This is a genomic window from Rhizobium sp. LEGMi-198b (assembly GCF_054114205.1).
In genome coordinates, this window is sequence record NZ_JBSYVH010000013.1 from 1 (window position 1) to 89,987 (window position 89,987).

68 protein-coding genes and 1 pseudogene are annotated in these 89,987 nt (G+C 59.7%); 20 read left to right on the forward strand and 49 right to left on the reverse strand.

The genetic code is table 11. From position 1 onward, the window contains the following. Positions 1-332: 332 nt before the first annotated feature. A complete protein-coding gene (locus ACXHXG_RS30785) occupies positions 333-1,298 on the forward strand; it encodes an MBL fold metallo-hydrolase (RefSeq protein WP_104827471.1) in 966 nt (321 codons plus the stop codon). A 67-nt stretch (positions 1,299-1,365) separates the two neighbouring features. Here the strand turns inward: ACXHXG_RS30785 and otnC are convergent, their stop codons facing one another. From otnC to ACXHXG_RS30810, 5 genes are all read right to left on the reverse strand, one after another. Continuing rightward, on the reverse strand, positions 1,366-2,004 hold the full coding sequence (gene otnC, locus ACXHXG_RS30790; protein ID WP_104827472.1) for a 3-oxo-tetronate 4-phosphate decarboxylase: 639 nt from the start codon (positions 2,002-2,004) through the stop codon (positions 1,366-1,368). Further along, positions 2,001-3,263: a 3-oxo-tetronate kinase gene (gene otnK / locus ACXHXG_RS30795; protein WP_457901744.1), complete on the reverse strand. Its 1,263-nt coding sequence runs from the start codon at positions 3,261-3,263 to the stop codon at positions 2,001-2,003. Before otnK ends, otnC begins: the two co-directional genes overlap by 4 nt. 3 nt (positions 3,264-3,266) lie before the next feature. Further along, positions 3,267-4,043 (reverse strand): 2-oxo-tetronate isomerase, encoded by a 777-nt coding sequence (otnI, locus tag ACXHXG_RS30800; protein WP_457901745.1) that lies wholly within the window; start codon positions 4,041-4,043, stop codon positions 3,267-3,269. Positions 4,044-4,046: 3 nt separating this feature from the next. Then, positions 4,047-4,976, reverse strand: coding sequence for an L-threonate dehydrogenase (gene ltnD, locus ACXHXG_RS30805; RefSeq protein WP_457901746.1), 930 nt, complete (start codon positions 4,974-4,976; stop codon positions 4,047-4,049). A 64-nt stretch (positions 4,977-5,040) separates the two neighbouring features. Continuing rightward, complete coding sequence (locus ACXHXG_RS30810; RefSeq protein ID WP_457901747.1) at positions 5,041-6,357, reverse strand: MFS transporter; 1,317 nt, start codon at positions 6,355-6,357, stop codon at positions 5,041-5,043. A gap of 264 nt (positions 6,358-6,621) precedes the next feature. Here ACXHXG_RS30810 and ACXHXG_RS30815 point away from each other — a divergent pair, with 264 nt between their 5' ends. Continuing rightward, positions 6,622-7,617 carry a LacI family DNA-binding transcriptional regulator gene (locus ACXHXG_RS30815; RefSeq protein ID WP_457901748.1) on the forward strand — a complete coding sequence of 332 codons (996 nt, stop codon included), beginning with the start codon at positions 6,622-6,624 and terminating at the stop codon, positions 7,615-7,617. 99 nt (positions 7,618-7,716) lie between these two features. Here ACXHXG_RS30815 and ACXHXG_RS30820 read toward each other — a convergent pair whose 3' ends face one another. Further along, positions 7,717-8,634, reverse strand: coding sequence for a DMT family transporter (locus tag ACXHXG_RS30820; protein ID WP_457901749.1), 918 nt, complete (start codon positions 8,632-8,634; stop codon positions 7,717-7,719). Between the two features lie 383 nt (positions 8,635-9,017). Between ACXHXG_RS30820 and ACXHXG_RS30825 the strand changes: the two genes are divergently transcribed. The 4 genes from ACXHXG_RS30825 (at position 9,018) to ACXHXG_RS30840 (ending at position 13,233) form a co-directional block, all read left to right on the forward strand. After that, complete coding sequence (locus tag ACXHXG_RS30825) at positions 9,018-10,772, forward strand: alkaline phosphatase (RefSeq protein WP_457901750.1); 1,755 nt, start codon at positions 9,018-9,020, stop codon at positions 10,770-10,772. A 111-nt stretch (positions 10,773-10,883) separates the two neighbouring features. Continuing rightward, the gene (locus ACXHXG_RS30830; protein WP_457901789.1) at positions 10,884-11,303 is read left to right on the forward strand and encodes a hypothetical protein; all 420 of its coding nucleotides are present in this window, start codon (positions 10,884-10,886) and stop codon (positions 11,301-11,303) included. A gap of 5 nt (positions 11,304-11,308) precedes the next feature. Continuing rightward, the gene (locus ACXHXG_RS30835; RefSeq protein WP_457901751.1) at positions 11,309-11,998 is read left to right on the forward strand and encodes an ABC transporter ATP-binding protein; all 690 of its coding nucleotides are present in this window, start codon (positions 11,309-11,311) and stop codon (positions 11,996-11,998) included. After that, complete coding sequence (locus tag ACXHXG_RS30840) at positions 11,995-13,233, forward strand: ABC transporter permease (protein WP_457901752.1); 1,239 nt, start codon at positions 11,995-11,997, stop codon at positions 13,231-13,233. Before ACXHXG_RS30835 ends, ACXHXG_RS30840 begins: the two co-directional genes overlap by 4 nt. A 78-nt stretch (positions 13,234-13,311) precedes the next feature. Here ACXHXG_RS30840 and ACXHXG_RS30845 read toward each other — a convergent pair whose 3' ends face one another. After that, positions 13,312-13,971, reverse strand: a complete 660-nt coding sequence (locus tag ACXHXG_RS30845) for a DUF3313 domain-containing protein (RefSeq protein WP_457901753.1) — start codon at positions 13,969-13,971, stop codon at positions 13,312-13,314. A gap of 390 nt (positions 13,972-14,361) precedes the next feature. Next, complete coding sequence (locus ACXHXG_RS30850; RefSeq protein ID WP_457901754.1) at positions 14,362-16,923, reverse strand: GcvT family protein; 2,562 nt, start codon at positions 16,921-16,923, stop codon at positions 14,362-14,364. A 688-nt stretch (positions 16,924-17,611) separates the two neighbouring features. Between ACXHXG_RS30850 and ACXHXG_RS30855 the strand changes: the two genes are divergently transcribed. Continuing rightward, positions 17,612-19,657: an SPFH domain-containing protein gene (locus ACXHXG_RS30855; RefSeq protein ID WP_457901755.1), complete on the forward strand. Its 2,046-nt coding sequence runs from the start codon at positions 17,612-17,614 to the stop codon at positions 19,655-19,657. A gap of 49 nt (positions 19,658-19,706) precedes the next feature. Here ACXHXG_RS30855 and ACXHXG_RS30860 read toward each other — a convergent pair whose 3' ends face one another. Then, positions 19,707-20,084, reverse strand: coding sequence for a YybH family protein (locus ACXHXG_RS30860; protein WP_285170339.1), 378 nt, complete (start codon positions 20,082-20,084; stop codon positions 19,707-19,709). A gap of 122 nt (positions 20,085-20,206) precedes the next feature. Between ACXHXG_RS30860 and ACXHXG_RS30865 the strand changes: the two genes are divergently transcribed. Together ACXHXG_RS30865 and ACXHXG_RS30870 are read left to right on the forward strand one after the other, a co-directional pair. Further along, positions 20,207-20,584 (forward strand): winged helix-turn-helix transcriptional regulator, encoded by a 378-nt coding sequence (locus ACXHXG_RS30865; RefSeq protein ID WP_104827487.1) that lies wholly within the window; start codon positions 20,207-20,209, stop codon positions 20,582-20,584. An 83-nt stretch (positions 20,585-20,667) separates the two neighbouring features. After that, positions 20,668-20,973 carry a hypothetical protein gene (locus ACXHXG_RS30870; protein WP_283052427.1) on the forward strand — a complete coding sequence of 102 codons (306 nt, stop codon included), beginning with the start codon at positions 20,668-20,670 and terminating at the stop codon, positions 20,971-20,973. Positions 20,974-21,201: 228 nt separating this feature from the next. Here the strand turns inward: ACXHXG_RS30870 and ACXHXG_RS30875 are convergent, their stop codons facing one another. Further along, positions 21,202-35,712, reverse strand: a complete 14,511-nt coding sequence (locus ACXHXG_RS30875; RefSeq protein WP_457901756.1) for a T1SS-143 repeat domain-containing protein — start codon at positions 35,710-35,712, stop codon at positions 21,202-21,204. Between the two features lie 362 nt (positions 35,713-36,074). On the opposite strand from ACXHXG_RS30875, the gene ACXHXG_RS30880 reads away from it, so the two are divergent. Further along, on the forward strand, positions 36,075-37,166 hold the full coding sequence (locus ACXHXG_RS30880) for a type 1 periplasmic-binding domain-containing protein (RefSeq protein ID WP_457901757.1): 1,092 nt from the start codon (positions 36,075-36,077) through the stop codon (positions 37,164-37,166). A 249-nt stretch (positions 37,167-37,415) separates the two neighbouring features. Then, complete coding sequence (locus ACXHXG_RS30885; protein ID WP_457901758.1) at positions 37,416-38,366, forward strand: transglutaminase-like cysteine peptidase; 951 nt, start codon at positions 37,416-37,418, stop codon at positions 38,364-38,366. Between the two features lie 60 nt (positions 38,367-38,426). Here the strand turns inward: ACXHXG_RS30885 and ACXHXG_RS30890 are convergent, their stop codons facing one another. From ACXHXG_RS30890 to ACXHXG_RS30910, 5 genes are all read right to left on the reverse strand, one after another. Then, positions 38,427-39,080, reverse strand: a complete 654-nt coding sequence (locus ACXHXG_RS30890) for a ribbon-helix-helix domain-containing protein (protein ID WP_104827492.1) — start codon at positions 39,078-39,080, stop codon at positions 38,427-38,429. Positions 39,081-39,088: 8 nt separating this feature from the next. Next, the gene (locus ACXHXG_RS30895) at positions 39,089-40,390 is read right to left on the reverse strand and encodes an HlyD family type I secretion periplasmic adaptor subunit (RefSeq protein ID WP_457901759.1); all 1,302 of its coding nucleotides are present in this window, start codon (positions 40,388-40,390) and stop codon (positions 39,089-39,091) included. After that, positions 40,390-42,543 carry a type I secretion system permease/ATPase gene (locus tag ACXHXG_RS30900; RefSeq protein ID WP_457901760.1) on the reverse strand — a complete coding sequence of 718 codons (2,154 nt, stop codon included), beginning with the start codon at positions 42,541-42,543 and terminating at the stop codon, positions 40,390-40,392. Before ACXHXG_RS30900 ends, ACXHXG_RS30895 begins: the two co-directional genes overlap by 1 nt. 29 nt (positions 42,544-42,572) lie before the next feature. Further along, the gene (locus ACXHXG_RS30905) at positions 42,573-43,898 is read right to left on the reverse strand and encodes a TolC family outer membrane protein (RefSeq protein ID WP_245464118.1); all 1,326 of its coding nucleotides are present in this window, start codon (positions 43,896-43,898) and stop codon (positions 42,573-42,575) included. 680 nt (positions 43,899-44,578) lie between these two features. Beyond that, positions 44,579-46,132, reverse strand: a complete 1,554-nt coding sequence (locus ACXHXG_RS30910; protein WP_457901761.1) for a winged helix-turn-helix domain-containing tetratricopeptide repeat protein — start codon at positions 46,130-46,132, stop codon at positions 44,579-44,581. 126 nt (positions 46,133-46,258) lie between these two features. On the opposite strand from ACXHXG_RS30910, the gene ACXHXG_RS30915 reads away from it, so the two are divergent. Beyond that, entirely contained in the window at positions 46,259-46,720 is a 462-nt protein-coding gene (locus ACXHXG_RS30915; RefSeq protein ID WP_457901762.1) for a cupin domain-containing protein, read from the forward strand. 135 nt (positions 46,721-46,855) lie between these two features. On the opposite strand, the gene ACXHXG_RS30920 is transcribed toward ACXHXG_RS30915, so the two are convergent. Further along, a complete protein-coding gene (locus ACXHXG_RS30920) occupies positions 46,856-47,335 on the reverse strand; it encodes a DUF2231 domain-containing protein (protein WP_245464119.1) in 480 nt (159 codons plus the stop codon). A 347-nt stretch (positions 47,336-47,682) separates the two neighbouring features. Between ACXHXG_RS30920 and ACXHXG_RS30925 the strand changes: the two genes are divergently transcribed. Continuing rightward, a complete protein-coding gene (locus ACXHXG_RS30925; RefSeq protein WP_104827497.1) occupies positions 47,683-47,928 on the forward strand; it encodes a DUF6074 family protein in 246 nt (81 codons plus the stop codon). Between the two features lie 42 nt (positions 47,929-47,970). Here ACXHXG_RS30925 and ACXHXG_RS30930 read toward each other — a convergent pair whose 3' ends face one another. The 6 genes from ACXHXG_RS30930 to ACXHXG_RS30955 all read right to left on the reverse strand — a co-directional run bounded on the left by ACXHXG_RS30930 (position 47,971) and on the right by ACXHXG_RS30955 (position 52,602). Continuing rightward, entirely contained in the window at positions 47,971-48,645 is a 675-nt protein-coding gene (locus ACXHXG_RS30930) for a 4-carboxy-4-hydroxy-2-oxoadipate aldolase/oxaloacetate decarboxylase (RefSeq protein WP_457901763.1), read from the reverse strand. 98 nt (positions 48,646-48,743) lie between these two features. Further along, a complete protein-coding gene (locus ACXHXG_RS30935; RefSeq protein WP_457901764.1) occupies positions 48,744-49,580 on the reverse strand; it encodes an ABC transporter substrate-binding protein in 837 nt (278 codons plus the stop codon). Between the two features lie 31 nt (positions 49,581-49,611). Next, positions 49,612-50,379, reverse strand: coding sequence for an amino acid ABC transporter ATP-binding protein (locus tag ACXHXG_RS30940; RefSeq protein WP_457901765.1), 768 nt, complete (start codon positions 50,377-50,379; stop codon positions 49,612-49,614). Beyond that, positions 50,376-51,134 carry an amino acid ABC transporter permease gene (locus ACXHXG_RS30945; protein ID WP_457901766.1) on the reverse strand — a complete coding sequence of 253 codons (759 nt, stop codon included), beginning with the start codon at positions 51,132-51,134 and terminating at the stop codon, positions 50,376-50,378. The genes ACXHXG_RS30940 and ACXHXG_RS30945 overlap by 4 nt, the downstream gene beginning before the upstream one ends. Beyond that, positions 51,131-51,838: an amino acid ABC transporter permease gene (locus ACXHXG_RS30950; protein ID WP_457901767.1), complete on the reverse strand. Its 708-nt coding sequence runs from the start codon at positions 51,836-51,838 to the stop codon at positions 51,131-51,133. Before ACXHXG_RS30950 ends, ACXHXG_RS30945 begins: the two co-directional genes overlap by 4 nt. Continuing rightward, on the reverse strand, positions 51,835-52,602 hold the full coding sequence (locus ACXHXG_RS30955; RefSeq protein WP_457901768.1) for an SDR family oxidoreductase: 768 nt from the start codon (positions 52,600-52,602) through the stop codon (positions 51,835-51,837). The genes ACXHXG_RS30950 and ACXHXG_RS30955 overlap by 4 nt, the downstream gene beginning before the upstream one ends. A gap of 193 nt (positions 52,603-52,795) precedes the next feature. Between ACXHXG_RS30955 and nac the strand changes: the two genes are divergently transcribed. Continuing rightward, a complete protein-coding gene (nac, locus tag ACXHXG_RS30960; protein WP_457901769.1) occupies positions 52,796-53,749 on the forward strand; it encodes a nitrogen assimilation transcriptional regulator NAC in 954 nt (317 codons plus the stop codon). Positions 53,750-53,810: 61 nt separating this feature from the next. Here nac and ACXHXG_RS30965 read toward each other — a convergent pair whose 3' ends face one another. From ACXHXG_RS30965 to ACXHXG_RS31010, 10 genes are all read right to left on the reverse strand, one after another. Beyond that, complete coding sequence (locus ACXHXG_RS30965) at positions 53,811-55,016, reverse strand: pyridoxal phosphate-dependent aminotransferase (protein ID WP_457901790.1); 1,206 nt, start codon at positions 55,014-55,016, stop codon at positions 53,811-53,813. Between the two features lie 151 nt (positions 55,017-55,167). Then, positions 55,168-55,935, reverse strand: coding sequence for a 5-oxoprolinase subunit PxpA (locus ACXHXG_RS30970; RefSeq protein ID WP_285169518.1), 768 nt, complete (start codon positions 55,933-55,935; stop codon positions 55,168-55,170). A gap of 31 nt (positions 55,936-55,966) precedes the next feature. Next, positions 55,967-56,962, reverse strand: coding sequence for a 5-oxoprolinase subunit C family protein (locus tag ACXHXG_RS30975; protein ID WP_457901770.1), 996 nt, complete (start codon positions 56,960-56,962; stop codon positions 55,967-55,969). Beyond that, positions 56,959-57,666 (reverse strand): 5-oxoprolinase subunit PxpB, encoded by a 708-nt coding sequence (gene pxpB / locus ACXHXG_RS30980; RefSeq protein ID WP_457901771.1) that lies wholly within the window; start codon positions 57,664-57,666, stop codon positions 56,959-56,961. The genes ACXHXG_RS30975 and pxpB overlap by 4 nt, the downstream gene beginning before the upstream one ends. Continuing rightward, the gene (locus ACXHXG_RS30985; RefSeq protein WP_457901772.1) at positions 57,663-58,091 is read right to left on the reverse strand and encodes an acetyl-CoA carboxylase; all 429 of its coding nucleotides are present in this window, start codon (positions 58,089-58,091) and stop codon (positions 57,663-57,665) included. Before ACXHXG_RS30985 ends, pxpB begins: the two co-directional genes overlap by 4 nt. Further along, on the reverse strand, positions 58,088-59,476 hold the full coding sequence (locus tag ACXHXG_RS30990; protein ID WP_457901773.1) for an acetyl-CoA carboxylase biotin carboxylase subunit: 1,389 nt from the start codon (positions 59,474-59,476) through the stop codon (positions 58,088-58,090). The genes ACXHXG_RS30985 and ACXHXG_RS30990 overlap by 4 nt, the downstream gene beginning before the upstream one ends. Continuing rightward, positions 59,476-59,916 carry an acetyl-CoA carboxylase biotin carboxyl carrier protein gene (locus ACXHXG_RS30995; protein ID WP_457901774.1) on the reverse strand — a complete coding sequence of 147 codons (441 nt, stop codon included), beginning with the start codon at positions 59,914-59,916 and terminating at the stop codon, positions 59,476-59,478. The genes ACXHXG_RS30990 and ACXHXG_RS30995 overlap by 1 nt, the downstream gene beginning before the upstream one ends. A gap of 298 nt (positions 59,917-60,214) precedes the next feature. Then, positions 60,215-61,189 carry a quinone oxidoreductase family protein gene (locus ACXHXG_RS31000; protein WP_457901775.1) on the reverse strand — a complete coding sequence of 325 codons (975 nt, stop codon included), beginning with the start codon at positions 61,187-61,189 and terminating at the stop codon, positions 60,215-60,217. Between the two features lie 288 nt (positions 61,190-61,477). Then, positions 61,478-61,918, reverse strand: a complete 441-nt coding sequence (locus ACXHXG_RS31005; protein ID WP_260304400.1) for a DUF4168 domain-containing protein — start codon at positions 61,916-61,918, stop codon at positions 61,478-61,480. A gap of 832 nt (positions 61,919-62,750) precedes the next feature. Then, complete coding sequence (locus ACXHXG_RS31010; protein WP_104827512.1) at positions 62,751-64,001, reverse strand: sensor domain-containing diguanylate cyclase; 1,251 nt, start codon at positions 63,999-64,001, stop codon at positions 62,751-62,753. A gap of 564 nt (positions 64,002-64,565) precedes the next feature. Here ACXHXG_RS31010 and ACXHXG_RS31015 point away from each other — a divergent pair. The 4 genes from ACXHXG_RS31015 to ACXHXG_RS31030 all read left to right on the forward strand — a co-directional run bounded on the left by ACXHXG_RS31015 (position 64,566) and on the right by ACXHXG_RS31030 (position 69,255). Continuing rightward, positions 64,566-66,923, forward strand: coding sequence for an Orn/Lys/Arg family decarboxylase (locus ACXHXG_RS31015; protein ID WP_457901776.1), 2,358 nt, complete (start codon positions 64,566-64,568; stop codon positions 66,921-66,923). Positions 66,924-66,937: 14 nt separating this feature from the next. After that, positions 66,938-67,498 (forward strand): GNAT family N-acetyltransferase, encoded by a 561-nt coding sequence (locus tag ACXHXG_RS31020; RefSeq protein WP_104827514.1) that lies wholly within the window; start codon positions 66,938-66,940, stop codon positions 67,496-67,498. A 745-nt stretch (positions 67,499-68,243) separates the two neighbouring features. Next, entirely contained in the window at positions 68,244-68,666 is a 423-nt protein-coding gene (locus tag ACXHXG_RS31025) for a hypothetical protein (protein WP_104827516.1), read from the forward strand. A 4-nt stretch (positions 68,667-68,670) separates the two neighbouring features. Then, entirely contained in the window at positions 68,671-69,255 is a 585-nt protein-coding gene (locus ACXHXG_RS31030) for an OmpA family protein (RefSeq protein ID WP_260304401.1), read from the forward strand. A gap of 185 nt (positions 69,256-69,440) precedes the next feature. Here the strand turns inward: ACXHXG_RS31030 and ACXHXG_RS31035 are convergent, their stop codons facing one another. The 12 genes from ACXHXG_RS31035 to ACXHXG_RS31090 form a co-directional block, all read right to left on the reverse strand. Beyond that, on the reverse strand, positions 69,441-70,418 hold the full coding sequence (locus tag ACXHXG_RS31035) for a helix-turn-helix domain-containing protein (RefSeq protein WP_457901777.1): 978 nt from the start codon (positions 70,416-70,418) through the stop codon (positions 69,441-69,443). Positions 70,419-70,450: 32 nt separating this feature from the next. Then, positions 70,451-71,962 (reverse strand): malonate--CoA ligase, encoded by a 1,512-nt coding sequence (locus tag ACXHXG_RS31040; protein ID WP_457901778.1) that lies wholly within the window; start codon positions 71,960-71,962, stop codon positions 70,451-70,453. Then, positions 71,959-73,389, reverse strand: a complete 1,431-nt coding sequence (locus ACXHXG_RS31045; protein ID WP_457901779.1) for a malonyl-CoA decarboxylase — start codon at positions 73,387-73,389, stop codon at positions 71,959-71,961. The genes ACXHXG_RS31040 and ACXHXG_RS31045 overlap by 4 nt, the downstream gene beginning before the upstream one ends. A 56-nt stretch (positions 73,390-73,445) precedes the next feature. Continuing rightward, entirely contained in the window at positions 73,446-74,882 is a 1,437-nt protein-coding gene (locus ACXHXG_RS31050) for a carboxylesterase/lipase family protein (protein ID WP_457901780.1), read from the reverse strand. After that, entirely contained in the window at positions 74,869-75,879 is a 1,011-nt protein-coding gene (locus ACXHXG_RS31055; protein WP_283052466.1) for an ABC transporter ATP-binding protein, read from the reverse strand. The genes ACXHXG_RS31050 and ACXHXG_RS31055 overlap by 14 nt, the downstream gene beginning before the upstream one ends. After that, the gene (locus ACXHXG_RS31060; protein ID WP_457901781.1) at positions 75,876-76,880 is read right to left on the reverse strand and encodes an ABC transporter ATP-binding protein; all 1,005 of its coding nucleotides are present in this window, start codon (positions 76,878-76,880) and stop codon (positions 75,876-75,878) included. The genes ACXHXG_RS31055 and ACXHXG_RS31060 overlap by 4 nt, the downstream gene beginning before the upstream one ends. A gap of 2 nt (positions 76,881-76,882) precedes the next feature. Beyond that, positions 76,883-77,776, reverse strand: a complete 894-nt coding sequence (locus ACXHXG_RS31065) for an ABC transporter permease (RefSeq protein ID WP_104827523.1) — start codon at positions 77,774-77,776, stop codon at positions 76,883-76,885. Continuing rightward, on the reverse strand, positions 77,776-78,717 hold the full coding sequence (locus tag ACXHXG_RS31070) for an ABC transporter permease (RefSeq protein ID WP_104827524.1): 942 nt from the start codon (positions 78,715-78,717) through the stop codon (positions 77,776-77,778). Before ACXHXG_RS31070 ends, ACXHXG_RS31065 begins: the two co-directional genes overlap by 1 nt. A 137-nt stretch (positions 78,718-78,854) precedes the next feature. Then, positions 78,855-80,420: an ABC transporter substrate-binding protein gene (locus tag ACXHXG_RS31075; protein ID WP_457901782.1), complete on the reverse strand. Its 1,566-nt coding sequence runs from the start codon at positions 80,418-80,420 to the stop codon at positions 78,855-78,857. A 31-nt stretch (positions 80,421-80,451) separates the two neighbouring features. Next, entirely contained in the window at positions 80,452-81,636 is a 1,185-nt protein-coding gene (locus tag ACXHXG_RS31080) for an ROK family transcriptional regulator (RefSeq protein ID WP_487247647.1), read from the reverse strand. 290 nt (positions 81,637-81,926) lie between these two features. Then, positions 81,927-82,169, reverse strand: coding sequence for a hypothetical protein (locus ACXHXG_RS31085; protein WP_285169499.1), 243 nt, complete (start codon positions 82,167-82,169; stop codon positions 81,927-81,929). Positions 82,170-82,388: 219 nt separating this feature from the next. Further along, on the reverse strand, positions 82,389-83,048 hold the full coding sequence (locus tag ACXHXG_RS31090) for a hypothetical protein (RefSeq protein ID WP_283052472.1): 660 nt from the start codon (positions 83,046-83,048) through the stop codon (positions 82,389-82,391). 738 nt (positions 83,049-83,786) lie between these two features. Between ACXHXG_RS31090 and ACXHXG_RS31095 the strand changes: the two genes are divergently transcribed. Continuing rightward, positions 83,787-84,749: a class 1 fructose-bisphosphatase gene (locus ACXHXG_RS31095; protein ID WP_457901784.1), complete on the forward strand. Its 963-nt coding sequence runs from the start codon at positions 83,787-83,789 to the stop codon at positions 84,747-84,749. A gap of 181 nt (positions 84,750-84,930) precedes the next feature. Further along, positions 84,931-85,656, forward strand: coding sequence for a response regulator (locus ACXHXG_RS31100; RefSeq protein ID WP_457901785.1), 726 nt, complete (start codon positions 84,931-84,933; stop codon positions 85,654-85,656). 88 nt (positions 85,657-85,744) lie between these two features. Here the strand turns inward: ACXHXG_RS31100 and ACXHXG_RS31105 are convergent, their stop codons facing one another. From ACXHXG_RS31105 to ACXHXG_RS31125, 5 genes and pseudogenes are all read right to left on the reverse strand, one after another. After that, positions 85,745-87,667, reverse strand: coding sequence for a hybrid sensor histidine kinase/response regulator (locus ACXHXG_RS31105; RefSeq protein WP_457901786.1), 1,923 nt, complete (start codon positions 87,665-87,667; stop codon positions 85,745-85,747). A 21-nt stretch (positions 87,668-87,688) separates the two neighbouring features. Next, positions 87,689-88,441 (reverse strand): Crp/Fnr family transcriptional regulator, encoded by a 753-nt coding sequence (locus ACXHXG_RS31110; protein ID WP_457901787.1) that lies wholly within the window; start codon positions 88,439-88,441, stop codon positions 87,689-87,691. A gap of 164 nt (positions 88,442-88,605) precedes the next feature. Next, positions 88,606-89,061, reverse strand: coding sequence for a hypothetical protein (locus ACXHXG_RS31115; protein WP_457901788.1), 456 nt, complete (start codon positions 89,059-89,061; stop codon positions 88,606-88,608). Positions 89,062-89,468: 407 nt separating this feature from the next. Beyond that, a complete protein-coding gene (gene ccoS, locus ACXHXG_RS31120) occupies positions 89,469-89,651 on the reverse strand; it encodes a cbb3-type cytochrome oxidase assembly protein CcoS (protein ID WP_283052479.1) in 183 nt (60 codons plus the stop codon). Next, positions 89,648-89,987, reverse strand: a pseudogene (locus tag ACXHXG_RS31125) (nitrogen fixation protein FixI); the annotation flags it as partial. The pseudogene ACXHXG_RS31125 and the gene ccoS, both read right to left, overlap by 4 nt.

An 89,987-nucleotide genomic window follows, 5' to 3' on the forward strand; every position in this document is an offset into this window, starting at 1 on the left:
CTGTTCTTCAAGGAGAACACCCGCATGTTCTACGGCGATGCCAAGAAGTCGGTCAGCGAGCTCTTGCCGATGATCGGCTAGGCAGGATACGCGCGCAGCCCTACGATGAGCGTAGTTGTTGCAGGCCAGATCAAACCCGGCCCCCGCCGACCCCGACCATCATTCATCCCAATGATGATGATCCCGTCAAACTCTGAATTAGACCGGGATAAAGGCGCTGTGCAAACCTTCATCCGGTGCAACGCTACGCGGGCGCAATGAAGATTTGACTTCGTCGTGCATTCGCATGTCCCACCGCACGGACCGCAATCGACAGCCCAAGGAAGCCAGCGATGACTGAGAACAGACAGATCAATCTTACCCGCCGTTCCCTTCTTATCGCGTCATGCATGTGCATTGGGTGCGCCGTGCCCGGCCCCCTGTTTGCTGCCGCACCGATAGCCACGAGCGAAGCACCCGGCTTCTATCGCTTGATGGTTGGTGACTACGAGGTAATGGCGCTGTCCGACGGCAAGCTCCCTCTTGCAGCGATGAAATTGCTGCAAGGGAACTCGGCGCGGATAGCCGAAGCCTTGAAAAGCGACTTTCTCGGCGAGCAGGTCGAGACCTCCCACAATTCCTTTCTTGTGAATACCGGCGATAAACTGGTTTTGGTCGATGCAGGCGCGGGCACTCTATTGGGTCCGCATACCGGCAAATTGCTCGGCAATCTACGCTCTGCTGGCTATCGGCCAGAACAGGTGGATGAGGTCTATCTCACCCACATGCATACAGATCACATCGGCGGGCTGATGTCGGGTGAGGAACGCGCTTTCCCGAATGCGATTATCCGCGCCGATAAGCGCGACGCAGATTACTGGCTGAGCGAAGAAGAAATGCGCGCCGCTCCCGCCGAGGCGAAGCGCTTCTTCCAGGCCACCATGGCTTCGCTGTCCCCTTATATGAAAGCTGGCAAGCTGAAGACTTTCGAGGGCAGTACCGACCTGATTCCGGGGATTCGAGCGCAACCGGCCTATGGGCATACCCCCGGACACACGATGTTCGAGATAGAAAGTAAGGGGGAGAAGCTGCTCCTGTGGGGCGATATCGTCCATGTCGCCACAGTTCAGTTCGCCGATCCGACCGTCACGATCGGATATGATGTCGACCGGACCCAGGCCGAACAGGAGCACTGGCGCGTCTTCGACGACGCAGCGCGGAGCCGGTGCATGATCGGGGGCGCGCACCTCCCCTTTCCTGGGCTTGGCCATGTTCGCGATAACGGCGACAAGACTTACGCCTATGTGCCGTTGAGTTAGCGATCGGCATAAGCCAGCCAGGAGACGATCCGCTAAGCCTCTGCCGATCCCGAGTTCTCGCCGAGCATCAGCACTTGGCGGGGAAGCGCCGTTGCAGTTCGGTCGTCTCGTCACAACTCAACGGTCTGGTTTTCTCGCCGCGTAGCAGCAGGAACAGTTTGGCGGTTTCCTCAAGTTCCTCGGCGGAATAGACCGCCTCGGAAAGATCGACGCCGGCAACAACCGGGCCGTGGTTGGCGAGCAGCACTGCATGGCTATCGGAAATCCGCTCCGCAACCGCCTTGGCCAGGGCCTCGTCGCCGGGCGGATAATACGGGACGAGAGGCAGACGTCCGACGCGCATGACGTAATAGGCCGTAAGCGGCGGAAGCACATCGTCATGGTCAATCCCGCAGAGACAGCTAACCGCGACAGAATGGGTCGAATGCAGATGGACGACAGCTCTCGCACGTGGCCGCTTGTCGTACATGACGCGATGGAGAAACGCTTCCTTGGTGGGTGCGTCGCCCGAAACGTGCCGCCCCGCCTCATCCAACTTGGCGATGCGCGATGGATCAATCGTTCCCATGGACGATCCGGTTGGGGTCATCAGCCATCCATCGTCAATGCGGACGCTGATGTTTCCGGTCGATCCAGCGGTCAGGCCGCGATCGAAAAGCGATTTTGCATAACCGGCGATCTGGTCGCGAATTTTTGTTTCGCTCATGCGATAATATCCAAGGCGCGTTCAAAAAAATCCGGGCCGCCGAAATTGCCGCTTTTGAGCGCCACCTGCAAGGGCCGATCGGAAAGCGTCGTCGTCCATGGCACTCCGGGGGCGATCTCGACACCGATGGAAAGTCCTTGTATTTTGAGCGCCGAAACCACCGCTCCTGAAGTCTCCCCCCCAGCCACCAGCAACCGGCTGACGCCATCCGCCACCAGTCCTTCCGCGATGGCTGCCAGTGTATGCTCCATCATGGCGCCGGCCTGCTCGCGCCCGTATTTCGCCTGGTTTGCCTCCACCTCATCGGGATCGGCAGATCCGTAGATCACGACCGGCCGGTCGGCAGGCTGGCTTTTCGCCCAGGAAAGGGCCTGCTCTATGACGGGATGCTTTTCGGCTATGGCGTCTAGGTCGATCCTGCGGCTTGGCCAAAGTGCCCTAGCCCTGGCAAGCTGCTGACGCGTGGCGGCGGAGCAACTGCCGGCGAGGATTGCCGTCCGTGGCGGCGCCGAATATCCAGAGGCGCGTTCCACCGGCTTGCGCGGCGAAATGCCGAAATTGGCCGGCAGGCCCATGGCGAGCGCCGAGCCACCGGTTACGAGCTTGTGACCGCGCACGGCGCGTCCGATGGACCGGAGATGCTCGTCATGGATCGCGTCCGTAACGGCGTAGCGTTGTCCGGTCTCTGTGAGACCGGCAAAAGCTTCCGCAATCGCGGCATCGCCCGCGGAGACGACCTCATGAGGAACGAGACCAACATTGTGGGCCGACTGTTCCGCCATCAGCGAGACGAGGTCGGAACGGCGCATCGGCGTCAACGGATGGTCCTTCATCGGCGAATCCTGCAATAGCTGGCGGCCGACGAAAAGATGCCCGTTGAACACCGTCCGCCCGTTCTTCGGGAAGGCAGGACAGACTACCGCGATCTTCGCATCAAGCGCGTCGCTCAAGGCATCCGCGACGGGACCGATATTGCCCTGGGCGGTGGAGTCGAATGTCGAGCAGTATTTAAAGAAAATCTGCTCGGCGCCGTGTGTCCGCAGCCACTGAAGGGCATCGAGCGATTGCGCGACAGCTTCCGAGACGGGAGCGGTCCGGGATTTTAGCGCAACGACGACGGCATCCGCGTCAAGAACATCGAATGCCGGCGCGGGAACGCCGATCGACATCACCGTCCGCATTCCCTCGCGTACGAGAATGCTGGCGATATCGGTTGCCCCGGTGAAGTCGTCGGCTATGACGCCAAGAAGAATACCCATCGCTCATCCCCGCTTATAAGGTTCGAACCAGCCCAAACCGTCCGTCGTTCGACCGCGAGGATGATACTCGCAGCCGACATAGCCCGTGTAGCCGAGGCGATCGAGCTCGGAAAACAGGAATGGATAGTTAAGCTCTTCGCCGTCCGGCTCCTGACGCGACGGCACGCTGGCAATCTGCACGTGCCCGCTGATTGGCATCAGCTTGCGCAGGCGTGTCGTCACGTCGCCATGAATGATCTGGCAATGGTAGATATCAAACTGCAGCTTCACATTGGTGAGGCCGAATTCATCGATCATCTGCGCAGCCGTACGGAAATCATTGAGGAAATAGCCGGGCATATTGCGCCCATTGATGGGTTCCAGCAGAAGATCGATGCCTTTTTCGGCCAGTCGATGAGCGGCATGCTCCACCGCACGACGATAGCTGGCCTGCGCTTGCGGATCGCTGCGGTCGGCGAGGCCGGCCATCAGGTGAATCTTCTTGACGCCAGTGGCTTCGGCATAGACGAGCGCGCGGGTCACGCCCTCGTCCATATCGCCGAAGCGGTCCGGCAGCGATGCCAGCCCGCGCGCGCCGGCGGCCCAATCACCCGGAGGCATGTTGAAAAGTGCCTGGGTTAAGCCGTTGCGGACAAGCCGTTCCTGGATGTCCTCGGGCTTGAAGTCATAGGGAAACAGGTACTCGACAGCCGAAAACCCGGCCTCGGCGGCAGCGTCGAAACGGTCAAGGAACGACCATTCGTTGAACATCATCGTCAGATTGGCGGCGAAGGTTGGCATGGCTCACCTCGTCTTTTCCGGAAGCGAGGCGCCGGACAGTTGCGCATAAAGGCGTGCGAGCGACGAATCGTCGTCGCGTCCCATGCCGGCGCCGGAAGCCGCAAGGTACATTTGCAACGCCGCGGCACTGAGCGGCACCGGATAGCGTTCGGACCGCGCCATGTCCTGGATGATACCAAGATCCTTGACGAAAATATCGATGGCGCTGAGGGGCGTGTAGTCGCCGGCGAGCACATGGGGGATGCGGTTTTCGAACATCCACGAATTGCCGGCGGATGCGGTAATCACTTCGTAGACCTTGTCGAGATCTAGTCCCAGTTTCGCGGCGAGCGAGATCGCCTCACAGGCGGCGGCGATGTGAACGCCGGCGAGCAACTGGTTGATCATCTTGAAGGCAGCGCCAGCGCCAGCGGTTTCACCGAGCTCATAGACCTTAGCGGCCATGGCATCGAGCGCGCGGCGCGCGGCGCTGAAGGCAGCCTTTGTACCCGAGGCCATAACCGTCAGCTCGCCGCTGGCGGCGCGCGCTGCTCCCCCCGAAATGGGGGCGTCGAGATAATGAACGGCCCTTGCCTCGAGCTGCGCGGAAAGCTTGCCAGCCACCGCGGGATCCATGGTTGCGGACGAGATAAATACGGAACCGGGACGCATGACACCGGCAATGCCGCCCGCACCGAACAGGACGCTTTCCGTCTGCGCCGCGTTGACGACCACCGAAACAACGATGTCGGCCTCTTTCGCGGCTTCCGCGATGCTGGAAGCGGAGCGGCCTCCTGCCTGCACGAAGCGGGAAACAGCATCCGCGGAAATATCGATGCCGATCACATCGAAGCCGGCCTTCCTGAGCGAGAGAGCCATGCCCATGCCCATGGCGCCAAGACCAATGACGGCCGCCACCTGGGGCGTTTCCGCGTTTTCCTGAAGGGTTGTCATATGATGATCCTTAAATGATACAGCGGTTGGCCTCCCCGGCGCCTGATGTCGGGGAGGCACTCATTCAGCGGTTTACCGTCTTTGCCGGCACGGAAAGTGTTGCGATGCAACCGACGATCAATGCCGCCGCCAGAAAATACATACCAATAGAGTTACTGCCTGTGGCGTCCTTGAGATAACCGATTATGAACGGTCCCAGGAAGCCCGCAAGATTGCCGACCGAATTGATCCACGCGATGCCGGCTGCGGCACCCGTGCCGCCCAGAAAGGCAGTCGGCAGGGACCAGAATAGCGGTGCGCAGGTGATCGCGCCGGCAGCAGCCAGCGAGAGCGCCGCGATGGCGACCCCGGTACTCGATGCGGCGGTTGCGGCGATGAAGCCGATGCTGGCGATCATGGCAGGGACGACGAGATGCCAACGGCGTTCGCGGAAGTGATCGGACGAGCGTCCGAGAACAAGCATAGTGATGAATGTGCAGATGTAGGGGATTGCCGAGACCAGGCCGACGTTGAAATTGCCGACAACCCCGGAAGCCTTGACGAGCGTCGGCATCCAAAAGTTCAGGCCGTATTGACCGAGCACGAAGCAGAAATAGATGAGGCTCATCAGCCATACCCGACCGTCGCGCAGGGTCGCACCGAGGCTGCTGGGACTCGCTGTCTTGATCCGGTTCTCAGCCTCCATGTTGGCGAACAGAACATCTTTCTCCTTTTGATCCAGCCATTTCGCATCTTCAATACGGTTGTCGAGATAGCAAAGGACGACAAAGCCGAGCAGCACAGCGGGGATGGCCTCAATCATGAACATCCATTGCCATCCGGACATGCCGTTGAAGGTGTGAAGGCTGTCCATGATCCAGCCCGAAAGCGGGTTTCCGAAAATGGCGGAAACTGGGATGGCAGACATGAACGTCGCAATGATCTTGGCGCGCCGATGGGACGGATACCAGGATGCCAGATAAAGAATGATCCCCGGAAAAAAGCCGGCTTCCGCAAGACCAAGCAGGAAACGCAGAATGTAGAACATTCTTTCCGAGGACGTGAATGCGAAGGCGGCCGAAATGATGCCCCAGGTGATCATGACGCGGGCGATCCATATCCGCGCGCCGACCCTGTTCATCAGCAGATTGCTGGGCACTTCGAAAAGGAAGTAGCCAATGAAGAAAATGCCGGCACCGGCACCGTAGGCCGCTTCCGAAAGACCCAGCTCGCTGGACATCTGCAATTTGGCGAAGCCGACATTAACGCGGTCGAGATAAGCGACCACGTAGCAGAACATCAGCAAGGGCATAATTCTCCAGAAAACTTTCTTGTAAGCGATATTTTCTACCGCTTCGGCCGCGCCCGCACGGGCGGCCGATGCCTGATCCAGCACCGTCATTGCTCTCCTCCTCTGATAAAATACGGGTAGTCCCGCCTCCCGCGCCCCAAATTGGCAGCGCTGCCATTTCCTATAAACAATTTTGGCAGCGCTGCCAAGTAGTTTTTGGCAGCGCTGCCATTGAGCAAAGGAGTGCTTTTCTAATATGCTTGCAAAGGCCGCTTTTCAGAGTGCGACGCGCTTTCCAAAGTCTTGATTGACAAGCCGAAACCCGCGAGGCACTCGAAGGAACATTTCGCGAGAATCTCGAGCTGGGGGAAGGAAATGGATCTGAAAAACACGCCGATCACACTGGCCGAGGTTGCTGACGCGGCCGGCGTCGGCGAAAGCACGGTCTCGCGTGTGCTGCGCAATCATGGGTCCTTTTCCGAGAAAACGCGCGCCCGCGTCATGGCGGCGGTCGACAAACTTGGCTATGTCCCCAATAGAATCGCGGGAGCCTTGGCATCGACGGGCACTCCCCTGGTGGCGATCATCGTGCCCTCTCTCTCGAATATCGTCTTCGCCGACGTCTTGAGCGGCGTTACCCGGGCGCTTGAGACGCGGCAGAAGCAGGCCGTGTTCGCCGTTACCGAATATGATCCGCTACGGGAAGAGGCGCTTGTCGCGGCCGTTCTGGCGTGGCGACCGGAAGCGGTCATGCTTGTCGGCCTGGAGCATACCGAGGGAACGCGAAAGCTGCTTCGCGCCGCGGGCTGCCGTGTTCTGGAGCTGCTGGATATCGATGGAGAACCGCTAGATATCGCTGTCGGATTCTCGCATCGATCGGCCGGCAAGGCGACTGCCACCCATCTCATTGAAAAAGGCTATACACGCATCGCTTATGTCGGACACGACATGGAACGCGACACCCGCAGCGCAAAACGCTTCGCAGGGTTTGTCGATCAACTCAGCCAGGCAGGGCTCGCGCTGAGAGATCGGGAAATCCGCAATGCTCCTTCCTCGGTCAGCCTGGGAAAAGCGGGATTGGCGAGTGTTTTAAGCCGATCCCCAGACGTTGAGGCCGTGTATTTCTCCAATGACGACATGGCGCTTGGGGGCTACTTCCATTGCCTGTCCGCGGGAATCTCCGTGCCCGACCGGCTCGCGATCATCGGCTTCAACGCTCTCGATATCTGCCGCCACACCCCGCAGCCCATCGCCAGCATTCTCACGCGGCGTGTGGATATAGGAAGGCGGGCCGCGGAACTCCTTCTGGAGGATGCTCCTCCCCAAACGGTCGATGTCGGATTCGATCTCGTGCCGGGCGGGACGGCCTGACAAAACTTGGCGCCACGGCGGGCAAACTCGGACCGTGCGGATCGATCTCGTCAATCCGTCAGAAGAACCGTGCGAAACGAAGCTCTTGCGGCATGACCTTCAATGGCCGTCGGGCGGGACGGCCTCGGTCGGGACCGTTTCCTTTAGGTTCTTCCGATGGAAGATGAAGAGACCGGCAAAGACGATGATCGCGGCGCCGATGATGATCTGCATATCGGGAATATCGTTGAAGAAGATGTAGCCCAGCACAATCGCCCAGAGCAGCAGCGTATATTGCAGCGGCGCAAGCAGTGATGCCGGTGCGAGCTTCAACGAGCGCGTGATGAGCAAATGCGCGCAAGAGGCTACGATACCGAGCAGCAGCATGCCGAGCCAATCGATGGGCGTCGCCGGCCGCCAGTGGCCGATGCTCAAGACGATGCCGGTGGCAAGGGCGGCGATCGTCTGCCAGGTCACGAGTGTCGTGTCGCTGGTCGAGCGCAGATAGCGGCTCATCACCAGCGTCAGTGCAAAGGCTAAGCTGCCCGCGAGACCGAAAAGCGACGGAAGCGACAGCATCGCCGTGGACGGACGCAGCGCGATGACGACGCCGGCGAAGCCGACCAGAACGGCCAGCCAACGGCGCCAGCCGATCTTTTCCCCAAGAAAGAAATGCGAGAGCGCCGCAACATAGATCGGCCCGGCCATATAGAAGGTCATCACATCTGCGAGCGGCAGATAGGCGACGGCAGCGTAGAACAGGCCGACATCGCCAGTCGCCATGGCCACCCGCATGAACTGGAGGCCTTTCTGCTCGACGCGGAACAAGGCCATCGGCCCTTGTCTCACGATCATCGGTCCGAGCACGACAAAAGCTCCGAACGAGCGGATCACCAGCACCTGACCGACGGCAAAACTCGAGACCAGCCACTTGCCCATCGCATCGTTCAACGCAAAGAGCAGATCGCCGAGCAGCATTAGCACGACACCGATCATGATCATGTTTCCGGCATTGGCCACGGCCGTCTTGGTCTTCATTCCCCGAATCCTCGCAAAAACGGCCGCGCATGCGCGGCCAAGTGCGGCTTCGACCTTAACGCTTCCGATGTCAAGTGCTGGCTTAAATACGACCGCTACGAGCGATCGGAGCGATGAATAAACCGGTCAGGCAAGCCGACGGACAACCGCTACTATCGACCCGGCAACGTCGGAGACATGACTACTTCGCTGAAATAGTTGACGATTTCGGGAAAGTATCCTGGAATGGCGGTTTTCCATGCAGATGCTTTAGGCGACACCGATGCGACGAGACTGATATCGCTGCAAGTCCAACCACTTACCTTCTGCCTGTCATTCGTGTGTCACGATCGCCCGCTAATCACGACACCGTAACGTGACTTCACAAACGCGCGAGGATTCCCATGCGTAAAACTCTAATCGCTCTTGCCGCCGCCACCATGCTGGCCGGCGTTTCCCACGCAGCCACCGTCTATCCGCTCGATCGTGCAACGATCCTGGTCGGCTCGCCTTTCGACTTCAAGGTCGAGTTCGACGGCGCCATCAAGAAGGAAGACGTGAAGATCACCATCAACGGCCAGGATGCCAAGTCCGTTCTCGGCGCCGATTTCAATTTCGTGGCCGACGAGAAGGGCAAGGACGACAAGAGCCTCGGCTCTGCCGTTATTCTGCGCTCCGCCAAAATCGGCAAGGCAGGCACCTATAAGGTAGAAGTCAGCGCCGGCGGCCAGACGAAAGCCGTCACCTGGGACGTGTTCGGCACCTCCGCGACCCCGAAGGCCAAGAACGTCATCTTTCTGCTCGGCGACGGCCTCTCCGTTGGCCATCGCACCGCTGCCCGCCTGATGTCCAAAGGCATGACCGAGGGCAAGGCGAACGGCCGCCTCTTCATGGATGACCTCGATCACATGGCATTCATCGGCACATCGTCCACCAACGCGATCGCCACCGACAGCGCCAACACCATGTCGGCTTACATGACCGGCCACAAGACCGCGATCAATGCGCTCGGCGTCTATGCCGACCGCACGCCGGACTCGCTGGACGACCCGCGTGTCGAAAACATCGCTGAAGCGGTGCGCCGCCTGACCAAGAAATCGATCGGCGTCGTTTCCACTGCCGAAATCGAAGATGCCACACCGGCCGCCGTCATTTCCCATACGCGCAAGCGCGGCGACAAGGCTGAAATTGCTGCCATGTTCCTCAACACCAAGCCGGATGTTATCCTCGGTGGCGGCTCGGCCTATTTCCTGCCGAAGGACGTCCCGGGCTCCAAGCGCAAGGACGACAAGGACCTGGTCAAGACCTTCAAGGACGATGGCTACGCGCTGGCGACCGATAAGTCCGAGCTGACAGCCGCCGCTGGCACCAATACCGGCAAAATCCTGGGCCTCTTCCACACCGGCAACATGGACGTGACGCTGGATCGGGAATTCCTCAAGAAGGGCACGGTCGGCAAATTCCCGAACCAGCCCGGCCTCAAGGACATGGCCAAGGTCGCGCTTGATCAGCTTTCCAAGAATCCGGACGGCTTCTTCCTGATGATCGAGGGCGCCTCGATCGACAAGCAGGCTCACACGATGGACTGGGAGCGCTCGGTCTTCGAAACCATCGAATTCGACCAGGTTGTCGGCATGGCGCGCGAATTCGCCAAGACGCATCCCGATACGCTGATCGTCGTCACCGGCGACCATACGCATGGCGTTTCGGTCATCGGCACGGTCGATGACGAAAAGCCGGGCACGGACATGCGTGAGAAGGTGGGCGTCTACGCCGATGCCGGCTTCCCGAACTATGAGGACAAGGACGGCGACGGTTTCCCTGACAAGGTCGACGTGAGCCGCCGCCTTGCCATCTTCGCCAACAACTATCCGGACTATTACGAAACCTTCCGCCCGAAGATGGACGGCCCGTTTGAGCCGGCAATTCAAAACGAGAAGAAGGAATACGTCGCCAACAGCGCGTATAAGGATGTTCCCGGCGCCGTGCTTCGCGAAGGCAATCTGCCGCGCAATGCCGATACGGCCGTTCATGCCGTCGACGATGTCGTACTGCAGGCAGCCGGTCCTGGTTCGGAAGAATTCAAGGGCTACATGGAAGAGAGCGACGTCTACCGCGTTCTCGCCGATACCTTTGCGCTCGGTGCAGAGACTATGTAATTTGCCAGAAACCTCCGGGCGGCATTGGCCGCCCGGAGGCCATTTCCGAGGAGGTGCGCGGTGGGCAACATTCTTTACGGTTCCGTTGTCAGTCGCCGCAGCCTGCTTGCGATGATCGGCCTGTCGCCATGGGTCATGACCGCAGGCCCCAGCCACGCCTCGCCCAGCGAACTCTCCTTCGGCGATCTCTACGGCAAGGTCAGCGCGCTCGGCCTCGAATTTTCCGACAAGGTTAAGTCCCTGAACGGACAACAGATCCAGATGCGCGGCTTCATGGCGCCGCCGCTGAAGGCAGAAGCGAAATTTTTCGTGCTGACCGAAATCCCGATGTCGATCTGCCCCTTCTGCTCGACCGATGCCGACTGGCCGGACAATATTGTCGTCATCTATCTCTCAGAAGCGCAGACCTTCGTACAACCCGGCACGCTGATAGCCGTCGCCGGCACGCTCGAAGTCGGCTCCTGGACGGACCCGGAAACCGGATTCTTAAGCCGGCTTAGATTGCGCGAAGCGAACTATTGGGTTGCCTGAACAAGATGCTATCGCTCGAACTCGCCGATATCTCCATCACTTTTCCTGGGCTCGCCGCGCCGGTGCTGACGATCGAGCGACTGCAGATTCCGGCCGGCGGTCGCGTGGCCGTCACTGGCGCCTCCGGGTCCGGCAAGAGCACCTTCGTCAACGTTATCACCGGGCTCGAACGGGCACGCCAGGGCTGCATCGACTGGAGCGGCACGAACATAGCCAAGCTCTCCGAAGGCGGCCGGGACCGCTGGCGTGCCGCAAATGTCGGTCTGGTGATGCAGGATTTTCATCTGTTTGCCGGCCTGTCGGCGATCGAAAACATCTTGCTGCCGGCAAGGCTTGCTCGCTCGGCATCCGTCGAGATCATCGAACGGGCACATGATTTGTTGAAGCGGGCAGGTCTGAAGCAGCCCAAGCAAAGGATCGAGACCATGTCGCGCGGCGAGATGCAGCGCGTTGCCGTTGCCCGGGCGCTGCTGCAAAAACCCGGCGTCATTGTCGCCGACGAGCCTACCGCCAGCCTCGATGTCGACAGCGGCGAAGCCGTCGGCAGCCTGCTGCTGGAACTCGCCGATCAGGAAAAGAGCACACTGATCGTCGTCTCACACGATGAGCGGCTGACCAACCGGCTCCAACGCAAGATCACCTTCAACCTCGGGCGCATCGCCAGCGATACCCGGTCGATGGAAGATGCAGCATGATCCGTTTCATCCTGGCCGATCTCCGCAGATTCTGGCTCGGCTCGGCCGTGCTCGTTCTGATCGTAGCCCTTGCCGTGGCGCTCGGGGTGACGGTCACGCTGCAGGAACGGGCGCTCAGGCTCGGCAGCGCACGGGCCGCCGATAAATTCGATCTGGTGATCGGCGCGGCCGGCAGCGAGAACCAGCTCGTGCTCTCCTCGGTCTTCCTTCAGGCCGCGCCGTTGCCATTGATGGATGGCGGGCTGCTGACAACACTCGCTGCCGATCCCCGCGTCGCCTGGGCGGCTCCGATCGGATTCGGGGATTCGTTCATGGGCAATCCGATCGTCGGCACGACGACGGCGCTGGTGCATAATCTCGCCAGGGAACTGGCGGAAGGAAAAATTTTCGCAAAGGAAGGCGAGGCGGTGATTGGCGCAGGCGTCGCCCTCAAACAGGGCGATGAAATCAAGCCGATGCACGGCTCGGCGCAGGAAGGGGGACATACCCACTCCGAACTCGCCTACCATGTAACCGGCCGCCTGAAACCTACCGGAACGGCCTGGGATCGGGCCATCCTGGTCCCGATCCAGGCGGTCTGGCATATCCACGGCATGGGCCATCACGACGATCACGAAGACCCCGCCGAAGCGCATGATGAGCACGAGCATCATGCCATCGATCCGGATGCGCCGTTGAATGAAACGTGGGATGATGAGGTTCCCGGCCTGCCGGCAATTCTGGTGAAGCCGAAGACCATAGCCGATGCCTATAAGCTCAGGCAGCAATACCGCGCCGGTGCAACGCTGGCGGTGTTCCCCGCCGAGGTCCTGACCCGGCTCTATGCGACGCTTGGCGATGCGAAACGGGTGCTGTTTGCGATCGCTGTGGGGTCGCAAGTCCTAGTGGCGGCGGCGCTGCTGCTGGTGACGGTCATGCATGTCGGGCAGAGGCGGCGCCAGATCGGCGCGCTCAGGGCTTTCGGCGCCCCGCGCGGCGCGCTGTTTGCGATCGTCTGGTTGGAGCTGTTCGCGCTGGTGGCCATTGGTGTCGCCATGGGCTTCGGCATCGGCTATGCAGCGGCAGCGGTAATTTCTGAGGTCGTGGCGGGGGATAGCGGCGTCGTCATGCCGGTCGGATTCCTTCGCGAAGATATCGGCTTCGCGGCGGCGCTGCTGACGTTTGCGGCATCGATCGCGTCCGTACCCGCTATCCTCGCTTACCGTCAGCCGCCCGCCGCCGCACTCCGCGGCTGATCGGAACGATCTCGGGGGCACGCTTGCCCTTAAGACGTGTTCCGACCGGGCATTGAACGGCAGATAAGGGATTTGGCTCTATTGAAACTGCGCCAAAAGTGCCTCAGCCCCTTTGTCGATCGCGACTTTCGAGGCCTTGAGGGCGCCGAAGCTCGCGCCCACGTTCATCGCGCCGGGAAACTGCTTGGCGACAAAGGCGGAAAGCAAACGATTGCTCGGGGCGTCGTAAATCTCGACGGCATATGAAACCGAGCCGGTCATCGATCCTTCCTTGTCACGGGTGGCTTGGACCGCGTTGTAGACGTTACCTCCGACATCAAGATGCGAGAACGGTCCAAGGACGGGCGTCGTCTTCTTCGCGCCGGTAAGCGTCAGGTGAATCCGCAGGGTTCCCGGCATCGGCGTATTGACGATGCCGAAGCGGGTTCTGAGCTGTTCGGTGAAGCGGGTCTGCATGTAGTTGGCCAACTCGCCTTTGTCCTGCTCGCTCGTGTCGATGAACTGGTTGTCCTGGGCTCGATAGACTGTCACCGGATCGATAATTGCCTTGTCATACTGCTTCCAATCGGCATTGCCCCGATAGCGGAAGGGAACGCGCCCACTCGGGTCGCTGGGGTTGGGCTGCAAATTCGGCGCTGACGCCAATCCGGAATAAACCAGCGGATCCGCCGTCGTACAGCCGGCAAGCGCCGACCCAATAAGGATGAATGCGAGCGAAGCTTTGGAAGCAAGTTTCAAGATTATCTCTCTCGTGAAAAAATGGGCGGGCGAAAGATGTCACTTGAACCAGCGATAGCGCCTGATCGCGTTGCTGTGTGTTCAGATATGTTTAGAAATGTTGACGCCGGTCTTTGAGCTCCGTCGGATGCCGACAGACCGGATATGGCTCCACTAGCAATGGTGGATGCTGTCCATCTTGAAGGGATGGGAACGGAACTGGGTATCCGCGATTACCTGGGGCAGTTCGCTGGTGTCGCGATCGGGCACCGATGTCACGGTGCAGCACCGCCCGAGCCGGACAATCGGGGCGAGCCCGGCCCGGCACAAAGGCATTCTTTGCCCGGCGCCGCCGAAATGTGGGAGCGCCAGGCAATTGCTTCAATGACCTCTTAGATCAAGCACTTCGACTTAGCTTTTTGGCTTGAGGCTTTCAGGGTCGTAGATCGGCTTGTAACCGATGCCAACCACCTCGACCGGATAGGTCTCGGCAAAATATTCGATATTAAGCTTGCGACCTTCCTGGCAATGGCTCCATGGCAGGTAGGCGAGCGCGATATTCTTGCCGATGGTCGGGCCAAAGGCGATCGAGGTCGTGTAGGAGCGGCGGCCGAGTTCGTCCACCAGCACCTCGCCGGTTTCCGGATCCATGACCGGGAGGTTGCCGAGCGGATAGCGGGCGACACCGTTGCTGTCGACATTGTCGGTCATGACGAGGGTGCAGAGCATGGCCGGCTGATGGTCGCGTGCCTTGTACTCCAGATGTTTCGCCTTGCCGCGGAAGTCAGCTTCCTTAACCTTCGGGCGCGCGAGATCGCATTCGAGCAGGTTGTACTGGGTCAGCAGGTCTGCGTTCTGCAGACGCAGGCTTTTCTCCATGCGGCGCGAGTTGGCATATGTTTCGACGCCGAAGGCCATGACGCCCGTTGCCCGCAGCGCATCCCAAACGGCAAGGCCATCCTCGTACGCCATGTGCAGTTCCCAGCCCTGCTCGCCGACATAAGAGATACGGAAGGCCGTGACCGACTTGCCGGCGATCTCGATCGGCTTGATCGCTGCAAAGGCGAAGTTTTCGGGATCGAGTCCTGCCGGATCGGCAACGACCTTCTTCAGCGTGGCGCGGGCGTTCGGACCCCAGAGACCGATGGTGACGAATTTCTCGGAAACGTCGGTGACGGTGACGTTGAAGCCCTTATCCTCGGCAATGCGCTTTATGTAGTGGAAATCGCGCGGGCCGGCGTCCGCTCCATCGATCACTCTGCAGCGATCGGCCATGCGAATGACCGTCAAGTCGGCGCGCACCATGCCCTCGTCGTCGAGGAAGTGGGTATAGATGCCCTTGCCGATATTGGCATCGCCGCCGATCTTTGCGGCACAGACCCATTCCATGAGTTCGACATGGTCAGGTCCTTCGACATCGAACATGTAGAAGTGGCTGAGGTTGACGATGCCGCAATCCTCGCTCATCGCCAGATGTTCGGCATTGGAGACGCGCCAGAAGTGGCGATTGTCCCATTCGTTTTCGCGAACAGGAACGCGGTCGCCGTATTTCTCCAGCAGGTGTTCGTTGGCGGCATAGCCGTGAGCACGCTCCCAGCCACCCAGCTCCATGAAATAGCCGCCGAGCTGCTTTTCGCGCTCGTAGAAAGGCGAGCGCTTGACGTTGCGGCCCGAAGCATAGGGTTCGCGCGTATGGACCGCTGGGAAATAGATCTTCTGCGCGGCCTCGTAGCAGCGGCCTTCGATAAATTTCTCTTCGAGCTGGTGCGGGTAGAAGCGCGAATAGTCGATGCTGGCGTGGTCGATCTCGGTGCGACCATCGGTCATCCAGTCGGCAATCAACTTGCCGTATCCGGGACCGTCTTTGACCCAGATGGCGACGCAGTACCAGAGGCCGCGCACCTTCTGGCTCTCGCCACACGACGGACCGCCAGCGGCGGACACCTGCAGGAGACCGTTGAAGGAGTGGCCTTCATTATAGCCGAGCTCGCCGAGGATCGGTGTCAGTTCCATCGCGCGCTCGAGCGGCTCGAGAATCTGTTCCATGTCCAGGTCGCGCTGCGAGGGCGAGAGGCGTGCCTCGTGCTTTTCGAGCAATTCGCGCGGATGGCACATGCGCGGATTGTCCTTCTCGTAGTAGCCCCACTCGATCTGTCCGCCCTCGGTGGTCTTCGGGTCGCCGGTGTCGCGCATATAGGCGGAGTTGCCCTGGTCGCGCAGCAGCGGATAGCCGATTTCCTTGCCCGTGCCTTCGAATTCGTTGTAGGGGCCGAAGAAGGTCAGCGGGTGGTCGACGGGCATGACCGGCAGATCTTCGCCAACCATTTCGGCGATCAGGCGACCCCACAGACCAGCGCAGACGATGACATGGTCAGCCATGATGGTGCCGCGATGGGTTACGACGCCCTTGATGCGGCCGCCTTCGACAATCAGTGACTTGGCCGGCGTGTTGCCGAACACCTGAAGCTTGCCGGATTTCTCAGCGGCATCGACCAACTTGCCGGCTACGGTTTGCGAGCGTGGAACGACGAGGCCCGCATCCGGATCGAACATGCCGCCCATGACCTGATCTTCCTCGATCAGCGGGAACATCTTCTTGATCTCGGAGGGAGTCACGAGATGGGCGCGCGTGCCAAAAGACTTGGCCGAGGTTACCTTGCGCTTGATTTCTTCCATCCAAACGTCATCGCCGGTGCGAGCGACTTCGAGACCGCCGATGCGAGCATAGTGGCCGAGCTTTTCGAAGAAATCGATGGAGTACTGGGTTGTCCAGACCGAGAGATAGTCATGGCTTGTGGTGTAGCAAAAATCCGAGGCATGCGCCGTGGATCCGATGTCAGTAGGAATGCCCGACTTATCGATGCCGACGATGTTGTCCCAACCGCGTTCGATCAGATGATGCGCGATCGACGCACCAACGATACCTCCGAGACCAACGATGACTACCCTCGCTTTTTCGGGAAACGCTGACATTTTCACCCCTCTTCGTTTCTAACGACATTGAAATTGACTGTATCAGGCCGGGTCTAGCAATGTTTTCGATGTGCCGTGCGACAGACTCCGACAGTAGATGTTCAAAGCGGGCCATCCGAAGCTTGCGGGTCAACCCGGTCGCGCCTGGCAGACATCCGCTGAAATGATCGCTTCTGACGGGACTGCAGCAAGGCTCGCCAGGTGCTAGGTATCCTTCCAGCCGCAGGGATGCCATCGATTTTCCGTGCATCCGGACCTTCAGCATGAGATTCCCGTCGATTTTTATATGTTCCTCACCGTCGCCTAGCCGGGCAGAGGAAACGTCTGCCGCAACAATCAACCGAAACGGTCTAAATCAGTAGAATTGAATGCTCGAAATACCGAAATCCTTGAAAGTACTTATCCGATTTCCGTATCGAACGTCTTTAAACCTATAGGCGCAATCCTTACGTCCTCTATCGTTATGTCTATCAAGGCAACACCGATGTGAGATCACTCACGACCACGCCGTCCCTCAGTGGGGACTCGGGACGCGCGGTCATTTTCCCAGACAAATGAGCAGCCCAAGCGTTCGACACGCCCTTGGCGTGTCGTGCGTAAAGGCGCGCGCAATCTCCCCGTCTTAATAACCAACACCAACCGGGCGGCCGTCGGATGAACGAACCCGTGCGCCCATAGGAGAGAAAAGATGGAATCCTTACAATATCTCAGCCCGATGGAATGGATGGCGATCGAAATCGCCGTCGCGGTCATCGTGCTGACAATCCTGTTCCGGTGGAGCGGCCTGGTCCGCTATATCCCCAACGACAGGCTCGGCATCCTCGAAAAGCTGTGGAGTTTTCGGGGCTCCGTCAAGAATGGCTTCATAGCGCTCAACGGCGAAGCCGGGTTCCAGCCGGAAGTCGTGCGCGGCGGCCTGCATTTTTTCATGCCGTTCCAGTATTCGATGCATCGCGCCAATCTCGTGACCATTCCGCAAGGCCAGATCGGCTACGTCTTCGCGCGTGACGGCAAGTCGTTGCCGCCGACCCAGACGCTTGCCTCGAATATCGAAGCCGATGACTTCCAGGACGTGCGCAGCTTTCTCCTAAAGGGCGGCCAGAAGGGTCCGCAGCGCAAGATCCTGCGCGAAGGCACTTATGCCATCAATCTCGCGCAGTTCATCGTGCTGACGGCACAATCGACCCACGCCGTAAACCTGAGCTCGTCCGAACAAAAGCTGTTTGCGGATATGTCCACGCTGATCACCGAACGGGATGGATTTGTGCCCGTCGTCATCCACGACGCCGAGGACCTGATCGGCATCGTCACTATTCACGACGGTCCGGCGCTGCCGGATGGCGAGATCATCGCGCCGACCGTTGCCAACGACCCGAAGGATCCGAATTTTCACAACAATTTCCAGGACCCGGAGAAGTTTCTCAATGCCGGCGGTTATCGCGGCCGCCAATTGCAGGTGCTTGCCGACGGCAGTTACTTTCTCAACCGCATCTTCGCAACGGTCGAACTCGTCGAGAAGACGATCATCGATGTTGGCACAGTGGGTGTCGTCGTCTCCTATACCGGCCGGCGAGGCGCGGATATTTCCGGCCAGTCCTATCGCCATGGCGAACTGGTCGAGACGGGCGCACGCGGCGTTTGGTCAACGCCGCTTCTGCCGGGCAAATATGCATTCAACACCTATGCCGGCAATATCGTCATCGTGCCGACCACCAACTTCGTGCTCAAATGGTCCAGGGAACAGTTCGGCGAGCATAGGCTGGACGAGAATCTCTCCGAAGTGTCGCTGATCACCAAGGATGCGTTCGAACCCGTGCTGCCGCTCTCGGTCGTCGTGCATATCGACTATATGAAGGCGCCCCTCGTCGTGCAGCGTTTCGGGGACATCAAACGGCTGGTCGAACAGACGCTCGATCCGATGGTCTCGGCCTATTTCAAGAATATCGCCCAGACCAAGACGTTGATCCAATTGCTGCAGGAACGCAGCGAAATCCAGCGCAAATCCGGTGATGAAATGCGCGAGAAGTTTGCCTCCTACAGCCTCGAACTGCAGGAAGTTCTGATCGGCACGCCGCGCGCCAACAATGGCCAGAACAGCATAGAGCAGATCCTGATCCAACTGCGCGAGCGCCAGATCGCCGTTGAAAAGGTCGAGACCTATAAATTGCAGGAAGCGGCTGCAATCCAGGAGCGCACATTGCGCGAGAAGGAAGCGCTCGCCGAACAGCAGGCCAAGATCACGACATCAGCACTCACCATCGAGATCAGCGAGAACGAGGGTAAGGCGCAACTCGCCCGCACTCGCCAGCAGGCAGAAACCATTCAGGTCACGGCCAAGGCAGAGGCCGAGAAGGTGCGCCTCGCCGGTCTCGGTGAGGCCGACCGGATCAAGGCCATCGCGCTTGCCGATGCCGAACGTATCAAGGCGACCGGTTTTGCCGATGCAGAGAAGGTGCGCGCCGTCGGCCTGGCGGAAGCCGAAGCCACCGAGAAGAAGGTCGCGGCCTTCGGCGGGCCGGACTATCAGCTCAACTCGCAGGTGCTCATGCGCTTCGCCGAGGCGATCGAGAACGGCAAGCTGCCGCTCGTGCCGCAGATCCAGGTCGGCGGTGGCTCCGGCGAGAAGGGTGCCACCAATGGTCTGGTGGAAATGATGCTGTCGATGCTGGTCGCCGACCGGCTTGGACGACAGGCACCGCCGGCCGCGGTGCCGGCGCCGCTCGAGCAGGACTGATTGTGAACGGGCCGGTCATCCCGGCCCGTTTTGCATCCTGCCTATAGGCTCATTGCGTTCCCTGAAACGACCAATGCGTCTGAATGATTTTCCACCCCTGCGGCTCGTGCCGGAAGACCTCCGTGCAGTTCCAGCGCATCGCCCCCTCCGTGCCGGCCCACGAGTGGAAATGATAGGTCAAAATCGCAACGTCGCCGACCGCCTCTACGCGCACATCGAGGAATTCGTACCGCGAGGCAAATATCTTGCCTCGAATGGTATCATAGTGGGCGCGCAGATTATCGAGCCCGTCGATGCGGCGTGGAATGAAGGGATCGAAATAGGTGACATTGCGGGATGACAGTTCAAGGAACCCATCGGGATCCCCATTGCACCACCGCGCCATTGCGGCTTTTTCCAACTCGACGACGGCATGAGACTGTGACATCTGCTCTCCTTTAAATTTTTCCCGGTTGCGGGAGAGCCGTCCATTAATAGGATTTCCGTGTCCTTGGACAGTACGCACAAATAGCGCAGCTACTGTCCCAAATCGCCAAATTGTGGAACATCATGCGCAAGCAACGTCATCAGGTCTATGCCAACTGCCCGGTCGAAGCAGCACTCGACATCATTGGCGGCAAATGGAAGGCCATTCTGATTTTTCATGTCCTGGACGGGCCGAAACGATTCGGTGAACTCGGACGCCTGCTGCCGGGACTGACGCAGCGGATGCTCACGACGCAGTTGCGCGAGCTTGAGGCCGATCACATCATCACGCGCACGATTTATCCGCAGGTGCCGCCCAAAGTCGAATATTCGATCACGCCCTTCGGCCAAACCTTGGTCCCGGTCCTGCGTGAACTGGCGCTATGGGCTGAAGACCATGTGAAGCCCCTTATAGAGCAGGCACGACACGCAGATGCGGAGGCACGGACGATCAATCGATAGAGGATGGCTCGTGCAAAGTTTGGGTTGACCGTTTTCGATGGCGAGGCGACACTTGCAGCCGGCAGCAAGGCAGGAGGAAAAAGATGGATGAGCCAGACCGCTGGCGCCACATGGCAAGCGCACCGAAAGACGGCAGCCGGATCCTCGTCACGATCCGCCCGTCCGAACAGGGGGCCGCAGAAGTTGATCTCGCATATTGGTCGAATGGCGATCAGTTCGGTGCAGAAGGCTGGCGCGCCTCTGATTCCTCGCCCGGCCGCATCGTTGAATATGCCGAGCCGGAATTGAAGTGCTGGATGCCGATGCCCTCGGCCAATCTCCAGCGCACCTCGATGCCCTCGCCCTGGGAAGGCGACGACGTTGAGCAGCTCGATGGGTCAGGGATTTAAGACCTCGCGCCGCCATGTGGCGAAGTTTCGATACACGGCAGGTGGCAAATCCGGTTGAGCTATCCACAACCATCCTTCGCCCGCGCGGCATCATTCCGATCGGTACCGACCGTTAAGGCGACACTTCCCGATCGACACATCGCTGTGCCATCGTAGTGGCCTCCATGAAAAGCGGCGCGTCCGAGACGAGACGCGCCGCTTCAAGATTTCTATGCCGACGGAAGGGCCTCAGGCGCCGGCGGTTTGCGTATGCGTTGCAAGCTGCTCTTCGTGGTTGTTGAACAGCACGTGGACGGCATCGTGGCCCGTCGGCGCGTAGTTCTGCAACGTGGCGACCACATGGGTTTCCGAGCCGGTGTTGATGCTGATCTTCGTCGAATTGGTTGCGGTGTCGACCGCTGCCGTCATCGACGCGACAGCACTTGCCTCGGTCATGCCCGGATGTTCGCCGACCAGCGCGTTCAGCAGGTTCGAAACATCCAACTTATCGCCCTCTCCCTTCGGGCTGAAGTCGGTGATGACGTCAGCCATGTTGAGATTGTGCAGAGCCTGGGCATCGAGCACGAAAGTATCCGCCCCGGCGCCGCCGGTCATGGTGTAACCGCCACCGCTCGTCAGCGTGTCGTTGCCGTCGGTGCCGTAGAGGTGGCCGAAGTCGATCTCGGCATAGTCGCCGTCGTGGCCGAGCGAGAAGTCGCCGGCCGAGTAGTCGCCGGTGAGACCGATGCTGGCGGTGTGGGTACCATCGGTGACGGTCAGCACACCACCAGTTTTCGCCGCGTTTTCCGCATAGGAGAAGCTGGCGGTCGCGGCGGAGATGTCGCCGAACCGCAGCGTGTCATTGCCGTCGAGGCCGGCGATCGTGCCGGTGAAGGCGGCCGCGTGGTCGATGGTGATCGTAGCCTGGGCATCCGTGCTCAACGTAATCGCCTGGCTGAACGAGCCGCCGATTTCGAGGCCAGCGTGGCCCGACAACAGCGCCGTGCCGCTGCCGCTGACATTGCTCTCGAGATTAATGTTGCCGCCATTCGCCCACAACACGCCATCATTGATGACGCTGCTGTGTATGTCGAGGCCGCCGGTCCCGGTCGCCTCCAGCGTGCCGGTGTTGCTCACAGCGTTGACACCGGTGTCGATGACGAGCGCGTGGCTGCCGTCGGCAATGATCGTGCCTTCGTTGACCAGCGTCAGGTGACCGTCGCCAAGTTGGCCTGCACCGGAGATGGTATTGTCAACGTTGGTCAGCGTGACGGCGTCACCGCTGCCGAAGATGACGTTGGCCGCATCGTCGGACAGCGTCACCGTGCCGCCGCCGGTCAGCGTGAGGCCGTGCTGCACGATTTCGAAGGCCGTTTCGCTGCCGGTCGAAGAGAGATGGATGCTGCCGGTGTTGTCGAGCGTGCCGCTGAATGGCATCAGCGCACCGTCGCTAAGCACCATGTCGCCGGTATTGTGCGTCACCACGGTCTCGTTGAAGAGGAAGTCGTCTGCCGTAAGAGCCGCGGCGCTGACGCCTGCCAAGGTAATGGTCTCGCCATCGCCGAGCGTGATGACGGCATTGCCCGACGCGTCGCTCGACAGATGGGCCTGAACGTCCGCAAAGCTTGAGAAGCCCGCAAAGCCGACCAGATCGATCTTATCATGCGCCGTATCGAAGTTGTGCACGACGTCGGTGCCGATGGTGTTCGCAAAGACCAGCGTGTCGTTGCCGCTCGATGCGGTGAGCGTATCGTCGCCCGACCAGGCGAAAATCGGCGCGCCCTTGGCATAGGCTTCGATGTTGTCGGACACATAGGCCGTGCCGGTCGAGCCATCGGCATTGATCCAGGTCTCGGTGACCTGAAGAACCAGTGCGCCGGTGACGCCATCGGGCGAGGTGACCGTCAGCGACGACGGATCGTTCGTCACCACGGACCAGGTGCCATCGGCATTATGCGTGCCTTCGCTGAGCACCCAGCCGGCGGGAAGGCCAGCAACGGTCAACGTGACCGCGCCGATGTGATGTGACGGATCTGCAAGTGCGAGGTTGATGGCTTCGCCGGAGATGCCGGCGGGCATGTTCGTATAGTTGACGGTTACATGTGCAGCGGAAGATGTTCCACCATCGCCATCGTTGACGGTGAAAGTAACGGTCCTGTTACCTGCGGTACTCGATGTCGAACTGAATTGAATATCCTTTAGCAACGCCGTTACCGCAGCTTGCGTAGCGTTCGTTGAGGTGAATGTAACCGTCAATGTTGCACCATTGATCGAGTACGTGCCGATTGTCTTGTTGCCGTAGGTGACGTTCCCACTGTTCGTACCGGTAATGCCGATTTGACCAGTCGACGTTCCTTGATTCTTGATGCTGACCTTGTCTGAGGAACCGGACGACGTAACGACAAGACTTCCGCCGTTGAAATTAGACGAGTCAGTGTCTGTGACAATGGCGCTCGGCGCCAAAATAACGGCACTGCTCGACTTTGTGTAACTGACAGATGTATCAACGCCGCTCGTCGAACTGCCATTTAGATCCAATACCGGCGCCTCGTTCGCGCCAGTGATCGTCACAACGATATCCTGTGAGTCCGTCCCGTCTACGGACGTCACAGTCAGCTTGTCCGTAACCGTCTGCCCCCCGGTCAATGCCTGCACATTCGCGGCGGAGTTGTTGAGCGTATAGCCCCAAGCACCGCTTGTCGCGTCGAAGGTGAATGTACCATACGTGCCCGCCAGTGATGACGGCGCCTGGAAATGGTTCTCGCCGTGGTCGACGTCGGCAACCGTCAGCACACCGTTCGCCGTCAACTCGCCGTCCTCGGTGACCGAACCGGTCGCCGAGCCCGAGATCGAGGCTGTGTCGTTGACGCCATTGACTGTCACGGTAACGTCCTTCGTCACCGTTCCCCCATGACCGTCGCTGAGCGTCAGCGTGTAGGTCTGGATGATATGGTCCGTGGCGCTGAGCGACTGGATGGCGCTGTCGTTGACGCTGTATGTCCAGTTTACCTTATTGGTGGTGTTGTCGACGCTGGCGGCGAACGTACCGTAATAGCTGCTACCCGCCGGGGTCGCGTAGGTCACCGTATGGGTATACCCGGCATGGGCATCCGTGAACGCGATCGCTCCCGAGGCCGTTTCAACACCCGGCGTTCCTGTGCTTACCGCTTTCACGGACACGTCATCAACGTAGAACGCACCATATGGCTGGTTCGGCGACCAGAACTTGATGACTGTATTCGCACCCGTAGCGACAAACGTAACCGTATACTGCGTGTACGGACCAACTCCGGAATAATATGTGTAGTTGATAGCTTGTGTTTGAGACCCCGTTGTAACATCAAAAATTGCAGGAGTTAACGAGTTCGTAAGAGTAGAGAAATCCTTCATGTAGAAAGTGAGCTGATACGTTTGCCCAACCACCGTCGATACTGACTGATACAGTGAGTTGGTCCCGTTGTCGCCATTGCTATTGAGGATCGCGGAGTAGCTACCAGTTCGAGCGGTACCATACTCACCGCCGACATTCCCTGTAGTTGACCAGCCGGTCGGAAGACTATAGCTGCCGCCCACGGTCTCAGTCTCGAAACTGCCATTCGTTATCAGTTCGGAACCTGCGGCGTAGGACGCATCCTCCGTTACCGCTCCCGTCGTCGTCCCGGTGCCAAAAACCGGCGCGCTATCCACGCCAGTGATCGTTACGGCGATGTCATGTGGCGTTCCGTCGGCCGAGGTGACAGTCAATGTGTCGGTCAGCTTTGCGCCGCCGGTCAGTGCTTGAACCGCCGCGTCATTGTTGTTCAGCGTGTAGGTCCACGCTCCCGTGGCTGAGCCATCATTGGTAAAGGTAAACGTCCCGTGTGCACCGGCGATTGAGTTTGAGGAGACGGTCGTGAAGGAGCTTTGGTTCGCGTCCACGTCGGAGACGGTGATCTTGCCGCTGATAGCGGCAGTACTGCCCTCCAGAATGTTCCCGGTATCGCCAGTAAAGGTCGGCGCGTCGTTCGCTCCGTTGATCGTGATATCGATCTGCTGCTGCGTGCCGTCCGCCGTCGTTACTGTGATCAGGTCATGCAGTGTCGTGTTGCTGCCGGTGCTGTTGAGTGCCTGCACGGCATTATTGCTGTTGTCGAGCGTGTAGTTCCACTGCCCGTCAGCACCGATCGTGAAGTGACCGTAGCTCGTCGCCACATTGCTTTGCGCGGTAAACGAATGATCGCTGTCGACGTCCGTCGCGGAAAGCACTCCGTTCGCCGTCGGCACTCCAGCCGTCCCGTTGTTGACACCACCGTCTTCCGTGACGCTCTTGGCAACATCACCAGTGATCACCGCAGCGTCGTTCGCACCGTTGATCGTGATATCGATCTGCTGCTGCGTGCCGTCCGCCGTCGTTACTGTGATCAGGTCGTGCAGCGTCGTATTGCTGCCGGTGCTGTTGAGTGCCTGCACGGACGCGTTGCTGTTGTCGAGCGTATAGTTCCACTGACCGTCAGCACCGATCGTGAAGTGACCGTAGTTTGTCGCCACATCGCTTTGCGCGGTAAACGAAGGATCGCTGTCGACGTCCGTCGCCGAAAGCACTCCGCTCGCCGTCGCTACCCCAGCCGTCCCATTGTTGACACCGCCGTCTTCCGTCACGCTTTTGGCAACGTCACCGCTGATCACAGCTGGATCGTTCGTGCCGTTGATCGTCACGACGATGTCATGGGTCGTTCCGTCAACCGAGGAGACCGTGAACTTGTCGGTCGTGCTCTGGTTCACACCCAGATTCTGCACGGCTGACAGGCTGTTATCGACCTTGTAGGTCCAGCTACCGTCCTCACCGATCGTCAGCGTACCAAGATGCGTGCCGTCAGCGTTTATGGTCGCCGCCTGGATTTTGCTTTCGCCCCGATCCGCATCGTCGATCGTCAACGTACCGCTTGCCTGCAGATAGCCGTCGGCGGAAACGTTCAGGTCTTCCGTGACGGCGCCGCTATCGGCACCGACGATCTCCGCCGGGTGATTGACGTGGTCCACAGCAATGGTGAAGGCGCCTGTGCCCAACGTCACGGAGTCACCGTCGGAATCCGTGGCCTTCAGGTATTGCGAGAAGTCGAGCGTCTGGTCCTTGGCACCGTCGATCGTCTGGTCAAGCACGAACGTGGCGTGGCCGCTGCTGTCGACGGTCAAAGTGAAGACCGTGACGCCTCCCGCCGAGCCGGTGATCGTATGCCCATCCGTGCTGTCGAGCGTGATAGCCGCACCGTTGTACGTCAACTCGGTGCCGCCTGTCAGAGTGCTGGAGGAGGTACCGGCTGCGACGGCGTTCGCCGACCAGGTCAACGGGCTGTCGGCACCAGAGTTAACCAGTGAGGTCAGTTCCGCCGTCGTCGTTGCGGAGTGTTCGGCGGCCGTCACCACACCATTGTCGGAGACGGTTGCGGAAATCCCTGTACCGGTCAGCGTCGGCGCGTCGTCGGCGATATTGAACGTCAGGGTTTCCTGAGCCGTTTTGCCGTTCATGTCCGTCACCGTATAGGTGAACTGATCCGTATCTCCCGATGGGTTCGAGCCCGCATGCGTCAGCGTGTAGGTATATGCGCCGTTCGCGTCGATTACGAGATCACCGTAGGAACCGTGGATCGTCGTCGTCTGGCTGTCCGGAGCCGTTTGATCGACGCTTACCGGCGTGCCGTCGGCACCCGCGACGCTGGTGATGTGCGGATTATCCAGGGTACCCAGAGCAATGCTGCCCGTGGCTGTCAGTTCAGAAGGCTGCGGGTTGGAGCCGCCCGAAAGATTGGCCTCCGACAGTGGCGTTGCATCGATCGTCGGAGTGAAGACCGTCGGAGCGATGACAGCAGACGTCGTCTGCGTCGCGACATCGCTGAAGCCCTGGCCATCCGTATAGCTCACCGTCAGGATCAACGAATGCCCGACATCGGCGCTCGTCACCGTGTAGGACGATGCGGTTCCGAGAACCGTATGGGACTGATCATCGGCCCAGCTCCACGCATAGGTCAGACCGGACTGCCCGTGATCCGGGTCGTCTGTTGCGATCGCCGCGTTCAGCGTATCGCCTGCGACGACCGCATTGCCGGTATGCGTCGTCTGATCGGCAATCGAGACCGTCGCCGTGCCATCGTCAACGGCAGTCACGGTAACTGTCATCGTATGGGCGGTTGACGTATCCGCGCCGCTATTGGCCGTGCCGCCGTTGTCCTGCACCGTGAAGCCGAAGTTCGCGGTTTCGGTCGCGCCTGCAAAGTCTGACGAAGGCGTGAAGTGAAGTGTTGTCAGCGCGCTCTCTGCGATGTGCTCGCCGACCGTGACGGCTGTCCCGCCAAGATAAAGCGTCCCACCCGTCGGAAGGCTGGTGATGGTGACGGATTTCAGGGTGTTGCCGTCGATGCTATCGCTGAAGGCGAAATCCTTCGACGAGAAATAGTAGGCCGCATGTTCGCCGGTGGAGACGCTTCCGTCCGCCGTGGTCGGCGCATGGTTGACGCCGTCGACCCTGATGGTGAAGGTGCCGCTGGTTTTGCTGCCGTCGCCGTCGGTGACGGTATAACCGATCGAGAGTATCGAAGAGTGGCCAAGCGGCAGGGCATCCAGTGCGCTGCCCGGCGCAACGGTCACATGACCGGCGTCAATCGTGACCATGGACGTGCTCAGCGTCGACCCGGCGAGATCCCCGTTGGCGCTGACGCTGTCGACATGGATTGCCCCGCTCTGGGCCGCTCCGTCGGCGCCGAAGGCGATGGTTCCGGAAGCCAGTGCGAAGGTCGCGCTGCTGTCGTTCTCATGCATCGATCCGACCAGAATGGTGCTTGCTATCGGCTTATCATCGGTAATGTTGAAGGTCAGGGTTGCAGTCTGGCTTTCACCGTCAATCAGCGCGTCGCTGACTGTGACGGAGAAGGCGTCGTGGTTGCTCGCCCCGCTCGTGGTGCTGGTCAGCGTATAGGTATAGTTGATGGCCGTCGTAGTGACGCTGAGGATGTGCAGCGTTCCGTAGGCACCATGAATGGTGGCATTGGTATCGCCATTGGTGATTGTGGCGCCGACGTTGAACGTATGGCCTGCGATTGTCACCGTCGAAGGTGCATCGCCTGCAGTGATTGCAATGCTACCGGAATGGACGTTGGCGACGCCAGCCGCCCCCGTACCACCCGGCAAGCCGCTTTCGCTGACGCTTGATACCAGGCCGGCCGAATTGATTGTCGGAAGGCTGTCCGTGGCCGACTGCACGACGATGGTGACGGAGCCGCTGCCCAGGGTGACAGCATCGCCGTCGAAATCCGTCGCCGTAACGTATTTCGAGAAGTCGAGCGGCAGCGTTTTGCCGCCGTCGATCGCATGGTAAAGGTCGAATGTGGCGTGGCCGCTCGCAGGATCGACAGTCAACGTGAAGACCGTGACGCCTCCGGCCGAGCCGGTGATCGTGTGTCCATCTGTGCTGGCGAGCGTGATGGCCGTGCCGTTGTAAGTCAGCCCGGTACCGCCCGTCAGGTTACCGGAAGACGTTCCAGCGGCAACCGTGTTCACCGACCAGGTCAACGGGCTGTCGGCGCTGGCGTGAACGAGCGAGGTCAGATCTAGCGTTGTCTCAGCAGGATTGCTTGTGGGCGTCGTGGTCGTGTCGGTGACATGGATGTTGTCGACCGTGACTGTCAGCGAGTTGTCATGCGGATCGATCTCGAGCGATGTCAGTTGCTTGCCTTCAAGCGCCGTGCCGGCGGCCGAGAAGGTCGTACCGGTAGTCGTCACCGAATAGGTGTTGCCATTGGCATCGGTGCCGATGATGGTGACGGTCTTGGACGACGCGCCTTTGTGGTCAAACACACCTATATCCATCTGGGCGAGGACAAAGGTCGTCCCCGTGTTGGATACGAGCACGATATCGCCCCCCTTGGACGACGATTCCACATGGCCGTCGCTGACGCTGCCCTCGCTGACCGTCAGTTTGGCAGCCGCAGGATTCACCGTGTCGAAATCGACGGTGTAAGATCCCGTCGTCACCAAAGGAGCATTGATCGCCGTCTCCGAGACGGTCGCGGAAACCGAGGCATGATCAACCAGCGTCGGCACATCGTCGATCAAATCGACCGAGAAGCTCTGCGTGCCGCTCGTGGTGTCGCCGTCGCCGTCATGTCCGGCAACCTGGAAGGTCAGCTTGATATCCGAGAGGTTGGTTTGACCGTTGACGTCGTCGAGCGACTTGTAAAGCGTGAAGTTGTAGGCGCCGTTGGCGTGGCTGTTGTCCTGGGACAGGACAACCTTGAAGACCCAGCTCGACTGGTCGGCGGCATTGCTGCCGGTGTAGGCGATGAGCGTCATGCCGTCGCCGCTGAGCGAGTAGGATAGCGCATGGCCGCCGGAGCTGAGCTTAGTCGCATCAAGCGTCTGATTATTGCTGTAGCTCGCGGTGAAATAGCTGCCGTTCGAACCAGCTACGAAGGTAGCAGCATGGGCGGCCGGGCCGTCAGCGCCGAAGGCGAGATTGAGCGCAACTGCGCCAGTGCTGATGCCTGAAGGCGACAGCGAACCCGAATTCGTCAGAAGGTCATGCTCGGCAAGTGTCTTCGTCGCTACGGCACCGCCGATCGACGGGCCGTCATCATCGAAACGAATGCTGCTGCCGATGGAAACTGATTTGGCGACGATATCGCCATCGCTATCGGTCGCGCTCAGCACCGCCGAGAGCTTGCCGGTGAGATCGACCGTATCGCCGTCCGACTTCGAGGTGTTCGGGTTGGCGAGCGACATGTACTGGGCGATACTGACTTTGCCGCTGTTGTCGAGGCGGATCGCAAAGGCGATCTCGCCGTCGGCGATCTTGCCGACAACCGTGCCGTTGGCGAGCTGCGAGAGCGTGATCGCCTGACCAGCAGTCGTCTGCAAGCCAGAGTCGGCATTGTCGATATGAAGCGTCAGGCTGCTCGTCGTACCCGACGCATCGTCGGCACCCATCGAGACCGCCGGCGAGACGACGTTGTGCTGAGCGTAGACCGTCGACATATCGGGATCGTTGCCGCCGGTGATGCCCGCAAACAGGCTCTTGACCGCATTGCTGGCGTTGACGTCGTTGTCGCCGCTGCCGCTCTCGTCGATCGTGATCGAGCCAGTGAGGGCAAGATCGACCTTCGGCGCGTCGTCGACGATCGTGACTTTCAAAGCGCCGGTCAGCGTCACGCTGTCGCCGTCGCCGTCGGTCGCCTGGATGACGGAACCGAAGTCGATGGCCGAGATCGAGCTATTGCCTGAGCGCAGGTCGTTGCCGGGACCAGCGACGTTGTCGAGCTGATCGTACTGCTGCAAGGTGAAGCTGCCGTTGCCAGACAGCGACAATGACAGGACCGGGCGGTCGAGGAGCGGATTGTAGCCACTGTGATGGTCATTATCGACATAGCCGATGATCACGTTGTTGACGACGGCATAGGAGAGCGCTTCGCCACCCGAAGTCAGATGCAGAGCGGTAAGCGTCGACGCCGCATTGGCGGTGAAGCTGAAGCCGCCGCCGAGCGCTGCGCCATCGGCACCGAAGGAGACGGTGGAAGCAACGGAGCCGGATACCGTGGCCGCAAAGCCGAAACCGAATAGAGCGGGCTGCGAGGACGATCCGTCATGCGTGCCATCGAGCGGGCTGTTGCCATGCGACAGGAGATTGTAAATGTCGCCCTCGTTGGCCCTGACCGCAACGGTCGTGCCGGAGGCAACCGGGACGTCGTCCGTGATGGCAATCGCCAGCGAGCCCTTCGTTGTATCGCCGTCGCCATCCGTGACAGTAAATCCGAAATTCAGCGTCAGGCTGTCTTCGGTCGTCGACGACGTCGAATGAACAAGCGGCGCATCCGCAGTGAAGCTGTAGGAACCGTCCGAACCAATGGTCAGAACCGCAACGGTGGCATGGCTGGAGGCACCGGTTGCCGTCCAGGTGGTCACACCGTTCGCCGCAGACGACGTCCAGGACACCGCTTCCTGATGGCCGATGCCGTGGCTGTCGAGGTAGATCGCCTTCAGCGTCGGCAGGCTGTCCATCGATACACCCTTGACGCCATCGGCACCGGCGGAGAACAGCGCCCCTGCGTCGCCATTGATCGTCTTCGCGTCGGCGGCGCCATCCAGGTTGCCATGTGACTGCGCGTCGTCGTTAAGCGGCGTGGAGGTGGCATCAACCTTATAGGCGATCGGGGCATCGTCCTTGACGGTGACCGTCAGCGAGCCACTGGCTGTATCGCTGTCACCGTCGGTGACGGTGAAATTGAAGGTCAGATCCTGCGTATTTTCCACGGTCGGGCTTGCCGTGTGAGCGACCGGCGCGCTGAGCGTGAAGCTGTAGGAACCGTCGGCGCCGATTGTCAGCGTCGCGACCGTCTGGCCGCTGTCCTTGCCCGTCGCGATCCAGATCGTCTCGCCGCCCGCCGCCGTCGTCGGGCTGCCCCAAACGACCGACTCGACATGGGCAAAGCCGTCCTTGCCTGTATAGATGGTGCTGAAATCCGTCGTCGCTCCGAGCGTCACCTGATGAACGCCATCCGCACCGCCCGTAAAGAGCGTGCCGCTCGCGCCACTGACGGTGTCGGTGTCGGTTACGCCGACCGTGTCGGGATTTCCGCCTTTCAGCGCGTCGTCGTTCAGCGCCACGCTGGTCACGGTGACGGTGCTTGCAAGCGGCACGTCATCCGTAACATGCAAGGTCAGCGATCCGGTCGACGTATCGTTGTCGCCATCGGTCACCGTGAAGGTGAAGGTCAGCGACAAGCTTTCTTCCGTCGTGCCGGAGGTCGGGTGGACGAGCGGCGCACTGGTGCTGAAGGTGTAGGAGCCATCGGCATTGATGGTCAGCGTGGCGACGGTCTCGTGATTGGCGCTGGAAGCAACCCAGGTCGTCGCACCGCCAGAAACCGTCGGCTTGCCCCAGGTAACGTCTTCCTGCTGTGCGAACCCGTTGGCGTCGACATAGATCGTCTTCAGAGCCGGAAGGCTGGACTGATCGATCGAGACGCTTGCAGAACCGTCGGCGCCAGCGCTGAATAGGGCGCCGGCAGCGCCCGAGACGCTATGCGCGTTGGCGTCGTTGGCATCCAGGTTTCCGCCGATCTGAGCATCGTCATTCAGCGGCGAAACAGTGTTGTCAATCGTCTGAGCAATAGGCTTGTCGTCGGCGACGGTGATGGTGAAGCTGTTCGTGGCGGTGTCGCCGTCGGAATCGGTTGCCGTATAGCCGAAGGTCAGCGTGATGGCGTCCGAACCCTTGGCGTCGTCGAGCGACTGCACCAGCGTGAAGTTGTAGTGGCCGTTGTCGGTGTCCGAGACCGTCGCGTAGAAGACGACGTTGGATGCGGAGGTTGCCGTCGGAGCAGTCTCGCCGGTGTAGCCGACCAGCGTGCCATCGGCCAAAATCGCCGTATGAACCGCAAGACCATGCGAGCTCAGTGCCTCGCCATCCTGGCCCTGTGTCGTGACCGAGGCATCGGTGAAGGCGACAGACCGGTCGCCGGCGCCACCGTTGTTGGTGTTGGCGTTGTCGGCACCCCAGGAGATGTTGAGCGAGCCGGTGGTGATGGCATCGGTCTCGACATGCGGGTTCTCGTTGCCGCTCGCCAGCGCGCCTTCAGTGACCGAGCCTGCATCGCCAGTCGCAGCGACAGGCTTGTCATCGGCAACGGTGATGGTGAAGGTGTTCGTGGCGGTGTCGCCATCGGAATCGGTTGCCGTGTAGCCGAAGGTCAGCGTGATCGCGTCCGAGCCCTTCGCATCATCAAGCGACTGCACCAGCGTGAAGTTGTAGTGGCCGTTGTCGGTGTCCGAGACCGTCGCATAGAAGACGATGTTCGAGCCGACCGCGCCCTTGGCATCCATGACCGCCGTCGGAGCGGCCTCACCGGTATAGCCAACCAGCGTGCCATCGGCCAAGAGCGCCGTATGAACGGCCAGACCATGCGAGCTCAGCGCTTCGCCGTCCTGGCCCTGTGTCGTGACCGTGGCATCGGTGAAGGCAACCGACCGGTCGCCGGCGCCGCCGTTGTTCGTGTTGGCGTTGTCAGCACCCCAGGAGATGTTGAGCGAGCCGGTGGTGATGGCATCGGTTTCGACATGCGGGTTTTCGTTGCCGCTCGCCAGCGCGCCTTCTGTAACCGAGCCTGCATCGCCGGTGGAGGCGACGGGCTTGTCGTCGGCGACGGTGATGGTGAAGCTGTTCGTGGCGGTGTCGCCGTCGGAATCGGTTGCCGTATAGCCGAAGGTCAGCGTGATGGCGTCCGAACCCTTGGCGTCATCGAGCGACTGCACCAGGGTGAAGTTATAGTGGCCGTTGTCGGTGTCCGAGACCGTCGCGTAGAAGACGATGTTCGAGCCGACCGCTCCCTTGGCATCCATGACCGCCGTCGGAGCGGCCTCGCCGGTATAGCCGACCAGCGTGCCATCGGCCAAGAGCGCCGTATGAACGGCAAGACCATGCGAGCTCAGCGCTTCGCCGTCCTGGCCCTGTGTCGTGACCGTGGCATCGGTGAAGGCAACAGACCGGTCGCCGGCGCCGCCGTTGTTCGTGTTGGCGTTGTCAGCACCCCAGGAGATGTTGAGCGATCCGGTGGTGATGGCATCGGTTTCGACATGCGGGTTTTCGTTGCCGCTCGCCAGCGCGCCTTCGATAACGGAGCCTGCATCGCCGGTCGCAGCGACAGGCTTATCGTCAGCAACGGTGATGGTGAAGGTGTTCGTGGCGGTATCGCCATCGGAATCGGTTGCCGTGTAGCCGAAGGTCAGGGTGATGGCGTCCGAACCCTTGGCATCGTCGAGCGACTGCACCAGGGTGAAGTTGTAGTGGCCGTTGTCAGTGTCCGAGACCGTCGCATAGAAGACGATGTTCGAGCCAACCCCGCCCTCGCCATTCATCACGGCCGTTGGAGCAGTCTCGCCGGTGTAGCCGACCAGCGTGCCGTCAGCCAAGAGCACCGTATGAACGGCAAGACCGTGCGAGCTCAGCGCTTCGCCGTCCTGGCCCTGTGTCGTGACCGTGGCATCGGTGAAGGCAACCGACCGGTCGCCGGCGCCGCCGTTGTTCGTGTTGGCGTTGTCAGCACCCCAGGAGATGTTGAGCGATCCGGTGGTGATGGCATCGGTTTCGACATGCGGGTTTTCGTTGCCGCTCGCCAGCGCGCCTTCGATAACGGAGCCTGCATCGCCGGTGGAGGCGACGGGCTTGTCGTCAGCGACGGTGATGGTGAAGGTGTTTGCGGCGGTATCGCCGTCGGAATCGGTTGCCGTATAGCCGAAGGTCAGCGTGATGGCGTCCGAACCCTTCGCATCATCGAGCGACTGCACCAGCGTGAAGTTGTAGTGACCGTTGTCGGTATCCGAGACCGTAGCATAGAAGACGACGTTGGTTGCGGAGGTTGCCGTCGGAGCGGTCTCACCGGTGTAGCCGACCAGCGTGCCATCAGCCAGCAGCGCCGTATGAACGGCCAGACCATGCGAGCTCAGCGCGCCATTGTCCTCACCCGTCGCCGAAACCGTGGCATTGGTGAAAGCGACCGAGCGATCGCCGAGGCCGCCCTTGTCGGTGTTGCCGCCGTCAGCGCCCCAGGAGATGTTAAGTGAACCAGTGGCCGTCGCGGCGCCGGTGTCATGGGTCAGGGCTGCATTACCAGCAGACAGAGCCGCTTCGGTAACCGAACCCGCCGTACCAACGGCCGCAACCGGCACGCTGTCCGTGATATCGACGGTTGCGACAGCCGAAACCGTATGGCCGCTCGTGTCGGAGACCGTATACCGAAATTGAAGTTCAAGCACATCGCTCGCGGAATTGGCGCCGCGGGGATGGTCGAGGGCAGCGAGCTGGGTGAAGGTGTACGCGCCAGTCGAGGCGTTGAATACCAGCGTGAAGACAGTGACGCCATTGGCGACGCCGGTGACGGTCTGGCCGCTCTGGGTGACGACAACGGGAACGCCGCCGGAGGTCAGGCCCGATAGCTGCTGCGTACCGCTGCTGGTGATTTCTGCCTCGCCGACCAGCGTGACAGTGGTGATCGAGGCATTATTGCCGCCGAAGCCGAAGCGACCGGTGCTGCTTGTCGTGAGGAAGGCGCCAGTGCTGCTGCCGCGTTCGATCAGCGAAGCTGTTTCGGTCGCCTGCTGAAGGATAAAGGGAACGCGAGTCTGGGTGCCAGACAGATTGCCGCCGTTACCGTTGCCACCTATGTCGCCAGGACCGAGGAGACCAATCAGGTTCAGCGGCGTGCGGGCATTCGGGGCCTGGTTGTCGGTGAACTGGTGGCCGGAATCCGTGTTATTGCCAGCATGAACCGAACCGTCGGGACCTTCAGCGACGTTGATGCCCTGCTGCTGTAGTGCAGCGACAACGGCCTGCTGTGGCAGCGTGACTTCGCCGATCAGGAAGGTCGGGACGTGCAGCGCACCGTTGATGATGACGATGCGCGTGCCGTCGGCCTGGATGAGAACGAGGTTGCGCCCCTCGACGTGAATGTCGTCGATCGAGGTGTTCGCCGGCAGGTGGACGATGTTGCCATTGTCCGGCACGATTTGGATCGGCTGATGGGTGTCGGTGCTTTGCGGCTCGTTGGCGGCAAGGCGCTCGGTCTTGCCGTTCGCCTGCTGCTCGGCGGCCTGTGCCACCTCAAACGCGGCGACATCAGCATTCTGCGACAACGGCCGAGACGCATTGATGTCGGCTGCAAGGCCTTCGTTCCGGTCGCCCGATACGAGATCGTTCGAAACCGCTTCGTGGTCTACCGTCGAAATGCGCGAATCTTCCATAAGTCTAACTCCCGGTGTCTCGTAATTTGACGGCAATCAATTACGAGAGCGGGGTAATTGCAATACTTCGTTAACCTCACAGATATAGCCGGTTATGCACGACCGCAGATATATTTACCCATGGTTAACTCAACAACCAAACAACTCCTTAAGTATACCGCTTGACTTTCCGTCAGCCGCTGTGTGCAAATGCGCCGCCATAGGCTGTCGCAGCCTGCGTTCGGGAATCGGGGGAGTGAGTTGTGCCGTTTGCGATCAGCCTTTCGTTGAGCCTTTTGACTGATTGGCTGCGGCGCAGACAGCACCGGCGCCCAACAGGCGGTGCCGTTCTTGTCCTCTGCGCCAGCCTCGCCGGATGCCAGATGAACGGTGCTGGCCTGAGCAGCAACAGCAAGAACGACGACGTAAAAATGCCGTCCACCGCCATCGATGAAACCTACGGCGGCGACAGCGGCACGGAAATTACGTTGCTGATGCGCAAGGGCGCAGCAGGTCTCTACGAAGGTCCGGCTCGCGACGTGCGTGACGGGGCAGTGCTTGGCGTCGGCGAGCTCGGCAGCAATCAGGTTCGGCTGCGTGTAAAAGATGTCGGCCAGGGCCCTGCAGGAATCGCGGCGCAGGTCGCCGCGGCCAAGAGCCGCAATGCCGCGCTGATCGTCAGCTATCTGCCGCCGGCCGAGACCGCTGCCATTGCCGCCATTTCCCCCGCCCAACGCCCGCCACTGCTTAACCTTGCGAGTGCTATGGCCTCGACCGGTGGCGATGTCTTCAACCTCGCTTCGGACGAAATCGATAGCGCGACCGAGGGCATCAAGGCGGCCGGTCCCGGAGGTCACAAGAAGGTGTCGGCGCTGGTGCCTGCGGATTTTTCTCCATCCGACAGCACCAGGTTGAGCAACGCCATCTGGAACAGCGGCAACACTTTCATGGGCCTTGGCCGTTACAACACAAGCGATCAGGCCGCGGATATCCTTACCAAGAACCGGCCGCTTATCCAGTCGGCCGAGATCGTGGTCATTCTCGGTAACACGCCGGAAATCGGCGCAGTAGCGAGTGCCGTGCGCAGTGCTGCCATTCCCGCTCAGGCGGTGGTGGGCACCAACAGATGGCCCCAATCAATCTATGCCGTGTCGGCTGTGGCTGGTGCATTTGTCGCGACGGACGACACGCAAAGCAGCGGGCTAATTGCCGAGCGCTACCAGCGCCACTTCAACCATCCGCTGACAACCTCCGGCGCCTATGGCTACGACGCTATGGCGATCGCCTCCGGCCTCATCCGTTCCCAGGGCCCGCAAGCCATCACCACCGCCAACCTGATGAACAAGGTCGGCTTCCGCGGCACGACCGGGCTGTTCCGCTTCAATGCCGCCGGCATGGTAGAGCGCAAAATGGTGATCAATACGATCGACGGCGGCAAGCTGAAGGTCGCCGCGCAGCCCTCGCAGTCGTTCTGAAGCTGAGCAATCGCATCGAGCGCAGTGCACATAGCGCGCACTGTCGCGCCGCGCTGTGTTATCAGTTGCAGCGCCATGCTGGATCATTTTGTGCGCCTGACGGCATCATCCTTAATGGTTTCCCACCAAACCCGGTTGAATTTTATACTTATTTGATCGCTTAATTTATACTTAGATTATCTACGCTTCCGAACGCCATATTCAGAGGTATGGCGCATTATTCTCTCAACCAGGGAGAATAATGCACCAATGGAACGCAAGAACAATAAAGTTATACTTGCAGCGATTGCTGCAGCTTCCCTTGCCTTTGGTCTGTCGTCATCAACCACCTGCCTGGCGGCGACCAGCGATACCGTCCGCCCGGTCGTCAACCTGCTTTCGGATCCGCTGTTCGACACGGTCATCAATCTCTTTGCGCCGACCGCCGCAAACACAGCAAAGGCGATTGAGGGCCTCGACCTTGCCGCGCTGAGCCAGAGCCTCGCCGTCGAGCCCGCAGGTCTTCCGCATAATGATGAAGCTGTGCTCGAGCCGGCACGTCCCGCACAGCCGACCAACACCCCAATGGGCGACTCGGTGTTCGGAACCGTCGCCATCCCCTTCAAGCATCTTGCGGCGCTCGACAAGTTTGCCGGCCCGCTCGCCGAGATCCGTTCCGGCAAAGCGCTCGGTTGTAGCGCGGGTGGATGCGATGCAGCCGCAGCCGCCGTCGCGGCTGCCGAGACAAAGGCTGCCGGCGCCTCGATCCGCGACAAGATCAACACCATCAATTTCACCGTCAACCATGCCATCCGCTACGCCAGCGACATGGATACCTATCATGTGACGGACTATTGGGCGAAGCCGAGCGAGGCCCTGTCGCACCAGCAGGGCGACTGCGAGGACTTTGCCATATTGAAGATGGCCGCCCTCTATAATGCTGGCGTCGATCTCGACCAAATGGCGCTGGTCATCCTCTTTGACCAGCAGCGGCATTTCTACCACGCCGTCCTCTCGGTCTCGGTCAACGGCAACTATTTCATCCTCGACAACATGCGCGATGAGGTTTTGTCCGACAGGCGCATTGCAGAATATCTGCCGCTCTATTCGATCGTCGCCGGCCGCGGCTATCTGCACGGCTCCCGCGATCCTCATGCGAAAGCGGTTGTCGCCGCAATGCCGCTCGCCAAGGTGGCCCCTGGCGAAGGCGAGATCCACTGATCGGGCTCGCCTTTTCGACGTTCCGCGAGGAATGCCGCGCTCAATGAACGTGACGACTTCTCAATAAACGGAAATATAGCCCATCAGCATCGGGGCCTCGTGCGTCGGTGCCAGTGCCAGATTGATCTGGCCCGTCAGCGATTGCGAACCGAGGCCGATCTTGAAGCCTGTATTCAGCGTCTTGCCGCGATTGCTCGATAGGACGGAGAATACTTCCTCGACCTGGGTGTCGATGGAAAAGCGCAGGGTGCGCGCCGTCTGCTGGACGTCGTCAATTAACGGCAGGCGATGGCGCAGCATCTTCAGGAAAGCGTCGTTGAAGAGCTTGATCCCACGCTCCCGCGTCAACACCACTGCCGGCGTCGGCGACGCCTGAAGGACTGCGTTGAGATTGGTTAGCGACGCAACATCCTCGATGGCGTCCAGACGGCTCAGCGCCCATTTGAAGCTCAGCACACGCAACAGCGAGGCGAGATTGCCCGTTTCCGGCATGTCGGTCGCCGTGTGGTAAACGAGGTCGCCGATGCTGATGCCGCCGGCTTCGGACATCCGTCCGAGGCCGTCCCAATAGATCCGCTCCAAGCGGATGCCGCGACGCTCACCGCCGCCAGTCACGGCGCGGAAACGCGGCTCCAGTTCGTCACCATCGACGGATGGCAAGGCTTCGCTGCGGGCCATCGTCGTGACTTCGTCCTTTCCGGCTCCTTTGCGCATCGCCGCCCTCACCGTTCTGTCAGCGCTTCGGAGCGCGCCTTGTTGATCGGCTTCATCAAATAGGCAAGGATCGCCTTGCGGCCGGTCATGATCTCGGCCGAAGCCACCATGCCGGGGATGATCGGATAGCGCTTGCCGTCGCGCTCCAGCTCCGACTTGTCGGTCTTGATGCGCACGAGGTAATAGGTTTCGTTCTTGTCCTTATCGACCAGGCTGTCGGCGGAGACGTTGACGACCGCGCCATCCAGCGCGCCGAAGATCGAGAAATCGTAGGCCGAGATCTTGATGACCGCCGGCTGGCCGAGGCGCACGAAGGCAACGTCGCGCGGTGAAATCTTCGCCTCGATTAGCAGATTGTCGGCTGTCGGCACGACGCCGGCGATGACTTTGCCGGCGTCGACATAGGCGCCGATCGTGTTGACCTCCAGCGTATTGACGATGCCGTCGACCGGGGAACGGATATCGGTATGCTTGACCCGGTCGGAAGCCCCACGGATCGTCTCGTCGACGACGGACAGCTCCGACAATGCCTGCCCCTTGTCGGTCAATGCCTGCTGGCGCAGCTGCAACCCGAGGTCGTTGACCTGCAGATTCGCTTCCTTGATGGCTGCCTGCAGGCGATCCAGGCTTTCGACATAGACTTTAAGCTGACCCTGCAGGTCGACCAGGTCTCGCTGGACTTTCAGGATTTCAGTTTCGGCGACGAGCTTTTTCTCGCCGAGCGGCTTCAGAAGATCATACTGCTTCTGAGCCCCGGCGATATTCTGCGTCAAACGGTCTATGTTGGCGTGGGCCTCGTCCAGCTCGTTCTGATGCTGCTTCAAACGCTGATCGAGAACATTAAGCTTGTTCTGATAGGCGGCGCGATCCGCCTCGAAAAGCTTTTCCTCGTTATCGCAGACGTCCTTGGCGGTGGCCAGAATATCGGCCGGACAGATAAATTGCGCGTCGTAGGTGCCGGCCTCCTCCAAGGCGAGGCGCTCGACCTTGGCACCGAGAGCGCGGGCCTTGGCCACCGACTCACCAAGCGTCGATTGTGTCGTGGTGTTGTCGAGCTGGACCAGAAGATCGCCCTTATGGACGACCTGGCCAAGATTGACATTGATCTGCTGGACGATGCCGGGCTCGGACGACTGTACAATCTGCGTCTTCGATACCGGTATCACCTTCCCCTCGCCCCGTGCGATCTCGTCAATGTCGGCCAAGGCCGCCCAGGCGATGAAAGCGGCAATCATCAAGGCGCAGATACCGAGGATCAGCCGGGCGAAAAGCGGAGGATTGTCGTGGATATTGTGGCGATGAATACGCATCAGGACACCGCCTTGCGCTGCATCGCCTCGATGACGGCGTGCTTTGGTCCATCGGCAATGATGCGGCCCTTGTCGATGACGATCAGCCGGTCGACCAGCTCCAACATGCTGTGGCGATGGGTTGCCACCATCACCGTCGTTTCCGGGCCGAAGGCATTTGTCAGCTTGTTGATCAGGTGCCGTTCGCTCGCCAGATCCATGGCCCCCGAGGGCTCGTCGAGGAAAACGATCTTCGGCCGGGTCAGGAGCAGGCGGGCGATGGTCAATGCCTGCTTCTGGCCATTCGAAAGGTTCGCGCCGCGCTCGCCGACGGGCATGTCGAAACCGCGCGGGTGAACGGCGACGAACTCCTCGACACCGGTCATCCGCGAGACGGCCAGCAACTCCTCGTCGCTGGCATCGGCTCTGCCGAGCAGCAGGTTTTCTTTCACCGTGCCGGAGAACAGGTCCGACGACTGACCCGCAACGGCCACGGCGGCGCGCACCTCGGCCATGTGATACTGGCGGATATCGACGCCATCAATCAGCACGCGACCGCTGGCAGGCTGGAAAAGCCCGTCAAGCAACCGGCCGAGCGTCGTCTTGCCCGAACCGATCCGGCCGATAATCCCGATCTTCTCCCCGGGCGTGACCGTGAAGGACAACTGATTGATGACCGCCTGATCGGAACCCGGATATTGGAAAGAGACGTTCTGGAAGCTGAATCCGCCACTGCGGATCTGCCGGTTGACGAAGCCAACCGTCGACGGTCGATCATCAGGCTGTTCCATGATCTTGTCGAGAATGCGCAGCGACATGGTGGCCTGGCGGAAACGCGCCAGTGTCATGGCGATCTGTCCGAAAGGCGCGCCGGCACGGCTCGCCAGCATGACGGTGGCGACGATCGCGCCCATGGCAATTTTTCCATCGGCGAATTCATAGGTGCCCGCCACGACGATGAACACGCTAACCATCTGTTGCAGCAACATCGTCAAGTTAATGGCGTTCGACGAGATGTGCTTGATGTCCTCGCTGGTGCGGCTCGAATATTTCGTCAGCTCCTGCCAGCGGCGTAGCATGGTCGCTTCGGCTCGAAGGCTCTTCAATGTCTCGATCGTCGAAATCGTCTCGACAAGCATGGACTGGCGACGTGATGCCTCGTTCGTCGCAGCCGCCATGCGCTTGCCAATCTGCGCCTGGGCCACAAGGCCGATCACGACAGACAGAACGAAAGCGACAGCCGGAATAACCACCAGCCAGTCGGCGATCATATAAATGACGATCAGGAAGATGATGACGAAGAGGCTGTCGATCAGTACGCCGATCGTGTTCGAGGTGAAGAATTCGCGCACGAATTCATATTGGGTTACGCGGTTGGCATATTCGCCTGTCGACATCGGGCGAGAGGCTAGCGTCGAATTCAGGATCTTGTCGAAGATCAGTTGCGAAAGGCGCAGGTCCGCCTTGCGGCCGGCATAGTCGATCAGCGCCGCGCGGGCCGTCTTCAGCAGGAAATCGAACAGATAGGCCAGGGAAATGCCGATCGTCAGCACCCAAAGCGTTGGGAACGCCTTGTTTGGCAGCACGCGGTCATAGACATTCATGGTGAAGAGCGGCGAGGCCAGCGCGATGATGTTGATAAACAGCGCCGCCAGCATGACGCGAGTATAGGTGCGCCAGTAGGGCACCAGCGTCGTTGCCAGCCAATGCCGCTTCTCTATCTCCATCGCATGACCGACGCGCGCTTCTTCCGAAGCATTCTGATAGTAGAGCGTGAAGGCAAAGGCGGCCTGCGGATTGAGCGCCGCAAGCTCATCCCGCGTCAGGTGGAGCGGCGTCCCCGCTGTTGGCGCGATATCGATGACGTAGGAGCCATTTTCGGCGATTTCAAGCAATGGAAGCACACCGCCACCAGCAAAGGTGACGATGGCGGGACAGTCGAAATTACCCAGCCGGCAATCGCGCTCCTTGTGCTGCAGCACCTGCAGGCCGACGCGTTCTGACAGTCGCTCGACGTCGTCCTGCTCCATGGCCTCCAGAACCTCGTCCGGAACGCCTGAAAACAGCACTGTGTCGGAGCTCGGGCGACCGTAAAACGCAGCGACCGATTTAAATGCCGATTTAAACGTCTGCAGCGGTACGCTCGCAGACACCTCAGGTGCCACGTTCAACATGGAGTATTATCCAATCCGGATCGCGACGATTAGCGAATCGGCTCGAGCAGATCCATCGGCAGGCCGGGCTTCTGATGCGAGTCGTATTTGGTATAGCCGGGATCAGCCGTGTTCGACGACACGCTGAACTGATCACGGGCATAAGGCGTTGCCTGATCGACCGGCTTCAGCTTCATCGTCGACAATAAACTGCCCGATGCGGCAAGGATCTTGTATTCGGCAAAGAGCGAGGCGACGTCCGCCGTCTTGGCCAAAACCTCGGTGTTGAAGCGGGTGTTCTGGGCATCCAACAGATCGAGCAGGGAGCGCTGACCGACCTTGAACTGCTCACGATAGGACGTCACGAGCTGGGCGTTTGTCTTTTCCTGCCCGTCCAGGATACGCGCGAGCTGGGCCTGATTGGTACGCTCGCTCCAAGCGGAACGAACGGACTGATCGACCTCGCGATATGTTTCACTCAGCGCATAACGCTGTTCGGCGGCGCGACGGACCAGTTCCTGCTGATGGGCGGTATCGATGCCACCGTGATAGAGGTTCCACTTGGCGACGACACCGACTTGGACGTCGTTGGTGTTGCCCTTGTTGCCGTCCACATCGTCACCGATACGGGCGCTGCCGACAAGGTCCAGCTTCGGCAGGAAGGCAGACTTGGAACCGCGGACATCGGCGTCCGCGGCGTTCACGTCAGCTTTGCCGGAGGAAATCTGCGGATTGTTCTTTTGGGCGATGAAGACAGCATCATCCAGCGTCTTCGGCAGGTAATGCGACACGGAGGCCGGACGCTGGGCATTGCTGATCGGCTCGCCGACGACCTGAAGATAGCGGATCTTCGTCGCATCCAGTTCCTGCTTGGCTTCCTGAAGGCGGGCATTGGCCGCCTGCAGGCGCTCGCGGCCCTGATAGCGATCAGCGTCGGTAAGGGCACCGCCCTTGATGCTATCTTCGATGTTGCCGACCATCTGCTTGTGGAAGGCGACGTTCTTTTCCGCTGCTGCGACGATTTCCGTCTGCAGCATATATTCGAGATAGTCCTGCGTCACTTCAAGCGCTAGGGCTTCCGAGCGCTGCTGGACGCGAAAGGATGCGCTGTCGACACGAGCCGCCTGCTTATCTTTCTGTGCCTTGCGGTCGCCGCCGTCAAACAACGTCTGCGTAATCGTCAAGCTGACGTCGGCCGGATTTAGGTAATCCGTGCTACGCGTCAGGGCTCCCGACGTGACATCCGAAAGCCTACGGCGACCATAACCCGACTCCAGATCGACCGACGGCAGATAAAGCCCCCTCGCCTGCCGCAGTTGGAACTCGGTTGCCTCCCGATTCTGGGCAGCCTCCATGATCTGCGGGTTGGTCTTCATTGTCTTGTCAATTGCCTGCTGCAATGTCGTAGCGTAAGCAGCGCCGCTCAATAAAGAACTAATGGCTACCGAAAAGCCGATCGCCCCAATCAATCGTTTTCTATAAACCAAAATAGTACCCTTCCCCAAAAACAGTACTTTGCTAATATACTTCCAGGCTTATTCATCCACTAGGTAGACGAAATCACATCTACTTGCAAAGTAGATTCTTATTTATTTCCTCTGAAGCAGTTAATATCGCGGCGCGCAAGCCTCATGACTAACAATTTGTTGACCATTTTTGGTCTGTTCACAGTCACTGCGCAGACGTGCGGTTGATCCGGCATGCAGTCGTCTCTTCATGCAAAACGCAGGCCTGCCCCCGGCGATGTGTTGGACCGGTACAAAACGACTGCCGATAACTCAAGATGCTGCGCGCTATCTTGACTGCTATCACTTGATTGAAGGTGGTGAGCGCAACTATCGCGGCTCTGCCGCTATAGCCAAAGCCACGTAGAACAAGCTGATTACATTCTTACTCGAGCTCAGGACAGTAAGTTCTGCGCGAAGCTGATCTTCGATTATCTGGAAACATATCCCGCTTCTATTATTACCAATTACTTTTAGGCGTCGAATATCTGTTCTTGCCGGGATTCGAATCATGGACCCCGCCGAGGGCGCGCGCAGGGTCTTTTTGCGCGCTACTCCGGCAGGCCGGCAGCACGTAGCGCATCACCAAGGCATTGCGCGAGAGCCGGCGCGCAGTCGACGCCCGCAAACTGGCGGCCGAAGTGAAACGTTGGATGCAGCTCAAGCACCCGCGCAGCGGCTGCCCTCGCTTCTTCCAGCCGGCCGAGCTTGGCCAGGGCGGCAGCCAATTGCACATGGGTGATGCTGTGTGCGGGATTGGCCTGAACAGACTTGTAGGCTGCGCGACAGGCTTCATCATAGCGGCCAAGCAGCAAATGACTCATCGCTTGCGCATCGAATGCGGCAAAAGCCCATGAGTCAAATGGGCTCAGCCGCATGCCCCGCTCGCTCCACTCGATGGCCCGCTCTGCTTCTCCGCCCCATCCGAGAATGACGCTTCCCAAGATATAGGTCAGGGCAGATGACGGGCTGATGGCGAGTGCGGCTTCCAGTGCGGTGAAAGCAGCCTTCCGGTCATGTCCATCCATGCCGATGGAAAAACCCGCAAGGGTAAGGGCGGATGCATCATCCTGCCCGTGGAGGATCGCTGAGCGGGCATGGCGTATCGAAGCGGCACGGTTGGCTTCCTGCAGGCCGGCGCGCAGGAAGAGGCAATGATGGCACATCGCGGCATTGCCATGCGCCAGCGCATAACCCGGATCGAGTTCGATGGCACGATCGAGCAGCACGAGCGCTCGCGCAACCCGGTCCGGCATGCCGGAATCCACGTCGAGCTGCGCCCGCAGCACAAGATCATATGCATCGAGACTGTCGGGACGCTTGCGCTTCACCCTATCGATTTCGGCACGCCGCAGGCTGGGTGCGATTGCACCGACAGCCGATAGGGCGATCTCGTCCTGAAGCGCAAAAATATCGGTAGAGCAGCGGTCGTACCGCTGAGCCCATACGTGAGCGCCGGTCGATGCATCGATCATCTGGCCGGTCACGCGTACGCTGCCACCGGCTTTCCGCACGCTGCCTTCGAGCACGTAGCGGACGCCGAGCTCGTGGGCGACCTGCTTCACGTCCACCGCGCGACCCTTGTAGATGAAGGTCGAGTTACGCGCGATGACGAGCAGCCAATTGATGCGCGCTAGGCCGGTGATGATGTCGTCAACCATCCCGTCAGTGAAATAATCCTGTTCAGGATCGCCGCTCAGGTTGGAGAACGGTAAAACCGCGATCGAAGGCTTGTCTGGCAATGTCGGCGTTGTCGTAGCCAAGACCGCGGCTGCCGAATCAGGACCATCAACTGCGACCGCCGGTCCGACATAACGATAGCCGCGTCGTGGCAGCGTCTCTATCCAGCATCCGCCACCGCTAAGGTTTTCGAGAACCCGCCGCACCGCCGCGATCTGGACCGTCAGGTTGCTGTCCTCTATGGCGAGCCCGGGCCATGCAGTCTCGATTAGCGCTTCCTTCGAAACCGGTGAACCCGACCGCTCCAAGAGCAGCGCAAGCAACGCAACCGCCCGCTGACCGAGCGGCGTCGGCTTGTCGCCGTGGAACAGGATCCCGGCATCGGCGTCGAGGCGAAATGGGCCAAACGTGAGGCTTGTAACCATTCCTGAAGAAGATACCGTTTGCGATCTTTTCGCAACAATTTCGGAACGGCTTCAGGACTGTCCGACAGGGCGGTGGCATTCTGGGTGGGTGCTTGCGGAAGCAGCACCGAGCCAATGGAGGATAAGATGAGCGCCGCCCCTGTCATCCGCATGCCTGACGAGAACAAGGGGGTCATGCTGCGTGGCCATCCCATGGTGTTTCTCGTCACCGGCGAGGATACGAAACACACGAGCATGTTCGACTGGACGATCCCAGCCGGGTTTGCCACCGGCCGGCATATCCATCGCGTGCAGGAGGAAACCTTCTACATGCTCGACGGCGAATGCCTCTGGCACGTCGGCGAAAAAACGATCCGCGCCACCCCGGGTACCTACCTGTTCATTCCAGCGGGCGTGCCGCACAACATCACCAATGTCAGCGAAAGGCCGGCGCGCGTGCTGATGACCGTCTCTCCGCCCGGACACGAGCATTATTTCGAAGAGCTTGCGAAGCTCGCTGCACGCGGCTCTCCCGATCCAAGCGCGCTTGCCGACTTGCGGAGCCGCTACGATACCGATCAGATCTCTACTCTGACAACAAGCGCGTAGGCGCGATTGGCAGGCCCAGTGCAACGCGGCAACAAGTGCAACGGAGGACCTGCGTTGGTTTACAGGACCTTCTCCAGTCCGCCGACCGGATTCTTTTGCAGCAAGCGGGGCCGACTACAATCACGCTGACAGTATTCAGCGCATTTCGTCCGATTCATCCGCGACGCCGACATGGTGCCGATAGACCATTCCCCAGCCCTTCCAACCCGTGAACAGGAGGATGAGGACAACGATCAGCGACAGGACGAGGCCAACCGGCACCACCGCCGCCTCTGCGTGGGCATATCGCGAGTACCAGTTGTAAAGCTCGATCAGGACGACAAGGACGTTGCCGCCGGCGTGAAGCCATAAGTCCTGAAGGTTACGGATCTGGGCGTCGCCAAGGACGTCGGTGAGTCCGGCAACAGCGGCCAGCGCGGCCATGATCAGGCCGGCCCCGAGCAGCCAGAGCGAACCGGTGACCCAGGCTGCATTGCCGGTTCGCCAGAAAACGAGGTCGCAAACGAAGGTCGCGACGAAGAAGGCGATCGGGAATGGTATCAGCATTGCGTGGACAGGGTGGCCGGCAATGCTTGCCGTGCTGTGAGGATTGTGGGTGATCATAGGCTGGGCCATCGTAATGCCTCCCGGAGGCGCGGCGAGCGCCGCCATCAGACCACATCACGACGCATGAGAGGCTTGGCAGCACAAAGCCATACATATGAACTCCGGTTGCATCGGAATGTTCCACAACGCGACGGCGGTACGGGCGCATCTGTGGGGCCATTTAGGAACGCAACAATTGGGCCAGTTACAGATCTCAAGTTGCGACTCGTCCCGTTCATGAGACGCGATGGCATTGCCGGATGAGCTGCCATTGCAGATCGAAAAGCGAGCCAAAACGGCCGGTTCACCATTTGTGAAGGTCCGGCGGCAATGCTGCGTCATTCTGAGGTGATTCGACTTACAAGGACGAAGACAGCATGACGGTTGTACAGTTTCCTGCCGATCGGCGCGTAGCCGAAGTCAAACGATGCGCAGAAGCTCTCCAGCGCCTTCATGGCGAGGAAGCTAACCGTTTTTGGCGGTCGGAGATGGCGGCGCTTGCCGCTGCGCTCGAACGGCAAGGTATGACCGAGGAGGCTATATCGCGCCAAGCGAGCCGCTTCATGCATGCGGTTCAGATGGAACTGCAAGTCGCCTTTGCGATGGATGAGGCAGGACACTAGGTTTCGAATAGCAGCTAGGCGGCCTGATCGGGAAATAACTGGTCAGATATCGACGATGAGGCCCTTGGCTTTCAGCACCGGCTCAAGCTTGCTGACTTCGATGACCGATTTGCCTTGCCTATAGGCTTCGATGTAGCCCGCTTCGGCATCGTCACGCGCCTGCGAAAGCCGCGCGACCTCCCGCGCTTCCTCTCTGCGAACGACCACGAGACCATCCGCGTCGCCGACGATGATATCACCGGGATTGATGATCTCTCCGCCGACGATGATGGGGTCGTTGACCGCAGCGAGCGTCTCCTTGACCGTGCCTTTGATGCAGACGCTGAGCGAGAAGACCGGAAACCCGAGCTCCCTCAATTGAAGCGTGTCGCGCACGCCGGTATCGGTCACCAAGCCGCCGATGCCCTTGGAAAGGCAAGCATTGGCCAGAACATCGCCGAAGGAGCCCGCTTCCTCGTATTCTCCCGCAGACACGACGATGATGTCGCCCGGTTTGGCGTAGTTGATCGCAAGCTGCAGCATGATGTTGTCGCGCGGCGCGCACTTCACCGTGAACGCCGGGCCGCAAAGTTTCATGCGATAGTCCACGGGCTTCAGGCGCGAGGAGAGCGCGCCGCGGCGACCCTGGGCCTCATGGATCGTTGCGGGTGAGAATTTGGCGAGCGCTTCGATGTCTGCGGTGCTCGGTCGCTCGGCGATATCTTTGATGTGGGTCATGGGAAACTTCTCATGGTTAGGCCGGCGGCAGGCATGCCGCCGCCGGCAATCAACAAGGATTTTCGGACGGACGATTAATCAGGCGCGAAGACCTGGCATTAGGGGATCGGTTCGAACTTCAATTCGGTAATCGGTACGACCTTCTCGTTGCGGGTCATCTTGTATTCAGTATTCGGACCAAGCCACTTTTCCCAGATCTTGTTGATCTCGCCGGAGTCACCCAGCTTGTGCAGGATTGCATTGACCTTTGCGGCCAGCGCAGGCTGATCCTTCTGCATACCGATACCGACCGGCTCCAGCAGCATGGGCTCGTCGATCATGCGCATCTGCTTGCCCTTGGTCTTCGATTGATTGACAAGCAGCGTCGTCGTCATGGTGTTCGCGACCATGCCGCGCGCCTTCCCCTGCTGAACGGCAAGGTAGGCAGAGCCCGTATCTTGAAAGGTCAGCGGGTCGGATTTGTTGAGTTTGATCGCCAGCTCCGAGGTCGAGCCCTTGGTCGAGGCGAGACGCTGGCCCTCGTAATCGGCCTTCTTCTTGCCGGCATCATCGGCGGGAACAATGAGCATTTCCTTGGCGACATAATAGGGATCGCTGAATTGGATCTGCTCCGCGCGGCTCAGCGTATAGGCAAGGTTGGCGACCGTGATGTCGACCCGGCCAAGCTTGACTTCCGGGACACGCGCCTCGACCGAAATCGGCTTAATTTCAGCCTTTACGCCGAGTTCTTTTGCGATCGCCTTGCACAGATCGACGTCGAATCCCTCCATTTCGCGAGTCTTCGGATCAGGCGAGGAAAACGGCGGAACATCCGCATAGGTCGCGCAGCGCAGCGTCTTGGCCGACATGATCGTGTCGAGTTGGTCGGCCTTGGCCGGCATGGCGACAGCGGTGCCCGCGAGTGCCAGCGTTACGGTGAGGTATTTCCAGTTCATTGCTGTTCTCCTTGTTATTGATTTCAGATGCTTAGTGGCGCAGATCGGAAAGAAAGCGCTGCGCTCGGGGATGGCGAGGATTTTTGAAGAATTCCTCCGGAGGAGCGGTCTCCAGGATCTCGCCTGCGTCGATGAACCAAATCCGGTCCGCCACATCGCGGGCGAAGCCCATTTCGTGGGTGACGCAGAGCATGGTCATCCCTTCGGCCGCCAGGCTTTTCATGACGCTGAGCACTTCGCCCACCATCTCCGGATCGAGCGCGCTCGTCGGTTCGTCAAAGAGCATGACGGGCGGCTCCATCGCGAGCGCGCGGGCGATTGCCACGCGCTGCTGCTGACCGCCTGAAAGCTGGCCGGGATAGGCATTTGCCTTGTCGGCAAGGCCCACTCGATCGAGCAGCGTAATGGCCTTGTCGCGCGCCATGTTCGCCGGCACGCCCTTGACGCGGATTGGCGACATGGAAACGTTGTCGATGACGGACAGATGGGGAAACAGGTTGAAATTCTGAAAAACGAAACCGATCCGGCTGCGCAGCCGGTTTAGCTCGGCACCGCCCATCGGCGCATGGATATTCTTTCCCTCAAAACTGATCGAACCGCTATTGATCTCTTCCAGCCTGTTGATCGTGCGGATCAGGGTGGATTTGCCGGAACCGGACGGCCCGCAAATGACGACCACCTCGCCGCGGCTGACGGCGGCGTTGATGTTCTTCAACACCGGATAATGACCATAATTCTTGCAGACCTCATGAAGACGTATCTCCTGAGCGTCCTGCGACCCGGAAACTGGGATGCTCATAGCTGCTCCGTAAATGTCTTGAGGGGAAGGACGTCGGTGCGAAGGCGAACTTTGCTTGGCCCTGCACGCCTGCGGGCAATTCGCTTTTCAACCGTGTTGGCAATGTGGGTCAGGCTCCAGCAGAGCAGATAATAGACCACGGCGAGAATGAAGAAGACCTGGAAAGGCTCCGAGAGCAGTTGGTTGTTTACCTGGCTCGCGGCAAAGGTCAGGTCCGGCACATTGATGACGTAACCAAGCGTCGTATCCTTGATCGTCGAGACGAAGGTCGAGATCATGCTCGGGATCATATTGTAGAGCGCCTGCGGCAGGATCACGAAGCGCATCGCGCCGATATAGCTATGGCCGAGGGCCCTGGCGGCATCCATTTGCCCTTGACCGAGTGAAACGATGCCGGCCCGCACGACCTCGCTCAAGAACGCCCCCTCATAGATCACCAGCGTTACCAGCATGATCAGGAAACTCGGCACGTCTGCGCCGGTCCAGAGCGGAACGAGGAAATACGACCAAAGGATCAACATCAGCAGCGGAACGCCGCGTGTGATGTAGACCAGGCCCGTCACCGGCCACCGGAGGACCGCCCATTTGGAAAGGCGCGCCATGGCGAGCAGGATGCTGACGGGGAATGCGAGCGCGATGGCGAGAACTGAAAGGATGAGCGTGTTGGCAAGGCCGCCCAGCGGGCCGTTGGGATACTGGCCGATCAGCAACAGAAGCCAATAGTCATGGATGATGTTGATAACGTCCTGGATCATGCGCGCGCCCTCCGCATCGGATCGGACCGCATGGAAAGAAATGCGCCCAGGGCCATGATGATCAGGGAGAAGAACAGATAGATCACGGTGCCGATCAAATAGATCTCAAAGGTGCGGAAACTGACATTGTCGATTTCCTTCACCGCATGCGTAAGCTCCGACGCACCGACAACGATGGCGAGACTGCTGTTCTTGAAGAGGGATACACTATGATTGATCAGCGGCGGCAGCGCATTGCGCAGGCCTTGGGGCATGATCACGAAACGCATTGCGGAAAGATAGCCGTGCCCGAGCGCCTTGGCTGCTTCCATCTGCCCTGGGCTGACGGAGCGTAGGCCGGATCGCAAATCCTCGCTGAAATAGGCAGCCTGACACAATCCCAGCCCGATCACCGCGAAAATGGCTTCGGCATTGTGGTTGGCGAGCCAATCCGTGATGCCCTGCGGCATCAACGAATAGACCCCGAAATACCACAGCATCAGTTGCACGAGTGTCGGCACATTGCGGTGATAGGAAACATAGGCCTTTACGATGGGATCACCGACGCGAAGCGGCGACATCCGAAGCGCAAACAGCAGGATGGCGAGTGTCATGGCAAGCAGCCAGGAGCTGATGTAGATGACGAAAGTCATCTCGATGCCCTGCAGGAGCATCGCCTGATAGTCCGGATTGCTGAGGATGGCCGAAAGATCGAACCCGCTCACGGCTTCGCACCTTCCGCGTCATGGGGCTGAGGCTTGGCCGTCTGAAGGCCGCCCATCACCTGCAATGTCGGGGTGATCTCCATATGGCCGATATTAACCGCGACCGGCGCGGCGATCGCAAAGGCGATTGCGTCAGCGATATCGGCGGCCTGCGGCAGCTCGAACCCATCGATGAAGCGTTCGCGCACGCTGGGATCACTGCCGTGCACGTGGTTGAAAATATCGGTCGCGACGCGGCCGGGGCAGATTTCGGTCACGCGGACGCGTTTGCCGAATGCGTCGATACGCAATTGGTTCGACAGCATGGCGACGCCTGCCTTGACGGCGTGATAGGTGGAGTTGCCGCCGAAATTATAGTTGCCGGCAATCGAGGAGATGTTGATGACATGCCCGCGGTCGCGAGCCACCATTCCGGGCACGATCAGGCGGCAAATATGCAGGACGGCGCGGAGATTGACGTCGATGAGGAGATCAATGTCCTCTTCGTCCGCCTGGAGGAATTTCTTCGGCCGGTCAACGCCAGCATTGTTGATCAGAATGTCGAACTGAACGCGGTTGGCAAGATCGGCGATGGCCGCGCGATCCGTCACATCGATGACGTGAGCGATACATCCCGTACGTTCTGCCAGTTCCGTCAGTGGACCAGCGCTGCGGGCAATCGCATGCACTTCGATGTTCTCGCGGCGAAGCCGCTCCACCACTGCAGCGCCGATACCGGAGGAGGCGCCGGTGACCAACGCGGTCTTGTAATCGGAGAATGGCATTCTGATCCCCTTGTTGTTGCGGCAGACATTAGCGGAGCTTCAACTCCTTGCCTAAGACCGATTATTTTTGGAGTAATAAGCAACTTTTATGGAGATCGGCCGGCCGCAAGCGAGCGGGCTGTTGCCGCGGGTAATTGCGCCTTTTTGCCGGAGCCTACATGGCCTTCCGGCATCGACGCGCGTTGCAAAACAGATGCGCGTCTGCAAACATGCCCCGGAAGACAGAATAGTACCCAATGCCATGGATATCAGACGTTTCAAATCCTTCATCGCCATCGTTGACAGCGGCAGCATTACGCGGGCCGCCGATATCCTGCACCTCGCCCAGCCGGCGCTGAGCCAGCAGTTGGCGGCACTCGAGGAGCATTTCGGTCAGAAACTGCTGATCCGAAGCCAGCAGGGCGTCAGCATGACCGATGCCGGACATGCGGTCTACCGGCATGCGCAGATCATTCTCCGTCAGATGGAACAGGCACAGACGGATGCGGCAGCCGCCGGCAACTCGCTTGCAGGACGCGTTTCGGTCGGCCTCGTGCCTTTCAGCAGCGCTGCCACGCTCTCGGTCGAGCTGCTGGCGGAAACGAGAAAACGGCACCCCGGCATTCTGCTTCATCTGACCGAGAGCGTCGGCCAGACCTACAGCCAGATGATCATGAACGGCCGGCTGGAAATGGCGCTGATCCACGGCATCGGGCCGATCAAGGGCGTACGGTTCGAACCGATCCTCAGGGAGGAATTCTATTTCGTCGCCCATCGCAATTTCGCGATCGATTCAGACCCGAAGCCCCTGCCGGTCAGCGCACTGGACGGAATGCCGATGCTGTTGCCGCCGGCTTATAATTTCGTGCGTCGGGCCATCGATGCCGCCTTCACGCGCAGCCGGATCAACCTCAAGGTCGTGGCCGAAGTGGAAATCGTGCGAACCCTGGGGCGCGCGGTTGGCAGCGGGCTTGGCGCGACCATCATGCCAAAGGCGATCGCCGACCGCATCGTGTCGGAATCGAGCGAGCCTCTTGTCTGCCGGCTCGTCTCGCCCCGCATCGAGGAAACGCTGTCGCTTTGCACGTCCGATCAGAGTTCACTGTCGGAGCCGGCATTCGCCGTCAAGGATATCCTTGTCGAACTGACCGAACGGCTAAAACTCTAGATTTGGCAACGGGCCTCGTGCCCACCGACCCGGAAACCGGGCCGGTGGGCACGATCCGGTGTCAGTGCATATCGCGGCAGAACTGGGCGATACGCGCGCAGCCCTCGCCAAGCATTTCCATGCTTGTCGCATAGGAGATGCGGAAATAAGGGCTCATGCCATAGGCGGCACCCTGCACTGTCGCGACGTGATGCTCCTCCACGAGCGCCATGACGAAATCGACATCAGTCTCGATCTTGCGTCCGCCCTTGGTCGTCTTGCCTATCAGGGCTGACATGTTGGGATAAAGGTAGAAGGCACCCTCGGGCTTGTGGCAACGCAGCCCTTCGACCTTCGACAGTTGATTGAGAACGAAATCGCGTCTTTCCCTGTAGATGGCCGCCCGTTCCTTGAGGAGATCCTGGGGACCGTCGAGCGCCGCAATTGCCGCCGCCTGCGAGACGGTGGCGATCCCGCCGCTGTTCTGGCCGTTGACGTTGCTGATCGCCGCGATCAGCTCCTTCGATCCGCTGGCGCAATATCCCAACCGCCAGCCGGTCATGGCATAGGCCTTGGAGACACCGTTCATAGTCAGCACACGGTCGTAAAGCCTGGGTTCGGCATCAGCGATCGTGCAGAATTCAAAGCCGTCATAGACCAGGTGCTCGTAGATATCGTCGGTCAGGATCCAGACGTGCGGATGGCGCAGCATGACGTCGGCAATAGCGGCCATTTCCGGACGCGAGCAGGCTGCACCCGTCGGATTGTTCGGGAAGTTCAGGATAAGCCATTTCGTACGCGGCGTAATCGCAGCCTCCAGATCCTCGGGACGCAGCTTGAATCCAGCCTGCTCGAAGCAAGGCACTGCCACGGGCACGCCGCCGGCAAACTTGACGATGTCGGCGTAGCTAACCCAGGACGGAGTGGGAATAACGACCTCGTCGCCGGGATTGCAGGTCGCGAGCATCGCGTTGAAGATCACCTGCTTGCCGCCGCCGGACACGACGATCTGGCTGGCATCATAATCGAGATTGTTGTCGCGCTTGAACTTTCTGCTGATCGCAGCCTTCAGTGCCGGCGTGCCATCCATCGGCGGATATTTCGTCTCGCCGTTCAACGCTGCGGCGTGCGCTGCCTCGATCGCATGAGCGGGCGTTGGAAAGTCCGGCTCGCCGGACGAGAGACTGACAACCTTGATGCCCTTGGCGGCGAGTTCCCTGGCGCGCTGGGTCATGGCGGCGGATGCGGAGATGGAGACGTTTTTGAGGCGATCGGCTATGGAAGACATCGGCATGATCTTTCGCTGAGATGGGAAAATTTGGTTGCCTTAAAGCGCGTCACGATCTCTGGGATTCGCTCCTTGCGCTTTAAGCTCTTGTTTTTGCGCATGTCGTTGTCGCAAAACCGCTGCACACTTTTGCGCGACATGCTTTAGGCAATCAGGACGCAAGTTCGGCCGCAGGCGCGAGCGTGGCGCCGGAAGCCTCGATTTCGCTGCGGACAATGCGGGCAAGCTCCAAGGAGCCGGGCGTATCGCTATGCACAAGGATCGACCGGGCCGGCATGGCGATTGTGGTGCCGTCGATGGCCTCCACGGTGCCGTCGGTCAGGAAACGGCGCACCCGCGCCCGAACAGAAGCCTCATCCTTGACGAGGGCGCCCGGCAGACCGCGGGCAACAAGCGCGCCGCTGGCGTCATAGGCGCGGTCGGCCAGAAACAGCGCCAGCGTCCTGAGTTTCGCGCGTTTTGCCGCCTTCTCGATTTCGCTGCCGGCCGTGACGAATATCACCAGGCGAGGATCGACGGTGAAAATGGCATCCATCATCAGATCGGCGAGCGCTGGATCGCGATTGACCATATTGCCCATGGCCGCGTGAAAGCTGAAATGACTGACCCTCATGCCTTGGCTCTTGGCGATCGCGATCAGAGCGCCGAGCTGATAAAGCATCTGCTGCCGCAGTTCGTCCGGCTGAAACGGCATCTCGCGCCGGCCGAAACCGGATCGATCCGGCAAGCCCGGATGCGCGCCGATGCCCACGCCGTTTTCCTTTGCGAGACGCACCATACGCGCCATCGTATCCGGGTCACCGCCATGAAAACCACAGGCAACGTTGGCGGAGGAAACGATCCTCATCATCGCTTCGTCATCGCATAGCCGATAAGGACCGAAACCTTCGCCCATGTCGGAATTCAGATCGATCTTCACAGCTTCCTCCTTTTGACCCATTCACTTGCCGTCAGGCCATCGCCTTCAAAGCGCGCTTGACCATCTGCGATGTCCGCCTGACATCCGCGACATAGCGGGCAACGGCCTGCTCAACCGCGCGTGCCTCGGCATGCGTCGAGCGAACGAACCGCAACCGGCTTCCGATACGGGCTTGCCCGAGACGCCACAGGTCGCATTCGATGACGCCCGCGATCTTGGGATAGCCACCCGCCGTGTTGGCGTCGCTCATTTGAATGATCGGCTCGCCACCGGGCGGGACCTGGATCACGCCGGGCACGATGCCGTAAGAGCGCATCTCGACTGTCGCTGACGGCTTGATCGGTTCGCCGGACAGGCGGTAGCCGGTGCGGTCGCTGCTGGATGATATCCTCCAGGTCTGGCCCCAGAAGGTATCGCCGTCGGAGGCGAAGAGCTCATGCTCGCCAGCCACTATCGCCCGGATCGGCAGCACACCGTCGATCACAGCCGGGAAGACATCGCGCAGCGCCACGGACGGCTCGACGGCGGCAATGCCGCTTGGTGGTAGAGGGAGTGCATCCGAAACCGTGCCAAATCCGATCCTGTCGCCCCTAGCGAGCGATCGACCGGCATTGCCGCCAAACCCTCCGCGCAGCGCGGTGCTGCGCGAGCCCATGAGGACCGGCACGTCCAGCCCTCCACCGAACAGGATATAGGCGCGGGCCAATTTGGGCGGCTGCCTCAGCTCCAGGATCTGACCCGGCTCGGCGACGTGAGTACACCATGGAAGCAGTTCCCGACCATCCAGCGTCGGATGGCCGTCCGCACCTGTGACGGCAAAGACGCTATCGGTCTCGAACCGCAGTTTGAACGGAAAGGTCTGAACCTCGATCGCCGCCGCGCCCTCGTCATTGCCAATAAGGATATTGCCGATCTTCACCGCAAGAGGATCCATCGCGCCGCTGGCCGAGACCCCGATATCACGATAGCCGGGGCGGCCAAGGTCCTGGACGGTGTTGAACGAACCGGTTTCGATGATCTCGATCATAGCTCGATCCTTGCCGGCAGAAAGCGCACGGTATCCCCGGGCGCCATAAGGGCCGGCGTCGCGGAGGTCGGATCGAACATCTGTAGCTCCGCGTGGCCGAGGGAGTTCCACCCGTTCGGACCGGTCAGCATCGCAACGCCGGTCTGCATTCCTCCGATCGTTACGCTGCCCTTTTCCATCCTCAGCGACGGAATGGTCTTGCGAGGCATATAAATGCGTGGATCAAGGCCGTGCAGATAGGCAAAACCCGGAGCGCTTCCCAAGGCGAAAACGCGGTAATCGGCCTCGTAGTGAATGCGCACCACCTCGCGGTCGCTCAATCCGCTGAAATCGCAAATAGCCGGAAGATCGATCGCATAAGCGCCGCCGTAGTGAACGGGGACTTCGATGATCTTCCCCGCCAGGTCGAGGCTCTCAGCATTGTTCCATGCCTCGAGAAGCCGGCTTGCAATGATTTCGGGATCCTCGGGCGTCGCCTTGAAGATCGCCAGGAGATTGGTCATGCCGGGGATCACTTCCGCGATATCGGTCCAGCCGATCACCGTTTGCGACAGGCCCCAGATCCATCGCTGGGCGGGAAGGTCAAATTCACCCGGCGCTTCGAGCAGGAAAGATCGAGCTCCGATGCAGGAAACTCGCGCCTGGCCTTTGACGGCAGGGATGATTTCGCGACGTTGCGCAAGGATGTTCGAATTGGCAATCATGAGTGTGGCTCGATCTCGAACAGGGGATCACCGAAACCGACCAGGGCATCGGGCTCCGTCAGTCGTTTGCTCAGCAAACCGGACCGGCCCGCGGGAATAGGAAGCAGGACGGAACCTATGCGGATGAAGCCGATAACGTCCTGCTCTGAAACAGTGCGCGGACGATGCTCGATTTCGATGGGGGCCGAAGGGTATGAAGGGCAGAAGCGACCTGCCATCGGCGCTTTGACGGTGACCGCCGGTATCACGGCCAAGCCCGGCCGTGCATTTCCTGTCGTGCTGACTTGAACGCCACCCACTGCCGAAATCACGAGACGCAGATTTCCGCCAGGTCTCGAGATTTCAATTCCGCCGACTCCCGCGGCCGTCAAGGCATCGGCCAGGACTGCTATGGTCGCCGGATCGCTGAAGTCGATCGCGCTCATGCCGCCCTCCGATGCTGGAGCCATTGCTCCAGATAGCGGATATCCGTCTCGCCACGTGCGAGCCCTTCATCCTCGAACAGTGCGCGCAGCAATGGCAGGTTGGTGGAAATCCCTTCTATCCGCGTGACGGCAAGGGCCTCACGCATTCTCGCCATCGCTTCCGTTCGCGTGGGCGCATGGACGATCAGCTTCGCAATCAGCGAGTCGTAATAGGGCGAGACCCGATAGCCGGCATGGATGTGGGTATCGACCCGGATGCCCGGCCCTTCAGGAAGGGCAAGATCGGTGATGGTCCCCACCGAAGGCAGGAAACCGTCGGGATCCTCGGCATTGATGCGGCATTCGAAGGAATGGCCGGTACAGGTCACATCATCCTGGCTGGTTTCCAGGGGAACACCTTGAGCGACTTGTATCTGTGCCTGCGCAATATCGATCCCGCTGGTCATCTCGGTGACCGGATGCTCGACCTGCAGACGCGTGTTCATTTCGATGAAATAGAACGAGCCATTCTCGTAGAGGAATTCGAAGGTTCCGACACCACGATAGCGGATCTGCCGGCAGGCTTCGACGCAGACTGTCCCCACCGCCTCGATCGCCTCCGATGAAATTCCGGGTGCCGGCGCCTCTTCCACGACCTTTTGATGCCGACGCTGCATGGAACAATCGCGATGTCCAAGCCAGATGGCGTTGCCATTGTTATCGCAGAGCACCTGAATCTCGATGTGCCGTGGATGTTCGAGAAACTTCTCCATGTAGAGCGCCGGGGAGCCGAAAGCCTGCCGGGCTTCCTCGCGCGTCAGAGCGATGGCCTCGTGCAGCCCGTCGGCCTCGGGAACCACCCGCATCCCTCTTCCGCCCCCGCCGCCCGCGGCCTTTATGATCACGGGATAGCCGATTTCCTGCGCGATGCGCTCGATGGACGCCAGATCATCCGGAAGCGACGTATCAGGGCCGGGCACGCAGGGCACACCGGCGGCGATCATCGCCCGTTTTGCCGATATCTTGTCGCCCATGGTCGCAATCGAGGAAGCCTCGGGCCCAATGAAGACAAGGCCGGCCTTTTCAACAGCGTCAGAGAAAGCAGCGTTTTCCGACAGAAATCCGTAACCGGGATGGATCGCGCCGGCCCCGGTCAGATGCGCGGCAAGGAGGATTGCATCCTGATTGAGATAACTCCGGGCCGCGTTCGAGGGACCGATGCACAGAAAGCTGTCGGCCGTCTTGCCATAGGATGCCTGCCTGTCCGCTTCGGAGCAGATCGCGACCGTCTTCAGACCGAGTTCGCGGCAAGCGTGCTGAATCCGCGCGGCAATCTCACCTCGATTGGCGATGAGAACCGTATCGAAACGCCGTTCCGCCAAGGCTTTATCAAGCGGCTCCGCCATCACGCAATCTCCGCCAGCACATCGCCCGTTTCGACTTCACCGCCATCGACGTCGGTCAGGCGCAAAATGCGACCGGCATGCGGCGCGACGATCTTGTTGAAGACCTTCATTGCTTCGATGATGAAAAGGATCTGTCCCTCCTGCACCGTGTCGCCAACCCTGACGAAACGCTCTTCGCCCGGCGCCGGTGCGCGATGCAGCACGCCAAAGAGAGGCGCCTTCACGGTAATGGTTGAGGCCGATGCATTTGCCGAAACATCGCCGCTCGATACGGCCGAACCAACCACTGATTTATCAAGGACCTGCTCCGGAGCGGCGGAGGCCGTCTGATCCGGTGACCGAAAGATCCGTACCGTGACGTCCTTTTCCGTTACCGTCAGCTCGGAAATGTTCGATCGTCCGACAAAATCGATCAGCGTCTTTATTTTCGACAGGTCCATCAGAGTACTCGGTATTTCGGAGTGCCTCTTCGCGGGTCCATACTTATGAGGACCGCGTTCGGCTGATCTCTTCCGTACACGATGGGCCGAACGATGGGGTCAGAAGAACTTTTAATGGCGCCTGTGATCCAGGAAAAGATCATCCGGCACCGCTGCCTTGCCAGGTGGCGCTTTTGCAGCTCCCGCCTGCAATTGGTCCGTGACGGCGATTAGTTTGTCCCTGGCATTGAGCGCGCCTACAAAGGCGGGCTCCGCGTCCGCCTGGATGGCTGTAGCGGACCGCAGCGACGCGAACGGCTTACGGTGTTATGACGGCGGCGCCGACGATCTTGCGGCTTTCGAGTTCCCGATGGGCCGCAACGATGTCGTCGAGAGCGAAGATCTGGTTTGGTCCGACACCAAGGATACCGCCGCCGATCGCATCGAACAGGTCGGTTGCGCTGGTCTGTCGCTGTGCAGGCGTCGCCATATAGACAGGCCGAATCGGCCAGGTGACGTATAGCGATTTCGGCGCCAGCAGGGACGGATTGATGTCAGGCGGGCTGCCGGATGCCTGGCCGAAAAGCGCCAGCACGCCACGCGGCTTCAGCGTTGCCAGCGATTTGAGCGCGGTGTCGCGGCCAACGGCGTCGAACACGGCCGCGACGCCCTCGCCGGACGTGATGTCTCGGACACGCTCGACGAAATCCTCCGTGGCATAGTTGATCACCTCGATGCAGCCGGCGCGTCGTGCGGCTTCCGCCTTCCTCTCATGGGACACGGTGCCGATAACGCGAATGCCGAGCGAACGCGCCCATTGCGTGAATAACAGGCCGACTCCGCCGGCCGCGGCATGGAAAAGCACCGTATCGCCAGCTTTGAGTGGCGCTACCTCCTTCAAGAGCATGCGCGCCGTTGTGCCGCGCAAAAAAGAGGCCGCGGCCTGTCTGTCACTGATCGCGTCGGGAATGCGCACAAGCTGATCGGCGGGGTAGAGGCGGACCGTTGCATAGGCGCCGAGCGGGCCGTCGGCATAGACGACACGGTCGCCGATTTGTACACCAGTAACGCCGGGGCCGATGGCTTCGACGATCCCTGCGCCTTCATTGCCGAGCGTAGCCGGAAGCGCCGGCACCTTGAACGTGCCGCGCCGAAAATAGACCTCGACGAAATTGAGCCCGATCGCCGTGTGGCGGATCAGCGCCTCGCCAGGCCCCGGCAGCGGAACCTCGATGGGTTCGAAGCTGAGCACCTCGGCCGGACCATACTTGTGAATGCGAACGGCTCGCTCCACCTTCGAACCTCCGTTGCATTATGGTCGGCATCGATGCCACCGACCGTAACGCTTTTCATTGTTCGACAGAGGTTTACTCGTGCCCAACTACGAAGGCTACGCGACTGAGGTCTAACCGTAGCTATACCAACGTTTAGGGGATACTTGCTTCACGCGCGGTCGCGGTAGCTGGCGCGGCAGAACTAACGATGTGATCGTCCATTCCACCTGACCAAAAGTGGGGATCGCCTACGGTTATTCGCCGCTACCGCATTGTCTTAAGGTGCGCAGTGCAGTTCTCCACTCAGCTTACTGCTGCGCCGGAGCGGATTTCGGAAACTTGTCCTGAACTCTCTTAGCGAGTGTCGGATCGTTCTGAGCGGCTGTCAAAATCGCCTTATATTCCTCTAGCGAAATGCCCGGGGAACCTTCCACAGCCTTAACCATGTGCTCGCTAGCTTCGGTTTGCAGTTTCTGCTTTGCCGTTACATCGGGCGTTGCTCCTATCTTGGCCGAATATTCCTGCCTCACTTTATCGACCTGGAGATAGGCGACCGCAAATGCTTCGATTTTTTGATCGCTGACGGCTGCGGCTGCGCCATTGTCACCAGTCTGTCCTTGAGCCGCTGGCTGTTGCTGAGTCGCTGGCTGCTGCTGGGCCATCACCTGCGAGAACGCTGGTTGGCCGAGCAACGTCAGGCTGAAAACAGCAGCAGTCAACGATAGGGTCTTGGTATAACGAGTGTGCATGTTCGCTCCTCTCAGATCATGCGGCGAAAGCGGCATTATGTTGCATTGCTTTGCTTTCGCTGTGGGCGGGATCGAGCAACGATCAAGTCACAATGTGGCCTCGAGAAGGGTATCCCGTGATGATATCGGGGTGATCTGCTGTCCATTGGGGGGCGATTTTATGGCGGACTGAACCCGAGAGCGGAAATCTCACATGTGCGCGGGAGTGTGTCTTGGGGGCCCATGTCGGGGGCGGTTTGGGTGCACACGCTTGCTACTTCCACATACCCACACTGTTGTGTCTGCATGCAAATCCAAGAGCTTGTCGCAAAGCGCGATCATCGGCTTTCCGATCCCGAGCGCAGTTACCGAATGCAGCCGCTCGCAGAGCTATTACCGATGATATTTGGCACGCATCGCATGCCACAGTTATGAGTTTGAAAACACCACGACAAATACTGCAGCCCAGAAAAGAGCAGACATTTCTGCAGCCAACAAAAAGCCCAGGGCTCTTTCACTCATAGAATCCTCCTCCAGCAACCTCCATTGCCTTAAGTGAAACTATAAGAGGATGAAGCTTTGCACCACCCATCGATCAAGATAAAACTTAATCCTTGCTAAGAAACCTTCGCGCCGATCATCGGTGGGCACTGTACCCTTCGATCGCCATCGTGGCTCTCAAACAGCCAGGAGAAGGTTTGCTGCCAGCGCCAGGGCCTCGCCTGCTGACGGCAAACATCGTCGGAACTGGGTTTCTAAAGGGCCTCTGAAAGCGCGCCGCGCCAGAATTACATCCCGTCATCAGCGGCAGGCCGCGGTCGGAAAGCGAGGTATTTGTTGTTTGGATGTGAGCCTACCGGAACATCACATCCAGATGCTGACGGTCTTGCGCGACTATCCGGCACGTGGTTTCGAATCCCTCTCCCGGGATGCTCAACACGAACTCCGATGGGATGCCCAAAGCAGTCGACACGACGAGGTTCGCACCATCAGGTCCGAGAGAACGGATCGTGCAATCGAAGCTCGAGTGCCTTTCGTTGAAAATGATTACGCCGGCTTTAAGCACCCGACGCCGCGCACTTTGGTGCGACCCGGAGCGAGCGGCGAATGATTCGCAGCGATTACGACCGGCCTGCTTGGCGTGATACATAGCAGCGTCAGCTTGGGCGAGAAGCGTATCGATGTCCTTCGTGATGATCGACATCGCGGTCACGCCAAAACTCGCGGTAACCGGCACCGTGTTTTCTGCAAGTTGGGCCGGAACTGCATCCAGCGCGCTGCGAAGCTTTTCAGCCACCTTAAACGCAGCAGCCTGGTCAATATGCGGAAGGAGAATTGCAAATTCTTCACCACCCAAACGCCCAAGCAGATCGTCCGCTCGGAGCTGCTCTCGGCACGTCTTGATCACCGACTTGAGCACCTCGTCGCCCGCCGCGTGGCCATAGGTGTCGTTGATCCTTTTGAAGTGGTCGACATCGAGCACGATACACGCCACGTCATGATGATGGCGAGCCGCAAGAGAAAGCAGACGGCTGGCCTCCTCGTTGAAAGCGCGACGGGTCAGCGCGCCCGTTAGGACGTCGATGGCCGCCGACTGCAGCAACTCGGCGCGATCAATTGCGACGCCCGCAATCTCCTCCAGGATCGCCAGATCCTTGTTTCCAAATGACCGCGGCTGACGGTCGATGGCGCAGACGGTTCCCACGGTATGACCATCACGGGTCTTGAGAGGAACGCCGGCGTAAAACCGGATATGCGCTTCTCCCGTCACGGCAGGATTGGACGCAAACCGGGGATCGCGGCTCGCATCGGGCACGACGATCGGCTGTTCGCAGTCCACCACGTAGCGGCAGAACGTGTCTTCCCTGGGCACCTCGTCTGCCGGCAATCCCAAACAGGCCTTGTACCACTGACGGTGGGCGTCGATGAACGAGACGATGCCGATATCGACTGTGAACACCTGCTTGATGAGGCGAGCCAGCCGTTCGAACCCCTCGTCTCTAGGCGTGTCTAATATGTCCAGCCGGTCGAGAGCGGCCAGGCGGTCGAGTTCGCGCCGCGCTGCCTCATCGGATAATCTTCCAAATGCACGTACAGCCGACATCGACCCGACACCTTTCAAAGCAGATTGCTATCCAGCCGTAAATTGCGCAGGGGAATGTCGTCAAGCTGGAGTCCGGACATGCTGTCGCAACGCTTAAGATTTTGCTGCCAACGAAGGAAGCACGTGGACGGCTGGTGGTTGTTCAAATATCGGGGTCTGTAGCCAAAATCCCTCTGCCACGGGCAAAGCTACACCTGCCGGCAGCATGTGGTTTCCAGCCAAGCTCCTGACAATCACAAAGCCAGCAGCAAACGCATATGCCGATGAAAGTCTCGGCGGCTGACCGAAAATGCAACAGGATATCTGCTCGCCTTGAAAGGAATCGGAACCATTAGCCAGGTGGTTTGTTGCCAGAACTATGTTTCAGAAGCGGCCGTTCACTCGAAAGGAGCTTATCGCATCGGACAGTCGCCGACGATCGATTTGCACGGAGAAATTCAGGAAGAGAAGAGACGCATGGCAAAAATGCCATTCTGTGCAAGTGTTTCGAACATCCGACAGCCTGTCACATCCTTGTCATGAAATGCGTCGACATCTCGTCCCAGATCAGGAGCGGGTACCCAAATGGATTATTTCAGACGTTTCAACTTTCTGTTCGCAACGCCGGCTTTCGACAGCGATGACCTGGAGGGCGCCCGCTACAACCAGATCATCGAGGAGATCCAAGGCTCCGGCTTTGAGGTGGTGCGCGCACGAAACCTCGAAGATGCGGAGATCGCCGTACAGACGGACGCCGCCATCGGCTGCATGCTAGTCGACTGGGGCAAAAAGGGGCTCGAGGGCAAAACGGCCTCCCTCATCAACCTAATGCGCCGGCGCGGCCTGGAATTCCCCATCATCCTGCTGATCCGCCGTAAGCGCTTCGAGGATGTGCCGGTAGAGGTCCTCGATTTCATCGATGGCTATGTCTTCCTATCGGAAGAAACGCCCGCCTTCATCGCCAAGAGCCTCATCAGCCGGCTCAAGCAATATGCCGAGACGCTGAAGACGCCGTTCTTCGGTGCACTGGTCGATTATGCCGAGGAAGGCAATCACCTTTGGACCTGCCCCGGGCACAATGGCGGCATCTTCTACAGCCGCAGCCCGATCGGGCGGGTCTTCATGGAGCATCTCGGCGAAGCGGTGTTTCGCGACGATCTCGACAATTCCGTGCTCGACCTCGGCGACCTGCTGACTCACGAAGGACCGGCGCTCGCTGCACAAAAGGAAGCAGCCAAAATCTTCGGCGCCGAGAAGACCTATTTCGTCCTGAACGGCACCTCCACGTCCAACAAGGTCGCTCTGTCAGCACTCGTCACCGATGGCGATCTCGTGCTGTTCGATCGCAACAACCACAAGGCCGCCCATCACGGCGCCTTGATGATCTCGGGCGGTATTCCGGTTTACATGCCGACCATACGCAACGTCTATGGCTTGATCGGTCCCATCGATTTCGCGGTCATGGACGAGGACGCCCTGCGCGAGCGCATCCGCACGCACCCGCTGGTGAAAGACCCGGAGGCTTACAAGAAGCCGCGCCCGTTCCGCGTCGCTGTCGTGGAACAGTGCACCTATGACGGTACCATTCACAATGCCGAGATGATCCTCAAGCGCATCGGCCATTTGTGCGATTACATTCTCTTCGACGAGGCATGGGCGGGCTTCATGAAGTTTCATCCGCTCTATGCCGGCCGTTTTGCCATGGGCCTTTCCGACCTTGGCCCGGACGCGCCGGGCATCATCGCCACGCAATCCACCCACAAGCAGCTCGCAAGCTTCTCCCAGGCTTCTCAGATCCACATGAAGGATCGGCATATCACCGGTCAGAAGCGCCGCGTGGAGCACCGGCGCTTCAACGAAAGCTTCATGCAGCACGCCTCGACCTCGCCCTTCTATCCGCTGTTTGCCTCGCTCGACGTCGGCGCACAGATGATGAAGGGCCGCTCGGGCGAAGTGCTGTGGGACGATACGATTCGCCTCGGCATCGAGCTGCGTAAGAAGATCCGCGCAGTACGACGCGAGTTCGAGGAGAAGGAGCATCGCCCCGAGCGCCGCTGGTTCTTCGAGCCCTTCGTGCCGGACCGGGTGGCGATCCCGGATGTATCGAGCCATGGAGCGGTGCATGAAGTGCCGTGGGAAAGCGTCTCTACCGACCAGCTCGCCACCAATCCCGCCTTCTGGCATCTGACGCCCGACGCGGCATGGCACGGTTTTTCCGCAATGGAGCCGGGCTTTGCCATGACCGACCCGAACAAGCTCACCCTGCTGACCCCCGGCTTCGACCGGGTGAGCGGAAAATACACCGAGCACGGCATACCGGCACCGGTGGTCGCGCAATATCTGCGCGAAAACCGCATCGTCGCCGAAAAGAACGACCTCAATTCGCTGCTCTTCCTGCTCACCCCTGGCGTGGAGGCCAGCAAGGCCGGCACCTTGATCAGCGGCCTCGTCGCCTTCAAGAAACTCCATGACGACAATGCTTTGCTGGAGGAGGTAATTCCGGAATTCTATCGACGCCGTCCGGGCCGCTATGCCGGCGTGCGCCTGCGCGATCTCTGCGCGGAAATGCATAACTTCTTCCGCCAAGCCGATGTCAGCGCGCTTCAGACAAAGCAGTTTTCTGCTGATCACCTACCCCCAATGGCCATGTCGCCCCATGATGCGGCACGCTGCCTGGTTCGCAACGATGTGGACTATCTGCCGATCGACGCCATAGCCGGCCGCATCGCGACGACACCCTTCGTCGTCTATCCTCCGGGTATTGCGACCATCGTGCCGGGCGAGCGCCTGACGGAACAGGCAAAGCCCATGATCGACTATCTCAAGATGTTTGAAACCTGCTTCAACACCTTCCCCGGCTTCGAGGTGGAGATTCAGGGGGTCTATCGCGAGATTGATGCATCCGGCCGCATCCGGCTCTACACCTACGTCGTCGCGGAATAGGCTTAGGTTCCGTCATGAAGCAGGAGAAAATAATCGTCATTCGCCCATCCCGGGAGACCGACGTCGATGCCATGTTGGCGATCTATCGCCGCCATATTCGCCGCGGCATCGAGGTTGGGGTGGACGATAGCGATACACCGCAACCGGACGATCTGCGGGAACGGCGCAAGAATTTGAAAGACCGCCGCTTCCCGCACGTCGTTGCGCTCGAGGGCGAGAAGGTCGTCGGCTATGCCTACGTGGTGCTGTTCCGCAAACGCCCGGCCTATCGTTACACCGTCAAGCATTCGATCTATGTGCATCACGACCATGTCGGGCAGGGTGTCGGGAGCCTGCTCATGCGCGGGTTGATCGACGCCTGCGCTGCGGCCGGCTTCCGGCAGATGATCGGCTATATCGACGCCGATAACGCCGCCTCGCTCGCCCTGCATGAACGGTTCGGCTTTGCTCGCGTCGGCCTTTTGCCGGCGGTCGCCTATCGTTACGGCCGATGGGCCGATACCGTGATGGTTCAGCGCTCACTCGCCGCCGGCTCAACCACCCCACCACCACCGCCTCCGCTCTCCACTCGCTGAAAACAACGGGATTGAATCTCTGGTACCACGCACCCTTGCGAAAGCGGGGCCGAGGAACCACAGGGCAAGCTCCGCATAACCGGAATTGAACCACACAACTGAGGAAGACCCGGATTACGTGTTATACTTCTTCGGTACGCCCGCATTGGCGGTTCTTATGGGGGGAACAGACGATGGAGATGCCAATTTTCGTTCGCCTTCCGCTGGCCGTAGCCGGAATGATAGCGGGGCATTTCGTATCCCGCGACACGCTGCGCTTCGAGCTCCTGCAGACGGGTATTGCACTCGTTATGCTGGCTGCTTTCATAACGTTCCTGATAGCTGCTCCGTCGATCTGGCGCGCACTTCGAAGCAGGCGCCCGCCAGACAACTCGCCGCGATGAGCCGCATTGGCAACCAAGTGCGGCAGGCCCGCACTGCTGCGGATCTTAGTAGCAACTCTGCTAGCGCCCTCATCCGACACGGGACACTTCTACCGACCAAAAACGAAGAGAAATCATCAAAACCGTATTTTACGGTATTTTACACATTTTCTCGCCACGCGAAGGCGAGCACCCGGGTCAGCCGAGCGATTTGGTAAGCCGAACATCACGAGACTGTGCTGCGTGCAAATCTGCCGCTCGCCTCAATGCAGACGTGTCCCGATCAGCGATACCGTAACATACTTCCTGGCGTCTGAGGTTTCAGGCAGGTTGGCGGCGTCTGTACGCCGACCCCGGCGTGCCAAACTCAGAGGGGGCGAAGAATGTCGAGGAGAGGCAATCTTTTCGCGGCTGTCATGCTTGCTTGTGTTTCTTATGGCGGGCTGCTGCAGGCGGAAACCATCAGCTATGCGGATGCGGTTACGAAGCTTGCGGACGATTGCGGAGCCGATATCGGCAAATTCTGCAAGGGCCTGAACCTTGGCGGCGGGCGGATCGCGGACTGCCTCGCGCAGAACGAGGCAAAGATATCGCCAAGCTGCAAGACCTCCGTCGCCAGCGTCGTTCAATCGATCACGCAACGCGAGCAGGCGCAGAGCGCCTATAGCCAAGTCTGTAGAGGCGACATCGCCATGCGCTGCAAAGGCGTCAAGGGAGACGGATATATACTCGCCTGCCTCAACAAAGGGCAAAAGCGGGTGAGCGATAAGTGCAACCAGGCGATTACCGATGCAGGGTGGAGGTAAGACGATGTTACCGCGTTCCTTTAAGACATTCGCAGTTCTCGTTGCCATCGGCGTCCTGCCGGCAAGCTTCGCCTTCGCCCAGCAGGTGTCCCAACAACGGATCATTTCGGGCCTGGGCAAACTCAAGGCGAACGCCCCGGCCATCGACATCGAACTGTTGCGCCAGGAGGCCATCACCGGCGCGGGCAAGGAGATGTCGGCACTGCCCAACTGGAGCAAGATTGCCAAGCTTCCGCAGATGGTCGTCGAGATCAATTTCGAGAATGACTCTGTCGCCATCCAACCGAAATCCTACCGGACACTCGGTATGATCGCGGATGCGCTACACCATCCGAACCTTTGGGCCTACAAGTTCCTCGTGATTGGTCATGCGAGCTCGACCGGGGACGAAAAGCACAATCTCGATCTCAGTCAGCAACGCGCCGTCGCGATAAAGGAAGCATTGGCAACCACATTCGCCGTCGACCCTCAAAGACTTTACGCCGTCGGCGTCGGCGAGGCTTTCCCGATCGAAGGATCCAACACCGAGGCTTCCAACAACAGACGCGTGCAACTCGTCAATCTCGGGGTGTTCACTCGTAGTCAATGACATGAAAGTGGCGCCGACTTTCACAGAAGGCCTTCGGTGGGAGGTGGCTGCTCACCGCTGCGCTTTACTGCTTCGCCCTGTCGCCGTCGCAACCATGCCACCCGTGTCAGCGATCGCCCTGTCATTGCTCACCACGCGGCGGTGACAGGGCAACCGCTGCGCTTCCGCCATTGCAACACTTTTGATCAGGCTCTGAATTTACGTCCCAGATCTGCGCTTGGCGGAACACCGAAAGCAGCACGATATTCCTGAGAGAAACGACCGCAATGCGTAAAGCCCCAGCGGAGTGCAATTTCGTTGACGGTCGAGGATGGGACTGCAGTCAATAGATCATGACGCGCACCATCGAGACGCAACTGTCTCAAATAGGTTATCGGTGACTTGTTTAAGAAGCGGCGAAAATTAAACTGCAGCGTGCGAACGCTGACACCTGCCGCTTCTGCCATATCCGATATCGTGATGGGCATAGCGATATGCGCTTTGGCAAACTCCAGGGCTCGTCGAACCTGCCGTGGAGCAATTGTCTGTACTGGCGACCTGACATGAGAAGATGTGTGGCGCAAATTCTGCACCATCAGCAGACCAAACACCTCCTGAAAGCTTGCAAGAGCGATTGGGGAAGCGCCGATATTTCGATTGGCGCAAACCTCGTCTCTGAAGATGCGCATTAGTTTGAAAAGATGCTGTGCTGGTCCGGTGGTCAGATCCTGCATGGGTGCGAATTCGAAGTCGCTGGGCAGCGGACGGTCGAAAGTTCGGATAAATGCAGACAGCACCGACGCTCGGGTAATGCAAAATCCTTCTGCAATGCTGCCCGCTTGGATGCTGACCCCGGAATATCGATCAGCCATCGTCAGTAACCCGGTCGTGGGCGTGATCGCGTGACGTATCCCGCCCGTTGCCAGTTCGTAACAGGTTTCACGTTCGACAAAAAACATGAAGTCGTCGTTTTCGACTGTAACGGAAAAGGCGCGATCCGCCGAACTTGATACGGTCCAGCCGACCAAATCGGCCGTTCCATGGACACCGAATGAAAACAGGCCACGACGATCGGTACTGAGGGGTCGATAGAAATTATTCGGCTTTTTGTCAGTAATCCATTGAGCAACTTCACCAGTTGTGAGTGATGTCGGCTCTAGCGTGATCTGGATAATCTCTGTCAATGTGCCCCCTGCCACTGGCAAAAACTCCGGCTTTAAGCTTGAAAAAGTCCCGAGTAAGCATCGCGCAGCACGTTCTTTTGTACCTTGCCCATGGTGTTGCGCGGCAGCTCATCGACGATGATGATGCGTTTGGGCTGCTTGTATCGTGCAAGACGATCCCGCAGCCCTTCCAGCACCGCCGTCTCGTCGATCGCCGCGCCCGGCTCTCGCACGACGACTGCGGTCAGGCCTTCTCCGAGATCGGGATGCGGCACGCCGATGACGGCGCTCTCGACTATGCCGGGCAACTGATCGATCTCGCTCTCGATCTCCTTCGGATAGATGTTGTATCCACCGGAGATGACGAGATCCTTGCCCCGGCCGACGATGTGCACATAGCCGCGCTCGTCGATCTTGCCGAGATCGCCGGTGATGAAGAAGCCGTCGTCGCGAAACTCGGCTTTGGTTTTTTCGGGCATGCGCCAGTAGCCCTTGAAGACGTTCGGCCCCTTCACTTCGATTATGCCTGTCTCGCCATCCGCAAGCGGCGCCCCCGTTTCCGGCTGCGTGACGCGCAGGGAAACGCCTGGCAGAGGGAAGCCAACGGTGCCAGCTACGCGCTCCCCGTCATAGGGGTTCGAGGTGTTCATGTTGGTCTCGGTCATGCCGTAGCGCTCGAGGATCGCATGGCCCGTCCTTTCGGAAAACAACCTGTGCGTCTCGGCAAGCAACGGCGCTGAGCCCGAGATAAACAGCCGCATCCCCGAGGTCACCTCGGCGTTCAGGCCGGGATGCTGCACCAGCCGGACATAGAAGGTCGGGACACCCATCAGAACCGTCGCTCGGGGCATCAGCCGCAATACCTCGTCCGCGTCGAATTTGGGCAGCAGATACATCGAGGCACCGGCGAGCAGGGTGACATTCGATGCCACGAAGAGGCCATGGGTATGGAAGATCGGCAGCGCATGGATCAGCCTGTCGCCGCTTTCGAAACGCCAATGATCGCGCAGCGTCACCGCATTCGACAAGAGATTGTCGTGGGTCAGCATGGCACCCTTCGAGCGGCCAGTCGTGCCCGATGTGTAGAGGATCGCCGCGAGGTCGTCGGGACCGCGTGCAACGTCGATGAATTCGGCCGGACCGTCCGCCAGCGCCGCCATCAGCGATCCGCCTCCCGACTCGTCGAGCGTTTCGAGACGTGCGCCGTATCGGGCGACAACGGGTCCCAGCCCCTCGCGGGTTTTCGGAGACACGACGACCAGCCGGGGTTCGGCATCGCCGATGAAATAATCGAGCTCGGCAAACGTATAGGCGGTGTTGAGAGGAAGATAGACGGCACCGGCCCTGAGGCAGGCGAGATAAAGAAGCAAGGCCTCCGGGCTCTTTTCGACCTGCACGGCAACCCGGTCATCCGGCTTGACGCCCATCGCCACCAGGGTTGCAGCGAGGCGCCCCGACTGCTCGATCACATCGCAGTAGCGCCAGACCTTTCCATCTGATGTCTCGATGAAGGCCGCATCCGGCTTCGCATTCCTGGCGATGGCGTCAAAAAGATGGTTGCTCACGTGGAAGTCTCCTTTAGGCGGGATTGGCTGGAGGCGGGCAAACGGACGGGCTCGCTGCTTTCGCCTGCCGGAAAGATCGGACGACGTGCATGCTCCGCCGTCAGCAGGCGCTTGACGGCCGAACTCGCGGCAACCTCGCCCAGATTGACGAAATTCTCGTGGTTCGCTTCGATATCGTCCTGTTTGTAAAGGTAATTCACCATCAGTCCCAGCCCGCGCTTGAGGGCCTGGGGAGAGCGGTCCGCCAGAAAATTGATCCGTTCCAACCGGGCGCCGTTGCCGAGATGAAAGCGTGCAACGGGATCGATGACCCGCCCGCTCCGATCGCGGGCCTTGAGGAAATAGAATGCGGCGGCTCGGCCAAAGATTGGCTGCAGCGTCTTCAGAAGCTCTAAGGGATCCCCCTCACCGAGCGTATCGAGCGCGGCAAGGGCAGCGCGATCGCCAGCGTCGAGGACCGCGAGCCGGTCGGACCGCCGTTCGGCGTCCAGCCATGCGGCAAAGCCTGGAACGGGAGAGAGGGTGACGAAGGTATCGAGCTTCTGAAACTCATGGCGGAGATCCTCCACCACCTGTTTGATCAGGAAATTGCCGAAGGAGATGCCGCGCAAGCCTTCCTGGCAATTCGAGATCGAATAGAACACCGCCGTCGTCGCCTCGGCGGCCGGGATATGGAGGCGATCCTCGCGCAGGAGATCATCAATTGCGTTCGGAATGGCGCGTGTCAGCGCAACTTCGACGAAGATCAGCGGCTCATCCGGCAGGCGCGGATGGAAGAAGGCGAAGCAACGCCGGTCCGTGGGCGCAAGCCGCCGGCGCAGATCATCCCACCCCCGGATCTCATGAACGGCTTCGTAGCGGATGATCTTCTCGAGAATATCGGCCGGCGTCGACCAGTTGATGGCGCGAAGCTCCAGAAAGCCGCGATTGAACCACGAGCCAAGCAAATGCGCGAAATCTGCGTCCAGCGCCTCCAGCTCAGGATATTGCACCTTCTGGGCCAGGAGCTGCCGGCGCATGTCGACCAGCGTCGCGGTGCCATCCGGCGAGAGATTGAGCCGCCGTATCAGCTCCTGCCTTCGCGGTTCGGAAGCCGCGTTCAGTTCGACGGCGGATTGGGCGCTGGGGTTCGACCGGTAGGCCTCGATGGCGCGATCAAGCCGATTGGCATCGGGGCCGAAGCGCGACAAAAGCAGCAGGGAGAAGGCAAGCCTGGATGGCTCATCGAGCGCGCGCCAGCGATCGAGTATGTCTCTCGCCAGCGCCATACCGGAGGCTTCGCCCCGGCCTGAAAGCAGGATATCGCAGAGATCGCCGAGAGCTGCCATCGGATCGGCTTGCTCGTCATAGCTGCCGAGGGACAACAAGCGCCGGCCGCGATCGGCAATTGCCGCAAACAAATCACCGAGCAGAGATGTCGAATTCATCTGTTTCTCCTGTTTGACCATGCTTTGCGATCAATCGGCTCCGCGATGGGCCGGCTTCAGTTCCAATCTTCGAACAAGGCGTGGATGTCGCGATCCGGGTGGCTGTCGCATTCTATTCCATCGCCGATGAACGCGAGACGATTACGCTCGTTGAAGGCCTCCCAGGCAACGTCATGCTTCGTAATGAAGTCGCAGACGATCCGATGGAAATCCCCGTCCGCTTCTGTCGGAATGCCCCAGGCGGCTGCCAAGTCGGAGAGATGCGGGGCATAACCGGCGAAGGGGCCTTGACGATCAGGGCGCTCATATCGGTAGACCCAGGTTGGTGCGCCGTCCGCGGCGCGACGCCGGGCCAGGCGCAACGAAGGCAATTCATACTCTTCAGCCGTCAGCAGAACCAATCGTCTTCGACGCCAATCGAGACTTGGCATGAGCCGCGCGAGATCCGCATCTATCTTTGCCATCCGCTCCCTGGAAAGATGGGCGAGCATGCTACCCGCCCATGGCTGGTTGGGCTCCTGATCCGCAACCATCGGATAGCACTCGTCCCGGCAGGTTCCCAACAGCATTGGGACGGATATCGCCTGCCCGCCCTCGACCGCCGCGATAGGAGCCGAGGGAAGAAGCGAATTGCCATAAACCGGCCTGAGCGGAAAACGTCTCCGAGCTTGCGCCAGCACCGCCTCCTGCATCGTCAGAATTCTCTCCCAGGGAGCATCGATCCATGGACTGTCCGTCTGCGCCGTTTCCTCGACGAAACTGGCCGCCTCTTCACGGGTAAACACGGTATCTGCGCCCCCCGACATCGAGATCGCCGCATGAAACAGCCCCTTCGCGGCTGGCGTAGCGGTCAGCACGCAGACGTTTTTCGCACCGGCAGATTCTCCGCCGAGCGTCACGCGCTGAGGATCCCCGCCGAAGAATGCGATATTGGACTGCACCCAGCGCAGAGCGGCCAACTGATCCCGCAGCATGGGATTGACGGTATCGGCATAATCTCCGCCGAACAGGGATTCCGTGTCCAGCAGGCCCAGCAGCCCCAATCGGTGACCGACAGTGACGCAGACGATGCCGTTGCGTGCGAAGCTCGTGCCGTCGTAGATCGGCCGGGAGGTTCCGCCGATGAGCTGCGACCCGCCGTGCAGCCAGACGAGAACCGGGAACGGGCCGGGTCCGCTTGGCGCGAAAACGTTGAGGTATAGGCAATCCTCGTCCATGGGTCGCGCCGGCATGGCGGCCGGATCACCTGGAAAGAAACCCTTATCCCGGGATTGCGGCGCCACTGGCGCGAATGCGGCGGCATCACGTATACCGTCCCAGTGCTCCGGTGCCTCCGGCGGACGCCAGCGACGGGCTCCAATCGGAGGCGACGCATAGGGTATTGCCAAAAATCGATTGACGCGCCCATCGGTGCGCCCCCGCAGCTTGCCTTGGGGCAACGCGATATCTGCTGCGTCGCTCGCAGTGGAAGTATGAAGATCAGACTGTGGCATGCTGGCTTGCCGGGCTCGCTGGAAAATCGAAATGACAGGCGACCCGGTGATCCCTTCCAACCGACCGGAGTTCGGGGACCTCGCTGCGGCAACGCTCCGTCGCAAAGGGGCAGCGGGTGTGGAAACGGCATCCCGAGGGTGGCTTGACCGGGCTTGGAATGTCGCCGCGCAACAAGATGCGCTGTCGTTTGTCCGCAGCGGCAACGACTGGAACGGCCGACAGGAGGGCCTGGGTGTAGGGATGCTGTGGGGAACCGAAGATCGCCTTGCGCTCTCCCTCTTCCACCACCTTGCCCAGGTACATCACGGCAACCCGATGCGTCAGATGCTCCACGATGGCGAGATCGTGACTGATGAAAAGCAGCGACAGTCCGGTCTTGCGCTGGATATCCTGGAGCAGGTTGACGATCTGCGCCTTCACCGACACGTCGAGCGCGGAGACCGCTTCATCGCAGACGATCAGTTGAGGGTTTGCGGCGAGAGCCCGGGCGATGGCGATACGCTGACGTTGCCCGCCCGAGAACTGGTGCGGATAGCGCTGCGCGGCGTCCTTGGGCAAGCCGACCATATCCAGCAACGTGGCAATCCGTTCGTCGATCTCCGCCTTGGTTGTCGCGACCGCGAAATTCATGATCGGTTCGGCAAGCGTCGCCCCGACGGTATGGCGCGGGTTCAGGCTTGAAAACGGGTCCTGAAAGATGATCTGCACCTTCGAGCGGAATGTTTTCAGGGCTTGGCCGGAAATCGCATCGACCCTTTCTCCATTCAGCAGGATCTCACCGCTCGTCGGCTCATGCAGCCGCACTACGGTCTTGCCGAGCGTGGATTTGCCGCATCCGCTCTCACCGACGACAGAGAGTGTTTCCCCGGCCCTCAGCATCAGGCTGACATCGTCCATAGCATGGATGGTCGAGGTAGGCCGGCCCCAAAAATTGGGCGCGATCGGATAATGCTTGCGCAGCGAGCGCAATTCCAGAAGCGGCGGTCCGCCGATCATGCCTGGTTTCCTCCTTGTACCTTGTGACATGCCACCTTATGGGCCGGCCGTTTGGTCTCGAACACCGGCACCTCCGTTCGACATTGTTCCGCCGCCAGCGGACAGCGCTCGGCAAAGGCGCAGCCGGCGAGACGCTTGCGCAGGCTCGGAACCTGGCCGGGTATCTCCTGCAGGCGCTGCGGGGCGTCGTCACGAAGCGAGGAACCCAATTGCGGTATGGTGGCGAGAAGCCCTTGCGTATAGGGATGCAGCGGGTTCTGGAACAACTCGGAAGTAGCCGCCTCTTCGACTGTTCGTCCCGCATACATCACGATGATCCGATCGGCCATTTCCGCCACCACGCCGAGATCGTGGGTGATCAGAATGATGGCCGTTCCGGTCTTCTTCTGCAGCCCACGCATCAGATCGAGAACCTGAGCCTGGATCGTCACGTCCAGCGCCGTTGTCGGTTCGTCGGCGATCAGAAGGCCAGGCTGGCATGCAAGCGCCATGGCGATCATCACGCGCTGGCGCATGCCGCCGGAAAGCTGGTGCGGATATTCGTCGATCCGGCGTTCAGGCGCCGGAATATCCACTAGTTTCAACATTTCGACGGCGCGTTCCCGCGCCACCCGTTTTGACAGGCCCTGGTGCAGGATGAGCGTTTCCATGATCTGCCGGCCGATCGTCAGCACCGGATTGAGCGAGGTCATCGGCTCCTGAAAGATCATGCCGATATCGTTGCCGCGTATGCGGCGCATCTCCTTTTCATCGAGCGACAGCAGGTCGCGGCCCATGAAATCGATATGGCCGGCATTTCTAGCGTTTCGGGCGGGAAGTAGCCGCATGATGGAGAGCGACGTCACCGATTTGCCCGATCCGGATTCCCCGACGATCGCCAGGGTCTCGCCGGAATTAAGCGAAAAGGAGACGTCTTCGACGGCTCGAACAGCGCCGCCGTCATCGCCGCGAAAATGCGTTCTGAGATTTCGAACTTCGAGAATTGGCGTTTGACTATCCATGGTCACGTCCTATTGGCCGCACGCGGATCGAGAGCATCGCGAAGGCCGTCACCGAGCAGGTTCACCGCGAGCACCGTGATCGACAGAAATGCCGCCGGAAACAAAATGATGTAGGGCTTGAGCTGCCAGAGCATCCGGCCTTCGTTCATGATGCCGCCCCAGCTCGGAACCGAAGGCGGCGTGCCGGCGCCGATGAAGGACAGGGCCGCCTCCGTGATCATGGCGGCAGAGCAAATATAGGTGGCCTGAACCATGACCGGTCCGAGCGTGTTGGGAAGAATGTGCCAGAGGACGATCCGCGGCATCGAACAGCCCGACGCAATTGCGCCATCGACAAAAGGCTGTTCGCGTATGGAAAGCACCAGGCCGCGCACCAGCCGACTCATACGCGGAAATTCCGCAATCGTGATCGCGATGACGACGTTGACGACCGAACCGCCGAGCGCCGCCATCAGTGCGATGGCGAGCAGGATGGGCGGGATCGACATCAGTCCGTCCATGATCCGCATCAGAACGGAATCGAGCTGCCGATAAGCGCCGGCAACAAGACCGGTCGCAAGCCCAAGGAATGATGCGCAGATGGCAACGCAGAATCCGACCAGCAACGAGACTCTCGCTCCGTAGAGAACGCGGGAATAGAGATCGCGGCCCAGCGTGTCGGTACCGAACCAGTAGATCAGCGACGGCTCGCGGTTGCGCTTGATCGGTGAGACAAATCCGGGATCAATGGTTCCGAGCAGCGGCGCCAGGACAGCGATGGCGACAAGAAGCAGAAGGAGCCCGCCGCCGATGACGATCGTCGGATGCTTGTGCAGCAGCGTGCGCCAGCGCCCATATTGCTTCGGCGTTGGAAATAGATCCGGCAGATGCTCAGTGTGTTGGATATTCGTGCTCATCAGTAGCGCACCCTCGGATCAAGCAGCGTGTAGAGAAGATCGATCCCGAGATTGATCAGCACGTAGCCCATGCTGAACAGCAGCACGACGCCTTGGATGACCGGATAGTCGCGCCGCAGGATCGCATCGACCACTAAGCGACCGACCCCAGGGATGGCGAAGACTGTCTCGGTCACCACGGCCCCGCCGATCAGCATGGCAATGCCGAGACCGATTACGGTTACGACGGGCACAGACGCGTTCTTCAGGGCGTGCAGGAAGAGGACCGGGGCGGCACCAAGACCCTTGGCGCGCGCCGTGCGGATATAGTCCTGCGAGAGCACATCGATCATCGACGTCCGCGTGATGCGCGCAATCAGGGCGATATAGACGCAGGACAGCGCCATCGCCGGCAGGATAAGATTTCGAAGGAAAGACAGGACGCCGTCGGCAAGGGGCGAATAGCCCTGCACTGGCAGCAGATCGAGGCGGATCGCAAAGACATAGCTCAGCAGATAGCCGATGACAAACACTGGCACGGAAAAGCCGAACACAGCAATGGCCATGACCAGGCGATCGACCCAAGTCCCCTGCCATGCCGCCGCAAGTACGCCGAGCGGAACCGCGATCGTGACCGAGATGATGAGCGTGAGCCCCATCAGCGACAAGGTCGGTTCCAACCGCTGAGCAATGAGCGTCGAGACGGGCAGTTGCGAGAAGATCGAGACCCCCAGGTTTCCCCTGAGAACATGCCCGATCCATTCCAAAAACCGCCACAGCATCGGTTCGTCCAGCCCGAGACTGTCGCGGATACGCGCGATCTCTGCTGGCGATGCCTGGTCGCCGGCAATCAACGCGGCAGGATCGCCCGGCGCCAGGTAAAGCAGGCTGAAGACGAAGAAGGCGACGAACAGCATGACCGGTATGGTCGACAGCACGCGCTTGATGGCAAAACTGAACATTGACTTTCCTCACAGCCATGACGGGGAACCGGTTTTGCATCGGTCCTGTTCACCGCACATTCGCAATCGGCCGCAGCCAGACGCGATAATCGTCCCCGCGATCGGCGGGCGCCCGTTTGGGCACCCGCCGCTTCGGACTACTTGCGTGCGATATTCCAATAGACCGGAGCCGGCGGCGTCAGGATACCGGTCAGGTTGCTGCGATAGGCGCGGATCTGGTATTGCGTGCCGATCGGAACGTAGGGCACGGTCTCGACAGCGCGGAGCTGGATCTTCTCGGCCAGCGCCTTGCGTTGCGCCAGGTCGGTCAGGCCCGCAAACTGGGTGCGCATGGTTTCGATCTGCTCATCGCAGGGCCAGCCGAACCAGGCCTTCTCGCAGTTCGAGCGCAGACCCAGGTGCCCCACAGGCTCCAGGAAGTCGAGACCGCCCGGGCCGGAAATGAAGATCGACCAACCGCCCTTGTCGACCGGTTCCTTGCTCTGCCGGCGGCTGGTTACGGTCGCCCAATCCATGGCGTCGACGCGCGTTTTGATGCCGATGTCCTTCAGGAGCTGATCGGTGACGGTGACGAAGGCATGGATGTTGGCGTTTTCGGTCGCGTCCAGAAGCACGGCGGGCGTGCCGTCGTAACCGCTTTGCGCCACCAGCGCGCGGGCCTTTTCGATGTCCGGCGTCGGGAAGCCGGCTTTGGTGGCATAGGGTGAGGAGCAAGTGTAGAAGGATTGGCACGATTTGCCGAGCGAGGGATCCGTGATGACCGCTGCAAGGAAATCGTCGCCGTTGACCGCCGTCAGCAAGGCCTTGCGCAGGAGAGGATTGTTGAACGGCGGCTGGATCGTGTTCAGGCGGATTTGCTGGGCGACGCCGATATCGTCCTGGTTTGCCACGGCTACACCTTCGGCTTCCTTGGCAAGCGGGATGAGATCGGCGGACAGATCCTCGTCGATATCGATCTCGCCCTTGCGCAGGGCATCGAGTGCGGTCTGCTGATCAGGGATAATCGTCCATTCGATACGGTCGACCTTGGCGACTTTGCCGCCGGCGAGACCGCTCGCCTCTTCGCTGCGCGGCTTGTAGAAGGGGTTCTTCGCGAATGCCAGCTTTGCACCCGGAACCCATTCATCGCCGAGGAAAACGAACGGTCCGGAGCCAGTATGGTCCTTCACAGCTTCGTTCGGAGGCGTAGCATCGGCAATGCGCGCAGGCATGATGAAGGGCACGGGCGCCCCGGCCTTGCCGAGGGCATCGAGCACGAGACCCCAGTTTTCCGATAGGGTGAGCGTGAAGGTGCGATCGTCCTGAGCGGCCCAACTGGCGCCCTTGGCGTTGAGCTGCTGGCCGAGGCTGTCGTTCACGCTCCAGCGCTTGAGGGAGGCAATGACATCTTTGGAGGTCACCGGCGTTCCGTCGCTGAACTTGAGACCGTCCCGAAGCGTGAATTTATAGGTCTTTCCGTCGTCGGATTTCGACCAGGTATCGACCATCTGCGGCTTGATGGCGAGCGATGCATCCATGGCGAACAGCGTGTCGTAGACCATGTAGCCATAGTTTCGCGCCATGGAGTCCGAACCGAGATGCGGATCGAGCGCTTTGACGTCGCCGGACGGCTTGATGCGCAGGACATCGGCGGCGAGCGCCGTTCCGCAGGCAAGGGTCATCGCCAGAGCCAGAAGCGCTCCGGTCAGTTTCAGGCATTTCATGGTGGTTCCTCCCACAGGTAAGACTAAACTTTCAGGCTTGCGCCTTGGGCGCGTGCATCAGGACATTTTCTTCCTGAGTAGGTTGGGCTCCGCGCTTCAGGTAACCGAATGTGGCGAGCGACAGCGCCGCCGCAGGCTCTCGTCCGAGTTCGGATTGGACGAAATTGAGCTCGATGGAACCGGCGCCGCCAAGAAGGCAGCAATCAATGCCAGCCAAGATCGACGCCCGTCCGGCGTCGCCGAGATTTGCGGGCCATCCTCCCAGGAAGACACGTTGTGTTCCGACCATGTTGAGAGCGTTGCCGATGGCCATGCCGAGCCTGAAAAGCCGGGAATGGACATCCGTGCTGGTCTTCTCACTGATGGGAACCCTCTGTGGCCAGGCGTCACCCAGCGCCAGCAGCTCCACCTCGTCGATCTTCAGCCGCGGCGCGATCGCGCTCGTCGACAAGTAGGCCTCGAGACATCCGAAGTGACCGCAGCGACATTGCGGCCCCTTGGGGTCCATGACCATGTGCCCGATCTCGCATGTGGTGACATCGCCATTGCCCCAGAACTCGCTGACAATGGCGGCCGCCACGCCATGGCCGACGAACACATAGAGGTAGTCGTCGCTCGAACCGTTGGTTCCGAGCGTCAGCCGTTGGTTTATCGCTCGCGCGACAATCGAATTGGCAATCTCGACAGGCACGTTGAGAAAACTTGCGTTGAGCCGCGCAAGCGTCTCGGAAGGATCGAGCATTACGATGGGATTTATGGCCCGGCGCGCGTCGTAACCGGGAACGGAAACACCGACGAAGTCCAGTTGCAGCCGGGAACGTTCGGCAGAGTCGGCCAAGGCGCCGACTGCCGCCGCGATAGCCTGAGACACCGCCCCCGCCGAGGCGCCGTCCTTCAGATCGAAGCGTTCCGAGAAGACAAGATCTCCGTCAAGGGTGGCTATACCAGCATGGACCCGGTTGCTCGACACCTCGAGCGCGCCGAGATAGCGATCCTTGCTTAATGTAAGGATAGCGCTTGGCCCGCCCGGATATTCTGCGGGCTGCCGCTTTTCGGTGAGCACGCCCTCCGCGCGCAGTTCGGACACAATGCGGGATACGCTAGCTTCTGTCAGCCCGGTTTTGTCGGCAATATCGGTGCGGAAGCTACCTTTTTTCCTCCAGATATAATTCAAGACCGCAGCGCGCGTCTCCTGCCGACTCCTCGCAAGCCTCACAATTCCATCCTCCCCGGCAATGCAATTCTTACTTTATGTAAGAATTGATAGCTGAGGGTAGATCGCATGTCAATAAACCAGCCTCATCACGCGCTCGGATGAGTTTCGGTTTGAATTAGGCGGGGAACCGTTGCTTGACCTTTGGCCGCTGATCGTGTCGGCAAGTGAGGCGGCAAATCAATGAATGTGCAGAAGGTCAGACTTGGCAATTCGCCCACGGGGCTGCGAGACTTTCGTGCCGTTCTGGTCGTTTTTCAGCTCAACCGAGCCACTGTATTGCCTCGAACTCTCTAAGGTCGTTCGGCCTGATCAACGATGAATTGGTAGACGGCCCGATTCTGGAGCTGTTCTTGATGTTCGAGCCACCAATTTGCGTCTGTCAGGCTTGAAATGGCATTCGCGAGCCGACCCGTCATTTTCGCAAAATCGGCATTCAGGTCATCCAACTGCTCTTGCGTCGGGAACCCATCTGGCACTCGCTGTCTGGCGAGCGAGTGGAAGGCGGATGCAGCGTTATTGATGGCGACCGCCATTAACTCCGCAGCAAGCTCGATATCACTTTCGTCGCCATCACCAGTAAGAACGGGAAGATCGAAGACCTCGTACCGCAGGGAGTGGAACTCCAGCTTTTTTTTCTGGACCTCCTCGCCACACCATCATCTCTGCTTGGATATCGGGCTTGCTCATCATCTCGTTCTTCCAACTACGAGGATATGGCCAGACCGAGGTGCAGATCAACCGCCTCAGCCCCATCAATGGAAGCGGTTGGCATTCCATTCGGATGCGATCTGTTCATAGGCGGCATCGAGCCGCTCGCCGCGATTCGCGCGCCAGAAACTGGCCAGATCGCTGCTCCAGGCCGACTGGTGATCGCTGGGTTTGTTGGTCCATGTCAGCGACTTGCCGTGCGATTTGAGAACGATCTCTTCTACCTGATGCGACGTGACGGCGCGGCCGAGAGTCTTTCCTAGCGCGATGATATGATCCGGCTCCCACAGGCGTTCGTAGATGAACAGGTTATCTTTTCGCCAGGAAATGAACGAGGCATAGGTCGAGAAGAATTCGCGGGAGGCATTGGGGCCAAACCAGCGCACCCAACTCAGGAAATTGTCGCGCGGATTGCGGATGATCGTCACCGTCGTCATACCGCGGAGCAGCACACGTTTGTTCCAGCACACATGGCCATGGACAACGATACGGGATGGAGCGCCATGCAGGAGCCTGGAGACGTCGTTATATCCGTGAATCTTGGGAGCATTCTTGACGTAATCGTCGAAGTTTCTCTTCGCCTGTGGCGACAGGAAGATCGATTCTTCGTTGTAATTTATCCGACGTGCATAACAGGGCTGGTCCTTACGCAGGGCGCGCACGAACGCATATTTTTCAAACCCGATGGCCTCGACCGCCTGCAAAAGCGCATGCGTGCCCGATTTCGGCGTGCCGTTACAGATAATCGGTGATGCAGTGGTCATCATACCTCCATCGTTCTAGAGCGTGTTTCACTCCGGCCGGATTATGCTCCAGGCAGTGGGGATATTGATCCATCATCAAGCTTTAGCGTGCCTTGCGTACAAGGTGGCGAAGCTATGAAGGACATGGGGCACGACATAGGTTTGCTGCACGGGCCACGGGCGCGCCTCGAAACCGAAATTCGATCGCACGCCTTTAAATCGATTTTAAAAAATCAACATGCAAAGCTAATCGATTTTAATTTGTGCATTCAAAATTTTTTGTTGCAGCGCGAAGAAAATCACTCCTAACTGCCTCACGCCATTCTATCCGTCGTAGGAAACGCGCAATGACGATTTCATTTCCGCTTACTGACAAACGCACTGTCGATGAGCTGCTGAAGCACCTTAACGCGCATAAACTGTTCTCTCCTGGAAATTGCGTCATCACGATCAATCCCCTCGCCGCACACGTTTCGTCGTGCCTTTCGTATGCGCTTAGCACCGCTCGCACTGCCTGGTAGGCGCACTGCTATTCAGTTGAAACCATTTCCGTAACGAGTTGAGCATCTCAAGTCAGCGTTCGAACGTCCTCGAAGGCTTAGCACATCCGTGCAGGCCTTTTGGAGCGTCCGTAAGCCTGAGAGTGCCCGCTAAGAATCGTGTGAATTCCGATACCAATCCCGCAGGAGAAAGACATTGATGACGACATTCGAAGCCTATCTCGATGGTCATAGGGGAACATTGTTGAACGAGGACATGGTCGTCGTCCTGCGCAACATTGCCGATGCTACCAGACAGATTTCGGACAAGCTCAGAAGCTCGTCATTATCGGGTCTAACGGGCGCAACCGACGCAATCAACGTCCAGGGCGAGACGCAGAAGCCGCTCGATATCCTTTCCAACGAGATCATGCTGGATGCCTGCCGTAAATCGCCGGCAGTTGCTTTCGCGGTATCGGAAGAACTCGACGCCGAAGTGCTCATTCATCCCAATGGCGGATACGCAATGATCTTCGACCCGCTCGATGGATCGTCCAACCTCGATGTCAACGTAACGGTCGGAACGATCTTTTCCATCATCGAGGCAAGCTCTCCGGCTGAGATTTTGAAAAACGGCCGCAGTCAGCTCGCTGCAGGATATGCCGCGTACGGACCGCAAACCAATCTGGTCCTTGCGATTGGAGATGGCGTACAGATCTTCACGCTCGACGAACGCGGCGTGTATGTGATGACAACCGCGGATGCCAAGATCGCCCCGGAAACCAAGGAGTTTGCGATCAACGCTGCACGTCGTCCGTCTTGGGATGACGTCATTACCGAATATGTCGACGGGTCGATCGAAACCCCCGGCTATAATATGCGCTGGATCGGTTCGATGGTCGCCGATACCCATCGCATCTTCAACCGCGGCGGAATCTTCCTCTATCCCGCCGATCGAAACAAGCCAGCCTCCGGCGGCCGTCTGCGTCTACTTTATGAGGCAAATCCAATCGGCTTTCTGGTCGAAGCGGCAGGCGGCTCTGCCATTGCCGGAAAGACCGCCATCCTCGACATTGAACCAACCTCGCTGCATCAGCGGGTTCCGGTGATTTTTGGGTCACGCCACGAGGTCGCAAAGATCAGTCGAGCGTACTGCGTCGAACGGGCAATCGAGACAGTGTAGCAACGGCGCGCAAGCCGGTTGGCGACACTCCAGCCGGCCATATCTTGATCCATCGCAATTGTTCTTCATTGAGGAATAGACGCAGTCAGCGAGTGACACACGGATGCTGCGCGTGCTAAACATGGATGATTTTCTTCGCGAATTGTCACAGGCACCACCCGCATTTCCCAGGGCATTTTGAATGGCTTCCGATCAACCGCGGCGCGAACATGTTCTGATCGTCGACGACGACACAAGAATCCGCCAGATGTTGACGCGTTATTTCGAAGATGAGGGATACCAGGTCACCGCCGTCTCGGACGGCGGTGAAATGCGTCTCCAGATGAAGCAGGCGAGCTTCGATATCATACTGCTGGACCTGATACTGCCGGGAGGCGAAGATGGTCTGTTGCTTGCCAGAGAAATCCGCACGCAGTCCGATGTGCCGATCATCATGCTGACGGGCCGCGACGATGTTGTCGATCGGATCGTCGGTCTGGAAATGGGTGCGGATGACTATATCGCCAAGCCGTTTCATTTGCGCGAAGTGCATGCTCGCATGAAGTCCATCCTTCGCAGACGCCAGCCAGCGGCTACGCCGGCAGAGGCGAGGCAGGAGGAGATCATTCGCTTCGATGGTTGGCAGCTCAATTTCGACCGTCGCCAGCTTCTTGCCGCCGACGGTGGCGAAGTCGAGTTGACGACAGGCGAGTTCGACATGCTGGCCGTTCTTGTGCGCCATGCCGGCCGCGTTCTTCGCCGGGAGCTTCTCATGGATCTCACTCGCGGCAGAAATCTCGAAGCCTTCGACCGCACGATCGATGCACAGATTGTCAGATTACGGAAAAAGATCGAGGACGACCCCAAACATCCAAAATTGATCAAATCGATCCGGGGCGTTGGTTACATCTTCACCGCGCGGCTGTGATCGACGGCACGTCAATACGGCCGGAATGTGCATGAAACACTCGCCGGCGCTCCCCGCATAAAGTGACGCTTGCCGTCGATGGCCAGACTTAATCCAGAAGCTCTCGCAGGCGCGTTGCCAGCTCGCGTGCAGTATAGGGCTTCTTCAGCCAGCTTCCCGATTGCGCGAGCTCGCGGCCAGCGATCGTCGGCTCGGCATAACCGGATGTGAAAAGGATCCTTATGCCTGGTTTCAATGTCCGCACATGGTTAGCCAGCTCATCGCCGGTCATGCCGCCTGGCATGACGATATCGGTGAAAAGCAGCGCGACATCGGGATTTTCCTCGAGCCTGGTCAATGCCTCGTTCCCGTTGGATGCTTCAACCACCTGGTAGCCAGCATCGTTGAGCCTAGAGACGGCAACGCGCCTCACCCGCGGATCATCCTCCACCACCAAAATCTTCTCGAAGCCACCGGGAATGTCAGACTGGAGCCGCTCCTCCACACCCTTCTCGCTGGCGTTATCGGCCGTCTTGTGTGCCGCGGGAAGAAAGACACGCACACTCGTGCCTTGTCCGATCTCGCTATAAAGCTGGACATGGCCACCGGACTGCTTGGCGAAACCATAGACCATGCTCAGGCCCAGACCGGTGCCGGAGCCGACGCTCTTCGTGGTAAAGAAGGGCTCAAAGGCCCGTTGCTTGACCTCGGATGTCATGCCAAGGCCCGTATCGGTCACGGAAATCAGGACATACTCACCGGTGCGTACCTGCGGATACATCTGTGCGTAATCGGCATCCAGCTTGATGCGCGAGATTTCGATCGAGAGCTTGCCGCCACGCGACATGGCGTCCCTGGCGTTCAGGACCAGATTGAGCAATGCATTCTGCAACTGCGATCCGTCGACCAGCGCTTCGTTCGCCGCACCGCTGACGATGGTGCGGAATTCGATAGCCTCGCCAAGCGTCCTGCGCAGCAGATCGGAAAAGCTCGACACTAGTTGGCCGACATCGACGAGCTTCGGATTGAGCGGCTGGCGCCGGCCAAAGGCGAGCAATTGGCCCGTCAGCTTGGCGCCGTCATCCGCCGCGTCCTGCGCTTCACGCAGCAGCGGCCGCAGCTTCTCGTCCTTAAGCTTGCCCTCGATCATTTCGAGATTGCCACTGATGACGGTCAGCAGATTGTTGAAGTCATGCGCCAGTCCGCCGGTCAACTGGCCGATCGCCTCCATCTTCTGCGACTGGCGCAGCTCATCCTCGATCTTATGGCGGCTCGTCAGGTCGCGGATGAAGCCGGTGAAAATGCGCTTGCCCTTTGCGGTGGCCTCGCCGACGGAGAGCTCCATCGGGAAAAGGGAGCCGTCCTTGCGCTGCCCCGTCACGACGCGGCCATAACCAATGATGCGCCGCTCTCCAGTCGTCATGTAGCGGGAAAGGTAACTATCATGTGCGTCACGATCGGGCTGCGGCATCAAGATTTTGACGTTCCTGCCGCAAACTTCATCAGCCGTGTAGCCGAACAATCTTTCAGAGGCGGCACTAAACGAGGAGATCGTGCCGACGTCATCGATGACGATCATCGATTCAGGCACGGTGTCGAGGATCGAGCGCAGATGCGCTTCCCTTTCTGCAAGATCGTCCTGAATTTGTTTCATCTCGGTAACATCGTTGTTGGTCTGGATGATGACCGGCCTGGTATCGAAAGCAGGGGTGATGAGCGTCCAGCGCGTGGCGACGAAAATGATTCGTCCATCCCGGTGACGATGCACCACCTCGCCCTGCCATGCCCCCTGCGTTCGGACTTCCTCGCGGATCTCATCCAAAGGCTTTGGAAACTGTGTTGCCAAAAGCGTGTGAACGACCTGACCAAGTGCCTCGTCCCTTGACCACCCATAGAGCGTTTCGCAACCGCCGGTCCAGCGGCTGACAACGCCGTCAAAACCGTGAATGATGAGGTTGGCTCCGTCGAGCAGACGAGCAATCTCGTCGAGCTCCAGTTCAGTTGTCACTCGGGTCTTCGATTTGTCGTTCATTGCGCTTTCATCATTCGAAATTCAGTGGCGTTGGCCTCCGGCGTAAGCGATCAGACCGCGTTCGTCGCCATCACACCCGTCGTCATCCCCGGAGAGTTGAACGAGCATCCCATATTTCATGATACGCACGCAATGCCGACCCGCGGAGACCAGTATTCCCTTGTTCGCCAGCTTGGTCATCGTCCGTGAAACGGTCTCGATCGTCAGGCCGAGATAGTCTGCGATGTCGAGCCTCGTCATTGGTAATTCGACGATCGCATTGGATCGATTGTGATCCGGGTTGCGGTGGAGCTGCTTCAGCACGAATGTGCACACCCGCTCCTCGGCATTCTTGCACGACAGCAGGACCATCTGATCCTGGGCAGCCGCCATCTCGTCGCAAAGGCGGGCAAAGACTTCGGGCCTCAGATCCTGCGAATTGCTGACCTCCGCTTCGAAGGCCTTGCGTGAGAAGCGGCGCACCTTCGTATCGCCAATGGCTTCGGCGCTGTAGAGATAGTGGTTCCGCAACGACACGCCGACGATGTCGCCCGCATGCAGGAAACCGGTGATGACGCGACGACCGTCAGAGATGATCTTGAAGATGCGCAGGCTACCCTCGACGACTTCGAACAAGTGCTTGGCGACATCACCCTCGAAGAACAGCGACTGACCGGCGGCGAGATGTTCGGTTGGCTGCTTCCTAAACAGAGCCTGCAGACAGTTCGGTTCGGCGTCCGGCAGAGCCGGGTTGGTGAATTCCTTAGCGTAATGAATATTGTCTGCCCGCAACATGATCGTCCCTCCGTGTTGTCGGGGAGAACAATTGATCACCGCAGGTGACGCCAGAATGCCATGGGTGTGAAATACGGTGCACTTAAGTAACAGTCTGTAACAAGCAACAGCAGAAGCATTTGCTGGACTGTTTCTCGGCCATACGTGGCCCAAGGCTGCCTTCCTCACCGCCAGGCCGGATTGATGGACTCTGATTCAAGCCGATAGACGAGCCCGTGATCCCAGCGGTTGCGGAAGCCCTCGTCGGCAAGCCGCTCCCAGACCTCATCGTTGAGCGTCCAAAACCGCATGTGACTGCAGCCGGCGCCAATCGCCCGCCCTTTCATCAGGGAGAAAAGCTCCCCCGCGATCCTTTCCTCGTCCAGTGGACTGATGACGACAAAGATTGGAATATCGAACAGTCGGCCGGCAATCGGATGCTCGAATACGCGGGCAAGGCAAACGGCGCGGACACAATCGTTCGGACCAGTCGCCACTGTGAAGCGCTGACGCTCAAAGACGGTTCCGACCGCCGCGCGCCAGCGGTCCCATGCAAGACCCGGCATAACCGCCTGCACGACGAGATAAGCGCGTTCGATTTGGTTTGCCTGAAGAGGACCAATCTCATAGCGCGTGTTCATCTCCAAGACTTCCTTCACAGTGGACGCCTGTTTTGACTTCACGGTGGAACCGCTGGTTTCACAGCTCATTCGCGATTGCCGGCGGTTCCTGCCGTCAATGCGCAACAAAAGGCCAGCTTTGCGTTCCTCCTCGCATCGAGCGCCTGACGCCGTTGGAGATGCGCCAGCGATGCGCTGTATGATGTTGAAGGTCATGTCCCCCACCTCATTTCGTTGTCGAATTGAGCAAGCTTAAGCCGACGCGGGAGACGTGCTTTGATCGGTGTCAAGATTTGAGCGGATCGAGCCGAAACCGCTTCTGTGGTGGATCAATGCGCAGAAAATCATCCGCTCAAACGACAATTCGATGAAGGGATAAAGATCCTGGACCATAAGGCAGCTTCTCGGCCCGCCGACTTCGGCCGTGATCAACCTTGATCTACGTTTTCCTTGCCACCGCTTGGACGTGCATCGTCGTCATCAAACAGAATGCGCCACGATGCCCCCTCCAGATCATCATACTGCCCGGTCTTCAGCGACCACAGAAAGCCTCCCAGGCCGAGCGTCCCCATGAACAATGCCAGCGGGATCAGGTAGATCAGCATATTCATGATATGGAAGCTCCCGCAGGGGTGGTGAATTTGCCGGTACGCTCTGTCTGCCAATTCCAGCCATTCAGGCGCAATGCATTCGTCACGACGATCAGCGAAGACGTGGACATGGCGACAGCGGCGATAAGCGGCGTCGCATAGCCCGCGATGGCGATCGGAACAGCCAGCACATTGTAACCGATGGCAAGGGCGAAGTTCTGGCGGATCAGAGCAGCCGTACGCCGCGCGACGCAGATCGCCTCCGGAACCGCGTCGAGGCGGTCCTTCAGGAAAACGAGGTCTGCCGCTTGTCGGCCAATGTCGGAGGCGGTTGCGGGAGCCATCGACACATGCGCC

What these genes read in the sequence shown, in the direction of transcription:
- ACXHXG_RS30975 (WP_457901770.1), bottom strand. Translation starts at nt 56,962, where the DNA reads ATGATCGAGATCATCGAAACCGGTTCGTTCAACACCGTCCAGGACCTT.
- ACXHXG_RS31075 (WP_457901782.1), bottom strand. Translation starts at nt 80,420, where the DNA reads ATGAAATGCCTGAAACTGACCGGAGCGCTTCTGGCTCTGGCGATGACC.
- ACXHXG_RS30895 (WP_457901759.1), bottom strand. Translation starts at nt 40,390, where the DNA reads ATGCGTATTCATCGCCACAATATCCACGACAATCCTCCGCTTTTCGCC.
- ccoS (WP_283052479.1), bottom strand. Translation starts at nt 89,651, where the DNA reads ATGAATATGCTGATCTACCTGATCCCGCTGGCATTGTTCATGGGGACG.
- ACXHXG_RS30815 (WP_457901748.1), top strand. Translation starts at nt 6,622, where the DNA reads ATGGATCTGAAAAACACGCCGATCACACTGGCCGAGGTTGCTGACGCG.
- otnK (WP_457901744.1), bottom strand. Translation starts at nt 3,263, where the DNA reads ATGGGTATTCTTCTTGGCGTCATAGCCGACGACTTCACCGGGGCAACC.
- ACXHXG_RS30915 (WP_457901762.1), top strand. Translation starts at nt 46,259, where the DNA reads ATGAGCGCCGCCCCTGTCATCCGCATGCCTGACGAGAACAAGGGGGTC.
- ACXHXG_RS31095 (WP_457901784.1), top strand. Translation starts at nt 83,787, where the DNA reads ATGACGACATTCGAAGCCTATCTCGATGGTCATAGGGGAACATTGTTG.
- ACXHXG_RS30810 (WP_457901747.1), bottom strand. Translation starts at nt 6,357, where the DNA reads ATGACGGTGCTGGATCAGGCATCGGCCGCCCGTGCGGGCGCGGCCGAA.
- ACXHXG_RS31065 (WP_104827523.1), bottom strand. Translation starts at nt 77,776, where the DNA reads ATGAGCACGAATATCCAACACACTGAGCATCTGCCGGATCTATTTCCA.
- ACXHXG_RS30900 (WP_457901760.1), bottom strand. Translation starts at nt 42,543, where the DNA reads ATGTTGAACGTGGCACCTGAGGTGTCTGCGAGCGTACCGCTGCAGACG.
- ACXHXG_RS30925 (WP_104827497.1), top strand. Translation starts at nt 47,683, where the DNA reads ATGACGGTTGTACAGTTTCCTGCCGATCGGCGCGTAGCCGAAGTCAAA.
- ACXHXG_RS31030 (WP_260304401.1), top strand. Translation starts at nt 68,671, where the DNA reads ATGTTACCGCGTTCCTTTAAGACATTCGCAGTTCTCGTTGCCATCGGC.
- ACXHXG_RS30930 (WP_457901763.1), bottom strand. Translation starts at nt 48,645, where the DNA reads ATGACCCACATCAAAGATATCGCCGAGCGACCGAGCACCGCAGACATC.
- otnI (WP_457901745.1), bottom strand. Translation starts at nt 4,043, where the DNA reads ATGCCAACCTTCGCCGCCAATCTGACGATGATGTTCAACGAATGGTCG.
- ACXHXG_RS30955 (WP_457901768.1), bottom strand. Translation starts at nt 52,602, where the DNA reads ATGCCATTCTCCGATTACAAGACCGCGTTGGTCACCGGCGCCTCCTCC.
- ACXHXG_RS30920 (WP_245464119.1), bottom strand. Translation starts at nt 47,335, where the DNA reads ATGGCCCAGCCTATGATCACCCACAATCCTCACAGCACGGCAAGCATT.
- ACXHXG_RS30855 (WP_457901755.1), top strand. Translation starts at nt 17,612, where the DNA reads ATGGAATCCTTACAATATCTCAGCCCGATGGAATGGATGGCGATCGAA.
- ACXHXG_RS30965 (WP_457901790.1), bottom strand. Translation starts at nt 55,016, where the DNA reads ATGTCTTCCATAGCCGATCGCCTCAAAAACGTCTCCATCTCCGCATCC.
- ACXHXG_RS30870 (WP_283052427.1), top strand. Translation starts at nt 20,668, where the DNA reads ATGGATGAGCCAGACCGCTGGCGCCACATGGCAAGCGCACCGAAAGAC.
- ACXHXG_RS31070 (WP_104827524.1), bottom strand. Translation starts at nt 78,717, where the DNA reads ATGTTCAGTTTTGCCATCAAGCGCGTGCTGTCGACCATACCGGTCATG.
- ACXHXG_RS30785 (WP_104827471.1), top strand. Translation starts at nt 333, where the DNA reads ATGACTGAGAACAGACAGATCAATCTTACCCGCCGTTCCCTTCTTATC.
- ACXHXG_RS30985 (WP_457901772.1), bottom strand. Translation starts at nt 58,091, where the DNA reads ATGAGCGCGATCGACTTCAGCGATCCGGCGACCATAGCAGTCCTGGCC.
- ACXHXG_RS30905 (WP_245464118.1), bottom strand. Translation starts at nt 43,898, where the DNA reads ATGAAGACCAACCCGCAGATCATGGAGGCTGCCCAGAATCGGGAGGCA.
- ACXHXG_RS31020 (WP_104827514.1), top strand. Translation starts at nt 66,938, where the DNA reads ATGAAGCAGGAGAAAATAATCGTCATTCGCCCATCCCGGGAGACCGAC.
- ACXHXG_RS30995 (WP_457901774.1), bottom strand. Translation starts at nt 59,916, where the DNA reads ATGGACCTGTCGAAAATAAAGACGCTGATCGATTTTGTCGGACGATCG.
- nac (WP_457901769.1), top strand. Translation starts at nt 52,796, where the DNA reads ATGCGCGTCTGCAAACATGCCCCGGAAGACAGAATAGTACCCAATGCC.
- ACXHXG_RS31005 (WP_260304400.1), bottom strand. Translation starts at nt 61,918, where the DNA reads ATGCACACTCGTTATACCAAGACCCTATCGTTGACTGCTGCTGTTTTC.
- ACXHXG_RS31085 (WP_285169499.1), bottom strand. Translation starts at nt 82,169, where the DNA reads ATGGCGGTCGCCATCAATAACGCTGCATCCGCCTTCCACTCGCTCGCC.
- ACXHXG_RS31110 (WP_457901787.1), bottom strand. Translation starts at nt 88,441, where the DNA reads ATGTTGCGGGCAGACAATATTCATTACGCTAAGGAATTCACCAACCCG.
- ACXHXG_RS31055 (WP_283052466.1), bottom strand. Translation starts at nt 75,879, where the DNA reads ATGATCGGCGGACCGCCGCTTCTGGAATTGCGCTCGCTGCGCAAGCAT.
- ACXHXG_RS30990 (WP_457901773.1), bottom strand. Translation starts at nt 59,476, where the DNA reads ATGGCGGAGCCGCTTGATAAAGCCTTGGCGGAACGGCGTTTCGATACG.
- ACXHXG_RS30865 (WP_104827487.1), top strand. Translation starts at nt 20,207, where the DNA reads ATGCGCAAGCAACGTCATCAGGTCTATGCCAACTGCCCGGTCGAAGCA.
- ACXHXG_RS30935 (WP_457901764.1), bottom strand. Translation starts at nt 49,580, where the DNA reads ATGAACTGGAAATACCTCACCGTAACGCTGGCACTCGCGGGCACCGCT.
- ACXHXG_RS30890 (WP_104827492.1), bottom strand. Translation starts at nt 39,080, where the DNA reads ATGCGCAAAGGAGCCGGAAAGGACGAAGTCACGACGATGGCCCGCAGC.
- ACXHXG_RS31025 (WP_104827516.1), top strand. Translation starts at nt 68,244, where the DNA reads ATGTCGAGGAGAGGCAATCTTTTCGCGGCTGTCATGCTTGCTTGTGTT.
- ACXHXG_RS31015 (WP_457901776.1), top strand. Translation starts at nt 64,566, where the DNA reads ATGGATTATTTCAGACGTTTCAACTTTCTGTTCGCAACGCCGGCTTTC.
- ACXHXG_RS30885 (WP_457901758.1), top strand. Translation starts at nt 37,416, where the DNA reads ATGGAACGCAAGAACAATAAAGTTATACTTGCAGCGATTGCTGCAGCT.
- ACXHXG_RS31050 (WP_457901780.1), bottom strand. Translation starts at nt 74,882, where the DNA reads ATGCCACAGTCTGATCTTCATACTTCCACTGCGAGCGACGCAGCAGAT.
- ACXHXG_RS30830 (WP_457901789.1), top strand. Translation starts at nt 10,884, where the DNA reads ATGATCGGCCTGTCGCCATGGGTCATGACCGCAGGCCCCAGCCACGCC.
- ACXHXG_RS30880 (WP_457901757.1), top strand. Translation starts at nt 36,075, where the DNA reads ATGAACGGTGCTGGCCTGAGCAGCAACAGCAAGAACGACGACGTAAAA.
- otnC (WP_104827472.1), bottom strand. Translation starts at nt 2,004, where the DNA reads ATGAGCGAAACAAAAATTCGCGACCAGATCGCCGGTTATGCAAAATCG.
- ACXHXG_RS31105 (WP_457901786.1), bottom strand. Translation starts at nt 87,667, where the DNA reads ATGAACGACAAATCGAAGACCCGAGTGACAACTGAACTGGAGCTCGAC.
- ACXHXG_RS31060 (WP_457901781.1), bottom strand. Translation starts at nt 76,880, where the DNA reads ATGGATAGTCAAACGCCAATTCTCGAAGTTCGAAATCTCAGAACGCAT.
- ACXHXG_RS30820 (WP_457901749.1), bottom strand. Translation starts at nt 8,634, where the DNA reads ATGAAGACCAAGACGGCCGTGGCCAATGCCGGAAACATGATCATGATC.
- ACXHXG_RS31010 (WP_104827512.1), bottom strand. Translation starts at nt 64,001, where the DNA reads ATGTCGGCTGTACGTGCATTTGGAAGATTATCCGATGAGGCAGCGCGG.
- ACXHXG_RS31100 (WP_457901785.1), top strand. Translation starts at nt 84,931, where the DNA reads ATGGCTTCCGATCAACCGCGGCGCGAACATGTTCTGATCGTCGACGAC.
- ltnD (WP_457901746.1), bottom strand. Translation starts at nt 4,976, where the DNA reads ATGACAACCCTTCAGGAAAACGCGGAAACGCCCCAGGTGGCGGCCGTC.
- ACXHXG_RS30825 (WP_457901750.1), top strand. Translation starts at nt 9,018, where the DNA reads ATGCGTAAAACTCTAATCGCTCTTGCCGCCGCCACCATGCTGGCCGGC.
- ACXHXG_RS30860 (WP_285170339.1), bottom strand. Translation starts at nt 20,084, where the DNA reads ATGTCACAGTCTCATGCCGTCGTCGAGTTGGAAAAAGCCGCAATGGCG.
- ACXHXG_RS30945 (WP_457901766.1), bottom strand. Translation starts at nt 51,134, where the DNA reads ATGATCCAGGACGTTATCAACATCATCCATGACTATTGGCTTCTGTTG.
- ACXHXG_RS30835 (WP_457901751.1), top strand. Translation starts at nt 11,309, where the DNA reads ATGCTATCGCTCGAACTCGCCGATATCTCCATCACTTTTCCTGGGCTC.
- ACXHXG_RS30840 (WP_457901752.1), top strand. Translation starts at nt 11,995, where the DNA reads ATGATCCGTTTCATCCTGGCCGATCTCCGCAGATTCTGGCTCGGCTCG.
- ACXHXG_RS30850 (WP_457901754.1), bottom strand. Translation starts at nt 16,923, where the DNA reads ATGTCAGCGTTTCCCGAAAAAGCGAGGGTAGTCATCGTTGGTCTCGGA.
- ACXHXG_RS31045 (WP_457901779.1), bottom strand. Translation starts at nt 73,389, where the DNA reads ATGAATTCGACATCTCTGCTCGGTGATTTGTTTGCGGCAATTGCCGAT.
- ACXHXG_RS31115 (WP_457901788.1), bottom strand. Translation starts at nt 89,061, where the DNA reads ATGAACACGCGCTATGAGATTGGTCCTCTTCAGGCAAACCAAATCGAA.
- ACXHXG_RS30940 (WP_457901765.1), bottom strand. Translation starts at nt 50,379, where the DNA reads ATGAGCATCCCAGTTTCCGGGTCGCAGGACGCTCAGGAGATACGTCTT.
- ACXHXG_RS30910 (WP_457901761.1), bottom strand. Translation starts at nt 46,132, where the DNA reads ATGGTTACAAGCCTCACGTTTGGCCCATTTCGCCTCGACGCCGATGCC.
- ACXHXG_RS30875 (WP_457901756.1), bottom strand. Translation starts at nt 35,712, where the DNA reads ATGGAAGATTCGCGCATTTCGACGGTAGACCACGAAGCGGTTTCGAAC.
- pxpB (WP_457901771.1), bottom strand. Translation starts at nt 57,666, where the DNA reads ATGATTGCCAATTCGAACATCCTTGCGCAACGTCGCGAAATCATCCCT.